Here is a 115,343-nt window from a genome sequence, read left to right on the forward strand (position 1 = left end):
TTTTTGTTGTGGTGGGCAGCGGTGCCTACTTCTTGAGGGCATCCACGCCTGGCAGAGGTTTGCCTTCCATCCATTCCAGGAAGGCGCCACCAGCAGTCGAAACGTAAGTGAAGGCGTCCTTGACGCCGGCATGGGCGAGAGCGGAGACGGTATCGCCGCCGCCAGCCACCGAGATCAGCTTGCCATCATGGGTGCGCTTGGCAACGTGCTTGGCAATCGCCACGGTGCCGGCATCAAATGGGTTCATTTCAAACGCGCCCATCGGGCCGTTCCACACCACGGTGTGGGCGTCGTCGATGGCGCCGACGATGCGCTCAATCGAGGAGGGGCCGATGTCGAGCATCATGGCGTCGTTGTCCATGGCATCGACGCCGTACAGACGTGTGGGGGTATCGGCCTTGAAGTGCCAGGCCATGACCGCATCAATCGGCAGGATGATGGCGCAGCCACTATCAATGGCCTTGTCCATGATGCGCAGGGCGGTTTCCTTGAGATCCTTTTCGCAGAGCGACTTGCCCACACCATAGCCCTGAGCGTGCAGGAAGGTATTGGCCATGCCGCCGCCGATTACCAGGCCATCGACCTTGGTGACGAGGTTTTCCAGCAGGTCGATCTTTGAGGAGACCTTGGCGCCGCCAACAATGGCGACCACGGGCTTTTTGGGTTTGCCGAGGCCAGCTTCGAGCGCTTCGAGCTCTGCCTGCATGGCCAGACCGGCAGCGGCCGGAAGCAGGTGCGCGATCGCGGCGGTCGAGGCATGGGCGCGATGGGCGGCCGAGAAGGCGTCATTGACATAGACGTCACCCAGGCTGGCCATGCGCTTGGCCAGGTCAACGTCATTGGCTTCTTCGCCGGGATGAAAGCGGGTGTTTTCCATGACCAGGACCGAACCGACCGGAGCGTCTTCAATGGCCTTGATAGCGTCGCTGACATCGTTCCAGTCGGTTGGCACGAAGCCGACGGGGTGGCCGGTCTGGTCGGCCACAGCAGAGCAAACCTGCTCCAGCGAGAAGTCAGGATCGACCTTGCCCTTGGGGCGGCCGAAATGGCTAAGCAGGATGGCCTTGCCGTCGTGCCGCACGATTTCGCGGATCGTGGGGATCAAACGTTCAATGCGCGTGGCGTCGGTCACCTTGCCATCGGCCATGGGCACGTTGAGATCGGCGCGGAGCAGGACGCGTTTATTGTTGAGATCGAGCTCGTCGAGGGTTTTGAAAGTCGCGCTCATGGATCGGGCCTCCCGGTCATAATATCAGCGGTGGCGTAGCAGAGCGCCGCGAGAGGGGGAAGGCAAGGCAGATAAAAAACTGCAGTCCTCAGGCGGCGGGCAGCATCATGCGCAATGCATAACCGGCAAAAAATAGCGGCAATCCGAGCAGGGTCACACAGATCAGGCGAGCCAGATCATCGACAAGCACATGGCGGGCAAATCCATCGCTGGGCCAAGCCGCACGTCCGACGCGTCGTCGGATGATGCGGTCGCGGCGCAGCACATAGAGCGCTGTCAGGGCGGGTGGGAGGAGCAATAGCGTGGCCTGACCGAGCAGACCGATCAACAGAGACGCCATGGGCAGGCTGGCGAAAATGCGCGGCATGATGTGGAACAAGACGACTGCCTCCACCTGATTTTCCCAGAGCATAGAGGATTCTCGGGTCTCTGACCGGTGACAGATGCGTGATGGGCAAATGGCGCTTGACCCGGCCCCCGGGGCTGGCCTGATAAGAAGGACGGTCAACCCATGCAGAGGTCAATCGTGTCGCCCTCCAAGCGCTATCTCAAATCTTCCGATGCTGCCCGCCAGCTGGGCGTTTCGGCCAAGGCATTGCGGCTTTACGAACAGCGTGGCCTGGTGACGCCAGACCGCACTGCAGCGGGGTGGCGCAGCTATGGCCCCGAGGACATGGTCAGGGCTGCCGAAATCGTTGCGTTACGGGCATTTGGGCTCAGTCTGAGCGAGATCGAAAGAGTGCTGAGCGGCGACCCGCGTGATCTGGAGCCAGCACTAGGCGCGCATCAGGCCGCGTTGGAGTCGCGCCTGCGCGAAATCGGTGGCGCGATAGGTAGGGTGCGCGAGTTGCGGGCCGACCTGCTGCAGGGCAAAGCACCAGAGATGGCGGAGCTGTCGCGGCTGATTGGGCCGCAGGATGTGCCCATGATTGGATTTGATCTGCCCTGGCCCTGGGGTGGCGAACGGTTTGAGCTGCGGACAAAGGCCCGGCTAACCTACATCATCGGACCGCTGGGGAGTGGCAAGACCAAGCTGGCCATGCGGCTGGCAGAAGCGCTCGAGGATGCTGAGTTTGTTGATCTGACACGCCTCGAAGACGGCGGCGTTGTCGCGCAAGCGCGGCTCAGCGCAGACGCCACATTGCGCAAACGAGTCGACGCTGCGCTTGGCTGGCTCATTGAGGATGATGCCACCGTGTCGCCGGCGCTTGAGGCCCTGTTGGTCGGCTTGCTGGGTTCGGGCGCCAAAACGGTTGTCGTCGACATGGTTGAAGATGGTCGCGATCACGCTACACAGCAGGCGGTGATCGCCTATCTGCGGCGGGCAAGTGACCTGCCAAAGCTGTTTCTGATGACGCGATCGAGCGCCATACTCGATCTGGCTGCCATGCCTTCGGACGAGGCGATTCTGTTCTGTCCCGCCAATCACAGTCCACCCACACTGGTCGCGCCTTATCCGGGCGCGCCCGGATTTGAAGCGGTGGCCAGTTGCCTTGCAAGCCCTGAAGTGCGCGCGAGAACCGCAGGGGTAGTGGTCAGACGCGTGGCGGTTTGATGGTCCGAGTGCCCCGCAGAGCCGCCAACGCCCAGACACGGGCCGCCTAGCCGACGCGGGTGAACAGGCCGGGATAGTCGAGGCCCAGACCGTCGTCATCGACCTTGATTACCCGCTCAAAGCTACCGTCAGCTGCCTGATAGCGGAAATGGCGATCATCGAGCCTGGTGTAGATCTGCTCGTGGCGGCGCACGCTCATGGTGTCGACATTGATCCAAGCCATGGTGAAGCGTTGGGGCTGGTCGATGACCCAGTCGCAGCGCCACAGGGGCAGGGAATTGGTCAGTGGGCTGGCCGAAATGTCGATATCGATGCAGCCCGCCAGATCGGGGAGTGGTTCGGCCCGATCATCGCTCCAGTGGCCGGCGCCATCGCTAAACAATTCAAGCAACGCGCCATCGGTGCGTTCGAGTCGCGCATGGCGAATTTCACCACTCGGCTCCAGCTTGAGCCGGTAGAACAGCCCGTAATCGGGGGTGATCACCGTGCTGCGGATGCGGGTGTCGCGGGCGCTGGAGATGATCCGGCAATGCTCGAGACCTTCGGGATCAAGCGCGCGCCAGCGTATGGTTCGATCAAGGCTCATGGCTGACCCGAAAGAGATGCGTGCAACCATCTTCGCCATTGCGGTGGAGCCTGGCAATCGGGCGCATGAAAAAGGGCGCCCCGATGGAACGCCCTTCGTAGTCCAATGTTCGAGGCCGGAGCCTAGAGAGTCTTGGCCATCGCCACCGCGGTGTCGGCCATGCGGTTGGAGAAGCCCCATTCATTGTCGTACCAGCTCAGGATCGAGGCGAAATTGCCGCCCATCACCTTGGTCTGATCGAAAGCCAGGGTCGAAGAATGGCTGTCGTGATTGAAGTCGATTGAGACATTTGGCTGGGTGGTGAAGCCCAGAATGCCCCTGAGATCGCCTTCTGCGTATTTCTGAACAGCAGCGTTGATTTCTTCGGCGGTCACATCACGCTTGGTGATGAACTTGAAATCGACGCAGGACACGTTCGGGGTGGGAACGCGGATCGAGACGCCATCCAGCTTGCCCTTGAGCTCGGGCAGCACCAGGCCAATGGCCTTGGCAGCGCCGGTCGAGGTCGGGATCTGGCTCAGGGCCGCAGCGCGGCCGCGATAAAGATCCTTGTGCATGGTGTCGAGCGTGGGCTGGTCACCGGTATAGGAGTGGATGGTGGTCATCATGCCACGCTCGATGCCGAATTCCTTGTGCAGGACATAGGCAACGGGGGCCAGGCAGTTGGTGGTGCACGACGCATTGGAGACCACGATGTGGTCCTTGGTCAGCTGGTTGTGGTTGATGCCGTAAACCACGGTCAGGTCTGCACCGTCGCCAGGAGCAGAGATCAGCACCTTCTTGGCACCAGCCTTGAGGTGGGCGCTGGCCTTTTCCTTGGAGTTGAAAATGCCGGTGCATTCAAGGGCGATATCAACGCGCAAGTCGGCGTGTGGCAGCTCGGCGGGATCGCGCACCGCGGTCACCTTGATAGGGCCGCGACCAACGTCGATGGTGTCGCCATCGACAGTGACGGTGCCGTTATAGCGGCCGTGCACGCTGTCAAAGCGGAACAGATGGGCATTGGTTTCGACCGGGCCCAGATCATTGATGGCCACGACTTCGATGTCGGTGCGGCCAGATTCCATGATGGCGCGGAGGACGTTGCGGCCGATACGACCAAAACCATTAATGGCGACGCGGACTGCCATGAGAAAACGCTCCTTGGGAGGGGTTAGGAGAAGGGAGGCGGGGCTGTCTTACAACTGTGCCGTGACAGCATCAACAATGGCTTTGGCCGTAATACCAAAGTGTTCATAGAGCTCGTCGATCGGGCCCGATGCGCCGAAGCCATGCATGCCCACGAAGCGACCATTGTCGCCGAGCAGCTTGTTCCAGCTCATTTCGGTGCCCGCTTCGATGGCAACGCGGGCCTTCGCATTGCCGATGATCTCGGCGCGGTAGGCGTCGGACTGCTTGGCGAACAGCTCCATGGACGGCACCGAAACGACGCGGGCGCTGATGCCGTTGTCGGCCAGGGCCTTCATGCCGTCGAGCGCGATGGTGACTTCCGAACCGGTGGCGAAGATCACCGCCTGGGCGTCGAGATCGCCTGCCAGGGTATAGGCACCCTTGGCCGACAGGTTCTCGGCAGTGTGTTCGGTGCGCACGGTCGGCAGACCCTGACGTGACAGCGCCAGAATGGATGGCGCGCTGTCGCTTTCCATGGCGAGCTGCCAGCATTCGGCAGTTTCCACCGCGTCGGCCGGACGGAAGACCAGCAGGTTCGGAATGGCGCGCAGGGCGGACATGTGTTCGACGGGCTGATGGGTTGGGCCGTCTTCGCCCAGACCGATGGAGTCATGGGTCATCACATAGATGACGCGCTGGTGCATCAGGGCCGAGAGGCGGATTGCCGGGCGGGCATAATCGGTAAAGCACATGAAGGTGCCGCCATAGGGGATCAGACCGCCATGCAGCGCGATGCCGTTCATGGCCGCGGCCATACCCTGTTCGCGAATGCCGTACATCATGTAGCGGCCAGCATAATTGTCAGCCTGGAAAGGCAGGGTTTCCTTGGTGTTGGTCAGGTTCGAGCCGGTGAGGTCGGCGGAGCCGCCCTGGGTCTCGGGAACGATAGCGTTGATCACTTCAAGCGCCATCTGGCTGGCCTTGCGGCTGGCGACCTTTGGCTTGTCGGCGCTGAGCTGCTTCTTGTAGTCGTTCATCGCATTGGCGAAGCCAGCTGGCAGTTCGCCTGCCATGCGTCGCTCGAACTCTGCCTTGTTGGCCGATGCGCCCAGACGTGAGGTCCACTCGCCCCGTATGTTCTGGCTGCGACGACCGGCGGCACGCCAAGCTTCGAGCGTCTCGGCTGGGACCTCAAATGCAGGATAGGTGATGCCCAGTGCAGCCTTGGCACCGGCCAGTTCCTCGGCGCCGAGCGGAGAACCGTGTACCTTGTTGGTGCCGGCCTTTTTCGGTGCGCCAAAACCGATGGTGGTCTTGGCCGCAATCAGGGTGGGCTTGTCGGATTTCTTGGAATCAAGCAGCGCCTTTTCGATGGCGTCCTGATCGTGGCCGTCGATCTCAATCGTGTTCCAGCCCGATGCCTTGAAGCGGGCGATCTGGTCGGTGCTGTCGGAATTGGAGACGGCGCCATCAATGGTGATGTCGTTATTGTCCCAGATCACGGTGAGCTTGTTGAGCTTGAGGTGCCCCGCAAAGGCGATGGCTTCCTGGGAGATGCCTTCCATCAGGCAGCCGTCGCCGGCCAGGCACCATGTGTGGTGATCGACAAGGTCGGCGCCGAACTCGGCAGCCAGCTTGGCTTCGGCAATCGCCATGCCGACCGCATTGCCAACGCCCTGACCGAGCGGGCCGGTGGTGGTCTCGATGCCTTCGGCATAACCGTATTCAGGATGGCCGGCGGTCTTGGAGCCGAGCTGACGGAAATTCTTGATCTGATCGATGGTCATGTCCTGGTAGCCCAGGAGGTAGAGCGATGCGTAGAGCAGCATCGAGCCATGACCGGCCGAAAGCACGAAGCGGTCGCGGTCAGCCCATTTGCTGTCAGCGGGATCGAACTTCATGACCTTGGTGAAGAGTGTGGTTGCGATGTCCGCACAACCCATGGGCAGGCCGGGATGGCCGGAATTGGCTTTTTCGACCGCGTCCATTGCAAGGGAACGGATCGCGTTGGCCAGATCATTCTGCTGGGCTGTATTCGTCATCAGAGCGTGCGCTTTCTTTGGGACTGAAATCTGGGGAGAAGAGGTACCGAAAGCCTCCTCCCAAAGGCGGGTTCGAGGCATAACAGGTTGGGATTGCCTGTCAATGACAACGCATGCTCCCACATCGTCGCGCTGGTTGCATTGCGGCGTATGCTGGGGCAGGCTGGCAGCGCCGGAATCGCCGCGCATTGAGGACCGTAGCAGCAATGAGTGACACGGAACTTCAAGACGGTTTGACTGCTGCCAGCGCGCGGTTTGATCGCGCATTGGCGCGATTGGACCAGTCTGTTCAGGAACTGGGCACACGGATGCGCCAGCACAATCGCATGGAAGTCGATACCCAGCGGCTGGTGCATGAGCGCGCACGGCTGGCCACCGAACTGGATAAATCGGCGGCGCGGGCCAAGCGTCTGGATGACAGCGCCCATGATGTTTCGCGTCGCCTTGTAGAGGCGATGGAGACGGTGCGCTCAGTGCTGGCCAAGGCGGAGTAGCGGTATGCCCGAAGTCAATGTCGAGATTAACGGCCGTAAGTATCGGATGGCCTGTGAAGAAGGCCAGCAAAAGCACCTGATCGGTCTGGCCGAGCGTTTTGACGCTCATGTCGAGCAACTCAAGGGCGCGGTAGGCGAGATCGGCGATACGCGGCTGACCGTGATGGCGGGCATTGCGGTGGTTGATGAACTGGCCGAGGCAGAGCGCAGGATCAAGGCTCTGGAATCAGAGGTTGTAGTGCTAACCCGGGCTGGCCAGGAAGTGGCCGCTGAAATCGAGGCGCTCGAAGAAAAGTTTGCCGGAAAGCTGGATGATGCCGCCAAGGCGCTCGAGGGCGTGGCAAGCGTGCTGGACGACACCGCGCCCGTACCGCAGGGCTGAACGACCTGGGATTTGACCGTGTGATCACACATGGGTGGGAAGCGATTGTCGGGGCTTTGCACACGACAATGAAGCGCCTATATCTGCATCGCTGCCCGGTACGTGTGGAAACCAATATCCTCGGGGCCTTATCGATCTTAAGGGAGCTGTCCCTGACCGGACCCGTGGGTCCGGACATACGGTGCCCACCTACGTAAAGTAGGTTCCGGGATCGCGTATCCCACGGCCAGGGTGGCACCTGAATTCTAGAATAGGCTACGGCGCGGCGCATGGTTGACGAGAATATCGAAAACGCCAAGGCCGCCCTGCGGCTTGAGGCACACGCGGCGCGCGCAGGGCTATCGCCAGCACAGCGCGCCGATGCGGCTGCCACTGTGGCTGATCTGTTTTTCAACGAGATCGACTTGCAGGTCGCCGATGTGGTGGCGGCCTATTGGCGCATTCGCGACGAGTTGGACTGTCAGCCCATTCTGGTCCGGTTGATGGACAGCAACCAGACCGTGGTGCTGCCGGTGGTGCTTGGGCCCGAGCAACCTCTCGAATTGCGCGTCTGGGAGCAGGGCGCCTCACTTTACGAAGCGGGCTTTGGCACGCTGGCGCCGTCAGAGCTGGCACCGCAGACCGAACCCGATGTCATCATCATGCCATTACTGGGCTTTGACAGTCAGGGAACGAGGCTGGGCTATGGAGGCGGCTATTATGACCGCACCCTGGCACATATGAAAAAGTCGCCCAAGCTGATCGGTCTGGCCTTTGCGGCGCAGGAACTGGACAGCATTCCGCGCGACAGCCACGACGTGCCGCTGGATGCCATCATCACCGAAGCCGGCGTGCGCCATTTTGGCGACAACGCATGAGACTTTTGTTTCTGGGCGATGTGATGGGCCGTTCGGGCCGCGACGCGGTCAATGATCGCCTGCCCGGCCTCATCGAGACCTATGGCCTGGACTTCGTTATCGTCAATGGCGAGAATGCCAGCCACGGCAAGGGTCTGACCGAAAGCCATTTCAACGCGATCCGCCAGGCGGGAGCGGATGTGGTGACATTGGGTGACCATGCGTTCGACCAGCGCGAAACCATTTCCTATATCGAGCGTGAAGATACGCTGATCCGGCCGATCAACATGCCGCCGGGCACGCCTGGTCGTGGCGCCATGTTCGTTGAGGGCCGCAATGGTCATCGCGTGCTGGTGGTCAATGCGCTGGGTCGGGTATTCATGGGCCCCGCAGATGATCCGTTCCGGGCAGTGGAAGCTGCTGTTGCGGCGTGCCCGCTGGGCGAACAGGCCGATGCGATCGTGGTGGATTTCCATACCGAAGCGACGTCAGAAATTCAGGCCATGGGACATTTCCTCGACGGCAAGGTCAGTCTGGTTGTGGGCACCCATACCCATATTCCCACTGCTGATCACCGCGTGCTCAAGGGGGGCACAGCCTTGATGGCCGATGCGGGGATGTGCGGGGATTTCGATTCCATTATCGGTACCGATACCGATGAGCCGCTCAACCGGTTTCTGACCGGCATTCCCAATGGCCGGTTCTCGCCATCGGAAGGCGAGGCCACGCTTTGTGGCGTGGTTATCGAGACCGACCCGCGCTCGGGGCTGGTCAAGACGGTCCAACCGCTGCGTATCGGTGGTACACTGGCCCAGGCTGAACCACGCTTTGACTAGCGTCTAGCTGGTGGAACGTCGGGCCGCACTTTGCGGGCTAATGCCTCGATAGGTGGTGCAAGTTATGCACAACCCGATCATTTGTGTTGCACATGCCAGTATTGTGAGTGCCCAATGACAATTGGGTGATCGCTTGGGGCCATTATCCATTTGCGTGTCCTCCCGGCCGCCACAGCACGCCCGAAACAGTTGAAACCAACTGCTTATGGAGCACGGGCTGCATGGATCCGATTATCAATTTTCTCAACGATATCTTCTGGGGCTATGTCCTCATTTACGGTTTGCTGGCCGTCGGGTTGTTTTTCACGGTCCGGCTAGGTTTTGTGCAATTTCTGCAATTCCCGGAAATGTTCAAATCGGTTCTGGGCTCCAAAAAGAACGACAAATCCGGCATCACCCCTTTCCAGGCGCTGTGCACCAGCCTTGCCTCACGCGTCGGCACCGGTAATCTGGCGGGCGTGGCGGTGGCGCTTTATCTGGGCGGTCCAGGCGCGCTGTTCTGGATGTGGATGGTGGCGCTGGTCGGCATGGCGACCGCCTATGCGGAGTCCACGCTGGCGCAACTTTACAAGACCCGAAATCAGGACGGCGACTATCGCGGTGGCCCGGCCTTCTACATTGCGCGCGGTCTGGGAGCGCCCTGGGCGGGTGGCATTTTCTCGGTCTGCCTGATCATCGCCTTCGGGCTGGTGTTCAACGCCGTGCAGGCCAATTCGATTGCCGATGCTTTCCAGGGCGCCTTCGGCTTTGAAAAGATCTGGGTCGGTATTGCCGTTGCGGCGCTGACGGCGGTGGTGATCTTTGGCGGCATCAAGCAGATCGCTCGAGTTGCCGAGTTGCTGGTGCCGTTCATGGCGGTGATCTATCTGGCCGTGGCGCTGTTCGTGGTGTTCAGCCATATCGGGGAGGTCCCCGGTCTGCTGGTGATGATCGTCGAGAATGCGTTTGGCTTTGGAGCCGCCACGGGTGGCATTGCCGGCGCGATGCTCAACGGCATCAAGCGTGGGCTGTTCTCCAATGAGGCCGGCATGGGCTCAGCGCCCAATATCGCGGCCGTCGCCACGCCCAATCCACACCATCCCTCATCGCAGGGCTTTGTGCAGGCGCTCGGTGTGTTCATCGATACGTTGCTGATCTGCACAGCCACTGGCCTGATGATCCTGCTCTCTGGCGTGATGGTGCCCGGTGGCGAACTGACCGGAACGCCACTGACACAGGCGGCGATGACCGTACATATCGGGGGCGCCGGACAGTACTTCATCGCCATTGCGATCCTGTTCTTCGCGTTCACCTCGATCATCGGCAATTACTCCTATGCCGAAAACGCCATGACCTTCCTCAAGCTGAGCAGCAAGCCATGGATCACGGCATTGCGGCTGGGCGTTCTGGCCATGGTGGTGTGGGGCGCGTATGAAAGCGTCGCCACCGTGTTCAATGCGGCGGACGCCTCGATGGGTCTGATGGCGACGGTCAATCTGATCGCCATTGTCATGCTGTCGGGCACGGTCGCCAAGTTGACCAAGGACTACGCCAAACAGCGCAAGGCGGGCCTTGAGCCCAGCTTCCATGCGGCTGACTATCCCGAACTGGCGGGGCGGATCGATGAGACGATCTGGACCCGCGACGCCTGAACAGTGCGGGGTCGGTTGGCGCCGACCCCGCCTCGTGCCTTTTCTTTTGCCGCACCGGATTCTATAAGCGGGCGAATTTTTCTCTTAGACGATCCGGGGTTTATCGAATGGCCGGCCATTCCCACGCCAAAAATGTGATGCACCGCAAGGGCAAGAGCGACGCGGTTCGCTCGAAGATTTTCTCAAAGCTCGCGCGCGAAATCACCGTTGCAGCGAAAATGGGCATGCCTGACCCGGCGTTCAATTCCCGCCTTCGACTGGCCGTCACCAATGCCCGTGCCCAGTCCATGCCCAAGGACAATATCGACCGCGCCATCAAGAAGGCAATCGGCTCGGACGGCGAGAACTTCGAAGAGATCCGCTATGAGGGCTATGGTCCGGGCGGTGTTGCGCTCATCGTTGAGACGCTGACTGACAATCGCAATCGCACTGCCTCCAATGTCCGCTCCTATTTCTCCAAGAATGGCGGCGCAATGGGGGAAACCAACTCTGTCGGCTTCATGTTCGACAAGGTTGGCGAGATTGTCTATCCGGCCAGCGCCGGCACCGAAGACGCCATCATGGAAGCGGCCATCGAGGCGGGCGCCGATGACGTCGAGAGCAGCGAGGATGGCCACTATATCACCACGACTTTTGAAGCGATGGTGGATGTTGCAGCGGCGCTCGAAGCTGCATTGGGCGAGGCTGAATCGGTCAAGGCCGTGTGGAAGCCGCAGACCAACACGCCGATCGACGCGGACAAGGGCGCTACGCTGATGAAACTGATCGCGACCCTGGAAGAAGATGATGATGTGCAGAACGTCTATTCGAACTTCGAGATGAGCGACGAGGACATGGCCAAGCTCGAGGTATAGTCGGCAGCAGGCCAACAGGATTTGGGGGCGGTGCCAAGGGTGCCGCCCTTTTTCTATGCGCTGCAGGGCAGGCTGGGGATGGGCAGGTCGGCGACGTTGACCACGGTCGACCGGTTGCGGCCCGTCTGCTTGGCCTTGTAGAGGCGTTGATCGGCAATGCGGAACAGTTCAGCGAAACTGGCGCGCCCTTCAAAGACTGCACCACCAATACTGACCGAGAGCGTGCGTTGGCGCCCGTCCGGGTTGAAGACGGCGAGATTGACCGAGCGGCGAATGCGCTCGGCAATGGCCTCGGTTTGAGAATAATCCAGGTCCGGCAGATAGACGGCAAATTCCTCCCCACCCATGCGACCCACCAGATCGCCAGTGCGCAGCACAGAGCGGATCGAGCGGGCGATGATGGCCAGAGCCTGATCGCCATTGTCGTGGCCGAACAGATCGTTGATCGCCTTGAAATTGTCAGCGTCGATCATTAGCAGTGCGCCGGTGGCGGTGGTCTCACGCTGGGCCAGCAATATGGTGACCCGGGCGGTGAAGGCGCCGCGATTGAGGCATGAAGTCAGGCTGTCGGTGCGGGCGACCAGACCCAGCCGCATATTGCTCAAAGCCAATCCCCGTACGCGCATGCCCAGAAACAAAAACAGCGGAATGCCCAGCAGGGCGGGGAGCACGGTGGCGCTGAAAATCGAGCGCTGCAGGGCGGTGGGGCCCAAATCACCAAACATCAGCGTGTTGAAGGCGACCGACACCAGCATACACGACAGAGTACCGAACAGGGTCCACCGGCCAACGCTGGACCAGCTCTGCAGGGCAGTCAAAGTCTTGGAAGGTAACATCGGACAATCTCCGGCTTGCGAACGGCGCAACTGAGCGCGGGCGGATGTAAATAGGACGAAGTCTGGTGGTTCACCTCGATCAGAGATGTTGGCCGGTTTGGGTCATGCGGCCTGCATCATCGCTACGCAATCACGGCCGGAGTTCTTGGCCTGGTAGAGGCGTTGATCGGCATGACGGTAAAGTACGGAAAACTGTGTTCTGGCGGAGTAGATAGCGCCTCCAATCGAAACTGAGAGTGGCCATTTGGTACCGGCTGGTGAAAAAGCGATGGCCGCGACGGCACTGCGCACGCGCTGTGCAACCCGGTCGGCTGCGACAGCATCGGTGCCGGGCAGGAAGATGCCAAATTCCTCGCCACCCAAGCGGCCAATGATGGCGGCGGTGTTGGCCGTGGCGGCATGAAGCGCATCGGCGATCTGGCGCAGGGCCTGATCGCCGACGTCATGCCCGAAACGGTCGTTGACGGTCTTGAAGTTGTCCGCATCGATGACGAGCAGAGCGCCGCCAGCGTTTGCGGGGGCGTCGAGATAGTCGGCCACCTGATGGGTAAAAGCGCCGCGCGAGCGGCACCCGGTTAACCAATCGGTCGAGAGCAGTGCCTGGAGCTGCAGATTGGCCTGGCGCAGCTGCTCGTGACGCAGTGTCAGCACAAATACCAGGGGGCCACCCAGGATGATGGGCATGGTGATGGCCACGAGCAGTCCGGCCAGGCTCGTGCCTGCTGAAAAGGTCTCCATGATCACATTGGTCAAAATGACCGAAAGTGCCACGGAGACGGCGGTTGCACTGCCCGCAATACGCTTGATCCGGCGCCACGATTTTATCGGCAGCTCGGTGTTTAGTCCGGTCATTTATTGATCCCTGCATCCCTTGGTCGGAACGCTAGGGGGGCATCTTGAAGAATGTGTTGGCGGGATCGATAAAATTTTAGCCAGATGGAGGTTATCCACCGTCGCCGTTGCCATTTTGTTCACATTGAACTTGGTAGGATTGGCGCCTGTGATTAAGGATACCCCATGAGCTTATCCACACGAATCATCGGCATCGATCCGGGCCTGCGCCGCTGCGGCTGGGGCGTGATCGAAAGTCAGGGCAGTCGGCTGACCTTTGTTGGCGCAGGAACGGTGACGCCACCGGTCGACGGTTCGCTGGCCGAACGGCTTGCGGTGTTGTTTTCCGGGTTGGGCGCGGTCATGGACCGCTATGTGCCCGCAGAAGCTGCCGTAGAAGAAACCTTCGTCAATGCCGGGGTGCGCTCGGCTCTGATTCTCGGGCAGGCGCGGGGGGTGGCATTGCTGACCCCGGCAGCACGCGGCTTGCCGGTAGCCGAGTATGCCGCCAATCTGGTCAAGAAGTCGGTGGTCGGGACCGGTCATGCTGCCAAGGGGCAGGTAGAATTGATGGTCAGGACCTTGATGCCGACGGCCGATTTCAAAGGGCCCGATGCGGCTGATGCGCTTGCGATTGCGATCTGTCACGCCCATCACCGGGTGGCCAACCAGCGATTGAGGGCAATGGCATGATCGGCAAGCTCAAGGGACTGATCGACAGCTTTGGCGATGACCATGTGCTGATCGACTGTGGTGGGGTTTGTTACGAGGCATATTGCTCGAGCCGCACGCTGCAGGCCCTGCCGTGTGTCGGGGAAGCTGGCGTGGTTTTCATCGAGACCATCGTGCGCGAGGACATGATCCGGCTCTATGGTTTTGCAACCGAGAGCGAGAAGGCCTGGTTCAATCTGCTGTCGACTGTTCAGGGCGTGGGTGCCCGGGTGGCGCTGTCGATCCTGTCGGTGCTGTCGCCATCAGAACTGTCGAGCGCCATTGCGCTGCAGGACAAGGCGATGATTGGCCGCGCCAATGGTGTGGGTCCCAAGCTGGCGGTGCGCCTGTTGACCGAACTCAAGGGCAAGGTGCCCACCGGCGCCGGTATTGATGCGGGCACGCTGGGGCTGCAGGCCGCGCTGGGTGATGGTGTTGCGCCGGGCGCGATTTCGGATGCGGTTTCGGCGCTGACCAATCTGGGTTATTCGAGCGCGCAGGCATCGGCCGCGCTGGCCCGAATCGTGGCGCGTGAGGGGGAGGGTATCCCCACCGAGAAACTGATCCGGCTAGGATTGCGGGAGCTGAGTAGTTGACTGATCTGACCTCTCCAGCCGCCGGGCGCGACGACAATCTTGATGTGTCGCTGCGTCCCTCGGGCTTTTCCGAGTTTGTCGGTCAGGCTGCAGCGCGTGCCAATCTCGAAGTCTTCATCCAGGCGGCCAAACAGCGTGGCGCAGCGCTGGACCATGTGTTGTTTGTCGGCCCGCCCGGTCTGGGCAAGACGACGCTGGCGCAGATCATTTCCAAGGAATTGGGCGTTGGCTTTCGCGCGACGTCGGGCCCGGTGATTGCCAAGGCTGGCGATCTGGCCGCCCTGCTGACCAATCTCGAAGAACGCGACGTGCTGTTCATCGACGAGATCCACCGGCTCAACCCGGCGATTGAGGAAGTGCTCTATCCCGCGATGGAGGATTTTCAGCTCGATCTGATCATCGGCGAAGGTCCGGCTGCCCGCTCGGTGCGGATTGATCTGGCCAAGTTCACGCTGGTCGGGGCAACGACACGTGCCGGGCTGCTGACCACGCCGCTGCGTGACCGTTTCGGCATCCCGGTGCGGCTCAATTTCTATACGCCTGAGGAACTGGTGCAGATCGTAACGCGCGGCGCGCGTTTGCTGGACATGCCCATGGCGCCTGATGGGGCCATGGAGATTGCCCGCCGGTCGCGCGGAACACCGCGCATTGCCGGGCGGCTGCTGCGCCGGGTGACCGATTTCGCGCTGGTGGACGGATCGGGCGAGATTACCCGAGCCATCGCGGACAAGGCGTTGCTGCGGCTTGATGTGGATGCGCGCGGGCTCGATCAGCTCGATCGGCGCTATCTGACCACGATTGCTGATTTCTATGATGGTGGCCCGGTGGGCATTGAGACCATTGCCGCTGCATTGAGTGAGCCCCGTGACGCCATTGAAGAAATCGTTGAGCCCTATCTGCTGCAGCAAGGGTTCATTCAGCGCACCCCGCGTGGCCGCATGCTGACAGGCGCTGCTTTCCAGCATCTGGGCAAGGTTGTGCCGCAGGGATTTGTTGGCATGCAGTCCAGCCTGTTTGAGGAGCCCGAGGCGTGAGCGTGCATCGCTTCCCGGTCCGTATCTACTACGAGGACACCGATTTTTCGGGCAATGTCTATCATGCGGCCTATTTGAAATTCTTCGAGCGCGGCCGCACTGAGTTTCTGCGTGATGCAGGTATCCATCATTCCGAACTGGCAGCGCAGGGCGTGGCATTTGCAGTCCGCTCGATGGATATCCAGTTCGACGGCGCGGCCCATATCGACGATCTACTGACGGTGACGACCGCTGTTGCCTCCGCCACCGGCGCACGACTCATGCTGACCCAGACCATCATGCGCGCGGACACCGTACTGACGCGGGCCAGCGTGATGGTAGTGGCGATCAAGACAACGGGTGGACCTGCTCGCATGCCGGCTGCGGTGCGCGCGCTGGTGACTCCGGAAAGCTAGGCGCTTCGCCCCGGCGGAATGGCTGATCACATCTCGGTGCTTGTTGCGCGCCGAATCGCTTTGTTAACCAATCCTTGACCATAATTGCGGCAAAGCGAGCTTATGCCCGGCTGCCTATCCACAACGGTCCGGTTTCCGGGCATTTCTCTTAATTTTGACAGATTTCGACCCCATCGCCTGATGGCAGAGGGTCGGGTGCGTGAACCGGGCCAAAAAGGATCACTACATGGAAGCCATGGACGCTGTGGGTGCCGCTGTGCCGCACACCGATTTTTCCATATGGGGCTTGTTCTGGGCTGCCGACTGGATCGTCAAGTCGGTGATGCTGGGATTGCTGGGTGCCTCGATCTGGTGCTGGGCGATCATCATCGACAAGACCATCATCTATCGCCGCACCAATGCCGAGATGAACCGCTTTGAGCGGACATTCTGGTCGGGTCAGTCGCTTGAAGAGCTCTATCAGATGCAGTCCGAGAAGCCATCGGGCGGCATGGGCGCGGTGTTTGTCGCCGCGATGAAGGAGTGGAAGCGCAGCCACGAGCAGAATGCGGCGAGCTTTGTGGGCATGCAGCAGCGCCTGGACAAGGTGCTCGATGTCGCCATTGCCCGCGAGAGCGAAAACCTGGAAAAACGGCTGGGCTTTCTAGCCACTATCGGTTCGGCCGGACCATTTATCGGTCTGTTCGGCACCGTGTGGGGCATCATGAATGCCTTTACCGCCATTGCTGCGTCTTCAAGCACCAATCTGGCTGTGGTCGCCGGGCCGATCGCCGAGGCTCTGTTTGCGACCGCCATTGGTCTGGTCGCGGCTATCCCGGCGGTTATCGCCTACAACAAGCTGAGTTCCGACTCATCCAAGATGGTGGGGCGCCTGGAAGGCTTTGCCGACGAGTTCTCGACCATTCTCAGCCGTCAGCTCGAAGCGCGGAGCCACTAGCATGGGCATGGGCGCAGCAACCAGTGGCGGGGGCGGCGGACGCCGCCGTCGCGGCCGCAAGAAAGCGGTGATGAGCGAAATCAATATTACGCCCATGGTGGACGTGATGCTGGTTCTGCTGATCATCTTCATGGTGGCAGCGCCAATGATGACGGCTGGCGTTCCCATTGACCTGCCGCAGACGGCGGCCAATGAAATGCCCAGTCAGACCCAGCCGGTCACCGTCGCAGTGACGCCGGAGGGGGTGATCTATGTCGACGAGAATGCGGTTGCCGAGGCCGAACTGATCAATACATTGACCGGAATGAACACCAGCCCGGAAGACCGGATCTTCCTGCGCGGCGATACCACGGCTGACTACGGCTCGGTGATGCGCGTAATGGGCATTCTGTCGGCGGCAGGCTATACCAAGATCGGTCTGATCACCGAGCGGGAACCGGGCTAGTCCAGTGCGCATCGGCGTAACCGCATCGATCATCGCCCACATCGTTGTGCTGACCATCGGCCTGATCAATCTGGGTCTGGCAGAGCCATTGATGCCGGCGGTAGAGTCGATCTCGGTCGATCTGGTGCCGGTGGAGGAATACTCCAATATTCGCGCTGGCCAGCTCGACAGCACGATTGTCGATACCCAGACGCCATCAATCGTTGAAGATGATACGCCCGCCGAGATTGCCCAGCCTACGGGCAATACCGAGCAGGACCAGGTGACGCCGTCGCCCGCCGACATACCAACGCCCGCCCCCGTGACCAACACCGCGCCTGCACCCGAAAGCCAGCCCGAACCTGCCCCTGAGCCGGATCCCGCGCCCGAGCCTGCGCCGGCACCTGAGCCTGTTGTTGCCCCCGTGCCAGCAACGCGACCCACGCCTGGTCCAGAGCCAACGCCAGAACCCACTCCTGCGCCTGAGCCGACTCCTGAGCCCGTGCCAGCGCCAACGCCTGAACCAGCGCCAACGCCGGAGCCTGCGCCCGAGCCAACCCCTGAACCTACACCGGATCCCGTGACGCCTGCGGTCGCAGCGCCGGTGCCGGCATCGCGTCCGGCCAATCTGGATCAGAAGCGGCAGCAATTGGCAGCCGCCGAGGCGGAACGGAAGAAAAAGGAAGAAGAAGAGCGCAAACGAGCAGCTGCGGCCCAACAGGCGCAACAACAACAGCCCAAGCCGCAGCTCGATGCCTCACTGGCCGACGATATTTCTGCCATTATCAACAATGATAAGACCACCGGTGGCACCACCGGACAAGGTGGCACGCCGACACTGGGTGACACGACGGGTACCTCTGCCCGTTTGAGTCAGTCGGCCATTGATGGTCTGGTGGCGCGGATCAAGACATGCTGGAACCTGTTGCCCAGCGATATCAATAGTGGGCTCAATGTGCGCCTGATGGTGACCATGAACCCTGATCGGACCGTGGCCGGCACACAGATTATTTCGGCCGATGCCTCTGCGGCAGGTGGCGCGGTGGCCCGCGCAGCGCAGCGTGCGGTGACACAGTGCGGACCCTACGAGATGCTTTCGGCAGACGCTTATGATGAATGGCGGCAGATTGAAGTGGAACTGCGGCCGTGACTTTGAATTGGTACGCTGGGCGCGCAACATGGCGCACCTGCGGCGAGATTGGAGACGATAAATGACATTGCTTACCCGGCGCCTGGCGCTCAAACTTGGCTTGGCCGCTGGCGCGTTGCTGGCCGGCTCTTCGCTCGCCATGGCGCAATTGCGCATTGTGGTGGAGGGGGCCAATTTCCAGCCATTGCCCATCGCCATTCCTGATTTCGCGTCCTCGGACCCCGCCTTTGGTCGGGAAATCGCCGAGATCGTGCGCAACAATCTGCGCCGCTCGGGCCTGTTTCTGCCGCTCGATCCAGCCTCGCTGCCGGTGCAGGTCGGTGACGTCAATGCGACCCCAGATTTTCCGACATGGCGGACTGCCAATGTCGACGCGTTGGTGATGGGTGGCGTTGAGCGCGGGGGCCAGATTTCGTCCTCGGTGCGTGTCTGGGATACCCAGCAGGCTGCGCAGGTGGTGGGCAAGAGCTATAACACCGATGCCAATTCGAGCCGCCGCGTCGCCCATATCATTTCCGACGCGATTTATGAATCGCTGGCCGGTGGCTCGGGCTATTTCGATACGCGGGTGATCTATGTGGCCGAAAGCGGCCCCAAGGCCAATCGTGTGCGGCGTCTGGCAATCATGGATCAGGACGGCGCCAATGTGCAGTATCTGACCGATGGCAGTTCGATGGCGCTGACGCCACGCTTTTCGCCCAATGGCGATATGGTCACCTATATGAATTTCGCGGACGGCAACCCGCAGGTCTATCTGCTGCAATTGTCGACCGGCCGTCAGCAGCGCCTGACCGATGTGGGCGCGATGACCTTTGCGCCGCGCTTCTCGCCTGATGGCGGCACGGTTGCCTTCTCGGTAGAGCAGGGCGGTTCGACCAATATCTATACGACCGGCGTCAATGGCGGGCAGCCGCTGCAACTGACATCGGGTGCGGCCATCGACACCGGCCCGTCCTATTCGCCTGACGGCAGCCGGATCGTGTTCGAAAGCGATCGAGGTGGCTCGCCGCAGATCTACATGATGAGCGCCGGTGGCGGTAACGCTCAGCGCATCAGCTTTGGCCAGGGGAGTTACTCGACCCCGGTGTGGTCGCCCAAGGGTGATCTGATCGCCTTTACCCGGCAGTCGGGTGGACAGTTCAATATCGGGATCATGAATAGCGACGGGTCGGGCGAGCGGATGCTGTATTCTAGCTTCCATGCCGAGGGTCCGAGCTGGGCGCCCAATGGTCGGGTGATCATGTTCTTCCAGGATCCGGGCGGTAATGACGGCCCCAAGCTGATGAGCGTGGATATCTGGGGGCGCAATCTGCTCACCGTACCTACCGAGAGCTATGCCTCGGACCCGTCATGGTCCGAACTGCGCGGTTGATCCACGCCAGCACCGAACAAAATGAGATGGCCATCGGCAGCAATGCGGGTGGCCATCTTGCTGTTCAACCAAGGGCTTAACCTTAATGTGATGCCAGTAGGCGCTGTGGCGCCACAGCATCATCACAAAAAAGCCAGCATTCCCGCCACATTGGCGCCGCGATAGGCAATGATTAACCACGCCAGCAAACCCGGCCTTAAGACTAAGTGCGGTAAATGCCGAACTTAAGATTTTCGCCTTTCCAGGAGCCCACCGTGGTTATCACCGCACCGTTCAACACCGCATTGCGTGCCGCCGCGATGCTCCTTTTCGTCGTGGCAATCGCGGCCTGTTCGCGTACGCCCAACACCATGCCGACGGGTGTGGGCAATCTGGGCCCCGGCGGCGGTGCCCCCGGCAGCCAGCAGGAATTCCTAGTCTCGGTTGGCGATCGCGTGTTCTTCACCACCGATTCCAGTTCGTTGACATCGGAAGCTACGGCCACGCTGGACAAGCAAGCCGCCTGGCTGAACCAGTACCAGAACTACCGCATCATGATCGAAGGCCATGCCGACGAGCGCGGTACGCGTGAATACAACATCGCCCTGGGCGCGCGTCGTTCCTCGGTGGTGGTCAATTATCTGGTGTCGCGCGGCGTCAGTGCCAACCGCATCACCAGCCAGTCGTTCGGCAAGGAGCGCCCTGTCGCGATCTGTAACGACATCTCGTGCTGGAGCCAGAACCGCCGCGCGGTCACTGTCGTCCAGTAGAGTTAGGCAAACGGTTCTCCCCTCACGTGAGAGCTGATTTTATCCAGTGCAAACTGGAGGCAAGAGCGCCCGGAGCCATGTAAATGGCCCGGGCGCTTTCTTTTGACCAAAATTGGCCTTTATTTGCAGGCCTGCAACGGTTCATGGTTTTCGTGCACAACCAGACCACTGGAGGCTCAGTATCTTGAAGACACTTATTTCAAACAGGGCGCGCGCCCCGCTGGCGATTGCCGCGGTGTTGATGGCCGGGGTTGCCACCCCGACATTGGTCAATGCCGCCATGTTTTCCACGCCACCGGCCAATATCGGACAGGTAATCAGCGATGCTTCGCCAGATCGGATTCTGGTGGCGCAGTCCCAGGATACCGCGCAGCTGATGGTGCGACTGCAGCAGCTTGAGGAGCAGAACCGACTGCTCAATGGTCAGATCGAGGGACTGACCTTCCAGCTCACGCAGCTGCAGGAAATCGTCAACCGCATGGCGGAAGACAATGAATTCCGCTTCCAGGCGCTGGAAGGCGGTGGCAGCCCAAAAACTGATGCGGCAACCCAAGCAGGCGGCGCGATGCAGCCTGAGGCGTTGCCGCAGGACCCGGCCAATGCAGCTGACGCCGAAGGCGTTCCAATGACTGATATTCCCGAGCAGGGCGTGCAGCCGTTGCCCGGGGAGATCGAATTTGACCCCACCTTTACCGATGGCAGCATGCCCATGGATGATATGGGCGAGTCGTTTGACCCGCTTGTGGGCACCGGCGCGATGGGGGGACTTGATCTGGTGACAGGCGAGCCGCTGGATCTCAATTATGATCCGGCCGCGGCTGCCACCGGCAACCCTGATGCCGACGCGCAGTTCGCTGCCGGCTTTGAAGCTATCAGCAGCGGCGACTATCCGTTTGCCGAGGATCAGTTCAGCCAGTTCCTGGCGCTCTATCCCGACAATCCACAAGCTACCGAAGCGGCCAATCTGCTGGGTGACGCGCTGCTTTATCGCGCTGCCTATAGCGAAGCCGCCGATGTGTTGCTCAACGCGTTCCAGAAGGCACCAGAGCACCCCCGTGCGCCAGATCTGCTGCTTAAGCTGGGGATGAGTTTGTCGGGCGCCGGCGAGCGTGAAACGGCCTGTCGGACGCTGGCGGAAATCGACAATCGCTATGCCGATCTGTCAGCCGTGTTCCTCACCCGTCTGGCTCAGGAAAAAGCTCGCGCCGAATGCCCGCCCGGCTAGGTCCTGATCTCGATAGCGAGGGCGGACTGGCCGCGCTGTTCGCTGCGGTAGCGGACGCGCCGGCCATTGGTCTGGCCGTTTCAGGTGGTGCTGACAGTCTGGCGTTGCTGGTGCTGGCGCAGCGCTGGGCGACCAGCCTGGCCAAGCCGCCGCGCCTGCATGTCTATTCGGTCGATCACGGCTTGCGGCCCGAAGCAGAGGCTGAAGTGGCGATGGTGCTGGCGGCGTGCCAGTCACTGGGCGTTGCCGGGACGGCGCTGCGATGGGATGGTGACAAGCCTCAGTCGGGCCTGCAGGAAGCGGCACGGCTGGCGCGTTACCGCCTGATAGGGGCAGCGATGAAGTCCGACGGTGTAGCGGTCTTGCTGACGGCTCATCACCGCAATGATCAGGCCGAAACGGTGTTGATGCGGCTCGCCCATGGCAGCGGTATCGAAGGGCTCAAGGGCATGGCGCCGATGGCACAGGTGGAAGGTGTCCGGCTGCATCGTCCGCTGCTCGATGTGCCTCCTGACGCGCTGCTCAGTGTTGTCGAGGCGGCCGGGCTGGAGCCTGCGGCTGACCCGTCCAATGTTGATCCGCACTATGAGCGCGTGCGCTGGCGTCAGGCTATGCCGGGATTGAGCAAACTCGGGCTGGACGCGGCGACCCTTGCTTTGTTTGCAGCGCGCATGTCGGAAGCTGATGCCGCCATTGCGCAGATGGCAGAGGCCTGCTTTTCCGAGATCGTGCGACTGGATGGATTTGGTTCCGCGCGCATTGAACTGCTGCCGTTTATGGGACTGAGCGCGGCGATTGCCACCCGCGTCTTGAGCCGGGTGCTCAACATTGTGGGCGGGCGTCAGAAACCGCGCGCATTAGGGCAGGTCGAACGGCTACGCGAGTCCATTGCCAATGATGATCTACCGCGCTCCACCACCGTGCTGGGATGCGTGGTCCGGATCAAGGGCGATGCGATTGCCGTCGCGCGCGAACCGGGGCGCAGTCTGCCGCCCGATGCCCTGTTGCACCCGCGGGGCGAACTGGTCTGGGATGAGCGGTTCCGCATTATCAACGGGTCTGACGACAAGACACTGACGGCGAGCGTGGCCGATTACCTGCCGCGCCATCGCCTGGAGGATTTTCTGGGCTTCAAGGTAACGGCACCGGCCGAAGCCATTCGCACTGCCCCCATTGTGCGCGATGCCGAGGGTGGTGTGCTGTCGCTTGGTGGGTGGTCGTTCGATGAACGCATCACAGTGCAATTGTTGATCGACTAGTCACGCTGTCGTCTCGGACTGGCATTGGCCGTGGTCTCGTCTCGGCCTGATAGCGCCATTTGGGGCTGTATGGGGAAAAGCCCAAAGCCGAGGAAACCAAAGCCGTGGCCACAGCGTATTAACCCCGTAATGACAATATGACTGGACGGAAGGACCAAACCGCCGCAGGTCTGGCCCTTGTATCGCCCTAATGCCGGACTTACATTCGGCACACTAACCGCGCCTCCTAGCGCGGCCTTCTCCGGGACAGGATTGATGAACGGAAATTTCCGCAACTTTGCCATCTGGCTGGTCATTCTCTTCATGCTGATGGGCCTGTTTCAGGTCTTTCAGTCGTCGACCCGCTCAATTTCCGTTGCTGACAAGAGCTACAGCCAGTTCGTGACCGACATCGATGCTGGTCGCGTGCAGAACGTGGTGATCACCAACAATGTGGTGTCGGGCACACTTTCTGACGGTACACGGTTTGAAACCGTGCTGCCTGATGGCGCCGATGTCATCACCAAGCTCGAGAACAAGGACGTCTCGATCACGGCGCAGGCGCCAGAGTCGAGCCCGTTCTGGTCGATCCTGTTGTCTTCCTGGTTGCCTTTCATCGTCATTATCGGCGTGTGGTTCTTCTTCATCCGGCAGATGCAGGGTGGCGGCAAGGGTGGCGCGATGGGCTTTGGCAAGTCGCGCGCCAAGCTGCTGACCGAGTCCACAGGCAAGGTGACGTTTGAAGACGTTGCCGGCGTGGACGAAGCCAAACAGGATCTCGAAGAGATCGTTGAATTCCTGCGCGATCCTGGCAAGTTCCAGCGTCTGGGTGGTCGTATTCCACGTGGTGTGCTGCTGGTGGGCCCTCCGGGTACCGGTAAGACGCTGCTGGCCCGCTCGGTCGCCGGCGAAGCCAATGTGCCGTTTTTCACCATTTCGGGTTCTGACTTCGTTGAAATGTTCGTCGGCGTGGGCGCCAGCCGCGTCCGCGATATGTTCGAACAGGCCAAGAAGAACGCACCCTGCATCATCTTCATCGACGAAATCGACGCCGTCGGTCGCCAGCGTGGCGCCGGCCTGGGCGGCGGCAATGACGAGCGCGAACAGACGCTCAACCAGTTGCTGGTCGAGATGGATGGTTTTGAAGCCAATGAAGGCATCATTCTGATCGCCGCAACCAACCGTCCCGACGTGCTGGATCCTGCGCTGCTGCGCCCCGGTCGTTTCGACCGTCAGGTCGTGGTGCCAAACCCGGATGTGTCGGGTCGCGAGAAGGTACTCAAGGTTCACGTCCGCAAGGTGCCGCTGGCCCCTGATGTGGATCTGAAAGTGCTGGCCCGTGGTACCCCCGGCTTCTCTGGTGCCGACCTGATGAACCTGGTCAACGAGGCGGCTCTGATGGCAGCGCGGCGCAATAAGCGCTTCGTCACCCATGCCGAGTTCGAAGATGCCAAGGACAAGATCATGATGGGCGCCGAGCGTCGTACCATGGCCATGTCCGAGGACGAGAAGAAGCTGACCGCCTATCACGAAGCTGGCCATGCCATCATAGCGCTTAAGGTCGCCGGTATCGACCCGATCCACAAGGCAACGATCATTCCGCGTGGCCGGGCCCTGGGCATGGTAATGACCCTGCCCGAGAGCGACAGTTATTCGTTCTCTCGCGAGAAGGCGCTGGCTCGTCTGACGATGCTGTTTGGTGGTCGCGAAGCCGAGATCATCAAGTTTGGCCCTGAAAAGGTGACCAGCGGTGCTTCGGGTGATATCCAGATGGCGACCAGCCTTGCCCGCTCGATGGTGATGGAATGGGGCATGAGCGAGAAACTCGGTCGCGTTCGCTACAAGTCGAATGATCAGGAAGTGTTTCTGGGCCATTCGGTGACGCAGAGCCAGCATATGTCGGACGACACCGCGCGCATCATCGACCAGGAAGTGCGCAAGCTGATCGAGGATGGCGAGGCGTCGGCCAAGGACATCCTGACCACCTATCACGACCAGTGGGAAGCCATTGCGCAGGCGCTGCTCGAATACGAGACGCTAACGGGTGATGAGTTGCGCGCGCTTATGGAAGGGCATCAGCCAATCCGTCCCGATGACACCAATACGCCTACCAAGGCGAGCGGTGTGCCCTCTGCCGGCAAACCCGGCAAGAAGCGCCCTGATGCGCCACCTGAGGGCGGCATGGAGCCCCAGCCCGAGAGCTAGGGCAGAGACAATATTTGAAGGGGCCGCCGCGAGGCGGCCCTTTTGCATTGCAATGTTTTCCGCTATGCCGCCAGAAAGTGGTATTATTCAAAGCGACCGTGCGGTGGCGCGACGAGGGGTAAGATAATCATGGCACGCAAATATTTCGGCACCGATGGTATTCGTGGCCTGGCCAATGGCAACAAGCTCACCCCTGAACTGGCCCTCAAGGTCGGCATGGCCGCCGGACAGAAATTTGTGCGTGGCGATCATCGCAATCGCGTGGTGATCGGCAAGGATACGCGACGCTCGGGCTATATGATCGAGCAGGCGCTGACTGCAGGGTTCACTGCGGTGGGTATGGACGTGTATCTGCTCGGGCCGATGCCCACGCCGGCCGTGGCCATGTTGACCCGTTCGCTGCGTGCCGATCTGGGTGTGATGATCTCGGCATCGCACAACCCCTTTGAAGACAATGGCATCAAGCTGTTCCGGCCCGATGGCTACAAGCTGAGCGATCAGATCGAACTTGAGATCGAGCGGCTGATCGATAGTGACCTGAGCAAGACGCTGGCGCATGGCCGCGATATCGGGCGGGCCCATCGCGATGAAGAAGCCCGCACGCGCTACATTGAATATGCCAAGCGCACCCTGCCGCGGAATACCGACCTGGCTGGCCTGCGCGTGGTGCTCGATTGCGCCAATGGCGCGGCTTACAAGGTTGCGCCGATTGCGCTTTGGGAACTGGGTGCCGAAGTGTTCACCATTGGCGACAAGCCCGATGGGTTCAACATCAACGACAAGGTCGGCTCGACCGCGCCTGAGGCTGTCGCGGCCAAGGTGCGCGAAATGCGGGCCGATATCGGCATTGCGCTGGATGGTGATGCCGACCGGGTCATCATCGTTGATGAAAAGGGCAATGTGGTCGATGGCGACCAGTTCATGGCCGTGATCGCCGAAAGCTGGCTCCAGCGCGAAGTGCTCGTCGGCGGCGGCATCGTGGCTACCGTGATGTCCAATCTGGGTCTTGAGCGCTATCTGGGCTCGCTGGGGCTGACGCTGGAGCGCACTCAGGTGGGCGATCGCTATGTGCTTGAGGCGATGCGCAGCAAGGGCTTCAATGTTGGTGGCGAGCAGTCCGGTCACATCATCCTGTCGGACTTCACGACGACGGGCGATGGCCTCGTTGCGGCGCTGCAACTGTTGTCTGTGCTCAAGGCGCAGGATCGGCCTGTGTCGGAAATCTGTGCGCGCTTCACCAAGGTTCCGCAATTGCTGCGCAGCGTGAAATTCAAGTCAGGCAAGCCGCTTGAGGACAAGCAGGTGATGGCCGCCATTGCTGATGGTCAGGCCATGCTTGGTGCTGGTGGACGTCTTGTTGTGCGGGCTTCGGGCACTGAACCTGTTATCCGCGTAATGGGCGAGGCTGACGACGCTGGCCTGGTTTCGACAGTGGTTGAGCAGATCGAGGCGGCTATTCGTGATATCGCCTGAAGTTGTTAACAAGTGTAATACGGCAGTAACACTTGTTAACGGATGCATAACGTCTGCAAACGGCACTGTCGTGCCGGTAGGGTTAAATCTTTAGGTTAAGTCACATTTAAGGAAGTTGTTCGATATTGGGCGCAATCGACAATTGTCGTGGCAACCAAAGGACATTTTCTCATGCGCAAGCTCATCGCTGCGATCATGGTGGCAGGAGCCGCCCTTGTTGGCGGTCAGGCAATCGCCGCCGATCTTCCGTATTATCCACCTGTTATCGAGATCCCTGATGTCGACTACGGTGTGCAGGGTTCATTCTATCTGCGCGGTAGCGCGGCCGGCAATGCGCTGTGGGCAAAGGAAGCCTCGGCCTATGAGTGCGTTGCCTGCGGTGGCACCTCGGTGATCACCAATTTCCCATTCGTGGCCATGGGCTATGGTTATAGCGTCGGTGCTGGCGTCGGTTATGAAACCGGCACTGGTCTGCGCGTTGACGCCACCGTCGACCTGATTGGCAATGAAGGCCTCAAGGTCACCAAGGACGCGACCTACGGCGCTCGCCAGGGTGACTACACCCTCAAGCTGCGGTCCACCCTGGCTCTGGCCAACGCCTATTACGATTTCTCGTTTGGCGGTGACTACGGCTATGGCGCTGCTGGCGGCGCGTTCGGTTATGTCGGCGCCGGTACCGGTGTGGCATTCAACAATTTCGAAGTCAGCTCACCTGCTGGCGTGACTGTCCCCTCGGGCGACAATGTCAGCTTTGCTGCAGCCGGCATGGTCGGCGTTGGTTACGATTTCGGCGCTCTGGTCGCCGATGTCGGCTACCGCGCCGTCTATATTAACCGCATCAGCAATGACGTGGCCTTCCCTGACACGGTGACTACCGATCACAACTGGCTGCACGAAGTGCGCGGCACGCTGCGTTACCGCTTCAACTAATCGGGTCGGCGGGCCAGCCACGACGGCTCGCCTCTGACTTAGAATTGGCCGGCGTCCCAAAAGGGCGCCGGCTTTTTGCTGTCGGGCTGCTGGACAGGGGCAGGTGGGCTGTGCACACCTCTAGTGGTTCTGGGAGGATGAATATGAAAGTTCTGGTTATTGGCGCCGCCGGTATGGTTGGGCGGAAGCTGGTTGCGGCCTTGCTTGCTGCCGGACAGATAAATGACAAAGCCATCTCGTCGCTGACTCTGGCCGATGTGGTTGAGCCTTCGGGGTTGGGCATTGATATCGCGCACACCGTGATTGCTACAGATCTATCGGAAGAGGGTGCGGCTGCCAGCCTGATCGCTGAACGCCCAGACATGATCTTCCATCTCGCGGCAATTGTGTCGGGAGAAGCCGAAGCGGACTTTGAGAAGGGCTACCGGATCAACCTGGATGGCACGCGTGCGCTGCTGGAGTCGATCAGGCTCGCCAGCCAGTCCGAACCCTATTGTCCGCGACTGGTGTTCACCTCCTCGATCGCGGTATTCGGCGAGCCGCTCCCGGCCGTGATTGGTGATGAATTTCAACAGACGCCGCTCACCAGCTATGGCACGCAGAAAGCCATTTGCGAGCTATTGCTCTCCGACTATTCGCGACGCGGCTTTGTCGATGGCGTGGGCATCCGTCTGCCAACAATCGCGGTGCGACCGGGCAAGCCGAACAAGGCGGCTTCAGGCTTTTTCTCGGGGATCATCCGTGAGCCTCTTGCAGGACTTGAAGCGGTGCTGCCGGTTGCCGATACGGTGCGCCACTGGTTTGCCAGTCCGCGCGCCGCGGTGGGGTTTCTGTTGCATGGCGCGGCGATGGACACTGCGCAGTTGGGCAGTCAACGCAATCTGTCGATGCCAGGCCTTGCCGTGACAGTCGGCGAACAGATTGCAGCGCTTGAGCGGGTCGCCGGACCAAAGGCCGTGGCGCTGATCCGGCGCGAACCCGATGCGGTCATTGCCGATATGGTCGCCGGCTGGCCCAAGGCCTTTGAGGCCAAGCGCGCCCGGTCCATGGGTTTTGTGGGTGACGCCAGCTTTGACGAAATTATCGAAATTCACATTGCCGACGAACTGAGTGGCAAGGTCGCGCTCTAGACGTTTTGTGCGTCAGACAAAGCTGTGGCGGGGTCGTGACCCCGCCACAAGAGACTATTCTGCGTCTTTGGATGTCTTGGACTGCAGGGCGTCAACGATCTGCTGGCTGGAGATCGAACCGACTTCCTTGCCGTCCTCGTCCGTCACGCCAATTGTGTCGGCGCCGCTGGACAGCGCATCAATGACATCGGCAACCGGTGCGCCCATTTCGACCTGAACATCGTTGTCGGGGGTGGATGGCGTGCCCGGATCGTCGGTCAGCATCACGTCTGAGGCCTGCAATACCCGCAGCGGGTTCATATGGGTGACAAAGTCTTCCACATAACCATTAGCCGGATTTGCGGTGATTTCCTGCGGCGTGCCGCACTGGATGATCCGACCGCCGTCCATGATTGCAATGCGGTTGCCCAGCTTGAAGGCTTCATCAAGATCGTGGCTCACGAAGATGATGGTGCGCTTGAGCTTGGCCTGCAGTTCGAGCAGTTCATCCTGCAGACGCGTCCTGATCAACGGATCGAGTGCGGAGAAGGGCTCATCCATGAGCAGGATCGGCGCGTCAGTCGCAAAGGCGCGGGCCAGACCGACACGCTGTTGCATGCCGCCTGAAAGCTCTGAAACCTTGCTGTCAGCCCAGTCGGAGAGCCCGACCAGTTCGAGCTGTTCCTTGACCTTGGCTTCGCGCTTGGCGCGGCTCATGCCGCCCAGCTCAAGACCGAGCGCCACGTTGTCGGTAACATTGCGCCAAGGCAGCAGACCAAATTGCTGGAACACCATGGCGACGCTTCTGCGCCGCAGGCGCAGCAGATCGTCCTTGCTGCAATTGCTGGGGTCGCAACTCCAGTCGCCAACATTGACGTGCACGGCGCCACGGACCACGGGGTTAAGGCCATTGACGGCGCGCAATAAGGTTGACTTGCCCGAGCCCGACAGGCCCATCAGGACAAGGATTTCGCCTTCCTGAACGGTGAGAGAGCAATTGTGCACGCCCAGGATCTGCTGGGTTTCCTGCTGGATATCGGCACGGGTCTTGCCCGCATCCATCATTGGCAGGGCGCTTTCGGGCTTGTCCCCGAACACGATGCTCACATTGTCGAATACTACAGCGTCGGTCATTTCTGTTGGCTCCCTATGCGCAGCATCCGGTCAAGAATAATGGCGACGACGACGATGACGAAGCCACTTTCAAAGCCGAGAGCGGTGTTGACCGAGTTCAGGGCGCGCACCACGGGAACGCCGAGGCCATCGGCGCCGACGAGGGCAGCGACAACAACCATGGACAGCGAGAGCATGATGGTCTGGTTCAAACCGGCCATGATCTGGGGCAGGGCGTAGGGCAGTTCCACCTTGACCAGTTTCTGGGTGCCGGTGCCGCCAAAGGCGTCGACCGCCTCAAGCAATGGCGTGGGTGTGGTCGAAATGCCCAGATAGGTCAGGCGGACCGGCGCGGGCAGCACGAAGATCACGGTTGCGATCAGGCCGGGGACCATGCCGATGCCGAAAAAGACAATGGCGGGGATCAGGTAAACGAAGGTTGGCAGGGTCTGCATCAGATCAAGCACCGGCTGCATATAGCGATACAGCTTGGGGCGATGCGCCAGGAAGATGCCGATGGGCACACCAATGGCCATGCAGACAATGCACGAGCTCATCACCAGAGTCAGGCTCTCGGTGGTTGCTTCCCAATAGCCCTGGTTGAGAATGAACAGGAAGCCGACCAGCACCAGTGCGCAGGTCTTCCAATTGCGCTGCAGGACCCAGGTCAGGCCGACAAAGGCGGCAATGATAATCAGAGGGTGGGGCGTCTGCAGCACCCAGAGGAGACCATCGATCAGGGCCTCGGCCGCATCAGCCATAATGTCGAACGCGCCAGAGAAATTGTCGCGGAGCCAATCGAAGAAGGCAGCTGCCCACTTGCCGATCGGGATCTTGTTGTCTGTCAGCCAGTCCAAAGCACTGCTCCTTTAAGGGACCAGCCCGACCCCATGGCCGGGCTGGTCATTGTCATTAAAGGCCCAGTGCTGCCTTTACAGCGGCTGCGCCGTCGCCACCGTCCAGCGTGGTGACGCCATCAACCCAAGCCATAACGGCGTCGGGGTTGGCCTTCATCCATGCAAGCGATGCGTCGCCGGCTTCTTCGCCGTCATTGAGGATCTTGCCCATGATCTCGTTTTCCATTGGAAGCGAGAACTTCAGGTTCTGCAGCAGCTTACCAACATTGGCACATTCTTCAACATAGCCCTTGCGGGTTACGGTCTGAACGATGCCTTCGCCGCCGAAGAAGTCTTCGCCGCCGGGCAGGTACTTGATCGGGAAGGCCGAATTCATCGGATGGGGCGCCCAGCCGAGGAAGACCACGTCCTTGCCGTCCTTCACGAGGCGGTTGACCTGGGCCAGCATGCCCTGCTCGGAGCTTTCGACAACCTTGAAGCCTTCGAGGCCGTGGGTGTTGTTTTCGGCCAGCTCGACGAGATAGGCATTGCCTTCATTGCCTGGCTCAATGCCGTAGATCTTGCCATCCAGTTCGTCGCGGAAATCGGCGATCTTGGAATAGGAGGTCAGGCCCTTGTCAAAGGTATAGGCTGGAACGGCCAGCGTATAATTGGTGCCTTCAAGGTTGGTGGCGACCGCTTCGATCTCACCGCTTTCAAGGTATGGGCCAATGGCGCCAGCCTGAGCAGGCATCCAGTTGCCAAGGAAGATATCAACGTCATCGCTCTCGAGCGATGCGAATGTCACAGGCACGGACAGCACCTTGACGTCGACGTCATAGCCGAGGGCTTCAAGCACCTGGCGAGTCGCAGCAGTGGTGGTGGTGATGTCGGTCCAGCCGACGTCAGAGAAGACCACCTCTTCGCACTGACCAGCGGCGAAGGCAGAGGTCGACAGCAGCGACACAGCCAAAGCGCTCGTCAGCGTGAGAATAGGTTTAATCATGGGTTTGCTCCTGGGTGGCAAAAAGGGAACCAAAAATATTGTTGATTGACTGTTCAATCAAAACCTACATGATGGGCAATGTAAACCCCTAGGTCTGGAAAAGTGCGCAGATGCCGAAAATCGGAATGCAGCCATTGCGACGTCAAGCGATGATCCTCGCGACGATTTCCGAGATCGCTGCTGCGGGTACGCTCGACGTTACTGTGAGTCAGATTGCAAAGCGGGCCGGAATGTCTGCGGCGCTGGCCATGCATTACTTTGGAACCAAGGATAAGATCTTTCTGGCAGCGATGCGCTATGTACTCGAGTTGTATAAGCGGTCGGTCAAAACCAAGCTTGAGGCCGCCAATGGGCCCTATGAGCGCATCGTCGGAATCATCGATGCGAGCTTTGACGCCAGTCAATTCGAGCGTGAAGTGGTGGCCGCCTGGCTGGCGTTTTACGTCCGTGCGCTGCAGTCGCGAGAAGCCAAACGATTACTTGACGTCTATGCCCGGCGCCTGAACTCGAACCTGCTGTTCAATCTGCGCCAGCTGTTCGATGACACGTCGGCCGAACAGATCGCGCAGGGTCTCGCATCGCTGATCGACGGCTTCTACATCCGTCACGCGCTGCAGGATTCGGTTCCCGACCGCAATGAAACCAGAGCCATGGTCCAGGATTATCTGGAGCTGTGGCTTGAAAGGAAAAACCGCCTTGGCCGTTAAGCCCAATATTCTCGTTTTTATGGCCGATCAGCTCAATGGCACACTATTTCCCGATGGGCCGGCCGACTGGCTGCATGCGCCCAACCTGAAGGCGCTCGCGGACCGTTCCACGCGCTTTGCCAATGCCTATACCGGCTCGCCGCTTTGTGCGCCGGGGCGCGCCAGCTATATGTCGGGGCAGTTGCCGCACCGCACGCGCGTCTATGACAATGCGGCCGAGTTTGCCTCCGATATTCCAACCTATGCACACCATCTGCGGCGGGCGGGCTATCATACAGCGCTGTCGGGCAAGATGCATTTTGTCGGTCCCGACCAGATGCATGGCTTTGAGGAACGCCTGACCACCGATATCTATCCGGCCGATTTTGGCTGGACACCTGACTATCGCAAGCCCGGCGAGCGGATTGACTGGTGGTATCACAATCTCGGTTCGGTCACGGGCGCTGGCATTGGCGAGATTTCCAATCAGCTCGAATATGACGACGAGGTCGCCTTTCAGGCCACAGCCAAGGTCTATGATCTGGGGCGTCGTCTGGATGACCGGCCATGGATGATGACCGTCAGCTTCAGCCATCCCCATGACCCCTATGTAGCGCGCAAGAAGTACTGGGATCTCTACGCGGACTGCGAGCATCTGATGCCTAGGGTGTCGGCCATGGATTACGCTGAACAGGACCCGCACTCCAAGCGGTTGCTCGATGCCAGCGATGCCAAGTCGTTCGACATCACCGAAAAAAACATCAGGCGTTCGCGTCGCGCCTACTTCGCCAATATTTCCTATGTCGATGACAAGATCGGCGAGGTGCTGACGGCGCTCGAAGGCAGCGAACAGTCGGACAATACGATCATCGTGCTGGTGTCCGATCACGGCGACATGCTGGGCGAACGCGGGCTGTGGTTCAAGATGAGCTTTCTTGAAGGCTCTGCCCGCGTGCCGATGATGATTGCGGCACCGGGGCTGCCGCCCGGCCTAATCGAGACGCCGGTCAGCACCATGGATATTAATCCGACCCTGGCTGATCTGGCGGGCCTGGATTTGGGCGAGATCATGCCCTGGACCGACGGGGAATCGCTGGTGCCACTGGCTCAGGGCACACCGCGGTCCACGCCTGTGCTGATGGAATATGCCGCCGAGGGCTCGGAAGCGCCATTGGTGGCGTTGCGGCTGGAGAACTGGAAGTACATCCATTGCGAGCTCGATCCGCCGCAATTGTTCAATCTGGCGAGCGATCCCGATGAACTGGTCAATCTGGCGGCTGATCCGGGCCACGCCGAACTGGCTGCCCGCTTTGCTGATCTGGTGGCCAAGCATTGGAATCTGGAAGCTTTCGACGCTGATGTGCGCCAGAGTCAGGCGCGTCGGCTCATCGTCTATGAGGCGCTACGCAATGGTGCCTATTTTCCATGGGACTTCCAGCCGCTGCAAAAGGCATCGGAGCGCTTCATGCGCAACCACATGGATCTCAACGTTCTAGAACACAATCAACGCTATCCCCGAGGTGAATGAGCATGCGTAACGTCCAACCAACCGCGAGCCATTTCATTGATGGCCAATATGTCGAAGACAAAGCAGGTGAGGTTATCAACTGCGTCTATGCAGCGACCGGCGAGACCATTGCCACGCTGCATTCAGCCACCCCGGCGATCATTGATCAGGCGCTGGCTGCCGCGGTAAAGGCGCAGAAGGAATGGGCAGCGCTGCTGCCGGTTCAGCGAGGGCGTGTGCTGCGCAAGGCGGCCGACATCATCCGCGAGCGCAACCAGGCGCTGTCCGAGCTCGAAACGCTCGACACTGGCAAGCCAATCCAGGAAACTCTGGTTGCCGACGCGACATCGGGGGCGGATGCGCTGGAGTATTTTGGCGGCATTGCGGCCAGCATTACCGGCGAAACCGTCCCGCTGGGTGAGGACTTCGTCTACACCATCCGCGAGCCGCTGGGCGTGTGCGTTGGCATCGGGGCATGGAATTACCCGACCCAGATCGCCTGCTGGAAAGCAGCGCCGGCGCTGGCTTGCGGCAATGCCATGGTATTCAAGCCCAGCGAGATCACACCATTGGGTGCACTCAAGCTGGCCGAAATCCTGATGGAAGCGGGCGCGCCTGCCGGCTTGTTCAATGTCGTGCAGGGTTATGGCGATGTCGGTGCCAGCCTGATCGGCGACAAGCGGGTCGACAAGGTGTCGCTGACAGGCTCGGTGCCAACGGGGCGCAAGGTCTATGCGGCCGCTGCCGAAGGCATTCGCCATGTCACCATGGAGCTGGGCGGCAAGTCGCCACTGATCGTGTTTGATGATGCCGATATCGACAATGCCGTCAGTGCGGCGATCAACGCCAATTTCTATTCGACCGGACAGATCTGCTCGAACGGCACACGGGTGTTCGTGCATCGCGATATCCGGGCCGATTTCGTCAAACGGCTGGTCGAACGCACCAAGCTGGCCGTGATTGGCGATCCCATGGATCCGCAGACCCAGATCGGGCCGATGGTCACTGCAGCGCAGCGCGAGAAGGTGCTGGGCTATATTGCCACCGGCAAGGCCGAGGGCGCCAAGCTGGTGCTAGGCGGCGGGGTGCCGCAAGGCGAGCAGTTCGCCAATGCAAACTATATCGAGCCGACGATTTTCGAGGGCGTGACTGACGATATGACCATCGCCCGCGAAGAAATCTTCGGACCCGTTTTGTCGGTGCTCGAATTCAGCGGCGAGGCTGAAGTCATCGAGCGGGCCAATGCCACCGAGTTCGGGCTGGCGGCTGGGGTGTTCACCTCCGATCTGCAGCGCGGACACCGGGTGGTGGCCAAGCTTCAGGCGGGAACGTGCTGGATCAACACCTACAATCTGACCCCGGTCGAGGCGCCTTTTGGTGGCGTCAAAATGTCGGGCGTCGGCCGCGAGAATTCACGCGCCGCCATAGAACACTATTCCCAGATCAAGTCGGTCTATGTCGCCATGGGTGGCGTTGAAGCACCTTATTGATCGCGAGCAAGTGGCCAAGGGCCGCGGCAAGGATACTCTTATGCAAGCAGATTTCGTCATCATCGGTTCGGGTTCGGCCGGCTCCACCATGGCTTCTCGACTGAGCGAGAACGGGCAGCACTCGATCATCGTGCTCGAATTTGGTGGCACCGATATGGGGCCCCTGATCCAGATGCCGGCGGCGCTAAGCTATCCGATGAATATGGCCATGTATGACTGGGGCTTCAAAAGCCAGCCCGAGCCCCATCTGGGCGGCCGCAAGCTGGTCGTGCCGCGCGGCAAGGTTGTGGGCGGATCGTCCTCGATCAACGGCATGGTCTATGTGCGTGGCCATGCGCGTGACTTCGACACCTGGGCGCAGAGCGGCGCCAAGGGATGGAGCTATGCCGATGTGCTGCCCTACTTCAAGCGTATGGAAGACTGGCATGATGGTGGCCATGGCGGCGACGCGAAGTGGCGCGGCAAGGATGGCCCGCTGCATGTGACGCGTGGCAAGCGCGACAACCCGCTGTTCAAGGCGTTTGTCGATGCCGGCGAACAGGCCGGGTTCGAGCGCACCGACGACTATAATGGCGAAAAGCAGGAGGGCTTTGGCCCGATGGAGCAGACGGTCTGGAAGGGCCGGCGCTGGTCCACCGCCAATGCCTATCTCAAGCCGGCACTTAAGCGGCCAAACCTTGAATTGGTGAAGTGCTTCGCGCGCCGCGTGGTCATTGAAAATGGTCGCGCTGTTGGGGTGGAGATCGAACGGGGGGGGCAGATCGAAATCGTCAAGGCCAATCGCGAGGTGATCATTGCTGCCTCCTCGATCAACTCCCCCAAGCTGCTGATGCTCTCGGGCATTGGCCCGGCGGCACATCTGGCCGAGCATGGCATCAAGGTGGTCGCAGATCGCCCCGGTGTGGGGCAGAACCTGCAGGACCACCTCGAACTCTACATCCAGCAGGCGTCCACCAAGCCCATTACGCTCTACAAGCACTGGAATTTGTGGGGCAAGGCGCTAGCCGGCGCGCAATGGCTATTTTTCAAATCGGGTCTGGGCACCTCCAACCAGTTTGAGAGTGCAGGATTCATCCGCTCCAAGGCGGGTGTGGAATACCCCGATATCCAGTTCCATTTCCTGCCGATCGCGGTGCGTTATGATGGCCAGGCTGCGGCCGAAGGCCATGGTTTCCAGGCCCATGTGGGGCCGATGCGCTCGGCATCGCGCGGCGCTGTGACGCTGACCTCGGGCAATCCCAAGGACGCGCCCTCGATCCTATTCAACTACATGTCCGATCCGCAGGACTGGGCCGATTTCCGGCACTGTATTCGTGTCACCCGCGAGATCTTTGGCCAGAAGGCGTTCGACGAATACCGGGGGGCCGAAATCCTGCCGGGGGCGGCGGCGCAAACCGATGACGAGCTTGATGCCCATATTCGCGAGCACGCCGAAAGCGCCTATCATCCCTGTGGTACCTGCCGCATGGGTTCGGCAGACGACATGTCGTCGGTGGTTGATGAACAATGCCGGGTTATCGGGGTCGAGGGGCTTCGCGTTGCCGACAGTTCGATCTTCCCCACCATCCCCAATGGTAACCTCAATGCCCCCTCGATTATGGTCGGTGAAAAGGCATCAGATCACATTCTGGGCAAGGGCATGTTGCCCGCAGAACACGTCCAGCCATGGATTAATCCGCGTTGGCAGGAATCTGATCGCTGATGGGTTGAGGTTGGGACTAGAAAATGCCCCAAATCTAAGGCATCGGTGCGTGTAACACTGATCGTCTTACTCATCTGACTGCAAAGGGCAGGCCACATGTCGGAAGTTCCTGTCCGTTCGCCGCTGCTCGCAGCCGGCGCCATTCTGTTCAGCGTGGCGCTACTGATCATGGGCAATGGTCTGCAGGTGATGTTGCTGCCAATCCGTGGCGGTATAGAAGGCTTCTCGTCGTTTGAAGTGGGCATGCTCGGTTCGGGCTATTTCTTTGGCTTCGTGCTGGGCTGTGCCTTCTCGCCGCTGCTGATTATCCGGGCAGGGCACATCCGAACATTCGCGGCGTTGGTGGCCATCGCCTCTGCGGCGGCGCTGGGCTATCCGGTGGCGGTTGATCCGATCGTGTGGGTCCTGCTGCGCATGATCACCGGATTTTGCCTGTCAGGTCTGTATCTGGTGGTGGAAAGCTGGCTCAACGATCAGGCGACCAATGAAACCCGCGGTACGCTGATTTCGACCTATGTGACGGTCAATTTCACGGTGATCACGCTGGGTCAGATGATGGTCACCCTGTTCAAGCCCGACTCGTTCGTGCTGTTCTCGATTGCCTCGGTGCTAGTCTCGCTGGCGGCGGTGCCGATCGTGATGACGCGCTCGACCCAGCCGCCGCCGATCACCATTGTGCGGTTTCGCCCCAAGCGGATGTTCCGACTATCCCCCACGGGCACTGTCTCGATCTTCCTGATCGGGGTGGCGACCGGTTCATTCTGGTCACTGGGGCCAACCTACGCCAATGCGGCCAGTGGCAGCATTACCGATGCGGCGTTGTTCATGAGTGCGGCAGTGCTGGGTGGCGCGCTGCTGCAGTGGCCCGCAGGCAAGATCTCCGACCATGTCGATCGACGCCTGGTAATGATCGGGCTGGCGCTCGCTTCGCTAATGGTTGGCGTGGTCATTCTCGTTGTGCCGCATGTGACCTGGCTCTGGCTTGTGCTCGGTCTGGCATTCGGGGCGGGGCTGTTGCCGGCCTATGCCATCGCGGCCTCGCACGTTTTCGATTTTGCTGATCGCTCCGACTATGTGGAGATTTCGGCGGGGCTGCTGCTGCTCAATGGTCTGGGATCGACAGTGGGTCCGCTGCTGACTTCGCTGGCCATCGAGCTGTTCGGGCCCAGTGGCATGTTCATCACCAATGGTGTGGTGATGATGGTGTTGATTGGTTTCGTGGCTGTCCGTCTCAGCCGTCGTGAGGGCCTGCCAGAAGAAGAAAAGGAAAACTTCGACTGGGGTACTGCGGGCGCCGTGTCCGTGGTGGGCGACGAAGAAGCCGTGCAGCTCAGCGATCTGGTTGTCCAGGAAAGCGATCTTGTGGTGCAGGAACCGGCCGCCTGAGGGCGGTCGGCAGGCATGCGAAAAAGAGTCATTGACGACCCTATGGGTTCGGGCGTATTTGCCGCCTCAGGACACCTTGCCCTAACGCAAGGCGATAGACCTGGGAGGGTCGTTGAAGATGGCTACTATGCCCCTGACCGCGCCGGCGGTAAAACCGGCTAATCCGAATTTTTCGTCGGGCCCGTGTGCCAAGCGTCCAGGCTGGACGGTTGAAGCGCTTGCCAATGCACTGGTCGGTCGTTCGCACCGCTCCAAGCCCGGCAAGGCCCGCATTCAGCGCGCCATCGACCTGACCCGCGACCTGCTCGAAGTCCCAGCCGATTACCGCATCGGCATTGTCCCCGCCTCCGATACCGGCGCTGTCGAAATGGCCATGTGGTCCATGCTCGGCGCGCGCGGCGTTGATATGCTGGCTTGGGAAAGCTTTGGCGAAGGCTGGGTCACCGACGTTTCCAAGCAGCTCAAGCTCGATGACGCCCGCATCATCAAGGCTCCCTATGGCGAATTGCCGGATCTTGCCCAGGTCGATTTTGACCGCGACGTGGTGTTCACATGGAACGGCACGACCTCGGGTGTCCGCGTTGCCAATGGCGACTGGATCCCGGATGACCGCAAGGGTCTGACCATTTGCGATGCCACTTCGGCCGCGTTTGCGCAGAAGCTCGATTTTGCCAAGCTCGATGTGGTCACCTTCTCCTGGCAGAAGGCGCTGGGTGGCGAGGCCGCCCATGGCGTGCTGATCCTGTCGCCACGCGCTGTGGAGCGGCTCGAGACCTTCAAGCCAGACCGCCCGCTGCCCAAGATTTTCCGCCTGACCAAGGGCGGCAGGCTGATCGAAGAAATTTTCGCAGCTGCTACCATCAACACGCCTTCGATGATCTGCATCGAAGACGCCATTGATGCCATGGAATGGGGTCAGTCGCTGGGTGGCCTTGCTGCCATGCAGGCGCGTGCCGACGCCAATTTCAAGGTGCTCTCGGACTGGGTCGCCAAGACCGACTGGGTTGAGTTCCTCGCCAAGAATGAAGCCAATCGGTCCAACACCTCAGTGTGCTTGTCGATTGTCGATCCCGCCGTCACCGCGCTTGATGATGCAGCGCAGGCTGCATTCGCCAAGGCGATTGTCGCCAAGCTCGACAAGGCCGCCGTGGCCTTTGACATCGGCGCCTATAAGGACGCGCCGTCGGGCCTGCGCATCTGGGCTGGCTGCACCATCGAGACGGCCGATCTTGCCGCGCTCGTGCCATGGCTGGATTTTGCCTTCGCCGAAGAAAAAGCTGCCCTCAAGGCCGCTGCCTAATTACACCACCCCCTCCCAACCTCCCCCATCAAGGGGGAGGTGCTGATCGAGTATGCGGCACTGTTCGTGTCCCAAACGCGGAGCGACACCTCTCCCTCGATGGGGGAGGCGGGAGGGGGTGACTTCTCACACTCGATTTTCAAGGAGGGCTCTGATGCCCAAGGTACTCGTTTCCGACAAGCTCAGCATGGCTGCCGTTCAGATCTTCAAGGACAATGGCGTCGAGGTCGACTATCTGCCCGATCTGGGCAAGGACAAGGAAAAGCTGCTCGAGGCCATCGGCCAGTATGATGGTCTGGCCATCCGTTCGGCGACCAAGATGACCGAGAAGGTCATTGCGGCAGCGACCAATCTCAAGGTGATCGGCCGGGCCGGTATCGGTGTCGACAACGTCGATATCCCGGCGGCGACCAAGAAGGGCATCATCGTGATGAATACGCCCTTCGGCAATTCGATCACGACCGCTGAGCATGCCATTGCCATGATGATGGCGCTGGCCCGCCAGTTGCCCGAGGCCGATGCCTCGACCCGTGCCGGCAAGTGGGAAAAGAACCGCTTCATGGGTGTGGAAGTCACCAGCAAGACGCTGGGCCTGATCGGCGCGGGCAATATCGGCTCGATCGTGGCCGATCGCGCGCAGGGGCTGAAGATGAAGGTCGTGGCTTTCGACCCGTTCCTGACGCCAGAGCGTGCGCAGGAAATCGGCGTCGAAAAGGTCGAGCTCGATGAATTGCTGGGCCGCGCCGATTTCATCACGCTGCACACGCCACTGATCGACGCGACACGCAACATCATCGACGCCGCTGCCCTGGCCAAGACCAAGAAGGGTGTTCGCATCGTCAATTGCGCCCGTGGTGGTCTGATCGACGAAGCTGCGCTCTACGAGGCTCTGAAATCCGGCCAGGTGGCTGGTGCTGCACTGGACGTGTTCCTGGAAGAACCCGCCACCGCCAATCCGCTGTTCGAACTGCCCAACGTCATCTGCACCCCGCATCTGGGTGCATCGACCGGCGAAGCGCAGGAAAATGTCGCGCTGCAGGTGGCCGAACAGATCTCGGCCTATCTCAATGCGGGCGAAATCACCAATGCGCTGAACTTCCCGTCGATCTCGGCCGAGGAAGCGCCGCGCCTGACGCCATTCATCAAGCTTGCTGAAGTGCTGGGTTCGTTCGCCGGTCAGCTCACCGAAACGGCCATCAAGGGCATCAAGATCGAGTTCGAAGGTGACGTCGCCAGCATGAATACCCGCCCCATGGTGGCCTCGGCCGTCTATGGCGTGATGCGCCCGATGATGCCGGATGTGAACATGGTGTCGGCACCGCAGATCGCCAAGGATCGCGGTATCGGCGTTGAAGTGGTGACCCGCGAACAGCAGGGCGCCTACGAGAACTATATTCGCCTCACTGTCGTGACCGAGCGTCAGGAACGGGCTGTGGCCGGTACGGTCTTCGCCAGCGGCAAGCCACGCGTCATTCAGGTCAAGAACATCAATATGGAAGCCGAACTGACGCCGTCGATGCTCTATGTGACCAATGAGGACAAGCCAGGCCATATCGGCCGTATGGGCACGTTGCTGGGCACGCTTGGCATCAACATCGCCAACTTCAATCTGGGGCGCGCCGAACAGGGCTCCGATGCGATTGCGCTGCTGTCGATCGATGGTCAGTTGACCGAAGCGCAGCTGGCAGAGATCGCCTCGCTCGAAGGCGTCAAGCAGGCCAAGGCACTGCGTTTCTAGACGATCGTTTTCATACCAAGTTCCAAGGGTCGGCGCTCAGGCGCCGGCCCCTTTTTTATGCGCGCATGCGCCGGGCGGCCCATTCGGCCATGGCGATGCCGCCGATGATGATGGCTGCGGCAATATAGTGGTACACCTCCAGGCGTTCGCCCAGAATGATTACCGAGCCCAGCGTGCCGAACACCGGGATCAGATTATGGCTGGGCGCAGCGCGATTGGCACCGACCAGCTCGACGCCGCGCGCGTAAAACACCTGGCTGAACATGGATGGGAAAACCATCACATAGGCCATGACCGCCCAGACCTTGGGCGAGGCCTGCGGAATGGTGGCGAAGGCGCTCAGACCGCTGCCAAAGACCTGCAACATGACCAGTGCGGTAATCGCCGCACCGGCAAAGGCCACCGCCATAAAGCTCATAATGTGCACTTTGGGCCGGAAGCGCAGGGCGAGCGTGTAGCTGGTATAGGTGAGGCAGGCCAGGATGATGAACCCGTCGCCGACATTGACGTCGAGCGTCAGGATGCGACTGAGATCGCCATGGGTGGCGGTCAAAGCAACGCCGGTTATGGCAATGAGCACGCCGATAATCTGCAGCAGGGTGGCGCGCACCCGAAAGATGATGAAATTGGCGGCCAGGATCAGCATGGGCAATGATCCCTGCTCGATCGAGGAGTTGACCGCGGTCGTTGTGGTCAGGCCGATATAGAGAAACCCGTTGAAAATCGCATAGCCAACGGCGCCATAGGCCATCAGCAGCAGCCAGTTGCGGCGTAGTACCGGCATATCGTCATGCAGGAAGCGCCAGGCGAATGGCAGGATGAATAATGTGGCGCCGACGCAGCGGCTGGCGAGGAGCAGGAAAGGGTCCATCTCGCCCACCACCATCTTGGCGGCCACAACATTTCCACCCCAAAACATCGGGGCCAGAATCAGCATCAGATAGGGCTGGTCGAGCAGTCGGGCGGAAATGCCGCGATTTTGGTGTTCTAGCGGCTTTGTCATCGTGGCTCGGGTGATGTAAGGACAATCGGACTTAGCAGTTATTCGACCACGTTGAAACTTCAACAAAAGGTGGTCGGGGGGACAGACGTCCAAATTGGGGAAGGGGCGACATTCGTGTCGAGCCCTTTGTGTCGCGCCTATCCTGGAGATGGAATTCAATGGCTAATGTGGTTGTCGTCGGCTCGCAGTGGGGCGACGAGGGCAAGGGCAAGATCGTGGACTGGCTCAGCGAGCGTGCCGATGTTGTGGTGCGCTATCAGGGCGGTCACAATGCCGGCCATACGCTGGTCATTGACGGGGTGAGCTACAAGCTTGCACTGCTGCCGTCCGGTCTGGTGCAGGGCAAGCTCTCGGTTATCGGTAATGGTGTGGTTGTTGATCCCCACCACTTCGTCAACGAGCTGGAACGGCTGCGCGCCCAGGGGGTCAAGATCACCCCCGAGTTGCTGCGCATCGCGGACAATGCGCCGTTGATCCTGTCGCTGCATCGCGAACTCGATGCGATCCGCGAAGATTCAAATTCGGGTCTGAAGATTGGTACCACCAAGCGTGGCATTGGTCCGGCCTATGAAGACAAGGTTGGCCGTCGTGCCATCCGTCTGGTTGATCTGAGCGAGCCGGACACGCTGATGATCAAGATCGAGCGGCTGCTCACGCATCATAATGCCTTGCGGCGTGGCATGGGGCTGGTCGAGATCGAAGCCCAAAAGATCTATGACGAACTGACAGCCGTTGCCGCCGACATCCTGCCCTTCATGGATCAGGTGTGGAAGGTGCTCGACGACAAGCGCAAGGCGGGCGACCGCATCCTGTTTGAAGGCGCTCAGGGCGCTCTGCTCGACAATGATCACGGCACCTATCCGTTCGTGACCTCGTCCAACACTGTTGCCGGTCAGGCTGCTGCCGGTTCGGGCCTGGGCCCTACAGCCATCGGCTATGTGCTGGGCATCACCAAGGCCTATACGACCCGCGTTGGTGAAGGGCCGTTCCCGTGCGAACTCGACGACGAAGTTGGCAAGCATCTGGCGGTCGTTGGTCGCGAGGTTGGCGTCAACACCGGTCGCCCGCGTCGCTGTGGCTGGTTTGATGCGGTGCTGGTGCGTCAGACGGTCAAGACATCGGGTATTACCGGTATCGCGCTGACCAAGCTGGACGTGCTGGATGGTCTCAAAGAGATCAAGGTCTGTGTCGGCTATGAGCTGGATGGATCACGGATCGATTACTTGCCTGCCTCAATGGGAGCACAAGCGCGCGTTAAGCCAATCTACGAGACACTGGAAGGCTGGTCGGAGACGACAGCAGGGGCGCGTAGCTGGGCTGAATTGCCCGCTCAGGCCATCAAATATGTCCGGTTTATCGAAGAGCAGATTGGCACGCCGGTGGCGATGCTGTCGACGAGCCCGGAGCGGCTGGATACCATCTTGGTGGTTGACCCGTTCCAAGACTGATATTTTTTGTTACAAGACGTCGCTGACATCGTGAGTATCAAGTAACCAATGGCGGACTACAAAGAGCTGTTGCGCCGGGCCATCTCGGCACTGCCGGAGAACAACGGGGCTGCACGGCGTGCGGTCTACGAGAAGGCGCGTTCGGCCCTGGTTGGCCAATTGCGCGCTATTTCTCCGCCATTGCCGGCGCGCGATATTACCCAACATCGCTTGCAGCTCGAAGACTGTATCCGTCTGGTTGAACAGGAAGCCAGCGAGGCCGTTATCACGCTGGGACGCGAGGGAGCCCCCGCGCCCCGGGCCTTTGAGCCGAAACCTGTCGCCCCCAAAGCGCCTGAACCCAAGCCCGACGAACCAGAAGTTGTTACGTCCGAAGCGCCTGCGGACGTCGCTGAAGAAGACGTTGGCGAACCTGTTCCGAGCGAGACCAAGGCGCCGGCCAAGCCAGCAGAAAATGCGCCGAAGTCGACAGCTGGCATGTCGATCGAAGAGATCATTGCCGAGGCTGCGGCGACCGGCGGCACCTCCATGATCCAGGTGCCGACTGTCGCCAAACAGCCCGCCAAAGGCGAATCACCGGTCCTGCCGCAACGCACGGAACCACCGCGCAGTGCGCCACTTGCGCCGGTCTCCAACATCAGACCGCTCGAAACACCGAGTAAATCTGTGGGAAACGACACGCGTCGTGAACCCACGCCCGTTGCCGCCAATTCCGGCGCAGATCCCGTGCGCGCCAGCACGCGGGTGGAGCCCTCTCTCGGCGGCTCGGGGGCGGCCCTGCGCCAACAGACAGACCCTACGGCATCAGTGGCTGTTGAGCCGGCGCTGTCGAGTGTTCGCGAAGTTGAACTTGAGGCCGTCGAGCCCGATACCAGCGAAGCGGAAGGCGCGATCGAGCGCGCCATCGAAACGCTTGATCGTGAAGCGCGCGGCGAGACCACCGATGACGCACCAAAATCTGCTCAGGACGTTGCCGAGCGCATGTTTGCTGCGCCCGGTGGCGACGTGGACAAGGCCGATGATAGTGGCTTTGTTTCTGCGCCCACGACAGCGCGAGCGGGTTCGGGGCTGACCATTTTCCTGATCGTGTTTGCCGTCTTGCTGGTGGGCGTCGGCGGCGCCGGCTTCTGGGCGTGGCGCGAGGGGTATGTCGATCTCGACCAGATGTTCGGTCAGGCCCAGCCTGGCGTTACCGAGACTGCCGAGGTCACGACGCCAACAACGCCAACGCTGGATCCGGTTCAGCCGAGCGAAACCACGGATCCCGTGGCCGCACCCGGCAATACCGCCACGGTCCCCGCCGAAGGACCTGCTACCACGCTGGAGGGGCTGGAAGCGGATGACCGTCTGGAGCCAACGCCGCAGGCTGTGGTGCCGACCGGTACCGAGACCGCATTGCCAGCGCTGGATGGTTCTGAGGGCAAGAGCGAAGAGCGGCTTCCCGGACAGGATGCCAGCAAACTGGCCGCCAATGATCCTAGCGCTTCAGTTGATCCTGCTGTGCTCGCCGGTAGCCAGTCACTGCTGCTTGAAGCCAGTGCCAATGGTACAACCGGTGCAGTTCCCTTCTCGGGCACTGTGGAATGGCGCGAAGGCGTTGATGAGCTTGGGCTTCCCACGTTGATTGGCCATGCGAGCATTCCGGCGCGCAATCTTGGCGTCGATGTTACGATCCGCAAGAATTCGGATCCGAGCCTGCCCGCCAGCCATCTGATGGAAGTGGATTTCCAGGTCACCGACACGTTTATCGGCGGCACGGTAGCCAATCTTCCCGGTGTGTTGCTCAAGGACGAAGAACTGGTGCCCGGCACGCCACTGGTTGGTGCATCGGCACGAGTGGTGGGGAACTCGTTCCTGTTCGCGCTCAGTGCGTCGCCAGACGACACCGCCACCAACACCAATTTGCTGGAAAACCGCAAATGGATGGATCTGGCCGTGGTTTATGGCACGGGCCGCAATGCGATCATCACGCTCGAAAAGGATGATGCGGCGCAGACCTTGTTCGACAAGGTGTTCGGCGCCTGGGCAGAGTAGCCGGGCGCTAGCCCGGCTGCAGTCGACCATCGATCAACTGATAGCGCCGGCTTGCCAGCGCCTCGACGTCATCAGCGTGATGGCTGACCAGAACAGTGTGCCAGCGATGGCGCAGCGTCAGGGTCCGCACCAGATCGCGGATGGTGACGCGCGTATCATCATCGAGCGCGGAAAAAGGTTCATCGAGCAATAGCACGGGGCGGTCGCGCAACAGCGTGCGCGCCAGCGCCACGCGCTGCTTCTGGCCGCCCGAAAGCGTGCTGGCGATCTGCTTTTCGAACCCCTCCAGCCCCACTTCGTCGAGTGCTTGGGCAACGCGCTTGTCAGCGTCGGCCCGCGTTGTGCTGGCGGGCAGGCCGAGGCGGACATTCTTGTCTGTCCGCAGATGCTCGAACAGGCTTTCTGACTGCAGCAACAGGGATACCGGCCGTTCCTCAGGCAAAAGGGGCCGCAAGTCCGCGTCATCGAGATCGATGCGTCCTGCGATGGGGTGCAGGAAGCCAGCCAGCAGATCCAGCAGGGTGGACTTGCCCGAGCCGCTGGCGCCCGAGATCGCGGTGATCTCCCCGGGGGCTGCGTCAAAGCTGAAGTTGTAGGGAACAGCCTGGCCCGGATGGGCGAAGGCCAGGGCGTCAACGCGCAGCATTGGCGATCCTTTCGAAGAGCTTGGGCAGGCCGACAAAGGCCACGATAGTGCCAATCAGCAGGATAGCGGCAATCGCGGCGGCATCATTGCTGCGATAGGCGCCCAGTGCCCGGAACATCATCAGCGGCAAGGTCTGGAAATCCTGAGTACCGAACAGGGCGATGACGCCAAGATCGCCGAGCGAAAAACAAAAAGACAGCGCGAGCATCACGCCAATATCCTTGCCCAGCAACGGATATTCCACGGCAATGAATTGCCGCCAACCTGACAGACCAAGAGTGCGTACGAGCTTGCCGCGGGTGCGGGCGATGGCTTCGAGCGGTGGGCCCAGAGTGGCCATGGCGAAGGGCAACGCCAGCAGGCTGTTGGCCAGGATGACTACGGCTGGCGCTGCCGTGGCCGGGGCTATGCCGAGCGAGCGGACCAGCAGGAAAAAGCCCAGCGAGAGCACAATCGCGGGGACGGCGAGATAGGCAAAGGCGGGCATGCCCAGCAGCGTGCGCATCAGCCCATTGGCCGTGGCGGCGCGTCCCAGTGCCAGTCCCAGCGCCAACCCCAGCGTCAGCACTGCCGACGCGATGCCGATTGTGAAGCTGCTCAGCGTCGCCCACCAGAAGGCGGGTTGTGTCAGCACGCGACCCAGTCCGGTGGTCAGGCCGTCGGAAAGCACTGCCGCGAGTGGCAAGACGAAGCCGATGGTGCAGATCAAAAGCACGATGGCCTGCAGCCAGCGCGCCGTCGTGCCATCGCGCCATGAAGGGGCCGCTGACGGCCCGAAACTGGTGGGGATCGGCGTCAGCGCTGCTGCCATCAGAATGACACCCGAACAGACCGCGATCTGGGTCAGGGCCAGACGCACAGCGCCCACCAGATCGAAATCGAGCCGGACCGCGGAATAGATGGCCACTTCCAGGGTCTGATTGGCCGGGCCCCCGCCAAGCAGCAGCACGATGGGAAAGCTGGTGAAGGCGAGCAGGAAGATGATGGCCGCCAGCCCCGGTACCGTGCTGCGCATGGCGGGCCAGTCGAGAATGGTAAAGCGTTGCCAGCCGGTCAGGGCAAGGGATTGCCCGGTCTTTAGCTTGCCAACGGGAATGGCATCGAGCCGCGCCAGCATGATGCGGGCGGCAAAGGCGCCATCAAGGATAACGTGGGCCAACAATATGCCCGATAAGCCGAAGGCGGGATTGCCCAATGGAAATCCAAACAGGGCCAGACTGGTCTGATTGATCCAGCCATTGCGCCCCCAGACGGCCAGTAGGCCGAAGGCGACGACCATGCCGGGCGTTACGATGGCGGAGGCGAACAGGCCCACCACCAGATCGCGGCCGGGAAAGCGCAGGCGATTGAGGGCCCAGGCCAGTGCCATGCCCACGCTGATCGAGAGCAGCGTGGTCAGCCCGGCCTGAATGGAGGTCATGCGCAAAAGATGGGGAATGTCGATGCGCGATGCGGTGCCCTCGCTGCCGGTGGCGGCAGCGAGGATTGCCCATAGGACAAGGGCGATAAGGCTCACAATGGCCAATGCCAGGGCGATCGCCGTGGCGATGCGGGCGGGGCGATTGGGCAAGGTGAGCATGGTTCTGGCCTAACGCCTACTGCACAGCGCTGAGCATTTCGTCGATCCAGGCCTTGGAGTCGGCGGCAATCTCGGCGTCCGTCACCGTCAACGTCTTTTCGGGCTGGGGCAGGGTGGCGTAGGTGGGCTCAAGCTGATCGCCCAGATCGATGACGGGTAGCATCCAGTTGGTGGTTGGGATGATTTTCTGCGCATCGGGCGAAGTCAGGTAGTCGAGGAACTGGCGGGCCAGTTCCTGCTGCTCGGAGGATTTGAGAATGCCAGCCACTTCGGTCTGGGCCAGGTGGCCTTCGCTGAACAGAGCTGCATGCACCGTGTCGTCGCCCTCGGCGATGATGTGATAGGCGGGGGAGGTGGTGTAGCTGAGCGCCATGTCAGCTTCGCCCTGCAGGAACAGGTTGTAGCTCTCACTCCACTCGCGCGTGACGCTGAGAATGTGGGGCTTCAGGCCTGCCCAGATTTCGGGCGCGCGATCGCCATAAGCCGCGCGGATCCACATGACCAGACCCAGGCCTGGCGTGGCGGAGCGGGGGTCCTGCACGGCGATCTTGAAGTCGTCAGGCAGCGCAATCAGTTCTTCGAACGAGGTGGGCGGCGTGGCCACGGTGTCGGTGTCATAGACAAAGGCAAAGTGCGCATAATCGAAAGGCACGAACTGCGCGTCAGTCCAGGCCTGGGGCAGGTTCAGCCCGCTCATATCGAGCCCGTGATCGGCAAACAGGCCGGTGTCGCGCGCTTCCCCGGCGATGGCGGTATCGAGGCCCACGATGATATCGGCCTGGGTGGTGTCGCCTTCGAGCTGGACGCGGCGCAGCGTGCCGATCGAGCTGTCGGCGGCAATCCATTCAACGGTGCAGCCGCCGCAGATGGCTTCAAAGCCTTGCTTGAGCACAGGGCCCGGGCCCCAGTCGGCGGCGAAGCCGTCATAGGTATAGATATTGAGGGTCGGCGCGTCCTGGGCCGAAACGGGGGCTGCGAACAGTCCGAAAAGGACCGCAGCAACGATGCAGGTGGATTTGACCATGGGTCATCCCTTCGTCGATTGCGGTCATGAAAGAAGGGGATGTATGTCAATGGCGGGACGTCACGAGATGCCCTTGCCATCTCGAACTTCCTCCGCCAGCATGACCTGGTTCAGGTTCAATGGGTAACTCTCAGCTCCGGAAATTCCGGAACACCCCAGCGAGACGCCCCACACTTAATGAGAGCGTTGTGACAGTGCAAGAGACTTCCGTGCATCCCGCGGACGCCCAGATTGTTGGCTTTGATCGCCCGATGGCCATTGTTGGCGGCGGTGCCGTTGATCTGGTGCTGCTGCGCGAACTGGCGGGGCGAAATGTGGCTCTGGTCGGCGCTGATGGCGGCGGCGATGCCATTGATGCAGCCGGACTGGTGCCCGAACTGATCGTCGGTGATCTCGATTCCCTGCGTGATCGTGCGGGCTGGGAGCGCCGCACAAAGGTCATCTACATCCCTGAACAGATCACCACCGATTTTCAAAAGGCGCTCTATTCAACCCAGGCACCGGTGACGCTAGCCTTGGGCATGACCGGCAAACGGCTGGACCATACATTGGCGGCTCTGAGCGCTGTGCTCAAATATGCCCGGGCACGAAAGATCGTGGTGGTCGACGAGGTCGATGTGGCGCTGGCGGTGGTAGGGCCTGTCGCCTTTGAGGCCGGTGCCAAAGAACGCGTATCGATCCACCCCCTGGTTCCGGTCAGCTTCACGCGGTCAACCGGTTTGCTCTATCCGCTCGACGGACTACGTCTTGAACCGGGTGGACTTGGCGGCACGTCCAATGAAGGTCTGGGCGGGCGGGTCGAGATTGTGCCAGCCGACGATACGCCCTGGCTGCTGATCCTTGGCAAGGAGCGGCTGTGGGATCTGATCAGCGGCCTGCTGGCACAGTGAAGCACCGCGCATAGAAAAGGCCCGCGAGATGCGGGCCTTTTAAGTCGTTCTGGATACCGGGCCTACTGGCCGCGATAGCGCATACGGCCGATCTCGTCATATTCAGACTGTTCGACCTTGAGCTGTTCAGCGGCTTCGCGCTGATGCTCTCGCTGGTCGAGCAGTTCGACCTTTTTGAGGTCTTCGAGCGCTTCCGCCAAAGCGTCCTGCGCGGCCTCGAGTTTGCCCCGCATGTCATTGGCCGAGGCGAGCAGATTGTCCCGTCGGGTCAATGCCGCCTTGGCAAAGGTTGAATAGGCAAAATGGGCGATGTCCGAGATGCCGGTCTTGGTATGCTCGATCTCGATCTGCTGGTCGAGTTCGGACGCCATGCGTTCGAAATCGTTGACCATCATTTCGATCTGCGCAACCTGGCGGCGCTTCTCGTCAACTTGAAATTTTTTGAGCCGGATAAGGCTCTCGCTGCGCGATTTCAAGACTTGTACTCCTTACACACCAAGTCAGTTCCGAGGCCAATACACTGCCCCATCAGTCTGCCGCGCCCGCTTCGGCAATGATCGCTTCGAGCATTTGATAGCCCTGGGCAACCGTTGTCGTTTCTTCCCGGTCCTGGCTTAGAAAAGCCTCCAGAGCCGGATAGATGGCGATCGCGCGGTCCACTTTCGGATCTGACCCTTTCCGGTAAGCCCCCAGCCGGATCAGTTCCTCCATGTCGGAATAAATCGACATGAGCTCTCGCGCCTTGGCCAGAACCGGTCGAAAATCGACCGGCACACACCCTGGCATGGTGCGCGAGATGGACCGGAGCACGTTCACCGCCGGGTATCGTCCCCGTTCGGCAATACCGCGCTCCATCACTATGTGCCCATCGAGAATACCGCGAACGGCGTCGGCAATAGGCTCATTGTGATCATCACCTTCGACTAAAACGGTAAATAGTCCGGTAACAGAACCGGTTGTTGGTGTGCCAGGGCCGGCCCTTTCCAACAATCGCGGCAATTCTGTGAACACTGTGGGTGGATAACCCTTTGCCGTGGGTGGCTCGCCAATGGCCAGACCGATTTCGCGCTGGGCCATGGCAAAGCGGGTCAGGCTGTCCATCATACACAGCACGCGCTTGCCCTGATCGCGGAAATACTCCGAAAGGGTCAGGCTCATATAGGCGGCCTGACGGCGCATGAGTGCGGCCTCGTCAGAAGTGGCCACCACCACGACGGCGTTGGCCAGCCCCTCTTCACCCAAATATTCCTGAATGAACTCGTGTACCTCGCGGCCGCGTTCGCCAATCAGGCCGATAACGGCGACGTCGACATTGGTATTGCGCGCCAGCATGGACATCAGCACGGATTTGCCCACGCCAGAACCGGCGAAGATGCCCAGACGCTGCCCCTCACACACAGTAGTAAAGGTATTGAGACAGCGCACACCCAGATCAAGCGGGTCACCGACCCGAACACGGTCATGGGCGAGCAGCGGGTTTTGCCGCAATGGATAGGCGGTGGCACCTCGTGGCAGCGGGCCTTTGCCATCAATGGGTTCGCCATTGGCGTTGATCACCCGGCCCAGCCAGCCATGGGAGGGAAAGGCGGCGCCGTCATTACGCTGAAAAATTGCCTTGCAGCCAAGCCGTACGCCAGAGAGCTGGCCGAAGGGCAGGCAAAGGGCATGGCCATCCTTGAAGCCGATGATCTCGGCGGCCAGGTCATCGCCATCGGTGGTCTCGATCTGGACCCGACCGCCCACGCGCAATTCGCGGACGGGACCAACGATTTCAATGAGCAGGCCCTGCACGGATTTGACGCGGCCATACACCTCGATATCGTCAATCGCCTCGATGGCTGAGATCAAAGCTTTCATCGTTGGATCAATTTGTCCGGCGTGTTGAAGGCATTAAGGTTTCCAGCCGTCTCGAATCGACAGCATTTACGAATCACAGAGTAACCCATCGTTAAGCAAAAGGCGCTATCACAGGGGTTGGACCGGTCCGTCCGCTGCTTGACGTGTGACCCCGTCCAAACCCCCATACAGCCGCAATTGCGTGAGTCTAAAGAGTCGGTTGCGACGGCTACTTAAACCATTTTCTTAAGAAAAATTGATAAGATTAACCCTTAAATTTCAATAACTTAGACTTAATTGAGAGTAACGGCATTTGCGTATTGCGGAACCGAATTAAACTTTGTTAACTATTTGGACTTAGGGTTCAGTCATATCCAGTAGGGTTGGCGTGGGCAGGCCAGGTCCCACGGTTCCAGCAGGAACGAATGACAAGGGGAATATAATGCGGGTACTCCTCATAGAGGACGACAGCGCTACAGCGCAGAGCATCGAATTGATGCTCAAGTCGGAGAGCTTCAACGTCTACACCACCGACCTCGGTGAAGAAGGCGTCGATCTCGGCAAACTATATGATTATGACATCATCCTTCTCGATCTGAATCTGCCTGACATGAGCGGCTATGAGGTGCTTCGCACCCTGCGCGTCGCCAAGGTGCAGACGCCGATCCTCATCCTTTCCGGTCTTGCCGGTATTGAGGACAAGGTGCGTGGTCTCGGTTTCGGTGCCGATGACTACATGACCAAGCCCTTCCACAAGGACGAGCTCGTGGCCCGCATCCACGCCATCGTTCGGCGTTCCAAGGGTCATGCCCAGTCGGTCATCACGACCGGCGAACTCACGGTCAATCTTGATACCAAGACCGTTGAAGTCCAGACCCAGCGTGTTCACCTGACTGGCAAAGAATACCAGATGCTTGAGCTGCTTTCCCTCCGCAAGGGCACCACGCTCACCAAGGAAATGTTCCTCAACCACCTCTACGGTGGCATGGACGAACCCGAGCTCAAGATTATCGACGTGTTCATCTGCAAGCTGCGCAAGAAGCTCAGCGTGGCCACCGGTGGCAAAAATTACATCGAGACCGTCTGGGGTCGTGGCTATGTGCTGCGCGAGCCAGATGATGCCGAAAACTATTCGGAAAACGTCGCCTAACGTCTCCAGGCGCACTGCAAATCTGGTGAACCCCGTTCGGCATCGTCGAGCGGGGTTCATTGTTTTTTCACTGGTGAGAACGGCTTGCGGTGGCCGTGACTTGCTGGTTTCATCACCAATCATGAACACCGAGAGCGATACCCATCGCGCCATCAACACTGTCTGGAAAATCGAGCGCCCGCGCCTGATTGCAGGGCTCACGCGCGTGGTGCGCGATATTTCGATGGCCGAAGAACTGGCGCAGGATGCGCTGGTGGCCGCGCTGGGGGCATGGCCCGAGACGGGGGTGCCTGACAATCCCGGTGCCTGGCTGATGCAGACGGCGAAACGCCGGGCCATTGACCAGTTCCGCCACCGGGCAATGGCGGCCAACAAATTGGCGGAAGTGGCGCATGGGATCGCGGTGGATTCACCTGACGCGGTTTCGGTCCTGCACGAAGCGCTGGATGACGATGTCGGCGATGATCTGCTGCGGCTGATGTTCACCGCCTGTCACCCGATCCTGTCGGCTCCGGCGCGGGTTGCGTTGACGCTGCGGCTATTGGGCGGGCTGACTACCCAGGAGATTGCGCGGGCCTTTCTGGTGGCCGAAACCACGATCGGGCAGCGCATTGTGCGCGCCAAGAAGGCGATCGCTGACGCCAATATTGCCTATGAAGTGCCCAGGGGAGCGGCGCGGGAAGCGCGGCTGGGATCGGTGCTGGGCGTGATCTATCTGATCTTCAATGAAGGGTACTCGGCAACGGCGGGGGCGGACTGGATGCGTCCGCAATTGTGCGAAGAGGCGATGCGGCTGGGGCGGGTTCTGGCAAGGCTGATGCCTGAGGAATCCGAGGTGCATGCGCTGGTGGCGCTTATGGAAATCCAGGCATCGCGGCTTGGGGCGCGGACCGATGCGGCGGGGGAGCCGATCCTGCTGCTGGATCAGGATCGTTCGCGCTGGGACTGGTTACTGATCGGGCGTGGGCTTGCGGCGCTTGATCGGGCAGGGGCGCTGGGTGGGGGTGAGCAGCCCTATGCCTTGCAGGCGGCAATAGCGGCCTGTCATGCCAGTGCCCGCAAGGCCGGGGACACGGATTGGTCAAGGATTGCAGCGCTTTACGGCGTGCTGGTGACGATAACGCCATCGGCTGTGATCGAGCTGAACCGGGCTGTGGCGGTGTCGATGGCAGAAGGACCTGCGGCAGGGCTGGCGCTGATCGCGGCAATTGCGGACGATCCCGTGCTCAAGGACTACCACTTATTGTTCAGTGTGCGCGGGGATTTGCTCAGCCGATTGGGGCAGGGGGCGGCGGCGGCCGGGGCGTTTCGGCGGGCGGCCGAGCTGACCCGCAACGGGCGGGAGCGGGCGTATCTGCTGGGTCGGGCCGCGACTGAAGAGGGCCGCTAGGCGGCCTGATCGAGATCGAACTTGGCTTCGAGGATGGCGCGGTTGAACGGCTTCATCATGTAATCGCTGGCGCCGGCCTTAAGAGCCAGGGCGATGGCGCCGATGTCGTTTTCGATGGTGCAATAGACTACGTGGGGCTTCTCGCCACCCTCGTAACCCCTGAGAAGCTTGAGGAATTCGAGCCCGGAGAGGATGGGCATGTTCCAGTCGAGCAGGATGGCGTCGGGCATTTCAGCGCGACATTTATCGAAGGCTTCCTGCCCGTCTTCGGCTTCGTCGACGATGTAGTCCATGTCCTCGAGGATGCGCCGTGCGACTTTACGCACGACGGTCGAGTCATCGACAATCAGGCAGGACTTCATTTCAACATGGCTCCAGAGCGACTAACGCCACCCCCATTGTGGCGCAGCACTTCCTAGGAATTAGTTAGCAGACTGCTGACGTTCAGACGCTCTGAACAGGTTCTTCAGTGACTTCTGCTGCAGCCTGGGGGGTGGCGGTGAAGTAGAACACGTCGTTTTCGATGCCGATGGCAATATCCATGTCGGTCATGCGAGCGAGCAGGCCGGTATAGAATGGCTGAATGCCGCGCGCATCGACGAAGCCCTCATCGGGTGTGCCGGCGAGCAGGCCAGCAGCGCCGGATGGGATCAGGGTCTTCTGACGCTTCTCTGGATCGCTCTTGGAATGGAATTCAAACTTCTCATGACCGGCATCGCCGGAGATGGCGGCGGTGACCTGACCACCACGGGGAACCGACATGGCCGCAATGAGCAGCATGTTCATGAACAGCTTGGCCTTGTGCTTGGGCAGCAGGATCAGCGGCACGCTCCACTCAAGATCAGCCTTTTCGATCTCGAACAGGATGCGGGCGACGCGTTCGCATTCGCGGGTGTCGATATCGGTGCCCGAGGTCGAGGAGGCGCCATAGGCAAGACGGGCGAATTCGAGCTTGGCGCGGCTCTGGCGCGCGGCGCTGGCGATCAGATCGCGCGCGCCATCGGCCATTTCTGTCTGGGCCGGGTCGCCAAGCACTTCAAGGCCATTACCGATTGCGCCAATGGGGTTGATCAGGTCGTGGCAGACGCGGCTGCAGAGCATCGCCGCGAGGTCGGTTGCCTTAAGGTCGATGATGTCAGCCATTTTGCTGTCTCCGTAGCGCCAGATATGTCGGCAAGAATCACTTTTTCAGACATTAGAGGGTGGCGGGCAAAAGTGGACCCCAAATTGTTTCCACTGCGGCCCGGTCCACCGCGAAGTTCAGCGGATCGACAGGTTCTTGGCCAGATCGGGCCATTTTTCCTCGGCGGTGCGGGCCGCCGCGTCGGGCGATAGCAGGAATGCCTCGCGATTGGCCGCTGAATAGAACAGATAGAGCCGCTGTTTGAACACGGTGAAGATGGATGCGTCACTATCGGAAATGAAACCGCGCGAGACGCCGGTGACGTCATGGCCGCCAAACTGCGGGGCGTAAACATCGGGCGCCGTCGCGAAAATATCGCGATTGGCGGCGGTGGCGAAATACCAGGGCACATTCTGCCAGGTGTACTCATAATCGGAGCGCCCCCTCAGCGGCTCCGGCTCGGTAAAATAGCTCACCGGATCCATGCCGCCCATGGCGATGCCGGTCAGCGGATCGGTGACGATCAGGGTGACCACAGACTGTGCCTGAGCCGGTTGCAACGTGAGCGGAACCATGCCGAAAAGCGGCAAAACAAAGGCAAGAATGGTTAAGATTTGTTTACAGGTTTGCGTCATCTTCAAACCAAGGATCGGCATGCGGATATTTTCGAGGTTGCCCGACAAAAGTTAAGGTCCAAGCCCTAACAAGCTTGTAATTGCCAATTTCGCCGTTCGCCTTGGGAGTTTCCGATGTTCAAGCGCCTCGCCATCCTGATTGCTGTCCTGTTTGCGGTCAGTGCACCGGTTCCTGTGGCCTTCGCACAGGGTTCGCTCAGCGACACCTATTCGGGTGATGATCTGGTCAATAGCGGCAAGCAGTTCTTCGGCTCTGCATCGCAGGGACTGGCCTCCGTGGTCGAGCGGGCGGTCAGCCAGTTCGGCCTGCCCAATGGCTATATTCTGGGTGAAGACGCTGGTGGGGCGCTGTTTGCCGGTGCTCGCTATGGCGAGGGTGTTCTGCATACCCGCAATGTGGGCGAGTACAATATCTACTGGCAGGGTCCATCGATCGGCTTTGACGTTGGTGGCGATGGCTCCAAGGTCATGATGCTGGTGTATAATCTGAGCCAGGTGCCCGATGCGCTGGGACGCTATGCCGGCGTTGACGGTTCGGCCTATGTGCTGGGCGGCTTTGGCATGACGGTGCTCAAGCGCGGCAATGTGGTGATGGTGCCGATCCGTTCGGGCGTCGGCGCTCGGCTGGGGATCAATGTGGGCTATCTCAAGTTCACCAATGAGCCGACCTGGAACCCCTTCTGATCGCGCTTCTAACCTATTGAGCGATCAAATCTTTGATGCCGGGGCCGAAAACCCCGGCATTGTCGTGACTGGGGATCGCGGCCGCGTTAGGGTTAACAAGTCGCCAAGATAGCGATCTGGTCGCATAGATGCCAGAACAGGGCAGTCCATGCGGATCTGGGTCGCGTGGTTTCGGAGTTCGGCCGATGCTCATTGAGAACATCATGTATTTTGCGCTGGGCTTGCTGATTGCGAGCCTGGTTGCGCTGATCATTCTGCCTGCGGTGTGGAAGCGCGCCGTGCGTCTGACCAAGCGCCGTATCGAGGCTGCAACCCCCATCACCATGGCTGAATTTCGCGCTGACAAGGATCAGCTGCGGGCCGAGTTCGCCCTGTCGACCCGTCGTCTGGAAATGAATGTGGAGACGCTGCGCAAGCGTCTGGCCGAGCAGCTGGGCGACGTCAACCAGAAGCGCAGCGATCTGGGGCTGATCAAGGCCGAGCGCGACAAGAACCTCGAGATCATCCGCGAGCTGGAAGGCCGCGAGGTCGAACTGCGCAGCCGGGTGACCGAGCTGGAGCGCGAGGCGACCGATCTGACGCAGCGCCTGCGGATGCGCGAGCGCGATCTGGACAGCCGCAGCGGCGAGCTGGCGACGCTGCGCGATGCGGTCAAGAACACGCTGCCCAAGGGCACGGTGGTCGATGGCAAGACGCTTACGGGCGATTATGATCACGATGTGGACCGCCTGAGCACGGCGCTGGCGATTGAGCAGAAGCGCGCCAATTTCCTCGAAGAGCAGGCCAAGAGCCTGGTAACCCGGCTGGAGACGTCTGACCGGCGCAGCGCTGAAACCAGTGCCGCCATCGCCCAGATGCGCAGCGCGCTCGCCGGGCAGGACGACAAGAAGGCCGAAGAGGCCGAAAATCTGGTCGAAGCTGAAGCGCGCATCGCCAATGCCGAAAACCGGCTCAACGCCATACTGGCCGAGAGCAATCAGGTGGTCGACAAGGCTGCGGGCCGAGCCGAGCAGCTGCTGGCCGACAAGCTGGCGCTCGAGGCCGAGGTCGAAACGCTGCGCAAAAAGGTGACCAGCGTTGAATCCACGATCATGTCCGACTGGGACAGCGATCGCATGGAAGAGGCCTATCTGCGCGAAAAGCTCAACGACATTGCCGCCAGCGTCAGCCGGCTGGTCTATGCGGTGGACACCGACACGCCAGTGGATCAGGACGGCGAAGAGAGCCTGTTTGACCGGGTGCAGCGGTTTGCCGATGATGGCGAGAGCCGCGATGCGCTGCCGGCAGAACCCAGCGCCAGCGACCGGCGCGGTTCGGTGTCTGATCGCATGGCGGCGCTGCGAGAAATCCAGGACCGTTGAGCCGGTCCCTGCGCGCGCGAAAAGGTTATTCGATAACGATGCTGCGGGTGAGTTCACCGGTTTCCTGATTGAACAGGGACAGGGTGGTGACGCCATTTATGGTATAGGTGACATTGATGGCGCCTTCGCTGACCGAGGCCGCAATGACAGCTGCACCGGCGGGCAGGGCGACAGCCTCGGCGACGGGCGGCGGCGGGGCATCGCGCATCACGCGATAGACAAGGGCGAAGCCAATCGCCATAAAGCCCAGCAACAGAATGCCGATCGAGATACCGAACGAGCGGCGTGCCTTCCCCAGCATGGCAAGAGCTTCAGGCGTCAACGGCGCATCTGGCTTTTGCTCGCTGGGCCCAGTTTCGTTAGGATTGTCCATGGCCGAAAATACCGCACTAGAGTTCGAGGGCGACGAAGTTGAAGTCGTGGTCGATGCCGCAATGGCCGGTGGCCGGCTCGATGCCGCCCTGGCCAAGGTACACACTGTGCTCAGCCGCAACCGGATCAAGGATCTGATCCTGACTGGCGCCGTCACGATTGACGGCAAACCCGTCAGTGAGCCCAAATACCGGCTTAGCGTCGGCGAAACAATCGTTCTTCTGGCGCCGCCCCCAGAAGATCCCGAGCCGCAGGCCGAGAACATCCCGCTCGACATTCTCTATGAGGATGATCAGGTGATCGTCATCAACAAGCCGGTGGGCATGGTGGTGCATCCCGCGCCGGGCGCGCCCAATGGCACGCTGGTCAATGCACTGATCTATCACTGCGGGGAAAGCCTGCAGGGGATTGGCGGGGTCAAGCGCCCCGGCATCGTGCATCGGCTCGATCGCGACACATCGGGCGTGATGGTTGCGGCCAAGACCGAGCGGGCGCATCGGCATTTGTCGGCGCAGTTTGCCGACCATGGCCGGACCGGACCGCTGCACCGCGCCTATATCGCTTTTGTGTGGGGCTCCACGGAAACGGCCAAGGGCAGCATTGATGCGCCTTTGGGGCGCGACCAGAACAACCGCCTCAAGCAGACCGTGCGTAAGGACGGTCGTGAGGCGATCACCCATTACATGGTCGAAGCGCGCTTTGGCGACGATGGCTGGGACATTACCCGCATTCAGTGTCAGCTTGAGACCGGGCGGACGCACCAGATCCGCGTGCACATGGCCCATATCGGCCATCCGCTGGTTGCTGACGCGGTTTATGCCTCGGGTTATGCCACCAAGGTCAACAAGCTGCCGCCTGACGTGGTGGGGCCCATCCAGGCGCTCGGCCGGCAGGCGCTGCATGCTGCCGAACTGGGTTTTGAGCATCCAGTGACCAAGGAAGAGATGTTCTTTGAAGCCCCGTTGCCGCCCGATCTGGATGCGCTGGAAACGGCGCTGAGCGCGTATAACAAGGCGTTCGCCCGCTAACTCACCGCAAGGTGAATGATCGGATCGGGCGCTGATGCGTTTCATTGACAGTGCCCGTAAAGTTGCTGGCAACCATTGCGCATTTGTAACGTTTGTCGATGTTGGCACATCTTACATTCGCCAAAGTGGCACTTATATATCTATCGTAGTTTGCCGATGCGCCGGTTCGGGCACGGGCAGACTTGAGGCGTCCGCCCGCGGAATGCGGGGGAACAGGAAAGGGGTGCGTCTATGGCCCAAACTAATTTGCCAGTGCTCTCGGCCGAAGGTGGCCTGAGCCGCTATCTTCAGGAAATCCGCAAGTTCCCCATGCTGGAACCGGATGAAGAATTCATGCTGGCCAAGCGTTATAAAGAACATGAAGATCCCGGCGCAGCGCAGAAGCTGATTACGTCGCATCTGCGGCTGGTCGCCAAGATCGCCATGGGGTATCGCGGCTATGGCCTGCCGATCTCCGAAGTGATCTCGGAAGGCAATGTCGGTTTGATGCATGCGGTCAAGCGCTTCGAGCCTGATAAGGGCTTCCGCTTGGCGACCTATGCCATGTGGTGGATCCGTGCGGCGATTCAGGAATATGTCCTGCGCTCGTGGAGCCTGGTCAAGATCGGCACCACGGCTGCCCAGAAGCGGCTGTTCTTCAACCTGCGCAAGGTGAAGGGCCAGATCGCGGCGCTCGATGATGGCGCACTGCATCCCGACCAGATCGCCCAGATTGCCACCACGCTCAATGTGACGGCAGACGAAGTGGTTTCGATGAATGCACGCCTGTCGGGTGATGCATCGCTCAATTCGCCCATGCGGGCTGATGAAGGCTCATCGGAATGGCAGGACTGGCTGGTCGATGACACGCCTAGCCAGGAAACCACGCTGGGCGAAAGCGAAGAATATTCCGAGCGCATGGGCCTGCTCAACACAGCCATGGATGTGCTCAACGAGCGCGAGAAGGCGATCTTTCACGCCCGTCGCCTGCAGGAAAGCCCATCGACACTCGAAGAGCTGGCCCAGCAATATGATGTGAGCCGTGAGCGTATCCGGCAGATCGAAGTGCGGGCCTTTGAAAAGGTACAGGAAGCTGTGCGCGAGGCGGCAGTCGCCAACTGATCGGGCGCAGCAGAAAATGAAAAGGCGGACCCTCTGGTCCGCCTTTTTTGTGTCTATGGGGTGACGATCATGCGCTGGCTGGCGCGATCGGCACTGTAGGTGTCCGGATCGTAAGCGGTCTGTGCCTCAAGCTGCTCGCGTGTGGTGTTGAGGAACAGATAGCGGTTTTCCAGCGTATCGGCCGAAAAGGTCAGGTTCTCATAGCCCACGGCCACCGGCTTGGCGCCCAGGCCGAGAAAGCCGCCGACATCGACGATGACCGCATCAAGGCTGTCATCGGCATTGCGCACCACATCACCAATGGTGCCGATCTGCTCGTCATTGATGCCGTAAACGGCAATGCCCAGCATGTCCTCGGCAGTCAATCCGGTGCTGTCGAAAGGCGAAATGCCGGCGCGGTCGAGAGTTGTCTCGTCCTCGCGCTCGGGCTGGTCAGTGGTGAGCGCGGGATCGATAGCGGTCTGGTTGGGATCGCCATCAACCAGCTGGGCCTGCTCCTCGCTGGGGGTCAAGGCAGGCTCGCCGGTAACCTCTTCGCTGTCCGCCCAGATAAAGGCGGGGGCGGAGGTGAGTTCATCGGCGGTGGTTGGCAGCACCCAGCGCCGGGTGCCGTCTTCGCGCTGGGCCCATTCGAGCTGGGCGAAATCGACGGCAACATCCTTGGCACCGACGCCCAGAAAGCCACCGACACTGATGACGACAGCGGAAATACCAAAGCCGGGGGTGACGACCAGATCCGCAATGGTGCCGATCTGTCCGGCATCGTCGGCAATGGAGGTGAAGACCGTCTTGTCGAGCAATTGGGTGACCAGGGTGTCGGCTTCGGAATGGGCATAGCCACTCGACATGATGGTGGGCGCGGCGATGCCGCTGCGCTCAAGCTCGGTGGCCATCTGGGGCAGAATATCCTGCGCCAGGGTGGGCGTCGCCAGCGCCAGGGTCAGTGCAATGGTGGAAACAAATGAATGGGACATGGGACCTCACAAACATGAAAGAAGGGCCGGCAATGCCGGCCCTTCAGGGGTGATCCGCAAGGGATCATGCTGCCGGGGAACCCGGCGAGCCGCAATTACATGTCAGTTGCGCGCTGAGCCGGATCGGAGGCGTAGGTGTCCTCGTTATATTCTGGCTGCGCTTCAAGCTGCTCGCGGGTGAAGTCGCTGTAGATCACGTAGTCGCCGTCTTCATTGGCAGCGAATTCGAGATTGTCCATGCCAACGGCAACGCGCTTCTGACCCAGGCCGAGGAAGCCACCAAAGTCGACAACCATGGCGTCGATCTTGCCGTCTTCGGTGAGCAGGATGTCACCAACTTCGGCGATGTCTTCGCCATCAGGGCCGATCACGGTGGCGCCTTCGAGGTTGTCAGCGGTCAGCGCTTCATAATCGACGCGCTCATAACCATCGCGGGGCATGGCGGCGGCAGCGCCGTCAGCTGGCTGCATGGCTGGGTCGGCAGGGGCCATGGCTGGGTCAGCTGGAGCCATTGCTGGATCGGCAGGGGCCATCGCTGGATTAGCTGGCGTCATGCCATCAGCGGTGTTCATGTTGTCGGCTGGCTTGTCGTCGTCAAAGGTGAAGTCGGGCGCGTTGTTGAGCTCGTCAGCCGTGGTTGGCAGAACCCAACGCTCGGTGTTGTCGGTGGCGACAGTGAACTCAAGCGAAGCGAAATCAACGGCAACCGACTTTTCGCCAATGCCCAGGAAACCGCCAACGCCGATCACAACAGCGGAGATCTTGCCGTCTTCGGTGAAGACCAGATCGGTGACATTGCCGATTTCTTCGGCATCATCGCCAGCGCTGGAATAGACGGGCTGATCGATCAGGCGGGTTGCCAGATTGTCGGTATCGACGCTGGTGTAACCGGTGGCCAGATCAAACGACTGGTACATTTCATCGTGATCGCCAGCTTCGGTGTGCATCTCGGTGCTCATGGCATCGCCCGTGGCGGGGGCCATTGCATCGGTGCCCATGGCAGGATCTGCGGGGGCTTCAGTGGTCGCAGGAGCCATTGCATCGGTAGCCGGTGCGGCTTCCTGAGCCATTGCGCCGGTCGACATCAGGGCAGCGAGGGCCGTGGTGGCCATAAGGGTGCGGATCATAGTAAGCTCCGTGTGTTCATTCTTGTGGTGAACGGGCCGTGCGGTGCAAAACTTGCAGGTGGCGCACCGTGCGGCCCTTGATGTCTCGACAACGCAGCCACTGCGCGAGACGTTCCGATAGAAATTTCGCCATTGGGCAAATTTTGCGTGGAACCACGTATCGAAAAGGCCGGCGCTCATAGTGAGGCCGGCCTTTTCGATGGCTTCTATCTTATCTGAGAGATGCGGGGTTGATCAGTCGATCAACTGGGCGGTGTCGCGATCATAGCTGCGCATGGCGCGGTGTGGCATGCCGCCATCCTGAAACTCGGGACCAAAGGCGGCAAAGCCCAGGCGCTCATAAAAGCCGAGCTTGTCGGACTGGGCGGTGAGGTAGAAGCGGTCCCGGCCCGCGGCGCGGGCGTGGTCCATCGCCGTGATGATCATCGCCTTGGCAATGCCCTGACCGCGAAAGGCCTGATGCACGGCGACGCGGCCGATCTTGATGTGCTCGGGCTTGTCGAGCAGGCGCAACGTGCCCACGACCTCGCCGGCGACGATGGCGACAAAATGGGTCGCCGTCAGGTCGTCGGCATCGTTTTCTTCTTCTTCGGGGACTTTCTGCTCCCAGACGAACACCTCGCGGCGAAGCGCGAAGGCGGCGTTGCACAGGGCAGAAAAGGGCGGCACGGTCAGGATGGTGGTGGTCATGGCCGCCAAGATAGCCGAGCGTGCCGCCTGCTGCCTAGTGGCCGCCCAGATGCCATTGGCGATGCACCAGCTGATGGATGAAGCTGAGCTTTTCAATAACCGGGGGCGTCAGCACAAAGGGATAGGCATCGGGATGACCCATGGCACGATTGAGATTGTTGAGCATGCTGGCCAGCGGCACCCAGTTGTCGACAATGGTCTGGGCGTCCGGGGCGGTATAGGGCACGAAGCCGGTCTGGATGGACAGATCGGCATCCTGGCCGTCGACCCGGGCGTGCACGCCAAAGGATGAGGCCATCTCGACGGTGTCCACGATGTGAAGATAGTGCGCGAAGGTTTCGGCAAAATCTTCCCAGGGATGGCAGGTGGCGTAGGCGCTGATGAAATTCTGCGACCAGCCCGCTGGCGCGCCATTGGCATAGTGGGCCTCAAGCGCCTCGCCGTAATCGAGCGTTTCGTCGCCAAACAGCCGGCGGAACTCGCCCAGTGGCGCGCGGCCATCGACCAGCAGATCCCAGTAATGGTGACCGATCTCGTGGCGGAAATGACCCAGCAGGGTACGGTAGGGCTCGCCCATTGAGGTGCGGCGCGCCTCGCGCTCGGCGTCGTCGGCCTCGATCAGCGCAATGGTGATGATGCCGTTGTCGTGGCCAGTCAGCACCCGCTCCTTGGCGACGGGGGTATCGGCCAGAAAACGGAAGGACAGGCCATGCTCGGGATTGCTGGCGCGGGTCTGCAGCGGCAGATCAAGACGCAGCAGGGAATAGAACAGGCGCTTCTTGGCGCGCTCGATGACCTGCCAGCGGGACAGGTTGAGCGGGTCGCTAATATCGGGGATGGTATCATTGTGCCGACAGGCTGCGCAGAAGGGATCGCCGCCGGGCGTGGCGCGGATCAACCAGTTGCAGGCGCTATGCTTGGCATTTTCGCAGAACACATAGGGTTCGTCGGGGAAGGTCGAGGAGGACCATGTATTGCCTTCCTGGACCAGTGAGACCAGCGCGTTCTTGTCCGAGCGGTAGCCCAGGGTATGGCCGCAGCGTCCGCAACTGGCGTTCTCGAAATAGACGGTGTTACCGCAGTGGTCGCAGGCAAAGAGTTTCATGAGGCAGGCCTTGGTATGTCACGGCAACAATGCGCAGAGGCTTTACATGTTCCGAACGCGCGATGTGGATATTTCGACGTTTTGGCCGCTATTGTGGGGCTGAGCCATTTGGCGGGTGAAGCGGGCAATGATAGGGCAATGGTGTTCGATCTGGAGAACTGGCTGTGAGCATTGAGTTTTTGATCACCACGCTGATCGTGGTCGTGTCGCCGGGTACCGGGGCGCTCTATACGATCGCGGCGGGACTGAGCCGGGGCGGCAAGGCGAGCGTGTGGGCGGCCTTTGGCTGCACGGTGGGGATCGTGCCGCACATGCTGGCGGCCATTACCGGGCTGGCAGCCATTCTGCACACCAGTGCGCTGGCCTTCGAGATCATCAAGTATCTCGGCGTGGCTTATCTGCTCTATATGGCCTGGGTGACGCTGCGTGATACCGGCTCGCTGAGCCTGGAAGCCGATGTGACCAACAAGTCGGTGGGCAAGGTGATCACCGAGGCCGTGCTGATCAATATTCTCAATCCAAAGCTGTCGATCTTCTTTTTCGCTTTCCTGCCGCAGTTCGTGCCTGCCAGCGCGCCCAATGCGCTGGGCCAGATGCTGGAGCTGAGCGGGGTGTTCATGGCCGTGAGCTTTGCCGTATTCGCGATCTATGGCCTGTTCGCCGCCGCGATCCGCGGACAGCTGATTACGCGGCCAGCGATCATGGTGTGGATGCGGCGCAGCTTTGCGGGCGCGTTCGTGCTGCTCAGCGCCCGGCTGGCGCTGATGGAGCGCTAGGCGCTGCGCTAATCCTCTTCGGTGATCGTGTAGTGCCGTGGCAGGCCCGCTGTGACCTGCGCCCATGCGGTATCCCTGGCTCGATCCTGGTGCGCCTCGAAGGCCGCGCGATCGACAAAGCACTCGGTGACCAGGAAATGGCCGGGCCGCGATGGCCTTTCGTTCACCTCAAACGCCGTGCAGCCGGGTTCGGCGCGTGTCAGCTCCATATGCAGGGGCAGGGCGGCCCCGACCTGCTCGCGGCGCTCTGGCGGCACTTCAAGATAGCCCTGAAGGCGCAGCTTACCCAGGCTCAGACGCTGCCGACGGTCTTGAGGCGAATGCGTGGGTGCACTTCGTTCTGGCTCATCACCACAGTCTGGGGACGGAAGCGCTCGACGATGGAGCGCACATGGGAGCGAATGCCCGGCGAGGTGATCAGTACGGGGATTTCACCGACCTGAGCAGCGCGCTCATAGGCGGACTGAACGGCACCAATGAACTGCTGCAGGCGCGACGGGGCCATGGCCAGATGGCGGTTCTCGCCTTCGCCCACCATGGCTTCGGCGAAGTCGCGTTCCCATTGCGGGCCCAGGGTGAGCAGCGGCAGATTGCCATCGGGGCCCAGATTGGCCGCGCAGAGCTGGCGCGCCAGACGGCTGCGGACGTGCTCGGCAATGGTCTGCACCGAACGGCCATTGCCGGCAATTTCGGCGACGCCTTCGAGGATGGTCGACAGATCGCGGATCGAGATGCGTTCGTTGAGCAGGGTTTGCAGCACGCGCTGCACGCCCGATACCGTAATCAGGCTGGGCACGATGTCCTCGACCAGCTTTTGCTGTTCCTTGGGCAGGCCGGACAGCAGGGACTGCACATTAGCGTAGCTGAGCAGGTCCGCCACATTGGTCTTGAGTACTTCGGTCAGATGGGTGGAAATGACCGTGGATGGATCGATGATGGACAGACCGCGCAGCTCGGCTTCGTCGCGTAGCGCCGGTTCGATCCAGGTTGCCGGCAGCCCAAAGGTCGGCTCGGTGGTGTGATGGCCGGGCAGATCGATCTGATTGCCATAGGGGTCCATGACCATGAGCTGGTTGGCAAAGATCTCGCCGGCGCCGGCTTCGACTTCCTTGATGCGCACTTTGTAGCTGTTGGGCTCAAGCTGCATGTTGTCCAGGATGCGGACGGGCGGCATGACAAAGCCAAGCTCGGTGGCCAGCTGGCGGCGCAGGGCCTTGATCTGTTCGGTAAGGCGGTCGGAGCCGTTCTCGTCTTCCTTGACCAGGCTGAGCAGGCCATAGCCGAGTTCGAGCTTGAGCTCGTCAATCTTGAGGCTGTCGGTAATGGGCTGTTCGTCAGCCTGCCCCTGGCCGCCGGGCAGGGCCGGGGCCTTGGTGGTGGCTTCCAGTTCGGCGTCGGCGATGCGCTCATCCTTGGCACGGGCCGAGCGCCAGGCGACATAGCCCACCGTGCCCGAGATCAGCAGGAAGGGCACGACTGGCATGCCTGGCAGGAAGGCCAGCAGGCCCATGACGGCCGAGGACATGCCCAGTGCGCGTGGATAGCCGGTGAACTGAGCCGACAGGGCCTTGTCGGCCGAACCGGTAACGCCGGACTTGGACACCAGGATACCGGCAGCGGTGGAGACGATCAGGGCAGGGATCTGGGAAACCAGACCGTCACCAATGGTGAGCAGGGTATAGACATTGCCCGCTTCGGAAACGGACAGGCCTTCCTGCATCATGCCGATGAAAATGCCGGCGATGACGTTGATGAAGGTGATGATCAGGCCGGCAATGGCATCGCCACGCACGAATTTGGAGGCACCGTCCATGTTACCGAAAAAGGCGCTTTCGCCTTCCAGCTCGGCGCGGCGCTTCTTGGCGGTGTCCTCGTCGATCAGGCCGGCGCTGAGATCGGCGTCGATGGCCATCTGCTTGCCGGGCATGGCGTCCAGGCTGAAGCGGGCGGCCACTTCGGCGATACGGCCCGAACCCTTGGTGATGACGATGAAGTTGACCAGTACCAGAATGGAAAACACCACCACGCCGATGACGAAATTGCCGCGCATGACGAAGTTGCCGAAGGCTTCGATGACGTGGCCAGCCGCCGCGGTGCCGGTATGGCCTTCGGCCAGGATCAGGCGTGTGGTGGCCAGGTTCAGGCCCAGGCGCAGCATGGTGGCGATCAGCAGAACCGTTGGAAACGATGAGAATTCCAGCGGCTTCTGAATGAACAGTGCCGTCATCAGGATCATTACCGAGAAGACGATCGAGATGGCCAGAAGGCCATCGAGCAAGACCGGCGGCATCGGCACGATGAGGATGACGATGAGGCCCATGACGCCTGTCGCCAGGGCGATATCGCCCGAGCGCAGCATGTCCACAATCGAGGCAGCCGATGGAATCTTGAACGGCGCTCGTGTGGGGCCTGTGGGCAGGTCGGTCATCTAGGTCCTAAGCGACTGAGCGCCGTTCACCGGGATCAGGCACCTTGGTACCTTCGTCGGCATATTGGTTGAGCTTGTTGCGCAGCGTGCGAATCGAGATGCCCAGAATATTGGCCGCATGCGTGCGGTTGCCCAGCGTGTGATCAAGGGTATCCAGTATCAAATCACGCTCGACATCGGCCACGGTGCGGCCGACCAGGGCCGCCGACATGGTCTGGGCCGTCTGGGCCAGCTGCGCTGATAGCGAGCTGGCCGCGGCGACTTCGTTCAAACCCATGCCATCCGGCAGCACAATGGCATCGGGACCGATGACATCGCCTGACGAGAGCAACACCGCGCGGTGCAACGTGTTTTCCAGCTCACGGACATTTCCCGGCCAGGGGGCCTTGAGCAGGGCAGCACGGGCGTCCGGGGACAGGACGCGCGGGGGCAGGCCATTGGCCTTGGCATATTTGTCGACAAAATGCTCGGACAGCGCAGCAATATCGCCGGGGCGATCGCGCAGGGCAGGGAGCTTGAGATTGACGACGTTAAGACGGAACAGCAGATCTTCGCGGAAGCTGCCCTCACGGACAGCATCGCTGAGATTGCGGTTGGATGTAGCCAGAATTCGGATATCGACGGGAACGGGCTTGGTGCCGCCGACGCGGTCGATCAGGCGTTCCTGAATGGCGCGCAGCAGCTTGGACTGCAGGCGTACGTCCATCTCGCTGATTTCGTCGAGCAGCAGGGTGCCGCCCGAGGCTTCCTCGAACTTGCCGATGCGGCGGGCGATGGCACCGGTGAACGAGCCCTTTTCATGGCCGAACAGCTCGGATTCCAGCAGCGCTTCGGGAATGGCCGCGCAGTTGATGGAAATGAAGGGCTTGTTGGCGCGCTTGGAGCGGGCGTGAACGTATTTGGCGATCACTTCCTTACCGGTGCCGCTCTCGCCGGTGATCAGGATCGAGGCATCGGAGCCGGCGATCTGGTCGGCCATCTTGACCACGCGTTCCATGGCCGGATCGCGGAACAGGAATTCGGCACTGTCGCGGGCCACGGCGGCGATAACGGCTGCAATCAGCTCGGCATCGGGCGGCAGGGGGATGTATTCCTTGGCGCCGGCGCGGATGGCGTTAACGGCGGCGGCGGCATTGGCCTCAACGCCGCAGGCGACCACGGGAATGGCAATGCGCTCAGCTTCGAGCCCGGCGATGAGCCCGGCAATATCCATGACCACATCGACCAGCAGGAGATCGGCACCGCGACCGGCGCGCAGGGCAGCCAGGGCGATTTCGACGGAGGGGGCGTGTGCCACCTTGGCACCGCCATTCATAGCCATCTTGGTGGCTTCGCTGAGCTGGCCTTCGAGGGCCCCGATGATGAGCAGACGCATCCTGAGTGCCTCCCTTATTGCGGCTTGATGATTTCGGTCATGGTGACGCCGAGCTTGGACTCGACCAGCACGATTTCGCCGCGTGCCACCAGCCGTTCATTGATGAAGATTTCGACGGCCTCGCCAACCTGGCGGTCCAGCTCGATCACGGTGCCGGTATCGAGCTTGAGCAGGTCCGAGACAGCCATCTTGGTGCGTCCCAATACGACCGAGATGCGGACGGGGACGTCAAAGACGGCTTCAAGATCTGCCGCGCTGCGTTCGACATAGGCCTCAGGCCCGTCTTCCTTGACACTGGCCAGCATCTCTTCGAAGTTGATGCCGCCGTCTTCGGTATCGGCGCCGGGTTCGTTATCAGAATCGCTCAATGGCCACTCTCCTGTGCAATGGTCTTGCCGGACTTGGCGGCGAGGTAGGCGGAAATTTTCTTGTCGATGTCCTTGGACACGGCGCCGATATCGCGGACCAGACCGCCATCGACCCATTCCAGCTTGCCGTCACCGACGCGCTGGTCGGGATCGCCCATGACCACCAGACGGCCTGAAAAGCCCGAGGTCTTCATGTGCTCGGTGGCGATGTCGCGAATGCCGTCGGCAATCGAGGGATGGCAGCGCACGACCAGATGCGGCACGCCGCCCAGGCTCTGCATGCATTCGGCAATCAGCGCATCGAGCTCGACAGTGGGGTAGCGGGCCAGAAGATGCAGGGCCAGCTTGCGCCCGACAGTGCTGGCCAGATCGATGGCTTCGCGCTGCGCCTGAGCGGTCGCATCGTCGAGGGCAGCGGCCATTTCGGCGCCATGGGTGGCCAGCATGCCCGCGGCAGACGCCAGGGTCTGGGCCGCCTGGGCAGTTGCCGAACGCTCGCCTTCGGCCAGTCCTTCGGCAAAAGCCTGTTCGCGCGCCTGGGCGACCAGCATGGCGACCATGTCTTCGGGCACGGTCGGCTTGGCTGGGGCGGCCTTGGTCTTCTGCCCCATATCGAGATCAAAATTGAAACGTGCGGGTTGTGCCACTTACGCCACCATCTGATCGTCGGCTTTGGTCTTCATGATCACGATGTCGCCCTTGGCAGCGAGATCCTTGGCCGTGGAGACCATGCGGCCCTGGGCTTCGTCGACATCCTTGAGGCGGACGGGGCCCATGACTTCCATGTCGTCCTTGAGCAGCTTGGCTGTGCGGCCGGACATGTTCTCGAAGAAGGTCTCCTTGATCGCGTCGTTGGCGCCCTTGAGCGCCATGGCGAGTTCCTTTTTGTCCATGCGGGCCAGCAGCGTCTGAATGGCGGAGGATTCAAGCTTGGCCAGATCCTCGAAGGTGAACATCAGCGCCTTGATGCGCTCGGCATCGTCGCGATTGTTCTCCTCGAGCGTGGTGATGAAGCGCGCTTCGGTCTGGCGATCGAAGGCGTTGAAGATTTCGGCCATCTGTTCGTGGCTGTCGCGGCGCTTGGAGTGGTTGAGCGTGGACATGAATTCGGTGCGCAGGGTGGACTCGATCTTTTCGAGGATTTCCTTTTGCACCGGGTCAAGGCCGAGCATGCGCTGGACGACGTCCATGGCCAGCTCTTCGGGCAGCACGGCGAGTACCTGGGAGGCGTGCTCGGTGGCAATCTTGGAGAGCACCACGGCGATGGTCTGGGGGTATTCGTTCTTGAGATAGGCGGCCAGCACGTCGGCCTGCACGTTGGACAGCTTTTCCCACATATTGCGGCCGGCGGGGCCGCGGATCTCTTCCATGATGGAATCGACCTTGTCCTGGCTGAGGAAGCTGAGCAGCAGGCGTTCGGTGGAATCGGTATTGCCCGAGAGCGAGCCGTTGGAGGACACCGCGGTCACAAACTCGACCATCAGGTCATCGAGCATTTCCTGGGTGATGGGGCCAAGGCGCACCATGGCACGGCTGAGCTGCTTGACCTCAAGCTCGTCGAGCTCGTCAAAGATGGGCTTGCCGTAATCGGGACCCAGCGCCAGCAACAGGGCTGCGGCCTTTTCGTCACCGGTCAGGACGCGGGTGGTGGTGGCGTCATTGACGACCAGCTGGCCCGGGGCCTTGGCGGCGTCGGGCTGCTGAGCGGGTTCACCTGATTGGGATACGAGGGCCATGATCGTTACGCTGCACTACCAAGCCAGTCGCGCACGATCAGTGCGGCCTGCTTGGGGTTTTCTTCAACGAGGTCGCCGACCATTTTGAGCGTCTGGAGCTGTGTTTCGCCCATCGACTTGGCGTTGGCGACCCATGCGGGGGTCTTGTCCTTGGGTTCGTCGGGCTCCTCGTTGATCACACGGCCATCGGGGCCCAGTGTACCAGCGTGGCCGACTTCAGCCGCTGATGGCAGCGACAAAGGCTTGGTTTCGGGTGTCAGCACCTTCTTGAGCAGCGGGCGCATCACGAAGAAGACCAGCGCCAGCGCGATGAGCAGGGTGACGGCCATTTCGGCGCCATTCATCAGGTCGTCGCGGGTGAAGTCGAGCAGGCCGCCGGAAGCATCGGTGCCCGGTGCTGCCAGCTCGGGCCGCTCGGCAAACTGCATATTGACCACTTCGACGCTGTCGCCGCGGGTCTCCGAATAGCCCACAGCAGAGCGCACCAGGGTCAGGATCTGAGTGACTTCCTCGGCGCTGCGGGGTGCGTAGGTGACGTTGCCATCTCCTTCGTCGGTATAGACGCCATCGACAACCACGGCGACCGAGAGGCGCTTGATCTGGCCTGCTTCGGTAACGGCGGTCTGGGTGGTCTTGGAGATTTCGTAATTGGTCACTTCCTCGGTGGAAGTGCCCTTTTCGGTAGCGGTGTTGCCGTTATTGCCGCTGGCGCCGGGCAGTTCATTGGCAACGGTGACCTGACCATCGGCGCCGCCCGAGAGGTTTTCGGTTTCACGGATCTGGCTGGAGCGGACGACCTGGGATTCGGGGTCGAAGGTTTCCTGGGTGGTGGTGGAGCGGTTGAAATCGATCTCGGCGCTGACTTCAACGCGAGCCCGACCGGCGCCAACCACATTGGCCAGCATGTCCTCGACGCGGGTGCGCATGCGGTTTTCGTAGCTGAGCGTGCGCTCGGCTGCCTGACCGGACAGGGCGCCTTCAGCGTCATCGCCCGAACCGGACGCCAGCAGATTGCCCTGATCATCGACGATGGCGACGTGGGTCGGGCTCATGCCCTCAATGGCCGAGGAGACCATGTGCTGAATGGCGCGAATTTCGCCCGAAGCCAGTTCGCCCCGCACCGAGAGCACGATGGAGGCCGTTGGGTCCTTGCGTTCGCGGCGGAACAGTTCGCGCTCGGGCAGCACCAGATGCACGCGGGCCGACTTGATGCGGGTCAGCGAGTTGATGGTGCGGGCCAGTTCGCCTTCAAGGGCACGGACATTGTTGATGTTCTGAACGAAGCTGGTGGCGCCCAGGGTCGACTGCTGATCGAAGATCTCATAGCCGACCTGACCGCGCTGGGGCAGGCCCGAGCCGGCCAGGGTCATGCGCAGCGTGGTGATCTGGTCGCGCGGCACCAGAATGGTATCGCCTTCGCCCCGCAGCTCGTAGGGCGTGTTCATCGTCTGCAGTTCGCTGATGATGGCCGAGGAGTCTTCCAGGCTCAGCCCGGTATAGAGTGGCGCCAGGTTCGGGGTCTGGGCCCGCATGATCAGAAAGGCAAAGAAGCCGAGCATGAGCACAGCGACCGTCGCCATAGCTGCCAGTCGCGGCAATCCTATGCGGTTCATCAACTGTGTGAAATTGTCCAAGCCGGCACTCGATTCAAACTGGGCTGATTCAAACGCAAATCTGCGCGGTGATCGCTGGGCAAAAATTACCTAGCTGGTGGTAAACAGAGTCTTAACGAATTGTTGCGGAATGCAATTTCCGGCAGAAAATGCCGAGCTAAGTGAATGAAAGGTTCTCTTCCATGCTCAAAATCCTGGGCCGAGTGACGTCAATCAACGTGCGCAAGGCGCTTTGGGCGCTCGATGAACTGGGTGTGCCCTATGAACGCGAAGACTGGGGACAACCCCTGCGCGACCCCCGCGTGCCCGAGTTTCTGGCGCTCAATCCCAATGGGCAGGTGCCGGTACTGATCGAGGATGATTTCGTGCTCTGGGAGAGCATCGCGATCATGGGTTACATCAATCAGGCCCATGGCAAGGGGGCGTTGCTGCCCGAAACGGCGCGTGAGCAGGCGCTGGTGATGCAGTGGGTGGAATGGCAAAATACCGAACTGGGTGCCCATTGGGGCTATCCGCTGCGGGCGATCATCCGCAAGGAACCGGGCTATGACAATGCTGACGCCCTGGCGAAAAGCATCGCGCTATGGGCCGGCAAGATGGCGATCATCGAGGCGCATCTGGCCAAGGGCGGGGCGTTTGTGGTGGGCGAGTGCTTTTCGCTGGCCGATATTGCCATCACGCTAGGATTGCATCGCTGGTTTGCCATCCCCTTTGAGCATGCGCCCATGCCGGCCGCGCAGGCCTATTATGAGCGCATGATGGAGCGGCCAGCGGCCAAGGCCTGGCTGGCTCCGCAGACGCCCTGAGGGGGCCGCACAACAGCAAAGCCCGCCCGGAGAACCGGGCGGGCTTTGAAAATCTGAGCTACGAGCCTTTCGGCTCAGCCTTCGCGGTAGTGCTGGATCCAGGTTGTCCGCAATCCAGCCAGTCCATGCTTGTCGATAGCCGCTTGCCAATTCAAGAATTCATCGACGCTAAGCGTGTAACGGTCGCATGCCTCTTCGAGGCTAAGCAAACCGCCGCGCACAGCAGCGACGACTTCGGCTTTACGGCGAATGACCCACCTCCGCGTATTAGCGGGGGGAAGATCTGCAATCGTGAGCGGACTTCCGTCCGGTCCGATAACGTACTTAACGCGAGGTCGCATCTGTACGGTCATTTTACTCTCTACTCAAACCTGACCATATGATGAGTAGACTAGGCCAACTGCCTTAAAATTCGACTAAGGGGAAACTTACAACTGGTTAAGGCCAGCCCCGAATTCCCCAAGCGCCGGTTCACTTTTTTCATGAATGCGAAAGGCCACCCGGAGGTGGCCTGACGGAAGGATCGGTGATGGGGGGGAACCACTTGCTAGCTGGTGGTTTCAGCCTGTTCCTGGTCGCCCACGGTGGTGGTCGAGGTCGGTGGCAGGCGCACGTCGGTCACGTCGGTGATGGCCACCTTGCGTGACCCAACGGTCAGGATTGGGACACTACCGGTGAAGTCCACGCCGGAGGCGATGCCGATCGAAGAGGTTGTTACGTCAACAGTGCGACCCTGAACGTTGCTGCCCTTGATGTCGATTGTGTAGATGCCATTGGGCTGGGTATTGCCGTCGCTGCCCATGCCATCCCAGCGGAAGGTGCCGGGGCCTGCATTGAGCGAGCCGGTTTCGGTGTACACCACGCTGCCGCCGGCATTCTTGATGGTGACGGTGGCGTTGGCGACCTGGGCTTCGGCATTATAGGACCAGAACACGGCTTCCTTGTCGGTCAGCTCGCCCGTCTTGCCGGTGGAGGTCACCTGTTTGCCAATATAGGAGACAGCATCGGACTTGGCGGTATTCTGACCGGCCAGCATCAGGGTCTCAAGGAACTCATTGGCCTTGAGCTGCTGCTCGACGCCGGAGAACTGCACCAATTGCTGGGTGAACTGGTTAGTGTCGAGCGGATCGAGTGGATTCTGGTTCTTGAGCTGTGTGGTCAAGATGTTGAGGAAGGTGTCGAAATTGTCCGCGATACCGGCGCGGGCTGTCGATGTACTTGATGTGCCGGTACCTGAAACGCCACTGACTGCCATGACATCTACTCCTTACGCGATGATGTTGACGCCGCTCGCCGTGAGGCTGCCGCGATAGAGGTTGACGGTTGGGGGCGGCGCTTCTTCGATATCGCCGGCGCCCATGCCGTTCAGACTGAATTTCTGGCCCTGATCGTCGCGACCCTGCTGCTGGCCGCCACTGAAGGGGTTCTGCTTGAGCGAGAATTCGAGATTGGTCTTGGCGCCATCGAGGCCCGCCTGCTGCAGCGCCTTTTCCAGTGCGCGCTGGTCGCGCTGCATCAGATCGAGCGTTTCGGATTTTTCTACCACCAGACGGGCATTGATCTGGCCGCCCTTGTCGATATCGAGCCGGACGTCGATGCGGCCCAGTTCAGGGGGGTCGAGCCGCATCTGAAAGCGCGTATTGCCCTCATTGACCTGACGGACCAGCTCGAACGCCAATTGGGGCAGGTTGAGCTGTTGCTGGCTGGTCTGATAGCCGGGCTGAACGGCGCGTGTTGCCACGGCGTCGATGCGCACGGCCTGCGGGGCCGCCTGGGTTGCTGCCTGCGCCTCGGCACGCTCCGCGTCGGTCGCTGCGGCAACGGGTGTTGCGGCAGGTGCCTTGGCGTCGATGGGCTTTTTGTCTTCGGCAGGCTTGTCGCCAGCGCGATCGCCGGTTTCGGCGTCGGACTGATTGCCGGTGGCGGCGGCCGTCAGCTTGATATCTGCCTCGGCGCCCTCGGTGGTTTCGCTGGTGGCGGCCGGCGCGGTGGTGCCGCTGGCGTCGGCCTTGCCGGTCAAGGTTGGTTCGGTGAGCTTGAGCGCAGGGGCCGCCAGAGACTGGGTGGCCGCGCTGGTTTCAAGCTTGGGCGCGGGGTTGACCAGCTTGGCCAGAGCCGCTTGCAGATCGGCATCGAAGCTGTCATCGGCCTGCAGGCCCATAGCCGCCAGATCATCGGCGCTGACCGCGCCGCTATTGAGTTGCTGCAACAGTGCAACGAGCTTCTCGCTGACCGACTTGACGATGGCGGACAGCTCGGCACTGGCCGCTGGTCCGACTTCGCCGGCCAGCATGGTCTGGGCCAGCGGTGCCAGCGCCTGGGTCAATTGCGCCGCTGCATTGCCGTCGCCATCCACGATGGCGGTGGTGAGCGCGGTCAGATCGTCCAGGCCGGCGGTGGCGGACAGATCGATATTGAATTTGGCGGAAAGCCCTTCGAGCGCTTCATTGATGTGGGTGAGCAGTTCCGGGTCGACGGTCTCGCCAGCGTCGATTGCCTGCTTGAGGTTGGCCAGGCTGTTCACCAGATCGGTGAGCAGGGCCTTGGCCTCATCGGTTGTTTCAATTGGCGCAGTAGCATCGATGACCGCGGCGACTGCCTCGGGGTCTTCACCGCCCGCCTGGGTGTCCTTGCCCCAGCCTATGCCCTTGATCAGGTCGGCCACTGCACTCAGGCTCAGCGTGGGCTTGGCGCCGCCGTCGGCCTTGGTATCGGCGGCTTTGTCGCCGCCACCGAGCATGGCCGCAAATGCGCCCATCACGCCGGGCTCGGTTTCAGCCGTACCCTGGGCGTTGAGCGCCTTGGTGGTCGTGATGCCGGCCGGGGCCTTGGATGTAACGGTCAGATGAGATGCCACGTGTTTGGGCTCGCAAAAAGAGACTAGTCCGCCCAGTTCAATGCAAGCGCCTTGCCAAGTCGGCATCTGGTCAGAAAACGCATGTGCAAGAATGGCTTAGCGCAAGCGCAGTGGGCCAGGGCGCTGCGCTTGATCGTCCCAAGGGGCAAATCTTGCCGGGCAATTGTTGCGACAGGGCCGGGAAACCGCTATCTAGCGCCTACCAAAATTTGGTCCGCTGGCCCTTGAACCCAACCGGATACAGGAAACAGATGAACTCGCTTGATATTGCCAAGCGCCCTGAAGACACGCGCGTTGTCGTCGCGATGTCGGGTGGCGTGGATTCCTCGGTCGTGGCGGGGCTATTGGCCCAGCAGGGCTATGACGTCGTCGGCGTCACACTGCAACTCTATGATCATGGCGAGGCTACCCATCGCAAAGGCGCGTGTTGCGCGGGGCAGGATATTCACGATGCGCGCCGCGTCGCTGCAGCACTGAACATTCCCCATTATGTGCTCGATTACGAAGAGCGCTTCAAAAAGAGCGTGATCGCGCCGTTTGCCAATGCCTATCAGCAGGGCGAAACGCCGGTGCCGTGCATTGCCTGCAACCAGTCGGTCAAGTTCGTGGACCTGATGGCGGTGGCCCAGGATCTGGGTGCCGATGTGCTGGCGACGGGGCATTATGTGCAGTCGCGGCTGGGCGAGGACGGGCGGCGGCAATTGTTCCGGCCGGTCGATGCCGAGCGCGACCAGACCTATTTCCTGTTCGCCACGACGCAGGACCAGCTGAATTATCTGCGCTTTCCGCTGGGCGGGATGAGCAAGGCGGCGGTGCGCGAAATGGCGCGCGAGATGGGGCTTGAGATTGCTGAAAAGCACGACAGCCAGGACATCTGCTTTGTGCCGCAGGGCAAATATGCCGACATTATCCGCAAGATGCATCCCGAGGCGGTGGCGACCGGCGAGATTGTGCATCTGGATGGCCGCGTGCTGGGCAGCCATGAGGGAATCGTCAATTACACGATCGGGCAGCGCAAGGGGCTGGGCATTGCAGCCGCCGAGCCGCTCTATGTGATCAAGCTCGACTACAAGACGCGTCAGGTGATTGTCGGGCCGCGTGAAGCGCTCAAGACCCATACAGTGCGGCTGCGCAACGTGAACTGGCTTGGCGGCACGCCGCTGGCCGAACTGAGCGCTGGCAATGGCGCGCCGGTCGAGGTCAAGATCCGCTCAACCACCGGCCCGCAATCGGCGGTGATCCAGAGCCGCGATGGCGAGGTGTTCGTGACGCTGGTGAGCGGCGAATATGGCGTGTCCCCCGGACAGGCCTGCGTGTTCTATGCCGATGACAGCGCCACGTCCGAAGTCTGGGGTGGCGGTTTTATCGCCGAGGCCGTGCCGCAGGTATTTGCGGCTGCCTGAGGATAATTATTCGGCTGGCGCCTCGGCTGAGGTGGCGGCCGCTTCAGCCCTGGCCTCATTGGCGGCTTCCTTGAGCTGCTGATAGGAGCTCAGCCCACCCATGGCGGTGGAAATGGCGATCAGCACCACCAGCACGCCCATGGCCAGCAGGAACAGGCGCGTGCGGTTGAGCTTGAACGGGCTGGGCTTGGGATCTGTCATGGCGATGGCTTCTCAAAAAATATCTGCATTGGACCCAAAGCTATTGGGGCGCAGCGGCGTCTTACCACTAGAGTGGCAATTCCGGTAGGCGCGAGTGCAGGCAGCAGTGACGGGACCAGACCCCGAAATACCGATTGATCAGGCCGCGCTGACGCAGGGGCTGGTGGTGCGCGCGCAGAACGGCGATGCGGCTGCGTTCGGCGCGTTGATCGCGGCCCATTATGATCGCATCCACCGGGTGGCCTGGAAATGGAGCGGCAATGCCAGCGATGCCGAAGACATTGCCCAGGACGTCTGCGTCAAGCTGGGCCGGGTGATCGGGCAATTTGATGGTCGCTCGGCGTTTTCCAGCTGGGTGTATCGCATCACCATCAATGCGGTGCGCGATCTGCAGCGGCAATCCACGCGGCGCGCGCGCCATGCCGAGGCCTATGCCGAGGTCGCGCCGGACGATCACCCTGCCGAACAGGAAGCTGCGGCAACCTCGGTCCAGCTATGGGCGGCGGTGCGGCGGCTGCCCGAGAAACAGCGCGATGCGGTGCTGTTGGTCTACGCCGAAGAGTTGAGTCACGCGGCGGCGGCCGAGATCATGGGCATTGGTGAGGCCACCGTGTCGTTTCATGTCCACCAGGCGCGCAAGACCCTGAGAGGGTTGCTATGAGCAACGAACATCCAAACGATCCATTTGAGCAGCTGCGCGGGGCCACTGCACCGACGCCCGATGCTGATGCGCGGCAGAAAGCGCTGGCGGCGGGAATGGCCGCTTTTGCCGGTGCGCAGGAAAAATCGAATGCACCAACCCAAGGAATGGACTGGGGGCAGCGTCTCACTGCCATCATCACTTCCTTGAAAGGGAAATCGATCATGGATCTGCGTATCCCCATTGGTACTGCCGCCATCGCCCTGCTCGTTCTGCCGCTGGGCTATCAGCTTTATTCGAGCACCTCGCTGACGCCCAGTGCACCCGCTGCACAGCGCAATGTGGCGCCCTTGGCACCCAGCGAGATCAAAGAGGCGTTGGCGGTGGCCGAGCCTGCGCCGGTGTTGAGCGATCAACTGATGAGCACTGCCGATGCGCCCCAGCCAGCAGCGGCAAGCAAGGCCGCGCCCATGGGGCAGATTGCCCGCAACACGGTGCCGATGGTAATGGCCGAAAGCGATGCCATTGGTGGGGCCATGCCGGCGCCATCGCTGGCCATGGCGCCGGCAGATCCGAGCGGGGACGTGTTCAGCGACTTTGACGAGCAGCGGCTGCAAGTGGTGGCCGATGCGCCGGTGTCGACCTTTTCGGTTGATGTCGACACGGCCAGCTATGCCTATGTGCGGCGGATGCTGGAGGACGGGCTGCTGCCCGAGCCCGATGCGGTGCGTATTGAAGAGCTGCTGAATTACTTCCCCTATGACTATGCGCCAGCGAGCAGCGCAGCGGTGCCGTTTCAGCCCAGCGTGGTGGTTTATCCCACGCCTTGGAACCCGGACACGCAATTGCTGCAGATCGGCATCAAAGGCTATGTGCCGCCGACCGAGGCGGACACGCCGAGCAATCTGGTGTTTCTGATCGACACATCGGGCTCTATGAATGCGCCGGACAAACTGCCGCTGCTCAAGCGCGCCTTCGGGTTGCTGGTTGAGCAACTGGACGCGCGCGACAGTGTTTCGATCGTGGTCTATGCGGGGTCTGCCGGTGTGGTGCTGGAGCCGACGGCTGCGAGCGAGAAGGCCAAGATCCTGGCCGCGCTGGATGATCTCGCCGCTGGTGGCGGCACAGCCGGCGCCGCAGGTATCAGCCTGGCCTATCAGCTGGCCGAACAGGCCAAGGTCGAGGGCGGCACCAATCGGGTAATCCTGGCCACCGATGGCGACTTCAATGTGGGGATTGATGATCCCGATGCGCTGGAGGACTTCATCAAGACCCAGCGGGACGGTGGCGTCACCCTGTCGGTGCTGGGTTTTGGCCGGGGCAATCTGGATGATGCGACCATGCAGGCGCTGGCGCAGAACGGGAATGGCAATGCCAGCTATATCTCAAGCTTCCGCGAAGCCCAGAAGGTGCTGGTGGAGGAGGGCGGTTCGACCTTGGACATGATCGCCAAGGATGTGAAGGTGCAGGTCGAGTTCAACCCGGCCAGCGTCGCGGAATATCGCCTGATCGGCTATGAAACCCGCGCCCTCAACCGTGAAGACTTCAACAATGATGCGGTTGATGCCGGCGATGTCGGGGCCGGGCATAATGTGACTGCGCTATATGAGATCACGCCTGTCGGTTCGCCCGGCGCACTGGTGGATCCGCTGCGTTATGGCAGCGATGCCCAGGCAGGGGACGCTGAGGGCGAAATCGCGTTTCTCAAGATGCGCTACAAGCTGCCCGACAGCGATGTCAGCCAGCTGATCGAACAGCCCGTGACCGCCGATCTGGCCTATGGCGATATTGCCGATGCCGGGGTGGACCAGAAGTTTGCCGCCGCGGTGGCCGCGTTCGGGCAGAAGCTGAAGGGCTCCGATTATGGTCAGGCCTTGGGTTGGGACGATATTGCTGCCCTGGCGCAGGCCGGCCGGGGCGCCGATGAGAGCGGCTATCGCGCCGAATTCATCCAGTTGGTCCGCACGGCGGCCCTGCTCAAGCCCGACACGGCTGCCGCGTGCCGCGCCACGGCCGAGACGGCCTGCGAATAGACACAAAAAGCCCCCGGCCGCCGGGCCGGGGGCAGATGCTTCAAGCCTAGTCGAGTGGCTTGAGATTGGCCTCGATGCTGGCGCGCTGGCCTTCAAGGAATGGGGGCAGCGACAGGGTTGCGCCCAGCGATTCCATGGGCTCGTCGGTGGCGAAGCCGGGAACGTCAGTGGCAATCTCGAACAGGATGCCATTGGGCTCGCGGAAGTAGAGCGAGGTAAAGTAGAAACGCTCGACCTCGCCACTGGAGCGAATGCCAGCCTGGGTCACACGATCGATCCACAGCCGCAGGCTGTCCTGATCGGGCGTGCGGAAGGCGACATGGTGGACGCCACCGGCACCGGGACGGGCTGGGCCCATATTGGGATCGACCACGACATGGAGTTCTGCACCCGGACCGCCGGGGCCCATTTCAAAGACATGGGTTTCAGCGGTGTGGCTGGTGGTGGCGTAGGAGCGGACCTTGCGCATGTTCATCACCTGGGTGAGGACAGCCTCGGTACGGTCCAGCCGGGGCACGGCCATGCTGATCGGACCCAGACCAATGATCTGGCGCTCTGCGGGTACGGGCGACTTGGCCCAGGGCACAACCTTGTTGGCTTCATCAATGACCATGCAGAAACGCTGGCCTTCGAAATCCTCGAAATCGAGCGAGAGCTGCCCGTTGCGCTCCTTGATCGCGCTGGTGCCGACATTGTGGCCCTGCAGGTGGTCTTTCCACCAGTTCAGGCTGTCCAGGCTATCGACGCGCAGGCCGGTGCGGCTGACGGTGTGATTGCCCCGCTGCTCGCGCACGGTATCGAAATCGAAGAAGGTCAGATCGGCACCGGGGGAGGCAACGCCGTCACCATAGAACAGGTGATAGGCGGTGGTCTGGTCCTGATTGACCGTCTTCTTGATCAGTCGCATGCCCAGGGTCTTGGTATAGAAGGCCAAATTCTTCTTCGGCTCGGCGGTGACCGCCGTGAGGTGATGGATACCTCCGAGTTCGAGCGTCATGGTGAAGTCTCCTGTGGTGGCGCAGGGGGCGCCGTGTCTGTTGGCCTAGATGTAGTGCACATTAGCGGGCTTGTGCAGCGGTCCAATTAGGACAGACTGATGTCGATTTTTGAACAACGGGCATTTGATCACTGCCAAGGGGCTGCAAGCCGCTTGACAGCCGCAGGCGCCAAACCTAAATAGGCCGCACTTACGCAGCGCGGGTCACCCGGCGGGCGTAACGCCTTATGGCGGAGTAGCTCAGTTGGTTAGAGCAGTGGAATCATAATCCATGTGTCCCCAGTTCAAATCTGGGCTTCGCTACCAATTTCAAACCCTCAGAGACCGAACGGTTTCTGGGGGTTTTTGGTTTCTGGTGTTCAGTACCGGCTAATGGACTCCGCCTTTGAAGTTTCGTCACTCCCATCTGGTATGGTAGCGGCGGCTGGTGCATGGTGGCCGCGTCTTTACTGAGGGGTTTGCCATGCCGTTTCCTGATCTGATTCAGCCCGAACTCGGGGCCTATAATAGTGCGGTCGAAACGCCGGGGGATTTCTCTGCGTTCTGGGCGAGCACGATTGCCGAAGCGCGGGCGATTGGCGGGACCGTCAGCATGGAGCCGGTGGCCAGTTCGCTCAAGGCCGTCGAGGTGTTCGACGTGACATTCCCCGGCTTTGGCGGGCATCCGGTCAAGGCCTGGCTGATGCTGCCGACGCAGCGGAGCGGGCGGCTGCCGCTAGTAGTACAGTTTCAGGGTTATGGCGGCGGGCGGGGATTTCCACATGAGCAATTGCATTGGACCGCTTCGGGCTATGCCTATCTGCGCATGGATACGCGCGGGCAGGGCAGTGGCTGGAGCACGGGCACAACGGCCGACCCGGTGGGCTCGACGGCGTCGCTGCCGGGGGTGATGACCAAGGGCATTCTGGACAGACACGACTATTATTATCGCCGCCTGTTCACCGACGGGGTGCGGGCGATTGATGCCATGGTGGCGCAGGACTTTGTCGATGCCAGCCGGATCGCGGTGTGTGGCGGCAGCCAGGGCGGCGGCATCACGCTGGCGGTGGCGGGGATCGACGAGCGTGTGGCGGCAGCAATGCCCGATGTGCCGTTCCTGTCGGACTTTCCGCGCGCCGTAGCCAAGGCGCAGCGAGACCCCTATGGCGAGTTGGTGCGGTTTATGGCCCAACATCGCGACAAGAAGTCCCAAGTGTTTGAAACACTGCGCTATTTCGATGGGGTATGCTTTGCCCGGCAGGCCAAGGCGCCGGCGCTGTTTTCGGTGGCGCTGATGGATGATATCTGTCCGGCATCAACGGTTTACGGCGCCTATAACGCCTATGGCGGCAGCGACAAGACGATCCACGAATATGAGTTCAACAATCACGAAGGCGGCGGGCCTTTTCAGGAGCGCGAGCAGATGAAGTGGCTGGGGCAGCGCTTTGGTGTGTAGGGGATAATTGCCGAAAGGGCTTGCCTTGCGCAAGAAACGCAAATATTGCGTAGATAGCAAGTGAGGCAGACCCGTGGCAGTGCAGAAGCGCGCAAATCAGGCCGACATTGCTGAGCGCCTCGGCGTTTCGGTAAGCACGGTATCGCGTGCGCTGGCCAATGAAATCGGCATTAGCGACGTGGTGCGGCGCGATGTGCAGCGCATGGCGCGCACGCTGGGCTATAAATCCAAGCATATCACAGGGGCGGCGAGCGGGGATAAGCGCGCGGTCGCGCTGGTGCCGCTGGGCAGTGCGACCAGCGGGCTGTCGGGGTTTTATTTCGGTATTGTCGAGGGCATGCGCCAGCAGGCTGCCGAGGCGGGGATGACGCTGGATGTGCGGCTGGTCAATGACCAGATGGTGACGCTGGACATGATCCGCAAACAGCTGGCGCAGGCCGATGCAGGCGGCGTGCTGCTGGCCGGGATCGATGCCTGGGACGAGCTTGCGGTGTGGTCCGCTGCCGAGGATATCCCGTGCATTCTGGTCAATGGCAGTGACCCGCAAATGCGCCTGAGTTCGGTATCGCCGGCCAATTTCTATGGCGCGTATCTTGCCACGCAGCGGCTGCTCGATGCCGGGCATCGCCGTATCCTGCACTATACCCATCGCTACCGGCCCACCATCCTGCAGCGTCAGCGCGGCTTTGAGGCCGCGATCGCGGCAACGCCCGGCGCACAAGGCGTTATCGTCAATTCGGCGGACCGCCATACCGAGGAATTACTGGCCGATGTGCTGGCGGGTAAGCACGATGTGACGGCGCTGTTCAGCTGGAACGACATTGCTGCGGTCGAAATGCTGGAGGGGCTGTATGCGCCGGACAGTCCGGTGCCTGGGGGGTTCTCGATCATCGGCTTTGATGATCTGCCGCTGGCCGGCATGGCGACGCCGCGGCTGAGTACGATCCGGGTGGATCGCGAGGCAATCGGGCGCGGTGCCATCCGCTTGCTGGGGCAGCATATGGACGGCGAAACCGCCGTGCAGCAGCTTGAGGTCGGCGTCAAAATGGTCGAGGGCGAAACCGTCTCGACCGTCGTCTGACGCCGGATATTTCAACACTCCCTGAGTAAAAATGTTAGCAGACTGTGCACGTTGAGGGGCGCGCACGGTGGTTATCGACACGCTATGTCCTTGCTCGGACAACGCAAAATGAACAAATTTGCGTAACTTGCGTGATTTGCGCAAATTGCTTGAAATAGCGCAAGTTGTGCAATAGCCTTTCCGACACCAGCAATCGAGGAGACGGTCGAGGGACCGCGGGATGCTGAGGCGGGGAGTGCGACGTGGATTTGCGCCGGTGGAATGTCAAACATGTGCGCATGGTGCTGGCGACAGCGCCCGCGTTTACGCCGTTTGCCAGAAGCGGTGAGCAGGGAGTGGCGCGCATCAAATCCACTATCGGGTCGCAGGCTCTGGCGGGACTGCTCGAGCAGGCGCGGGCCGATGCGGTCGCGCCCGTTCCGGCGCTGCCCGCTGCGCTCTATCTGGAATTCATGCGGACCGGACGGCGCGAGGGCTATGAAGATGCCCAGCGCGAGCGGCGGCAGATGCTGTATCGCCTGACCCTGGCTGAATGGCTTGAGGGCGAAGGCGCCTTTATCGACGCGATTGAAAATCTGGCCTTCGCACGGCTCGAAGAGACCAACTGGTCCTGGCCTGCGCATGGGCGGGTGCTCGACATGCCGGATCGGCCGACGCTTGATCTGGCTGCAGCGATGAGCGCGCTGGATCTGGCGGAGATGGATTATCTGATCGGCGACAGGCTGTCCGCACCCTTGCGCGCCCGGTTGCGCAGCGAGACCGATCGGCGCGCCATCGCCCCGTTCCTTGAGCGCAATGATCACTGGTGGCTGCACACCACGCCGCAAAAGCAGGTTAATAACTGGACGGCGGTGTGTGTCGCCGGGGTGGTTGGCGCTGCGTGCTATTTCGAAAACGATCTGGATCGGCTGGCCGAGATCATCACGCGCGGGCTGCACAGCCTAGCCGACTATCTGGAGACCTTTGACAGCCAGGGTGGATCGAGCGAAGGGCCCGATTACTGGTCCTATGGCTTCGGCAATTATGTGGTGCTGGCGCAGTTGCTGGCGGCGCGCACGGGCGGGCAGATCGATCTGCTGAATGACGCGCGGGTGCGGGCGATTGCCGAATTTCCGGTGCGCACCATTTTGACCCAGGGCATCTGGGCGAGCTTCTCGGATTCCGACAGCACCCCGCAGTTTCATCCCGGGCTGCTGGCCTATCTGGCCGAGCGGCTTGACCTTCCTTCGCTGACCCAGCTGGGCATGAGCAACGATTTTACGGTGCAAGGCTTCAACCAGTTCGTCTGGCCATTGCGGCAATATGCGTGGCCGCTGCCGAAAAGCGAAACCGCTTTCGGGGGCACAGTGCATGACTGGTACGCCGACATGGCCTGGATGATCAGCCGGCTGGACCCGGATAATCCCGGTTCGCTGCGGCTGGCGATCAAGGGCGGGCACAATGACGAGATGCACAACCAGAACGATGTTGGCTCGTTCATGGTGGTGCACAATGGCCGCGTCGTGCTGACCGATCCGGGGCGCGGGCGCTATTCCAAGGCCTATTTCGGCCCCGAGCGGTACGAGAACATCATGGCCTCCTCGCGCGGGCATTCGGTGCCGGTGGTCAATGGCCATGCGCAGGCCGAAGGCGCCGCGCATGCCGCGCGCGTGCTCGACCATGGTCATGGCGCCGAGCAGGATCGGCTGCGGCTCGAGATGGCAGCGGCCTATCCGGCAGCAGCAGGGCTCAAGACGCTGGAGCGCGATGTGGTGTTTGACCGCGCCGTGCCCGGTGGGCGGATCGAACTCACGGACAGTTTCAGTTTTGCCGATGGTGGCGGGCAGTTCGTGTCCGCGCTGATCACCCCGCTGGCCGTGCAGGTCGGCAGCGCCACGGTGCGCATTGGCGATGACAATGGCGGGGTGGTGGTGGGGTTCGACCCGGCCATTGTGCAGGTCGATACCGAACGCCACCCCGGCGTCGAAAAACAATATGCCCCCTCGGTCGATCTGACCCGTGTGCTGTTTACAGCGGCGGGACAGGCAGCGACCGGCAAGGTGGTGATGGAGATCTCACCGTTCTGAACGAGCGGGAGCGCCGGTCAACGACCGGCAAGAAGAGGGCGTGGATGCCCAAACCATCCACGCAGTTACGGATGACGACACTGTGTCGGCATGCGCCTGACGAGAACCCGGGTGAGGGAAAGCCCGGAAAGGGAGGACTATGATGAGACATGATGCAAATTTCGGTCGCATGCGAGGCCGCAGCGGTCTGCGTCTGGCCGGTGCGGTGGCGCTGAGCGCACTGCTTGCGGCTGCCGGACCGGCGCTGGCGCAACAGGCGCCCGAGCTTGATGCGCTGGTGGCCAGCGGTGACCTGCCGCCGCTTGAAGAGCGCCTGCCTGCCAATCCGCTGGTGCTCAATGCCGACAGCATCGGCACCTATGGCGGCACCTGGCATATGGGCATGCGCGGCGGCGGCGATAACGGGCTGATCGTCAAGACCGTGGCCTATGAAGGTCTGGTGCGGTTTGACCAGGAATGGAAGACCGTGGTGCCCAACCTGGCCGAGAGCTGGGAAGCCAATGAAGACGCCACCGAATACACCTTCCATCTGCGTCAGGGCGTGAAGTGGTCGGACGGCACCCCGTTCACCAGTGCCGATATCGAATTTGCCGTCGAGATCTATAATGACCCCGATTATCCGGCCGGCAGCTGGATCGACAACGTCAACAATCCCGTGCATCTCGAGGTGATTGACGATTACACGTTCAAGTTCCGGTTCGATCAGCCCAATGGCATGCTGATGGACGAAATGGCCAGCGTGAACGGCATTCACATCACCTCGCTGCAGAAGGCCTATTGCAGCCAGTTCCACCCCAAATATAACGAGAATGCCGCTGCCGAAGCCGAAGCCAAGGGCTTTTCGAGCTGGGCGCTGTATCTGCAGGACCGTTGCGCCTGGGGCTGGGAAACCATCCGTTTCTCCAATCCTGATCTGCCAACGCTGTATGCCTGGGTGATCGATCAGCCCCTGTCGGCCAATGCGAGCCACGTTACCTGGGATCGCAACCCCTATTACTGGAAGGTCGACGCCGAGGGTAACCAGCTGCCCTATATGGATCATCTGGACATGCGGGTCAGCGAATCCATCGAAGAGCTGACACTGCTGGCGCTCAATGGCGAGATCGATTTCCAGGAACGCCACATCGCCACCAATACCAACAAGCCACTGTTCTATGACGGGCAGGAAGCGGGCGATTATCACCTGGGCGAGATCATCCCATCGGCGTCCAATACGCTGGTGCTGCAGCTCAACTTCAACCATGACGATCCGGTCAAGCGGGCGCTGTATCAGGACAAGAACTTCCGCATCGGCATCTCCGAAGCCATTGACCGCGAAGAGATCGTCGATGTGGTGTTCACCGGTCAGGGTGAACCCTTCCAGGTGGCACCGCGTCCGGAATCGCCGTTCTATGACGAAGAGCTGGCCAAGCAGTACACCGAGTTCAATCCCGAAAGCGCGATCGAGCATCTTGAAGCGGCCGGCCTGACCGAAACCAATGGTGACGGCGTCCGCCTGATGAGCGATGGCCGTCCGGCCAAGATCACGGTCGATGTGATCTCCTCGCTGCGGCCGGAATGGATCGATATTCTCGAAATCATGCAGCTACAGCTCAGCTCGGTCGGCATTGAAATCGAGCTCAACAATATCGACCGTACGCTGTTCTACGACAAGCGCCCGGGCAATGAGTTCGATGCGCAGGTCTGGGCCGGCGACGGTGGTCTCGAAGTGGTGCAGGAGCCCCGCTACTACTTCCCGGCCAATGATGAGTCGGTCTGGGCCTGGCGCTGGGCACAGTGGTTCAACGGCACGCGTCCTGAAATCGCCGAAGAGCCCGCTGACTGGGCCAAGGAACAGATGGAGCTCTACAAGCAGATCCGTTCCTCGAGCGATCCCGATCAGCGTGCTGACCTGATGAAGCAGATCCTGGCGATCACCAAGGAACAGTTCCCGGTGATCGGCGTCAGCCTGATGCCGAACGGCTATTCGATCATCAAGAACAATCTGGGCAATGCGCCTGAGACGATGTTCAACGCCTGGCTGTTCCCGACGCCATCGCCGATGGATCCAGCCACCTGGTACTTCAAGTAAGCGGGGGACGTCCTCCCCTCCCGCCCGATCCCCTCGCGGCCGCAACGGCCGCGGGGGGACCCTGAAACCGACTAGAGTATCCGACAATGGTCCAGTTCGTGATCCGGCGTTTCATCGCCATGGTGCTGACGATGTTTGCCATCTCGTTTGTGGCCTTCGCTATCATCCAGCTGCCACCCGGCGATTATCTGACCGCCTATATTGCCCAGCTTTCGGCGACCGGCGAGCAGGTCGACCCCAAGGTGATCGAGAACCTGCGCCAGCAATACGGCCTGGGCGAGCCATATCTGGTGCAGTACTGGAAATGGGTGAGCGGCATCATGGTGGGTAATTTCGGCCAGAGCTTTGAGTGGAAGCGGCCGGTGTCCGAACTGATCTGGGGCCGGCTGGGCAATTCGATCCTGCTCGAAGGCATTGCGGTGATCGCCATGTGGCTGATCGCGCTGCCAATCGGGGTCTACGCCGCGGTTCGCAAATACTCGCTGGGCGATTATCTGGCGACCGTGCTGGGCTTTATCGGCCTGGCTGTGCCGAACTTTTTTTTCGCGCTGATCCTAATGTATCTCAGCTTTACCTGGTTCGGCGAAACCATTGGCGGGCTGTATTCGCCCGAATTCGAGAACGCGCGCTGGAGCCTGGCCAAGCTGTGGGACTTCCTGTCCAATGCCTGGATCCCGGTGCTGGTGCTGGCCACGGCCGGTACGGCCGAACTGATCCGCATTCTGCGCGCCAACCTGCTTGATGAGCTCAAAAAGCCCTATGTGACCACGGCCCGGGCCAAGGGCCTGCCGGAGTGGCGCGTCATTCTGAAATATCCCGTTCGTCTGGCGCTCAACCCGCTGGTCTCCACCATTGGCTGGCTGTTGCCGGCGCTGGTGTCGGGCTCGGTGATCGTGTCGGTGGTGATGAATTTGCCGACGGCCGGACCGATGCTGCTGCGCTCGCTGACGACGCAGGACATGTATCTGGCAGGGGCCATCATCCTGCTGCTGAGTGTGCTGACGGTGGTCGGTACGTTGATTTCGGACATCCTGCTGGCCTGGATCGATCCGCGCATCCGGTATGGCGGCAAGTAAATGACCATGAACATTCACGCAGATGACGGGACGCTGAGCATGGCGGAAGTGACGCCCAAAAAGGCGGTACGGGAAAGCCAGACGGCGCTGATGTGGCGCCGCTTCAAACGGCACAAGCTGGCGCTGGTCAGCCTGTGGGTGGTGATCGCCTTTTACCTGATTGCCATCTTCGCCGAGTTTCTGGCGCCCACCGATCCCTCGGCCTACAATCCGCGCTATACCTATGCGCCGCCACAGGGCATCAATTTCGTGGCCGTGCAGGAAGACGGCAGCTGGACCTTCGGGCCCTATGTCTATGGCTACAAGACCGAAATCGACCCGGTCGCGCTGCGCCGCACCTTTGTGATCGACGAGACCGAGCGGCTGCCAATCACGCTGTTTGCCGAGAGCAAGCCGTATCTGCTGGCCGGCTTCATCCCGATGTCGACCAAGCTGTTCGGCGTGTCGGTGCCGCGGGCCCCACTTTATGTGCTGGGTGCGGACCGATTGGGCCGTGACCTGTTGAGCCGATTGATCCACGGGACGCGCATTTCGCTTTCCATCGGTCTGGCCGGTGTGACGATGAGCCTGTTCTTCGGCATCATCATTGGCGGGTTTGCCGGCTATTATGGCGGCTGGTTCGACAGTGCGGTGATGCGTGTGGTGGAGTTCATCCGCTCCATGCCGACCATTCCGCTCTGGCTAGGTCTGGCCGCTGCCATGCCCAAGGACTGGACGGCGCTGCAGACCTATTTCGCCATCACCATCATCCTGAGCCTGATCGGCTGGACCGAGCTGGCGCGGGTGGTGCGGGGGCGCTTCCTGAGCCTGCGCACCGAGGATTTCGTGACCGCTGCGCAGCTGGATGGGGCCAGCGACTGGCGCATCATCACCCGGCACATGGTGCCCAGCTTCACCAGCCACATCATTGCGGCGGCGACGCTGGCCATTCCGGGCATGATCCTGGCTGAAACCGCGCTGAGCTTTCTTGGGCTGGGGCTGCAGGCCCCGATCGTGAGCTGGGGGACGCTGCTGCAGGACGCGCAGAATATCCGCACGCTGGCGACCGCGCCGTGGCTGCTGACGCCGGGCATCTGCGTGGTCATCATCATTCTGGCAATGAACTTTTTCGGAGACGGCCTTCGTGATGCCGCTGATCCACATGGGCGATGAGATGATGACTATGCGCGCTGACGATACCACCACCCGCATTGCCTCCCCTTCGTGGGGAGGGACCAAGGGTGGGGGTTCTCCGACAATCGCAGAGGCAAGGTCATGAGCAAACCTCTTCTGAAAATCGACAATATGTCGATCGTGTTTTCCTCGCCCGATGAGGCCGATATCGAAGCCGTGCGGCAGGTCGATCTGAGCCTGACGCCGGGCAAGACCCTGGCGCTGGTGGGCGAAAGCGGCTGCGGCAAGTCGGTGACCGCGCGCGCCGTGCTGCGACTGCTCGACAAGAATGCCGATGTGCGCACCGGCAGTATCGTGTTCACCCCGGCGGGGGAGGACGCCACCGATATTGCCCGGCTCAAGCCGGACAGCCTGGCGATGCGGCGCATTCGCGGCAACCAGATCTCGATGATCTTTCAGGAGCCGATGAGCTCGCTATCGCCGGTGCATACGATTGGCGACCAGATTGACGAGATGATGACCATTCACGAGGGGCTGGGCGGCAAGGCGGCGCGCGAGCGTACCGTGGCGCTGCTCGACCAGGTCGGCGTGCCCGGCGCACGCGAGCGGGCCGATGCATATCCGTTTCAGCTGTCGGGTGGATTGCGTCAGCGGGCGATGATCGCCATGGCGCTGGCGTGCACACCGCAATTGCTGATTGCCGATGAGCCGACCACGGCGCTGGATGTCACGACGCAGGCGCAAATTCTGGATCTGCTGCGCCAGCTGCAGGCCGATTTCGGCATGGCGATGCTGTTCATCACCCATGATCTGGGCGTGGTGGCGGAAATCGCCGACGAGGTGGCGGTGATGTATCTGGGCGATGTGGTGGAGCAGGGCAGCGTGTTCGACGTGTTCTCGGCGCCCAGGCATCCCTACACGCAGGCGCTGATGAACTCGATCCCCAAGATGTCGCGCAAGGCGGACCGGGTGCGACTGAACCCGATCAAGGGCACGGTGCCCGCACCCAAGGACCGGCCAACAGGCTGTGCCTTTACCAGCCGCTGCCCGCATGCGTTCGAGCCCTGCGCCAGCGTGCGTCCGGTGCGTACCGATGTGGGCAATGGGCATCATGCGCGGTGTCATCTGCTGACCCAGGCGCCGGTGGAGGCAATGGCATGAGTACGCTGCTGAGTGTGGAGCATCTCTCCAAGCATTTTACCCTGAGTGGCGGGTTGATCGGCAAGGAACGCCGGCTCGATGCGCTGACCGATATCAATCTGACCGTGGAGGCCGGCGAGACGCTGGCCATTGTCGGCGAGAGCGGCTGTGGCAAGACCACGCTGGGGCGCTGCATCATTCAGGCGCAGCCGGTCAGCGAAGGCAAGGTCGTCTATCATCCCAAGAGCGGCGGCGATGTCGAGCTGACAGCGCTGACCAAGCGCGAGATCAAGCCATGGCGGCAAGACATCCGCATGATCTTTCAGGACCCGATGAGCTCGCTGAATCCCAATATGCGGGTGTTCGATATCGTGGCCGAGCCGCTGCGCATTCACAAGATCGCCAAGGGCAAGGCGCTGGAGGAGCTGGTGATCTCGACGCTGGAAAAGGTCGGGATCCCCGCCGAAGCAGCAGGCCGCTATCCGCATGCGTTTTCGGGCGGCCAGCGTCAGCGTATCGGTATTGCCCGGGCACTGGTGCTGGACCCCAAGCTGGTGATTGCCGATGAGGCGGTGTCCGCGCTGGACGTCTCGATCCAGGCGCAGGTGCTCAATCTGCTCGAGGACCTCAAGGCGGAGTTCGGGCTGACCTATATCTTCATCAGCCATGATCTGGGCGTGGTGAACTACATCGCGGACCGGGTGGTGGTGATGTATCTGGGCCATGTGGTGGAGAATGCGCCCACCGAAATGCTGTTTGAGCGACCACGCCATCCCTATAGCGAATTGCTGCTTGAGGCGCTGCCGATTGCCGACCCGTTGCGGCGCAAGGGGCGCAGCGCCGAAGTGCGCGGGGAAATCCCCTATCTGGGCAATCGGCCGGTTGGCTGCCCTTTCCACACACGCTGCAAATATGCCGAAGACCGCTGCCGGACCGAACGGCCGGCGCTGCGCCCGATCAACGGGACAGCCCAGGAAGCGGCCTGCCATTTTGCCGAGAAACTTGAATTGAGTGGCGCCTATGATGACGCGCCAGCGAGGACCTATGCCTAGATGACTTATGATCCTGTGAGCGCCAATCCTCTTTCTGGCAATCCTCTGACGAGCCGCGATGATGTGGTTGGGGGGCTGCACGCCCTGTTTGACCCGCTGCTGCCTTATTTTTCCGAAGGCGGGGCGCGCGTGCGGCTTGATGGGGCCGCGGCGCATTTTGACCGCGCAGCGGCCGACCTCGAAGGGTTTGCCCGGCCGCTATGGGGGCTGACGCCGCTGGCGGTGGGCGGTGGCAGTTTTGAACACTGGGAGCTGTATCGGCGCGGACTGGCCAATGGCACAGACCCCGAGCATCCTGAATATTGGGGGGCGGTCAATTCGACCGACCAGCGCATGGTTGAGCTGGCCGCGATCGGCTTCACCATGCGGATGGTGCCCCAGCATGTCTGGGCGCCGCTGTCGCAGAAGGCCAAGGACAATCTGGCGGCCTATCTGCTGCATGCGCGCCAGTTCGATTATGCGGACAATAATTGGAAGTTCTTCCGCATTCTGGTCGATCTGGGGCTGGAGGAATGCGGCGTCGATTTCGACCGTTCGCTGACCGAGAAATATCTCGAGGAGCTGGACGGGTTCTATCTGGGCGAGGGCTGGTATCGCGACGGCAATGTGCGCCGCATTGACCACTACATTCCCTTCGCCATGCATTTTTACGGTCTGATCTACGCCAAGCTGGCGCGCGGCGACGAGAAGCGCGTTGCTGCCTATAAGGAGCGCGCAGTGGCGTTCGCGAAGGATATCCGCCACTGGTTTGACGAGGATGGTGGCACGCTGGCCTTCGGGCGCAGCCTGACCTATCGCTTTGCCTGTGGCGGCTTCTGGGGCGCGCTGGCGTTTGCTGATGTGGAGGCGCTGCCCTGGGGCGAAATCAAGGGCCAGTTCATGCGTCATCTGCGCTGGTGGGCAGACAAGCCAATTGCCCATGGCAATGGCGTGCTCTCGGTCGGCTATGGCTATCCCAACCTGTTCATGAGCGAGAGCTATAATTCGGCAGGCTCGCCCTATTGGGCGCTCAAGGCCTTTCTGCCGCTGGCGCTGGGGGCCGATCACCCGTTCTGGACCGCTGAGGAAACCCCGGCTGTCATCGACGAGACGCCCATTCCGCTCAAGCATCCCGGCATGGTGATGATGCATACCAAGGGCAATGTGGTGGCGCTGTCGAGCGGCCAGCAGAACTGGCAGATGCGCAATGGCACCGAAAAATACGCCAAGTTCGTCTATTCCAGCCGCTATGGCTTTTCGGTGGAGGTCGATGAGCGGGCCTATCATCAGGGCGCGTTTGACGGGGCGCTGGCGTTTTCCGATGACGGGCGGCACTACCGGGTGCGCGAGACCAATGAGGTGGCCCAGATTGCCGGTGACACGCTGTATGCACGCTGGAAACCCTGGAGCGATGTGAGCGTGGAGACGTGGCTGCTGCCGGCCAATCCGTGGCACATCAGGGTGCACCGGATCACCACGCCACGCGCGTTGCATGCGACCGAGGGCGGCTTTGCCATTGGGCGCGCCGATCTGAACGCCGATAGGCTGCGCGAAGAGGCGGGCCGGGCCGTTGCGCACAGCGCCACCGATCTCAGCGTCATCGTCGATCTGGCCGGGACGCGGGACGGGCGGACGCAGAAAGCCTATCCCAATACCAATCTGATCGTGTCGAAAACGCTGGTGCCGCAATTGCGCGGCGACATCGCGGCTGGCACGACGGTATTGGTGACCGCGGCCATGGCGATGCCCGCGGGCAGCGATGCCGAGGCGGCGCTGAACAAGCCACCGGCGGCACCCGATCTGGCGGCGCTTGAGGCACTGTTTGCCCGCGCGGGCATTGATGTCAGCGCCATTCTGGTCCCGGAGCGGTTCTGATGGGTCCAAAAATTGCTTTTGCCATGGCGGCGGACAAGACCAAATTCGTGTTCGACGCGCAGGCGTTGGACCGGTTGGGCCGGAATTGCGAGATTGTGCGTCAGGCGCCGCTGAGCGAATTCAGCAGTGCCGAAGCCCGGGCCGTGCTGGCGCAGATTGATGTGCTGATCACCGGCTGGGGCTGTCCGACGATTTCAGCCGATGTGCTCAAGGCGGCGCCCCGCCTGCAATTGATCGCGCATGCGGCCGGCACAGTGAAATACATGCTGGACCCGGCGGTGTATTCGGCCGGGATCACCGTGACCCATGCGGCCGACGCCAATGCGGTGCCGGTGGCCGAGTTCACCCTTGCCGCGATCATCTTTGCCAATAAGCGGATGTTTGAAATGCGCGACCGTTATCGGGCTGACCCGAGCCGGTCGAGCACCTATGCTCTGGCCGATGAACCCATCGGCAATTATCACCGCACGGTGGGGCTGGTCGGCGCTTCGCGCATTGGGCGCAAGGTGGCCAAATTCCTGCAGGGTTTCGATTTCACCGTGCTGGTCAGCGACCCGTTTGTGCAGGCCGATGACCCTCTTCTGGCGGGAGCCGAACTGGTTTCGCTCGAAACGCTGATGGCGCGCTCTGATGTGGTATCAATCCATGCGCCATCACTGCCCACCACGCGGGCGATGATCGGTGCCAGCCAGCTCAAGCTGATGCGGGACGGGGCAGCGTTCATCAATACGGCACGCGGTGCGCTGGTGGATGAGGAGGCCCTGATTGCCGAACTGCAGACCGGACGGATCCATGCGGTGATCGATGTGACCGATCCCGAAATTCCCGATCCCAGTTCGCCCCTCTATACTCTACCCAATGTGTTTCTGACGCCGCATGTGGCGGGCGCAATCGGCACTGAACGGTTGCGGCTGGGCGAGTTGGTGGTCGACGAAATCGAACGCTTCATTGCTGGTACGCCGCTGGAATATGCCGTGGAGCCCGGTTTGCTGGAGCGGCTGGCATGACGAGCTCGCCCTCGGGCGAAGGCCCGCTCGCCCGGCGTGATGCGGCGACCACTCCAGAGCGGGAGCACGTGGCGCGGCTGCAATTTCTGACCTGGGACCGGACGCCAAAGGACATTGCAGCCCCCCAGCATCAGGCGCGTCTGGCGCGGCTGGAGCAGAGCGCGGGCGCCCGGTTTGCCGACACCGCCTATGTGGCAGCCGATGCGGCGATCTTTACCAGCCATCTGGTGGTCGGTGCGCAGAGCTGGATTGCCGGGCATGCCCTGGTGCGCGGTGATGTGGAATTTGGCGCGCATTGCACGGTCAACAGCTATGCGATGATTTCGGGCAAGGTGCGCTGTGGCGACGGGGTGCGCATTGCCAGCCATGTCAGCATTGTCGGGTTCAATCACGGCTTTGATGATCCCAGCGTGCCGATCCACACCCAGGCGCATGAGAGCCTTGGCATCACCATTGGGGATGATGTGTGGATCGGGGCCAATGCGGTGGTGCTTGATGGGGTTGCGGTGGGCGCCGGCGCCGTGATCGCGGCAGGCGCCGTCGTGAGCAAGGACGTGCCGCCGCTGGCGATTGTGGGCGGGGTGCCCGCCAGGCTGGTGCGCTATCGCGGACAGTCCGCCAAGGGCGACGCAGAGGCGAGCCTGGCCCGGCTGGGTGCGGTGGCAGGCCAGCAATGGCCCGAGATCCTGGCACGCCACCGGCAGGACGGGACTTATGTTTCGATCGAGGCCGATGGACAGGCGCGCGCCAGCGCGCGGCATCGCAATGATGCCATCGAGATTGCGGCGGGCTTTGGGGCCTTGCCCGAGGGGCTCGATGCAGCGGCCACACTGGCTGAACTGCAGGCGATGCAGGACCCCCAGACAGGGCTGTTTCCAGACCCGCACCGGCCCATCGCAGCCGGACAGGCCATGCGCGATGATGGGCTGGCGCTCTATAATGTGCTCTCGGTTGGCTATGCGATCGAGGTGCTGGGCGGGCAGCCGAAGCATCCGGTTGCGGCAGTTGAACTGGGTGCGCCCGAGCTGTGCGATTGGCTGGAGGGTCTGAGCTGGCGGGAGCGGGCCTGGGGCGCAGGCGCAGCGGTGGATGCGATCGGCACGGCGCTCTATTTCAACGCGCGCTATTTTACCAGCGGGCGGGCGCGCGAAACGCTGTTTGGCTGGCTGGCGCTGCATCAGGATCGTGGCACAGGATTGTGGGGGTCTCCGACCGCGGACGAAGGGCTGCTGCAGCCGGTCAACGGGTTCTATCGCCTGACACGGGGCACATATGCCCAGTTTGGCGTGCCGGTGCCCGGTGTCGAAAAGGCCATCGACAGCGTGCTGCACAATCATCGCCAATATGGCGGGTTTGCCGGGCCGACCTATACGGCGTGCAATCTGCTCGACACCATTCATCCGCTCTGGCTATGCCTGCAGCAGACAGACCACCGCCGGGCCGAAGCCGAAGCGATTGCGCGGGCGGTGATCGGCCGGGCCGAGGAGCGCTGGATCAGCGGGCAGGGCTTTGGATTTGCCGATGGGCAGACCGCGAGCCTGCAGGGCACCGAAATGTGGCTCAGCGTGGTCCATCTGGCCGCTGCGCTGCTGGGGATTGAAGACGCGTTCGCGTTTGTGCCCAAGGGCGTCCATCGGACGCGGGCCGTGGGGCTGGGGTTGTAGCGATCAGCGAGCCTTGCGCCGCAGGAACAAAAGCCCCCCACCCTTGATCCCTCCCCACAAAGGGGGAGGGAGACGATGGAGCCGACAGCCTGGCAGCTGGTCAGGCCGGAGCAGACGAAAGAGAATGAGCATGGCAGGCAAATCGGCACTGGTGGTGTGGGGCGGCATGGAATTGCATACGCCCGAGCGGGGGGCACAGGTGGTGCGCGACCTGCTCGAAGCCGAGGGTTTCGCGGTCACCGTGACGCCCGACTATGAGGCGCTGGGCGCTGAGGATGTCGGGCGGTTTGATCTGGTGGTCCCGGTGATTACCGATGGGCAATTGGCGCCGGAGAAAATGGCCAATCTGATCGCGGCCGTGCGGGCGGGGACGGGGCTGGCGGGCTATCATATGGGGCTGGCGACGAGCTTTCGGTCCAGCGTGCCGTTCCGCTATGCGGCCAGCTGCTACTGGGTGCAGCATCCGGGCAATATCATCACCTACACGGTGGATGTGTGCCAGAGCGATCACCCGATCATGGCGGGGATCGAGAGCTTTGAGCATACCTCCGAGCAGTATTATCTGAACTACGACCCGGCGGTTGATGTGCTGGCGACGACGGTGTTTTCCGGCGAATTCCATTCCTGGCGCAAGGATGTGGTGATGCCGGTGGTGTTCACCACCATGCATGATCAGGGGCGGGTGTTTTATTCCTCGCTGGGCCACACGGCGGATGAACTGGCGGGCGGGCCTGTGCGCGAAATCCTGCGACGCGGGCTGCTGTGGGCGGCGCGCTAGGGTTGGGCATTCCCGTTCCTGGCCTGGTGGGTTAACCCTTTTGGGTGGATACCCCCTCCTAGCCTCCCCCTGACAGGGGGAGGAAACGGTTCGGTGCCTAGTGGCGCTATTGCTGCTGTTGCTGGGCCTGGCGTTTGAGCACTTCTGATTCGGGCAGGGCGTTGGCGTAGCCAAGCTCGCGGTTGGCGCGGGACCAGAAGGCAGGGTGGACGCTGTCCAGCAGGGCCGGGTCAGTCGCGGACAGGCCAAGGGCGCGGCGCTGAACCGGGTCGAGATAAAGCACGACATTCTGGCGGTACCAGGCCGGGATGGCCTCGTCGGCCCAGATGGCAGGGCGGATGGCGTCGTGGGCGGTATAGCCGTGGTTGGCGAAGTGGCTGGCCCACCAGCTGTGCCATTGTTCATTGAGATGACCGACGCCGCCCTGGCCGGGAATGGCGGCGCTGAACAGGATGGCCGGGGCCAGCGCGACCAGATCGGCGATGAAGCCGGGGGCGCGGCCGGGTGAGAGGTGCTCGGCCACTTCGAGCGAGATGGCAAGATCGACGCGCGGGGCGGCAAAGCCCTGTTCGAGATTGTGCGCCGTGAAGGTGATACGGGGATCATCGAGCATGTCGGGGGTCACCCAATCGCCTTCGAGGCCCATGGCGGTGTCTGCCCCCGCCGCCAGCGCTGCAGCCAGCCAGGTGCCGGTGCCACAACCGATATCGGCCACCGACGTTTGGGGCAGGGCGGCGGGCAGGGCAGCCAGCACCTGCCGGGCCGCATAGGCGGTGTGGGCGCGGCGGTTCTGATAGAAATCAGCGGGATAGAGCGAGGCGGTCATGGTGGCCCGATCGGTTGGAGGCGAGCAGCCTAAAGCGAGTACGCGGCGGGGACCAGACAGGATCATTTGTGCTGGAACCTGCGGAGGCGATCAACGTTCTCAAGCCAGCGTCGCAACACCATGCAATGGAGACAAGCACAATGGCTTCCGAAAAGACCCTCAATGACCTGTTTCTCGATACGCTCAAGGACATTTATTACGCTGAGCGGCAGATCGTGAAGACCCTGCCGAAAATGGCCAAGGCTGCCAATTCCGAGGCGCTCAAGGCCGGGTTCGAAAAGCACCTCGAAGAGACCCATGGCCATGTCGAGCGGCTCGAGCAGATCTTTGAGCTGCTGGGCAAGGCACCGCGCGGCAAGACCTGTGACGCCATCCTGGGCATTATCGAGGAAGGCAAGGAGATCATGGACGAGTTCAAGGGCACGGTGGCGCTTGATGCCGGTCTGGTTTCGGCGGCCCAGGCTGTCGAGCACTATGAGATTGCCCGCTATGGCACGCTGAAGACCTGGGCCACCCAGCTGGGCATGAAAGATGCCGCCAAGCTGCTCGATGCCACGCTGCAGGAAGAACTGGCTACCGATCTGTCGCTGAGCGAACTGGCGACCAGCGAGGCCAACCAGAAGGCGGCCTGAGGATAGTGCAGGCGCAGGTTTTGCCCTGCGCCTGATCGGGTCGGTTCACGCGCATGCACAAAAACTCCGAGATCGCCGAGGCCATTCGGCTGACCGCGTATTTTCTGTGGGAGCAGGATGGCTGCCCGCCCGGGCGGGCGTTTGAATACTGGCTGCGCGCCAAGGCACAACATCAGCGCCAGCTCGATTATGATCGCTGGCTGGCGCAGGGTGCGCCCGATGATGACGTCGACCGATCCGATCAGACATGAAAACGGGCCCCGCGGGGCCCGTTCTTGCAGGTCGTGATCGGCGCGGGCCTTAGTCCTTGGCGCGCTCGACGTATGAATTATCCTCGGTGAGGATAACGATGCGGGTGCCGGCGCCGATATGGGGCGGGACCATGCATTTGAGGCCATTGGTGAGCACGGCTGGCTTATAGGACGAGGACGCCGTCTGGCCCTTGACCACAGGTTCGGTCTCGGCGATCTCGACGGTCACGCGCTGTGGCAGTTCCATCGACAGGGCGTTGCCCTCAAAGGTCTTGAGGTGAACCTTCATGCCATCGGTGAGATAGGCGGCCTGATCGCCGATCACGTCGTTATGCACGGTGATCTGTTCGAAGCTGACAGGCTCCATGAAGTGATGGCCTTCACCATCGGAATACAGATAGTCGTATTCGCGGTCATCGACGTCGGCCTTTTCGACCATTTCGACGGTGCGCCAGCGACCGACAACCTTCACGCCATCGGAGATGCGGCGCATGTTGACGTTGGTGATGGAATTGCCCTTGCCGGGGTGGACATTTTCCTGCGTCAGGATGACGTGCAGATTGCCGTCCTGCTCGACGACATTGCCCTTGCGCAGCGAAGAGGCGATGACCTTGACCATTATTCTTCCTTGTTCGTAACGGGAGCGCGTCGTAGAGGCTGAGGCCATCTGCGCGCGAAAAGCTGTTTTGTCGTGCGCCAACTACCCTATCTCGGCGCAAATCTCCAGCCTTGGTGTCATAAAGGTCCCATGAGCCACAGCAAATCATTGCAAGCCTCAGCCTGGTGGACACCATCGGTCCATGCCGACCGGCGGCCAATCCTGATGGCGCGCAACCGGATCGAGGCGGCGGTGCGGGGCTATCTGGCAGGCGCTGATTTTGTGCTGGTTGATCCGCCCGGTCTGCAGCGCTCGCCGGGCAATGAGACCCATCTGCATGCCTTTGGCACGCAGATGATCGGCAATGACGGGGTGGGGGAGCCGATGTATCTGCACACCTCGCCCGAGTTCACCATGAAAAAGCTGCTGGCGGCGGGCGAAACCCGCATCGCCAGCCTGGGGCATGTGTGGCGCAATCGCGAGCGCAGCGCGCTGCACCATCCCGAATTCACCATGCTGGAATGGTATCGGGCGGGCGAAGCCTATGACGCGATCATTGCCGATTGCGTGGCGCTGCTGCGGCTGGCGGCCCAGACCACCGGGGTCGCGATGCTGCGTTACAAGAGCTTTGAGTGCGATCCGTTCGCTGAGCCGGAGCGGCTGAGCGTGGTCGATGCCTTTGCGCGCTATGCCGGGATCGACCTGTTTGCCAGCATGGACGCGGACGGGGTGACCGATGGTGACGTGCTGGCGCAGCAAATGCTGGAATTGGGCATGGCGGTGCCAATCGATCGTAGCTGGAGCTATCTGTTCAGCCTGATCCTGACCGACAAGGTCGAGCCGCAACTGGGGATGGGGCGGATCACCGTGCTGGACCGCTATCCAGCGGCAGAAGCGGCATTGGCGCGGCGCGCGAGCGATGATCGGCGGGTGAGCGAGCGGTTCGAGCTTTATGCCTGTGGCGTGGAACTGGCCAACGGGTTTGGCGAGTTGACCGATGCGGATGAGCAGCGGACGCGCTTTATCGCTGAAATGGCCGAGAAGGAGCGCATCTATGGCGAGCGCTATCCGATCGATGAGGATTTTCTGGCGGCTTTGGCATTGATGCCGGAGGCCAGCGGGGTGGCGCTGGGTTTTGACCGGCTGGTGATGCTGGCGACGGCGGCGCCCCGGATCGAGGCGGTGCTGTGGGCGCCGGTGGCTCAATGAGCGCTCCGACTTTTTTCGCCCCGTTTTTTCAGTCGACACCCTCCCCCATCGAGGGGAAGGCACTGTCCAGTGGATGGGCGGGATCTTGTCCATGAAGACGGTAAAAGATCTGGTGCAGGCCGGGCTGGTGAATGATGGCGCCGGGCTGGAGGCGGTTGCGCAAAAGTATGCGGTGGGGATTACCCCGGCCGTCGTGGCGCTGATTGACCGTGATGATCCCAATGATCCGATGGCGCGACAGTTCGTGCCCAGTGCCGCAGAGCTGGTGCAGATGCCGGATGAGCGCGTCGATCCAATTGGCGATCTGACCCATTCGCCGGTCGAGGGCATTGTGCATCGCTATCCCGATCGGGTGCTCCTCAAGGCCGTGCATGTGTGTCCGGTCTATTGCCGGTTCTGCTTCCGGCGCGAAATGGTGGGACCGCAGGGGCTGGGGACGCTGACACCGGGCCAGATGGATGCGGCGGTGGATTATATCGCCAGCCATAGCGAAATCTGGGAAGTGATCCTGACGGGCGGTGATCCGCTGGTGCTGTCGCCGCGCCGTCTGCGCGACATGATGGTCCGCCTGGCGGGTATCGAACACATCAAGATCGTGCGGTTTCATACCCGCGTGCCGGTGGTGGAACCCGAGCGGGTGGATGCGGCGATGATCGACGCGCTGACCGCGAGCGGCAAGACAACCTATCTGGCGGTGCATGCCAATCACCCCCGCGAGTTCACGCCGGAGGCCCGCGCAGCGATGGCGCGCATGCATGCGGGCGGGCTGGCGCTGATCAGCCAGTCGGTGCTGCTCAAGGGGGTCAATGACGACGTTGAAACGCTGGCCGCGCTGATGCAGCGTTTCGTGGAGAACCGGGTGCAGCCCTATTATCTGCACCATCCCGATCTGGCGCCGGGCACCAGCCATTTCCGGGTGAGTATTGCAGATGGGCAGGCGCTGGTCGCGGGCTTGCGCGGGCGGATTTCGGGGCTGTGTCAGCCTACCTATGTGCTCGATATTCCGGGCGGCCACGGCAAGGCCGATATCCGGACCGCTGCCATTTCTGGCGGCGATGGCTGCTTTACCGTGCGTGACTGGCAGGGCGGCGAGCACGCCTATCCGCCCAAATAAAGGGGCCCCGCGAGGCCCCCTTCAATATCGTGTGCAGTGGTGCTGAAAGGCGCCCTAGTTGACGACCTGCGGGTCGACATCGGCGCTGTAGTCGACGCCACCAATGGCAAAGCCGAACAGCTTGAGGAATTCCTCGCGGTGCTTGGGCAGGTCGGCCAGATCGGGCAGGGTCTCGGTGGTGAGTAGCGCCCAGCGCTTTTTCAGCTCGGTCTGGACGGTGTCGGAGAGCTCCCAGTCATCGACGCGGACGCGGCTTTCGTCGTCCAGCGCGATGTCGCCCTGCAGCTTTTCGCGGAACAGGCGATCAATCTGCTCGATAGTGCCTTCGCCAAGGCCCATTTCGTCCATCACCTTGATCAGCAAAGTACCATAGAGCGGCACCACGGGAATGGCCGAGCTGGCCTGGGTAACGACGGCCTTGAGCGCCACGACATGGGCGGCGTGTTCACCGTGGGCGGCGCGGATGGCGGCGGCGGCGCGATCAAGATCGGCCTTGGCGCGGCCCAGCGTGCCCTTGTGGTAGATCGGCCAAGTCAGCTCGCTGCCCAGATAGGTGTAGTTGAGCGACTGGAAACCATCGGCCAGAACGCCAGCTTCGGAAAGTGCCTTGATCCAGAGTTCCCAATCTTCGCCGCCCATCACCTTGACGGTGGCCTGAGCTTCTTCCTCGGTGGCGGGCTCGACGGTGATCTCGGAGACTTCGCCGGTTGAGGTGTTCAGCGTCTTGGAGGTCACCTGGCTACCGTAAGGCTTGATGGCCGAGCGATAGGTGACGCCGTCTGTGGGGTCGGTGCGGACCGGGGAGGCGACCGAATAGACGATCATGTCGACCTGGCCGAGATTGGCGCGGATGGCCTCAACGGTTTCGGCCTTGATGGCGTCCGAGAAGGCATCGCCTTCAATGGTCACGGCCTTGCGACCAGCGGCCTTGGCGCGGTTTTCAAAGGCCCGGTTATTGTACCAGCCAGCCGAGGCAGGCTTGGTTTCGCCGGGGGCGCGCTCAAAGGAGACGCCAACGGTATCGGCGTCGCTGCCGAAGGTGTTGACGATGCGCGAGGCCAGGCCATAACCGGTGGAGCAGCCCAGCACGAGCACGCGCTTGCGAGCCGAAGGGATGGGGCCCTTGACCACAACATGATCGATCTGGCGCTGCACATTGGTGGCGCAGCCAGTGGGATGGGCGGTGGTGCAGATAAAGCCGCGAATCTTGGGCTCGATGATCATGGGGATGTCTCCTAGATTTGCCTCAAGGCAATAGCGGGATTGGCGGCGCAGGGCTAGTACCCTCGGCCGTCGTGCAGCCTAACCCCCGCGGGGGTCAGACCGTTTCGAGCGCGCGTCCGGCCGGGAAGATGCCCGACATGACGATGAAGCCGGGAATGCGGCGGACACGATCGGTCCAGCGACGCAGGGCCGGATAGTCCTGGCGCGCAATACCACCTTCTTCGCTGAGCATCACATAGGGGAAGCAGGCAATGTCGGCGGTGGTGGGATGGGCGGGTGAACAGAGCCAGTCGCGGCCTTCGCGCTCGCCGAACCAGAGGTGTTCATCCATCAGGCGGAAAATGCGGTGGGCGCCCTGCTGGGCCTTTTCGAGGTCGACATCATAGAACATGCCCAGCGCCAGTCGCGCGGCGGAACTGGTGGCGGTGATGTCGTCGGCCACCGCATGCCAGCGCAGGACCTGGGCAGTAATGGCCGGATCATTAGGGAACCACTGGCCGGTCGCGTCATATTTTTTGGCGAGATAGGCCAGGATCGCCCCGGAATCCGACAGGGTCAGATCGTCGTCCTGGAGGACGGGCAGCTGGCCAAAGGGATTGAGGCGCAGGAACGCGTCGGATTTGTGCTGGCGACCGGGATAGAAATCGATCGGGATGACGTCATAGCGCAGCTTGAGGATGCTCATGAGCAGGCGCAGCTTGTAGCAATTGCCCGAGAGCTCGAAGTCGTAAAGGGTGATGCTCATGGCAGGAAACGTCCGGTCCTGGGCTCCCTCCCCCTTGTGGGGAGGGTTGGGGTGGGGGTGTCTGATTGCTGAACTGGTGGGCGCGCAGTGTGTACCATCATATGTCGAGCACCAGACGCTGGGATTTCGCCCGGCTGACGCAGGTCATCATGCAGCTATTCGAGGCTTTTTCGCTGTCGTTGAGATAGACGTCCTGATGGTCGACTTCGCCCTCCATGACCGCGGTCAGGCAGGTGCCGCAGGCACCCTGTTCGCAGGAGCTGGGAACCGTCAGGCCAGCCTCGCGCATCACTTCGAGAATGGTCTTGCCGGCCGGGACATGAAGGGTCATGGCCGAGCGCGCCAGCTCGATCTCGAACGATGAGCTGTCGTCGATGGTCTTGTCGTTCTTGAAGTATTCAAAGTGGATGGCTTCTTCGGGCCAGTGCTGGGCTGCGGCGGTGCTGCGTACGGTTTCGAGCATGGCGGCGGGGCCGCAGACATAGACATGCTGGGCCAGGCGCCACGTGCCCAGTGCACTGGCGATGGTGTCGGCGATCTGCGGGCGGGGCAGGCCGGTATGAAGCACCACCTTGCCGTGCAGGGCACCAAGTTCGCTGCGGAAGGCGATCTGCTCATCGGCGCGGGTGAAGTAATGCAGCTCGTAGGGCAGGGCCGACTTGTCGAGGAAACGGGCCATGGACAGCAGGGGCGTGATGCCGATGCCGCCGGCAATCAGCACGGTGCGGGTGGCATCGCGGCGCAGCGGGAAATTGTTGCGCGGCTCGGAAATGGCGAGCACATCACCCTCGCGCACCGTTTCGACCAGCACCTTGGAGCCGCCCGAGCTGGCGCTCTCCTGCTTGACGCCGATGACATAGCTGAGCAGGTCGCCGGGACCATTGGTGATGGAATATTGCCGGGTCAGCCCATTGGGAAGGTGCACATCGATATGTGCGCCCGGCTGGAAGGTGGGCAGGTGGCGGTTGTCGCGGTCGGCCAGCTCAAAGCCGATCACGCCGTCGGCGCTGGCCCATTTGCGCTTGACCACAACGGGCATGGTGGCGCCGCGCGGGATGGCGATATCGGGCATGGTGGCCAGATCGGCCGAGACGCGCTCAAATACGGGTTGCAGCGGGGTGGGGGCCGGCTGGCGCGCCGCGGCGCGTTCGAGGCGGTCGCGCAGCTTGGTCAGGGTTTCATTGATGTGGCGCAGGGTGACGATGGTGTCGGCTGGCTGGCCGGGCAGCAGGCCGCGAATGACCGAACGTCCGGCATCGACGGGCTGGACGAAATAGAGCGTGTCGCCCAAGCGGATCGCCAGGCCGGGCAGGGTCTGGGCTGGCTGATCATCGGGGGCCAGACCGGCAAGGCCGGCCAGCACGGCCTCGGGCGTGGCATTGACCGGCATGGGGCGCAGGGCGAACCAGTCACCGGTCTCGGCACCGGGGAAGGGCGTGAAGGGCTTGTCGTCATTGGCGGCAGACCAGATCAGGCCATAGGCTTCGACCACCGGATAGGTTCGGTTCTCGATGCGGCGGGCTGGCGCATCGGCTGGGTGAGCCGGGATATAGGTGCAGCCGGCCGAGCGGTTCGCATAGCGCCAGCCATGATACTGGCATTTGAGCTCGGCGCCCTCGTTGATGCCGATCGACAGCCGTACGCCGCGATGCAGGCAGCGGTTTTCCCAGACGTTGACATTGCCATCATCGGCGCGCCAGACGGCAAGCTCGCGGCCCAGCAACTGGCCCTGATAGACATGGCGGAAAGGCAGGTCCTCGCTTGAGGCGATGGGGTACCAGTTGGGGTCGGAAAGCGAGAGCGTCATGGGGTCATCCGAGACGTTTTTCGAGATCGCGCCACGATCGGATGAGGTCGGTTCTGCCGCCCTGGCGTACGGGGCGGGGTGATTGGCACCTGTTATCGTCAGCTCGCCATGGGAATGGTGCCGTAGGTGATGCCTTTCTGGCTGAGCCAGCGGCGGTAGGCGATGGCGGATTTGTCGGCGCGGATCGGGGTTTCGGCGCGCGGATCGAGCGGCAGGCGCTTGGGATACTGGTTTTCCAGAATGGGCTTGTCCTGACCGAAAATGGTCTGCTGGAAGCGGCGCAGTTCGGTGATGGTGGAAGTGGAGTCGATCATTGATTGCAGCAGATGGGCGCGGCAGCGCTCCTGGGTCATGGGCTGCAGGAAAATGGCGATCACATCGCGGCGCTCGGGCGCCTCGGGTGAGGATTTGTAGAGCACCGAACAGAAGGGGTGCGGCACGCGATAGACATATTCGACCTCCATGCCATCGGTGGCCGACAGGGCCGCGCGGGGCTGGAAGAACTTGCAGCGGGTGGCCAGCACCTCGTCGCGCTCCTCGGAGACCTCGACGTCGTATTCCTTGACCTCGGTATGGGGTTCGGCACCCAGAATGTCGGTGTGGACATAGGGGAAGTGGCCCATGTCGAGGAAATTCTCGACAGCGCGCGGGGCCGAGACATGCAGGCCAATGGAGCCGCAGCTCATATTGGTGCGATCGGCCTCGGCATATTCGGGAATGGGGAACAGCTCAGCCGGTGGGTGGCCAAAGCTGGTCCAGACATAGCCATAGCCGGTGATGACTGGCAGGCGGTCGATAATGGTTTCGGGGTCGATCTCGTCGCCCTTCTGCTCACTGGTGCGGCGCCATACAACCGGCAGGCCGTCCCGATCGCGGGTGAGGGCGATGGGGGTATCGAGCAGAATGGTGGTTTCAACCTGACCCACGGGCACTTCGTCGGTAGCGGCGATGACCTGCCAGAGGTCGTGGGTGGTCGGATCGATATCGGTCATGGATGGTCTCAACATTTGGGTTCAGCATAAGCGTCATGGCAATGAGTGCCAGCGGAAAATTGAACATGCGGCCATGCGGATTGCTCATGCTGATCGGGCGCGGGAATCATCTAGAGTGGCCCGAGGGAGACTTGCATGGAATCACAGGTGAAACGGTTTCCGGCGGCAGCGCTGGAGAGCAAGGTTGCGGCGGCGTTGCGGCAGGCCGGGGCGAGCGAGGAGTCGCTGGCTGCAGCGGTGCGCGCCATGCTGCACGCTTCGATGGTGGGCGTGGACAGCCATGGCGTGCGGCTGACCGAGCATTATTGCCAGATGCTGGCGGGCGGGCGGTTGAACAAGAACCCGCAGTTGAGTGTCGATATCCGCGCGGCGGGTAGTGCCATGGTGCATGGCGATGACGGGCTGGGGCATTATGCAGCCTATAAGGCTGTCGAGGTGGGGATCGACCTGGCGCAGAAAGCCGGCGTGGGCGCGGTGGGAATTTCCCATTCCTCCCATCTGGGCGCTGCGGGCGCCTATGCGCTGGCGGGAGCCGAGCAGGGCTATGTGACCTTTGCCACCACCAATACCGATTCCATGGTGGCGCTGTTTGATGGCGCGGCGCGGTTTCATGGCACCAACCCGCTGGCCTTCGCCGCGCCAGTGCCCGACAGCAAACCATGGCTGCTGGATATGGCGACTTCGTCGATCCCGATGAACCGGGTGCTGCTGCATCGCTCACTGGGGCTGGAACTGCCCGAGGGTGTCGCCGCAGATGCGCATGGCGTGGCCACGACCGATCCGGATCGGGCCGACATGCTGCTGCCGCTGGGCGGCGCGGATTATGGCTATAAGGGTGCGGCGCTGGCCGGGGTGGCAACACTGTTCTCGGCGCTGCTGACCGGCACCACGCTCGATAGTGATTTCATCCCGATGTATGGCGGCGATGATATTTCGACACCACGCAATATGGGGCATTTCGTGCTGGTAGTGGACCCCAACAAGTTTGTCGGGCGCGACATGTTCGGCATGATGATCACACGCTATCTGTCCAGCCTGCGCGCAGCGCCGGTGCGGCCGGGCGGCGAGCGGGTGATGGCACCGGGTGATCGCGAGTGGGAAACAGTGGCCCAACGTGAAGAGCAGGGTGTGCCGGTGGATCCCGATACCGAGCGGTTCCTGGGCCTATAGGGGCGCGGCCCGTCTGCGTTTGCCCGTGGCAGGCGATTTCAGTCGATGTCGAGCAGCAGGGCGCGGTGGTCGGAGACCTCGGGCTGGACGACGACGTCGAAAGCTTTGACCGCCACGTCGGGGGTCACCAGCATGTAGTCGGCATAGCGGCCGGGCTTTTCGTAGTGCGACGTTCGGGTGTCGGTGAAGCCATTGGTGGTGACCAGATCGCGCAGGCCCAGACGGGCCAGTACCGGGAAGGTCACGCTTTCGGGCAGCACATTGAAATCACCGCAGACCACCAGCCGTTCATCGCCGGGCCAGACGCGTTCGATGAGATCGACCAGCGCATCGGCCTGAACGTGACGGGCCGGGGTGTCGGCCTTGCCGCTGGTTTCGCGCAGCCCATGCATCTGGGCGATGGTCAGAGGCGCGCCAGTGGCGGGATCAAGAATGCGCAGGCAGTGGGCGTTGCGGGCTCGGGGATGTTCGCCCCAGCCGTCAGGCGTATAGTGCCCGTGCACGAAATCGACGGTCTGGGCCATGACCGGGATGGTCTTGCGTACAAAGGTGGCCAGCCCGAACTGGGAGGGGAGCACCGCCTCGCCATCATAGAGCGGGCCGCTGGCCGTGGGGCAGAACACGCCGTCATGACCGGGAAGGACCGCGGCCACTTCATCGAAGAAATTGGCGCGCTGGGGCAGTTCGACGCCCGGCTCGCGATAGATCAGCCAGGCGGAGCGCGCCGTCGGCGTGCGCGAGAGCTCCTGCAGGCAGACGATATCGGCGTCGATCTCGGCCAGATATTGCAGGACCGGCGCGTGCAGCTTGCCGGCCCATGCATTGAGCGAGACGATGCGCATGCCTAGTCTTCGCGATAGATGTCGAAGGGACCAAAGGCCTGGGTGGTAGCCATGACCTGCAGCCGGTTGACGTTGACGTGTTCGGGCAGCGTGGTGCTCCAGAAAATGGTCTCGGCAATGTCTTCGGCGTTCATGGCCTTGGTGCCCGAATAGGGCTTGGCCGCCTTTTCCTCGTCGCCCTTGAAGCGGACCAGCGAGAACTCGGTTTCGGTCAGGCCCGGTTCAATATTGGTGACGCGGATATTCTTGCCCTGAACGTCCGAGCGCAGGTTGAGCGCAAACTGCTTCACGAATGCCTTGGTGGCGCCATAGACCGAACCACCGGGATAGGGATAGTCGCCAGCCACCGAGCCCAGGGTGACGATATGGCCGCCGCCGCGATGGATCATGCCGGGCAGCAGGGCGCGCACGGTATAGGCCAGTCCCGTCACATTGGTGGCGATCATGGTTTCCCAGTCGGTGATGTCGGTTTCGGCAGCGGGCTGCAGGCCCAGCGCCAGACCGGCATTGGCCAGCACGACATTGATATTGGCAAAGGGCGGGGGCAGATCGGCGATGGCCGCGTCGATGGCGGCGCGATCCTGCACGTCGAGCTGGATGATATGGCAGTTCTCGGCGCCCAGATCGATCTGCAGATCCACCAGACGATCCCAGCGCCGACCGGTGGCGACAACCTTGGCGCCCGCTTCAACGTAGCGGCGTGCGGCGGCAGCGCCGAAACCGGAGGTTGCACCGGTGATGAAAACGACGAAGCGGCTGGGATCAAGCAGCTGGTACATGGCAATGTCCTGGGAGAAAGTCCGAATGCAAACAGGTTGGACCGGCAGGGCGCGCGGCGTCAACTGAAACGGTCCGATGGCGTGCCTTTCCAAATTGTAATGTGATTACCAAGTGCTCACGTGCTCGAAGAGATTTGCGCTATTATGATGGTGCCAATCAGATTTGGGGTGATGCGGCTTGAAGACCTTGGCAAAATGGCTGGTGGTATTGGTGGTTCTGGCAGGCGCTGGTGGCGCAGCCTGGTGGTATTTCCTGGCAACACCGCAGGCGGCAACAGTGCCGACCACGGTATCCCCGTCACGCGGCGACATTGAACAGACCGTGCTGGCCTCGGGTGTGCTGCAGGCCAATTCGCTGGTCAGCGTGGGCGCCGAAGTGTCCGGGCGGATCGAAGCAGTGCATGTGTCGCTGGGACAGGACGTCAAGAAGGGCGATCTGATCGCCGAGATCGACAGTCTTGATCAGGAGAATGCGGTCAAGACCGCCCAGGCCGTGCTGGCCGGGATCGAGGCGCAGAAGCGCAGCCAGGAAGCCAGTCTGGTCAAGGCCACTGCAACGCTCAAGCGCAACCAGCAGCTCAATGCCAATAGCCTGGTGTCGCAGACCGATCTGGAAACGGCACAGGCTGCCGTGGATTCGGCGCAGGCGCAGATCGATCAGCTTGATGCGCAGATTGCCCAGGCAGAATTGAGCGTGGAATCGGCCGAACTCAATGTGGCGCGCACCAAGATCGTTGCCCCCAATGACGGCACCGTGGTGGCCCTGCTGGTGGAGCAGGGGCAGACGGTCAACGCCAATTCGACCATCCCCACCATCGTCAAGATCGCCGATCTTGATACCATGGTGATCAAGGCGGAAATCTCGGAAGCCGATGTGGTGCGGGTGCAGGCCGGACAACGGGTCTATTTCACCATTCTGGGTGAGCCCGATGTGCAGATCGATGCCGAACTGCGCGAAGTGGAGCCCGCGCCGACCTCGATCAATTCCGACACCAGCTCCAATGACAGCGCGGTCTATTACAACGGGCTGTTCGATGTGCCGAACCCCGATCACAAGCTGCGCATTTCGATGACCGCGCAGGTGACCATCGTGCTTGCTGAAGCGCGCGATGCGCTGACACTGAGCTCGGCGCTGGTGACGCGCAAGGATCCGCGCGGCAATAGCGTGGTGATGGTCTATGACCCCGATACCAAAGAGGTCGAGCCGCGCCGCATCGAGGTGGGGCTGAACAACAATATCATGGCCGAGATCAAGAGCGGTCTGGATGAGAGTGATCAGGTTGTCACCAGCGCGACGGCTGGCGGCCGCGGCGGACAGGCCGGCGGCGGCGCACCGGGCGGCAATCGCTTTGGTGGTGGCGGATTGCTGGGTGGTGGCCGTCCGTGAGTGATCCGATCATCTCGATCCGTGGGCTGACGCGCCGGTTCCAGACCGGGGCGGAGAGCGTCACCGTGCTCAAGGAAGTCGATCTCGATATCGAGCAGGGCGAGCTGGTGGCCATTATCGGGCAGTCAGGCTCGGGCAAGTCGACGCTGATGAACATTCTGGGGTGCCTGGATCGTCCCAGTGCGGGCACCTACAGCTTTGCCGGCAAGGAAGTGGGTCGGCTGGGTCCCGATGCCCTGGCGGCCCTGCGGCGCGAGCATTTCGGCTTTATTTTTCAGCGCTATCAATTGCTGCCCGATCTCGATGCCATCGAGAACGTGGCGATGCCGGCGGTCTATGCCGGGGTGGATGGCGAGGCGCGGCGCGAGCGCGCCATTGCACTGTTGACCCGGCTGGGTCTGGGCGAGCGCCTGACCCATCGCCCCAATGCGCTTTCGGGCGGCCAGCAGCAGCGCGTCAGCGTGGCGCGGGCGCTGATGAATGGCGGCGAAGTCATTCTGGCCGACGAGCCGACGGGCGCACTGGATTCGCGCAGCGGCAAGGAATTGCTGGCCCTGCTCAGCGAGTTGCATCAGGACGGCCACACCATCATCATCGTCACCCATGATCCGGCCGTGGCCGCACTGACCAATCGGGTGATCGAGATTTCCGACGGCGTGATTGTCTCGGACACCCGCAGCGGCGATGACCGTCCGGCAGTCAGCCCGAAGGCGCCGATGCGCAAGATTGCGCGTTGGCGCGAAGGCATTGATCGCAGTGTCGAAGCGCTGCGCATGGCGCTGCGGGCGATGATCGCCCACAAGATGCGCACCTTTCTGACCATGCTGGGCATCATTATCGGCATTGCCTCGGTGGTCAGCGTGGTGGCGCTGGGGCAGGGCAGCCAGCAGACGGTGCTGGACAATATTTCCTCGATCGGCACCAATACGATCAATGTATATCCCGGCACCGGGTTCGGTGACCGGCGATCAGGCCGCATTGAAACGCTGATGCCCACCGATGCCGATGCGCTGGCCCAGCAACCCTTTGCGGACAGCGTGACCCCGCAGGTGTCGAGCAATGCCACGGTGCTGTTCCGCAATACCTCGTCCAATGCGACTGTGACGGGGGTGGGTGAGCAATATTTCCAGGTCAATGGCCGCAGCTTTGCCGAGGGTGTTGGCTTCAACACGACCAGCGTTGCCCAGCGCACACAGGAAGCGGTGATCGACGGCAATGCGCGCGACGCGATCTTTGTGAATGGTGAAGACCCGATCGGTCAGGTCATCATGCTGGGCAAGGTGCCGGTGCGGGTGATCGGCGTGGTCGAGACGGTGTCCGGCTTTGGCCCGGGTGGCAATTCAGCCAATGTCTATGTGCCCTATACCACCGCGATGGACCGCATTCTGGGTCAGGCGCATCTGAGCTCGATCGCGATCCGGGTGGCCGATGACTTCGACATGGCGCAGGCTGAAACCGACATCACCGAGCTGGTGACGCGGCTGCATGGCGGCACGGCCGACTTCTTTTTGATGAACACCGACACGATCCGCGACACCATCCAGTCGACCTCGGCGACGCTGACGCTGCTGATTTCGACCATTGCGATCATCTCGCTGGTGGTGGGCGGTATCGGGGTGATGAACATCATGCTGGTGTCGGTGTCCGAGCGCACCAAGGAGATCGGTATCCGCATGGCGGTAGGCGCGCGGCGCGGCGACATCCTGCGCCAGTTCCTGATCGAGGCGGTGCTGGTGTGCTTTGTCGGCGGTGGTGCCGGGGTGGGGTTGAGTTTTGCCCTGGGGGCCTTGCTGACCATGCTGGTGCCGGGCGCGACCATGGCCTATTCGGCAGAATCAATGGTGCTGGCGATTGCCTCGGCCAGCCTGATCGGCGTGGTGTTCGGCTTCATGCCAGCGCGCTCCGCGGCCCGGCTGGACCCGGTGGAAGCCCTGGCCCGCGAATAGCGCGCCGGCGGCTTAGCGGCTCTTCATCACTTTTTGCTGCAGGCGCGCAGGACGCTTGTGTGCGCCCCCGTGCTCACGGTAAACTGTGGGTTCAACGTCTGGGACGGACGGACATCTGTTGGTCCGAGCGCAGCGTGATTAACGCAATGTTGTCGCTCTGGATGACAATGTAAGCTTCTGCCTATCTGGTTGAAGCGTAACGGGCGGGATTGGTTCACTGCATATAGCGCGTCGAGTATTGAGTTTTTGCGCCTTGTGCGTGGCGGCCACCAGTCTGGGTATGGCCGCCGCACCTGTTGCTGCATTTGAGATTTTTGGCCTCAAGCTGTTCGAAGACCCCAATGCGGTGGACGCTGAGGTGGTGATTGCGGACCCGCAGCCCTATGTGGTCAGCGTGGCGGTCAATGGCGACGGCGCGCTTGAAAGCGTGGTGCGCAATGCGTCCTCGCTGGTGGCCGATGAAACCAAGCCTGCCTCGGGCGCGGCCGGGCTGCTGGCCAAGGCGCGGGGCGATTATCGCCGGCTGGTCGCGGCGCTTTACAATGAAGGCTATTATGGCGGCGTGGTGAGCATCCGCGTGGGTGGTCAGGAAGCGGCCAAGCTGGCCCCTGACGTCAACCTGCCCGATCCGGTCGATGTGGCCATTGTGGTCGAGCCGGGCCCCCTGTTCCGCTTCAACAGCGTTGATGTGGTCAATGCGGCGCCGATCACCAGCGATCCGTTTGATTTTGTGCCGCCGCCATCGACGCGCGGTTTCGGTCGTGGCGAGATCGCCAAATCCAGCGTCATTCTGCAGGCCGAGCAGCTGGCCCTGCGCGCCTGGCGACAGCAGGGTTTCCCCAAGGCTGTCATTGCCAGCCGCGAAGTGGTGGCCGACCATGCCAATAGCAGCGTGGATGTGACCATCACGGTCAATCCGGGTCGCAAGGCGGCCTTTGGCGATGTGACCGTGACCGGCACCGAGCGGATGGACCCCGAATTCGTGCGGCGTCAGACCGGGCTTGTGGTCGGCGAAGAGTATGATCCGGATACGCTGGCTCTGGCGCAAAAGCGGCTGGACCGGCTCGAAGTATTCCGCGCAGCGCGGCTTGAGGCAGCTGAATCCATCGGCGTTGACGGGCTGCTGCCCTATACGCTGATTGTCCAGGAACTGCCCGGCGCACGCTTTGGCGTGGGCGCAAATTATTCCTCGATCGATGGGCTGGGCGTAGAGGGCTATCACCTGTGGCGCAATCTGTTCGGTCAGGCCGAACGGCTGCGGCTTGATGCGCGGATCGCCAGCATCGCCTATCCGATCGATACCGAGCAGTTCGACTATTCCTTTGGCGGCACCTTCACCAAGCCGGGCATTTTCACGCCCGATACCGATCTGGTGGCGGCGGTGGCGGCCGAGCGAACGATCTATCCGACCTATACCGAAACATCGGCATCGGGGCGGCTGGGGCTGACGCATATCTTCTCCGACGAAATCACCATTGAAGGCGGCGCGTCGCTGGAGCGCAGCCGGTTTGACGACAG

Annotated in this window: 107 protein-coding genes, 1 tRNA gene, 1 other RNA gene and 1 riboswitch (1 of these 110 only partly in view); of the genes, 65 read left to right on the top strand and 44 right to left on the bottom strand. The window is 61.5% G+C overall.

The window, feature by feature from the left end:
- Positions 1–25: 25 nt before the first annotated feature.
- Positions 26–1,228 carry a phosphoglycerate kinase gene (locus KD146_RS00825; RefSeq protein WP_212656869.1) on the bottom strand — a complete coding sequence of 401 codons (1,203 nt, stop codon included), beginning with the start codon at positions 1,226–1,228 and terminating at the stop codon, positions 26–28.
- A gap of 88 nt (positions 1,229–1,316) precedes the next feature.
- Positions 1,317–1,640, bottom strand: a complete 324-nt coding sequence (locus KD146_RS00830) for a hypothetical protein (RefSeq protein WP_212656870.1) — start codon at positions 1,638–1,640, stop codon at positions 1,317–1,319.
- A gap of 99 nt (positions 1,641–1,739) precedes the next feature.
- Here KD146_RS00830 and KD146_RS00835 point away from each other — a divergent pair, with 99 nt between their 5' ends.
- Positions 1,740–2,783: a MerR family transcriptional regulator gene (locus tag KD146_RS00835; protein WP_249327546.1), complete on the top strand. Its 1,044-nt coding sequence runs from the start codon at positions 1,740–1,742 to the stop codon at positions 2,781–2,783.
- Between the two features lie 46 nt (positions 2,784–2,829).
- Here the strand turns inward: KD146_RS00835 and KD146_RS00840 are convergent, their stop codons facing one another.
- The 3 genes from KD146_RS00840 to tkt all read right to left on the bottom strand — a co-directional run bounded on the left by KD146_RS00840 (position 2,830) and on the right by tkt (position 6,521).
- Entirely contained in the window at positions 2,830–3,369 is a 540-nt protein-coding gene (locus tag KD146_RS00840) for a putative glycolipid-binding domain-containing protein (protein ID WP_212656871.1), read from the bottom strand.
- 122 nt (positions 3,370–3,491) lie between these two features.
- A complete protein-coding gene (gap, locus tag KD146_RS00845; protein WP_212656872.1) occupies positions 3,492–4,499 on the bottom strand; it encodes a type I glyceraldehyde-3-phosphate dehydrogenase in 1,008 nt (335 codons plus the stop codon).
- A gap of 48 nt (positions 4,500–4,547) precedes the next feature.
- Entirely contained in the window at positions 4,548–6,521 is a 1,974-nt protein-coding gene (tkt, locus tag KD146_RS00850) for a transketolase (RefSeq protein ID WP_212656873.1), read from the bottom strand.
- Between the two features lie 206 nt (positions 6,522–6,727).
- Here tkt and KD146_RS00855 point away from each other — a divergent pair, with 206 nt between their 5' ends.
- From KD146_RS00855 to KD146_RS00885, 7 genes are all read left to right on the top strand, one after another.
- Positions 6,728–7,015 (top strand): DUF4164 family protein, encoded by a 288-nt coding sequence (locus KD146_RS00855; RefSeq protein ID WP_212656874.1) that lies wholly within the window; start codon positions 6,728–6,730, stop codon positions 7,013–7,015.
- A gap of 4 nt (positions 7,016–7,019) precedes the next feature.
- Positions 7,020–7,397: a cell division protein ZapA gene (locus KD146_RS00860; RefSeq protein ID WP_212656875.1), complete on the top strand. Its 378-nt coding sequence runs from the start codon at positions 7,020–7,022 to the stop codon at positions 7,395–7,397.
- 85 nt (positions 7,398–7,482) lie between these two features.
- Positions 7,483–7,639: non-coding RNA, 6S RNA (gene ssrS / locus KD146_RS00865), on the top strand.
- Between the two features lie 27 nt (positions 7,640–7,666).
- Positions 7,667–8,254 carry a 5-formyltetrahydrofolate cyclo-ligase gene (locus KD146_RS00870; RefSeq protein ID WP_212656876.1) on the top strand — a complete coding sequence of 196 codons (588 nt, stop codon included), beginning with the start codon at positions 7,667–7,669 and terminating at the stop codon, positions 8,252–8,254.
- Entirely contained in the window at positions 8,251–9,069 is an 819-nt protein-coding gene (locus KD146_RS00875; RefSeq protein ID WP_212656877.1) for a TIGR00282 family metallophosphoesterase, read from the top strand. The genes KD146_RS00870 and KD146_RS00875 overlap by 4 nt, the downstream gene beginning before the upstream one ends.
- A gap of 221 nt (positions 9,070–9,290) precedes the next feature.
- Positions 9,291–10,700, top strand: a complete 1,410-nt coding sequence (locus KD146_RS00880) for an alanine/glycine:cation symporter family protein (protein WP_212656878.1) — start codon at positions 9,291–9,293, stop codon at positions 10,698–10,700.
- 107 nt (positions 10,701–10,807) lie between these two features.
- Complete coding sequence (locus KD146_RS00885) at positions 10,808–11,554, top strand: YebC/PmpR family DNA-binding transcriptional regulator (protein ID WP_212656879.1); 747 nt, start codon at positions 10,808–10,810, stop codon at positions 11,552–11,554.
- 53 nt (positions 11,555–11,607) lie between these two features.
- On the opposite strand, the gene KD146_RS00890 is transcribed toward KD146_RS00885, so the two are convergent.
- Both KD146_RS00890 and KD146_RS00895 read right to left on the bottom strand, forming a co-directional pair.
- Complete coding sequence (locus KD146_RS00890) at positions 11,608–12,390, bottom strand: GGDEF domain-containing protein (RefSeq protein WP_212656880.1); 783 nt, start codon at positions 12,388–12,390, stop codon at positions 11,608–11,610.
- Positions 12,391–12,492: 102 nt separating this feature from the next.
- Positions 12,493–13,242 carry a GGDEF domain-containing protein gene (locus KD146_RS00895; protein WP_212656881.1) on the bottom strand — a complete coding sequence of 250 codons (750 nt, stop codon included), beginning with the start codon at positions 13,240–13,242 and terminating at the stop codon, positions 12,493–12,495.
- A gap of 165 nt (positions 13,243–13,407) precedes the next feature.
- Between KD146_RS00895 and ruvC the strand changes: the two genes are divergently transcribed.
- From ruvC to denD, 15 genes are all read left to right on the top strand, one after another.
- The gene (gene ruvC, locus KD146_RS00900; protein WP_212656882.1) at positions 13,408–13,914 is read left to right on the top strand and encodes a crossover junction endodeoxyribonuclease RuvC; all 507 of its coding nucleotides are present in this window, start codon (positions 13,408–13,410) and stop codon (positions 13,912–13,914) included.
- The gene (ruvA, locus tag KD146_RS00905) at positions 13,911–14,528 is read left to right on the top strand and encodes a Holliday junction branch migration protein RuvA (RefSeq protein WP_212656883.1); all 618 of its coding nucleotides are present in this window, start codon (positions 13,911–13,913) and stop codon (positions 14,526–14,528) included. Before ruvC ends, ruvA begins: the two co-directional genes overlap by 4 nt.
- Positions 14,525–15,562 (top strand): Holliday junction branch migration DNA helicase RuvB, encoded by a 1,038-nt coding sequence (gene ruvB / locus KD146_RS00910; RefSeq protein ID WP_212656884.1) that lies wholly within the window; start codon positions 14,525–14,527, stop codon positions 15,560–15,562. The genes ruvA and ruvB overlap by 4 nt, the downstream gene beginning before the upstream one ends.
- The gene (ybgC, locus tag KD146_RS00915) at positions 15,559–15,957 is read left to right on the top strand and encodes a tol-pal system-associated acyl-CoA thioesterase (RefSeq protein ID WP_345790718.1); all 399 of its coding nucleotides are present in this window, start codon (positions 15,559–15,561) and stop codon (positions 15,955–15,957) included. Before ruvB ends, ybgC begins: the two co-directional genes overlap by 4 nt.
- A 235-nt stretch (positions 15,958–16,192) precedes the next feature.
- Complete coding sequence (gene tolQ / locus KD146_RS00920; protein ID WP_212659054.1) at positions 16,193–16,894, top strand: protein TolQ; 702 nt, start codon at positions 16,193–16,195, stop codon at positions 16,892–16,894.
- Between the two features lies 1 nt (position 16,895).
- Positions 16,896–17,339 carry a protein TolR gene (tolR, locus tag KD146_RS00925; protein ID WP_212656885.1) on the top strand — a complete coding sequence of 148 codons (444 nt, stop codon included), beginning with the start codon at positions 16,896–16,898 and terminating at the stop codon, positions 17,337–17,339.
- Positions 17,340–17,343: 4 nt separating this feature from the next.
- Positions 17,344–18,468, top strand: coding sequence for a hypothetical protein (locus KD146_RS00930; RefSeq protein WP_212656886.1), 1,125 nt, complete (start codon positions 17,344–17,346; stop codon positions 18,466–18,468).
- A gap of 61 nt (positions 18,469–18,529) precedes the next feature.
- Positions 18,530–19,840 carry a Tol-Pal system beta propeller repeat protein TolB gene (gene tolB / locus KD146_RS00935; RefSeq protein ID WP_212656887.1) on the top strand — a complete coding sequence of 437 codons (1,311 nt, stop codon included), beginning with the start codon at positions 18,530–18,532 and terminating at the stop codon, positions 19,838–19,840.
- 299 nt (positions 19,841–20,139) lie between these two features.
- Complete coding sequence (pal, locus tag KD146_RS00940; protein ID WP_249327682.1) at positions 20,140–20,589, top strand: peptidoglycan-associated lipoprotein Pal; 450 nt, start codon at positions 20,140–20,142, stop codon at positions 20,587–20,589.
- A gap of 184 nt (positions 20,590–20,773) precedes the next feature.
- Positions 20,774–21,814, top strand: a complete 1,041-nt coding sequence (locus tag KD146_RS00945) for a tol-pal system YbgF family protein (RefSeq protein ID WP_212656889.1) — start codon at positions 20,774–20,776, stop codon at positions 21,812–21,814.
- Entirely contained in the window at positions 21,799–23,073 is a 1,275-nt protein-coding gene (gene tilS / locus KD146_RS00950; protein ID WP_212656890.1) for a tRNA lysidine(34) synthetase TilS, read from the top strand. The genes KD146_RS00945 and tilS overlap by 16 nt, the downstream gene beginning before the upstream one ends.
- Before the next feature lie 255 nt (positions 23,074–23,328).
- Positions 23,329–25,257 carry an ATP-dependent zinc metalloprotease FtsH gene (gene ftsH / locus KD146_RS00955; protein ID WP_212656891.1) on the top strand — a complete coding sequence of 643 codons (1,929 nt, stop codon included), beginning with the start codon at positions 23,329–23,331 and terminating at the stop codon, positions 25,255–25,257.
- A 129-nt stretch (positions 25,258–25,386) separates the two neighbouring features.
- Positions 25,387–26,730, top strand: coding sequence for a phosphoglucosamine mutase (gene glmM / locus KD146_RS00960; RefSeq protein WP_212656892.1), 1,344 nt, complete (start codon positions 25,387–25,389; stop codon positions 26,728–26,730).
- Positions 26,731–26,901: 171 nt separating this feature from the next.
- Positions 26,902–27,660 (top strand): outer membrane protein, encoded by a 759-nt coding sequence (locus tag KD146_RS00965; protein ID WP_212656893.1) that lies wholly within the window; start codon positions 26,902–26,904, stop codon positions 27,658–27,660.
- 143 nt (positions 27,661–27,803) lie between these two features.
- A complete protein-coding gene (gene denD / locus KD146_RS00970) occupies positions 27,804–28,790 on the top strand; it encodes a D-erythronate dehydrogenase (protein WP_212656894.1) in 987 nt (328 codons plus the stop codon).
- 54 nt (positions 28,791–28,844) lie between these two features.
- On the opposite strand, the gene choV is transcribed toward denD, so the two are convergent.
- The 3 genes from choV to choX are packed head-to-tail and all read right to left on the bottom strand — an operon-like array spanning position 28,845 to position 31,724.
- Entirely contained in the window at positions 28,845–29,903 is a 1,059-nt protein-coding gene (gene choV / locus KD146_RS00975) for a choline ABC transporter ATP-binding protein (RefSeq protein ID WP_212656895.1), read from the bottom strand.
- Positions 29,900–30,739: a choline ABC transporter permease subunit gene (gene choW / locus KD146_RS00980; RefSeq protein WP_212656896.1), complete on the bottom strand. Its 840-nt coding sequence runs from the start codon at positions 30,737–30,739 to the stop codon at positions 29,900–29,902. Before choW ends, choV begins: the two co-directional genes overlap by 4 nt.
- A 55-nt stretch (positions 30,740–30,794) precedes the next feature.
- A complete protein-coding gene (choX, locus tag KD146_RS00985) occupies positions 30,795–31,724 on the bottom strand; it encodes a choline ABC transporter substrate-binding protein (RefSeq protein WP_212656897.1) in 930 nt (309 codons plus the stop codon).
- A 110-nt stretch (positions 31,725–31,834) separates the two neighbouring features.
- Between choX and betI the strand changes: the two genes are divergently transcribed.
- The 7 genes from betI (at position 31,835) to serA (ending at position 41,533) form a co-directional block, all read left to right on the top strand.
- Positions 31,835–32,431, top strand: coding sequence for a transcriptional regulator BetI (gene betI / locus KD146_RS00990; RefSeq protein WP_212656898.1), 597 nt, complete (start codon positions 31,835–31,837; stop codon positions 32,429–32,431).
- Complete coding sequence (gene betC / locus KD146_RS00995; RefSeq protein ID WP_249327547.1) at positions 32,421–33,938, top strand: choline-sulfatase; 1,518 nt, start codon at positions 32,421–32,423, stop codon at positions 33,936–33,938. Before betI ends, betC begins: the two co-directional genes overlap by 11 nt.
- Positions 33,935–35,407: a betaine-aldehyde dehydrogenase gene (gene betB / locus KD146_RS01000; RefSeq protein WP_212656900.1), complete on the top strand. Its 1,473-nt coding sequence runs from the start codon at positions 33,935–33,937 to the stop codon at positions 35,405–35,407. Before betC ends, betB begins: the two co-directional genes overlap by 4 nt.
- Positions 35,408–35,447: 40 nt before the next feature.
- Complete coding sequence (gene betA, locus KD146_RS01005; protein WP_212656901.1) at positions 35,448–37,109, top strand: choline dehydrogenase; 1,662 nt, start codon at positions 35,448–35,450, stop codon at positions 37,107–37,109.
- A gap of 96 nt (positions 37,110–37,205) precedes the next feature.
- Positions 37,206–38,495: an MFS transporter gene (locus KD146_RS01010; RefSeq protein WP_212656902.1), complete on the top strand. Its 1,290-nt coding sequence runs from the start codon at positions 37,206–37,208 to the stop codon at positions 38,493–38,495.
- A 127-nt stretch (positions 38,496–38,622) separates the two neighbouring features.
- A complete protein-coding gene (locus tag KD146_RS01015) occupies positions 38,623–39,795 on the top strand; it encodes a phosphoserine transaminase (RefSeq protein ID WP_212659055.1) in 1,173 nt (390 codons plus the stop codon).
- A 154-nt stretch (positions 39,796–39,949) separates the two neighbouring features.
- Positions 39,950–41,533: a phosphoglycerate dehydrogenase gene (gene serA / locus KD146_RS01020; protein ID WP_249327548.1), complete on the top strand. Its 1,584-nt coding sequence runs from the start codon at positions 39,950–39,952 to the stop codon at positions 41,531–41,533.
- A gap of 55 nt (positions 41,534–41,588) precedes the next feature.
- On the opposite strand, the gene KD146_RS01025 is transcribed toward serA, so the two are convergent.
- Complete coding sequence (locus KD146_RS01025; RefSeq protein ID WP_212656903.1) at positions 41,589–42,536, bottom strand: DMT family transporter; 948 nt, start codon at positions 42,534–42,536, stop codon at positions 41,589–41,591.
- 158 nt (positions 42,537–42,694) lie between these two features.
- Between KD146_RS01025 and KD146_RS01030 the strand changes: the two genes are divergently transcribed.
- The gene (locus KD146_RS01030; protein WP_212656904.1) at positions 42,695–43,984 is read left to right on the top strand and encodes an adenylosuccinate synthase; all 1,290 of its coding nucleotides are present in this window, start codon (positions 42,695–42,697) and stop codon (positions 43,982–43,984) included.
- 48 nt (positions 43,985–44,032) lie between these two features.
- Positions 44,033–46,018, top strand: a complete 1,986-nt coding sequence (locus tag KD146_RS01035; protein ID WP_212656905.1) for a hypothetical protein — start codon at positions 44,033–44,035, stop codon at positions 46,016–46,018.
- A gap of 7 nt (positions 46,019–46,025) precedes the next feature.
- Here KD146_RS01035 and KD146_RS01040 read toward each other — a convergent pair whose 3' ends face one another.
- From KD146_RS01040 to thiB, 3 genes are read right to left on the bottom strand one after another with little or no spacing between them, the layout of a single operon-like run.
- Positions 46,026–46,664 (bottom strand): ATP-binding cassette domain-containing protein, encoded by a 639-nt coding sequence (locus KD146_RS01040; protein ID WP_212656906.1) that lies wholly within the window; start codon positions 46,662–46,664, stop codon positions 46,026–46,028.
- A complete protein-coding gene (locus KD146_RS01045) occupies positions 46,651–48,243 on the bottom strand; it encodes an ABC transporter permease family protein (RefSeq protein WP_212656907.1) in 1,593 nt (530 codons plus the stop codon). Before KD146_RS01045 ends, KD146_RS01040 begins: the two co-directional genes overlap by 14 nt.
- A gap of 16 nt (positions 48,244–48,259) precedes the next feature.
- Positions 48,260–49,267 carry a thiamine ABC transporter substrate binding subunit gene (gene thiB / locus KD146_RS01050; protein WP_212656908.1) on the bottom strand — a complete coding sequence of 336 codons (1,008 nt, stop codon included), beginning with the start codon at positions 49,265–49,267 and terminating at the stop codon, positions 48,260–48,262.
- Between the two features lie 68 nt (positions 49,268–49,335).
- Positions 49,336–49,435: riboswitch (TPP riboswitch) on the bottom strand.
- A gap of 20 nt (positions 49,436–49,455) precedes the next feature.
- Here thiB and KD146_RS01055 point away from each other — a divergent pair.
- Positions 49,456–50,157, top strand: coding sequence for a thiamine diphosphokinase (locus KD146_RS01055; RefSeq protein ID WP_212656909.1), 702 nt, complete (start codon positions 49,456–49,458; stop codon positions 50,155–50,157).
- A 62-nt stretch (positions 50,158–50,219) separates the two neighbouring features.
- Here the strand turns inward: KD146_RS01055 and fliJ are convergent, their stop codons facing one another.
- A complete protein-coding gene (fliJ, locus tag KD146_RS01060; protein WP_212656910.1) occupies positions 50,220–50,633 on the bottom strand; it encodes a flagellar export protein FliJ in 414 nt (137 codons plus the stop codon).
- 52 nt (positions 50,634–50,685) lie between these two features.
- Positions 50,686–52,014, bottom strand: coding sequence for a flagellar protein export ATPase FliI (gene fliI / locus KD146_RS01065; protein WP_212656911.1), 1,329 nt, complete (start codon positions 52,012–52,014; stop codon positions 50,686–50,688).
- A gap of 421 nt (positions 52,015–52,435) precedes the next feature.
- Here fliI and ctrA point away from each other — a divergent pair, with 421 nt between their 5' ends.
- Entirely contained in the window at positions 52,436–53,143 is a 708-nt protein-coding gene (gene ctrA / locus KD146_RS01070) for a response regulator transcription factor CtrA (RefSeq protein WP_212656912.1), read from the top strand.
- Between the two features lie 121 nt (positions 53,144–53,264).
- Positions 53,265–54,533, top strand: a complete 1,269-nt coding sequence (locus KD146_RS01075; RefSeq protein ID WP_212656913.1) for an RNA polymerase sigma factor — start codon at positions 53,265–53,267, stop codon at positions 54,531–54,533.
- Here KD146_RS01075 and KD146_RS01080 read toward each other — a convergent pair.
- The 3 genes from KD146_RS01080 to KD146_RS01090 form a co-directional block, all read right to left on the bottom strand.
- The gene (locus tag KD146_RS01080; protein WP_212656914.1) at positions 54,530–54,895 is read right to left on the bottom strand and encodes a response regulator; all 366 of its coding nucleotides are present in this window, start codon (positions 54,893–54,895) and stop codon (positions 54,530–54,532) included. The genes KD146_RS01075 and KD146_RS01080 overlap by 4 nt on opposite strands.
- 82 nt (positions 54,896–54,977) lie before the next feature.
- On the bottom strand, positions 54,978–55,676 hold the full coding sequence (gene chpT, locus KD146_RS01085) for a histidine phosphotransferase ChpT (RefSeq protein WP_212656915.1): 699 nt from the start codon (positions 55,674–55,676) through the stop codon (positions 54,978–54,980).
- A gap of 117 nt (positions 55,677–55,793) precedes the next feature.
- A complete protein-coding gene (locus KD146_RS01090; protein ID WP_212656916.1) occupies positions 55,794–56,192 on the bottom strand; it encodes a YHS domain-containing (seleno)protein in 399 nt (132 codons plus the stop codon).
- Between the two features lie 213 nt (positions 56,193–56,405).
- Here KD146_RS01090 and KD146_RS01095 point away from each other — a divergent pair, with 213 nt between their 5' ends.
- Together KD146_RS01095 and KD146_RS01100 are read left to right on the top strand one after the other, a co-directional pair.
- Positions 56,406–56,975, top strand: coding sequence for a DUF1134 domain-containing protein (locus KD146_RS01095; RefSeq protein WP_212656917.1), 570 nt, complete (start codon positions 56,406–56,408; stop codon positions 56,973–56,975).
- A 185-nt stretch (positions 56,976–57,160) separates the two neighbouring features.
- Complete coding sequence (locus tag KD146_RS01100) at positions 57,161–58,336, top strand: hypothetical protein (protein ID WP_212656918.1); 1,176 nt, start codon at positions 57,161–57,163, stop codon at positions 58,334–58,336.
- Positions 58,337–58,361: 25 nt separating this feature from the next.
- On the opposite strand, the gene KD146_RS01105 is transcribed toward KD146_RS01100, so the two are convergent.
- Positions 58,362–58,709, bottom strand: coding sequence for a DUF6476 family protein (locus tag KD146_RS01105; protein ID WP_212656919.1), 348 nt, complete (start codon positions 58,707–58,709; stop codon positions 58,362–58,364).
- Between KD146_RS01105 and KD146_RS01110 the strand changes: the two genes are divergently transcribed.
- The gene (locus KD146_RS01110) at positions 58,708–59,736 is read left to right on the top strand and encodes an RluA family pseudouridine synthase (RefSeq protein ID WP_212656920.1); all 1,029 of its coding nucleotides are present in this window, start codon (positions 58,708–58,710) and stop codon (positions 59,734–59,736) included. The genes KD146_RS01105 and KD146_RS01110 overlap by 2 nt on opposite strands.
- A 231-nt stretch (positions 59,737–59,967) precedes the next feature.
- Positions 59,968–60,837, top strand: coding sequence for an RNA polymerase sigma factor RpoH (gene rpoH / locus KD146_RS01115; RefSeq protein ID WP_212656921.1), 870 nt, complete (start codon positions 59,968–59,970; stop codon positions 60,835–60,837).
- A gap of 53 nt (positions 60,838–60,890) precedes the next feature.
- Here the strand turns inward: rpoH and KD146_RS01120 are convergent, their stop codons facing one another.
- From KD146_RS01120 to KD146_RS01135, 4 genes are all read right to left on the bottom strand, one after another.
- Positions 60,891–61,811, bottom strand: coding sequence for a PRC-barrel domain-containing protein (locus KD146_RS01120; RefSeq protein ID WP_212656922.1), 921 nt, complete (start codon positions 61,809–61,811; stop codon positions 60,891–60,893).
- A 95-nt stretch (positions 61,812–61,906) separates the two neighbouring features.
- The gene (locus KD146_RS01125) at positions 61,907–62,938 is read right to left on the bottom strand and encodes a PRC-barrel domain-containing protein (protein ID WP_212656923.1); all 1,032 of its coding nucleotides are present in this window, start codon (positions 62,936–62,938) and stop codon (positions 61,907–61,909) included.
- 234 nt (positions 62,939–63,172) lie between these two features.
- On the bottom strand, positions 63,173–63,628 hold the full coding sequence (locus KD146_RS01130; protein ID WP_212656924.1) for a GNAT family N-acetyltransferase: 456 nt from the start codon (positions 63,626–63,628) through the stop codon (positions 63,173–63,175).
- A gap of 34 nt (positions 63,629–63,662) precedes the next feature.
- Positions 63,663–64,733, bottom strand: a complete 1,071-nt coding sequence (locus tag KD146_RS01135; protein ID WP_212656925.1) for a zinc-binding metallopeptidase family protein — start codon at positions 64,731–64,733, stop codon at positions 63,663–63,665.
- Between the two features lie 164 nt (positions 64,734–64,897).
- Here KD146_RS01135 and KD146_RS01140 point away from each other — a divergent pair, with 164 nt between their 5' ends.
- The gene (locus KD146_RS01140) at positions 64,898–65,509 is read left to right on the top strand and encodes a LysE family translocator (protein ID WP_212656926.1); all 612 of its coding nucleotides are present in this window, start codon (positions 64,898–64,900) and stop codon (positions 65,507–65,509) included.
- Positions 65,510–65,517: 8 nt separating this feature from the next.
- On the opposite strand, the gene KD146_RS01145 is transcribed toward KD146_RS01140, so the two are convergent.
- The 7 genes from KD146_RS01145 to fliF are packed head-to-tail and all read right to left on the bottom strand — an operon-like array spanning position 65,518 to position 73,050.
- Complete coding sequence (locus KD146_RS01145; protein ID WP_345790804.1) at positions 65,518–65,805, bottom strand: putative quinol monooxygenase; 288 nt, start codon at positions 65,803–65,805, stop codon at positions 65,518–65,520.
- The gene (gene flhA, locus KD146_RS01150; protein WP_212656927.1) at positions 65,802–67,937 is read right to left on the bottom strand and encodes a flagellar biosynthesis protein FlhA; all 2,136 of its coding nucleotides are present in this window, start codon (positions 67,935–67,937) and stop codon (positions 65,802–65,804) included. The genes KD146_RS01145 and flhA overlap by 4 nt, the downstream gene beginning before the upstream one ends.
- 7 nt (positions 67,938–67,944) lie before the next feature.
- Entirely contained in the window at positions 67,945–69,312 is a 1,368-nt protein-coding gene (gene flbD / locus KD146_RS01155; protein WP_212656928.1) for a sigma-54-dependent transcriptional regulator FlbD, read from the bottom strand.
- Positions 69,313–69,326: 14 nt separating this feature from the next.
- Entirely contained in the window at positions 69,327–69,617 is a 291-nt protein-coding gene (fliN, locus tag KD146_RS01160) for a flagellar motor switch protein FliN (protein ID WP_212659058.1), read from the bottom strand.
- Positions 69,618–69,676: 59 nt separating this feature from the next.
- The gene (locus KD146_RS01165; RefSeq protein ID WP_212656929.1) at positions 69,677–70,327 is read right to left on the bottom strand and encodes a FliH/SctL family protein; all 651 of its coding nucleotides are present in this window, start codon (positions 70,325–70,327) and stop codon (positions 69,677–69,679) included.
- Entirely contained in the window at positions 70,328–71,416 is a 1,089-nt protein-coding gene (gene fliG, locus KD146_RS01170; RefSeq protein WP_212656930.1) for a flagellar motor switch protein FliG, read from the bottom strand.
- A gap of 5 nt (positions 71,417–71,421) precedes the next feature.
- Positions 71,422–73,050, bottom strand: coding sequence for a flagellar basal-body MS-ring/collar protein FliF (gene fliF, locus KD146_RS01175; protein WP_212656931.1), 1,629 nt, complete (start codon positions 73,048–73,050; stop codon positions 71,422–71,424).
- Positions 73,051–73,211: 161 nt separating this feature from the next.
- On the opposite strand from fliF, the gene KD146_RS01180 reads away from it, so the two are divergent.
- Positions 73,212–73,835, top strand: a complete 624-nt coding sequence (locus KD146_RS01180) for a glutathione S-transferase family protein (protein WP_212656932.1) — start codon at positions 73,212–73,214, stop codon at positions 73,833–73,835.
- A 74-nt stretch (positions 73,836–73,909) separates the two neighbouring features.
- On the opposite strand, the gene sciP is transcribed toward KD146_RS01180, so the two are convergent.
- The 3 genes from sciP to KD146_RS18425 form a co-directional block, all read right to left on the bottom strand.
- On the bottom strand, positions 73,910–74,188 hold the full coding sequence (gene sciP, locus KD146_RS01185; RefSeq protein ID WP_035102845.1) for a CtrA inhibitor SciP: 279 nt from the start codon (positions 74,186–74,188) through the stop codon (positions 73,910–73,912).
- A 194-nt stretch (positions 74,189–74,382) separates the two neighbouring features.
- Positions 74,383–75,090 (bottom strand): flagellar hook assembly protein FlgD, encoded by a 708-nt coding sequence (locus KD146_RS01190; RefSeq protein ID WP_212656933.1) that lies wholly within the window; start codon positions 75,088–75,090, stop codon positions 74,383–74,385.
- 12 nt (positions 75,091–75,102) lie between these two features.
- Positions 75,103–76,692, bottom strand: a complete 1,590-nt coding sequence (locus tag KD146_RS18425; RefSeq protein ID WP_212656934.1) for a flagellar hook-length control protein FliK — start codon at positions 76,690–76,692, stop codon at positions 75,103–75,105.
- Between the two features lie 251 nt (positions 76,693–76,943).
- On the opposite strand from KD146_RS18425, the gene mnmA reads away from it, so the two are divergent.
- Entirely contained in the window at positions 76,944–78,095 is a 1,152-nt protein-coding gene (gene mnmA, locus KD146_RS01200; RefSeq protein WP_212656935.1) for a tRNA 2-thiouridine(34) synthase MnmA, read from the top strand.
- 6 nt (positions 78,096–78,101) lie between these two features.
- Here mnmA and KD146_RS01205 read toward each other — a convergent pair whose 3' ends face one another.
- Positions 78,102–78,296: a hypothetical protein gene (locus tag KD146_RS01205; RefSeq protein ID WP_212656936.1), complete on the bottom strand. Its 195-nt coding sequence runs from the start codon at positions 78,294–78,296 to the stop codon at positions 78,102–78,104.
- Positions 78,297–78,444: 148 nt separating this feature from the next.
- Between KD146_RS01205 and KD146_RS01210 the strand changes: the two genes are divergently transcribed.
- On the top strand, positions 78,445–78,957 hold the full coding sequence (locus KD146_RS01210) for an RNA polymerase sigma factor (RefSeq protein ID WP_212659059.1): 513 nt from the start codon (positions 78,445–78,447) through the stop codon (positions 78,955–78,957).
- A complete protein-coding gene (locus KD146_RS01215; protein WP_212656937.1) occupies positions 78,954–80,969 on the top strand; it encodes a vWA domain-containing protein in 2,016 nt (671 codons plus the stop codon). The genes KD146_RS01210 and KD146_RS01215 overlap by 4 nt, the downstream gene beginning before the upstream one ends.
- Positions 80,970–81,015: 46 nt before the next feature.
- Here KD146_RS01215 and KD146_RS01220 read toward each other — a convergent pair whose 3' ends face one another.
- Positions 81,016–81,966 (bottom strand): ring-cleaving dioxygenase, encoded by a 951-nt coding sequence (locus KD146_RS01220; protein WP_212656938.1) that lies wholly within the window; start codon positions 81,964–81,966, stop codon positions 81,016–81,018.
- A gap of 229 nt (positions 81,967–82,195) precedes the next feature.
- Between KD146_RS01220 and KD146_RS01225 the strand changes: the two genes are divergently transcribed.
- The 13 genes from KD146_RS01225 to KD146_RS01285 all read left to right on the top strand — a co-directional run bounded on the left by KD146_RS01225 (position 82,196) and on the right by KD146_RS01285 (position 98,303).
- Positions 82,196–82,272, top strand: a tRNA-Met gene (locus KD146_RS01225).
- Between the two features lie 157 nt (positions 82,273–82,429).
- Positions 82,430–83,401 carry an acetylxylan esterase gene (locus tag KD146_RS01230; RefSeq protein ID WP_212656939.1) on the top strand — a complete coding sequence of 324 codons (972 nt, stop codon included), beginning with the start codon at positions 82,430–82,432 and terminating at the stop codon, positions 83,399–83,401.
- Between the two features lie 73 nt (positions 83,402–83,474).
- Positions 83,475–84,482 (top strand): LacI family DNA-binding transcriptional regulator, encoded by a 1,008-nt coding sequence (locus tag KD146_RS01235; RefSeq protein ID WP_212656940.1) that lies wholly within the window; start codon positions 83,475–83,477, stop codon positions 84,480–84,482.
- Positions 84,483–84,724: 242 nt separating this feature from the next.
- A complete protein-coding gene (locus KD146_RS01240; RefSeq protein ID WP_212656941.1) occupies positions 84,725–86,548 on the top strand; it encodes a heparinase II/III domain-containing protein in 1,824 nt (607 codons plus the stop codon).
- 142 nt (positions 86,549–86,690) lie between these two features.
- On the top strand, positions 86,691–88,619 hold the full coding sequence (locus KD146_RS01245; RefSeq protein ID WP_212656942.1) for an ABC transporter substrate-binding protein: 1,929 nt from the start codon (positions 86,691–86,693) through the stop codon (positions 88,617–88,619).
- 86 nt (positions 88,620–88,705) lie between these two features.
- Positions 88,706–89,695 (top strand): ABC transporter permease, encoded by a 990-nt coding sequence (locus tag KD146_RS01250; protein WP_212656943.1) that lies wholly within the window; start codon positions 88,706–88,708, stop codon positions 89,693–89,695.
- On the top strand, positions 89,696–90,847 hold the full coding sequence (locus tag KD146_RS01255; protein ID WP_212656944.1) for an ABC transporter permease: 1,152 nt from the start codon (positions 89,696–89,698) through the stop codon (positions 90,845–90,847). It begins immediately after the preceding gene.
- Positions 90,848–90,949: 102 nt separating this feature from the next.
- The gene (locus tag KD146_RS01260; RefSeq protein ID WP_212656945.1) at positions 90,950–91,969 is read left to right on the top strand and encodes an ABC transporter ATP-binding protein; all 1,020 of its coding nucleotides are present in this window, start codon (positions 90,950–90,952) and stop codon (positions 91,967–91,969) included.
- Entirely contained in the window at positions 91,966–93,000 is a 1,035-nt protein-coding gene (locus KD146_RS01265) for an ABC transporter ATP-binding protein (RefSeq protein WP_212656946.1), read from the top strand. The genes KD146_RS01260 and KD146_RS01265 overlap by 4 nt, the downstream gene beginning before the upstream one ends.
- Positions 93,001–94,854 (top strand): DUF2264 domain-containing protein, encoded by a 1,854-nt coding sequence (locus KD146_RS01270; protein ID WP_212656947.1) that lies wholly within the window; start codon positions 93,001–93,003, stop codon positions 94,852–94,854.
- Entirely contained in the window at positions 94,851–95,861 is a 1,011-nt protein-coding gene (locus KD146_RS01275; protein ID WP_212659060.1) for a hydroxyacid dehydrogenase, read from the top strand. Before KD146_RS01270 ends, KD146_RS01275 begins: the two co-directional genes overlap by 4 nt.
- Positions 95,858–97,525 (top strand): acyltransferase, encoded by a 1,668-nt coding sequence (locus KD146_RS01280; RefSeq protein ID WP_212656948.1) that lies wholly within the window; start codon positions 95,858–95,860, stop codon positions 97,523–97,525. Before KD146_RS01275 ends, KD146_RS01280 begins: the two co-directional genes overlap by 4 nt.
- Positions 97,526–97,655: 130 nt before the next feature.
- Positions 97,656–98,303 carry a ThuA domain-containing protein gene (locus KD146_RS01285; protein WP_212656949.1) on the top strand — a complete coding sequence of 216 codons (648 nt, stop codon included), beginning with the start codon at positions 97,656–97,658 and terminating at the stop codon, positions 98,301–98,303.
- A gap of 106 nt (positions 98,304–98,409) precedes the next feature.
- On the opposite strand, the gene KD146_RS01290 is transcribed toward KD146_RS01285, so the two are convergent.
- Positions 98,410–99,129: a hypothetical protein gene (locus tag KD146_RS01290; protein ID WP_212656950.1), complete on the bottom strand. Its 720-nt coding sequence runs from the start codon at positions 99,127–99,129 to the stop codon at positions 98,410–98,412.
- A gap of 140 nt (positions 99,130–99,269) precedes the next feature.
- Here KD146_RS01290 and KD146_RS01295 point away from each other — a divergent pair, with 140 nt between their 5' ends.
- Together KD146_RS01295 and KD146_RS01300 are read left to right on the top strand one after the other, a co-directional pair.
- Positions 99,270–99,761 carry a YciE/YciF ferroxidase family protein gene (locus KD146_RS01295; protein ID WP_212656951.1) on the top strand — a complete coding sequence of 164 codons (492 nt, stop codon included), beginning with the start codon at positions 99,270–99,272 and terminating at the stop codon, positions 99,759–99,761.
- A gap of 53 nt (positions 99,762–99,814) precedes the next feature.
- Complete coding sequence (locus tag KD146_RS01300) at positions 99,815–100,012, top strand: DUF2934 domain-containing protein (RefSeq protein WP_212656952.1); 198 nt, start codon at positions 99,815–99,817, stop codon at positions 100,010–100,012.
- Between the two features lie 49 nt (positions 100,013–100,061).
- On the opposite strand, the gene efp is transcribed toward KD146_RS01300, so the two are convergent.
- On the bottom strand, positions 100,062–100,631 hold the full coding sequence (efp, locus tag KD146_RS01305) for an elongation factor P (protein ID WP_212656953.1): 570 nt from the start codon (positions 100,629–100,631) through the stop codon (positions 100,062–100,064).
- Between the two features lie 129 nt (positions 100,632–100,760).
- On the opposite strand from efp, the gene epmA reads away from it, so the two are divergent.
- Together epmA and KD146_RS01315 are read left to right on the top strand one after the other, a co-directional pair.
- Positions 100,761–101,819, top strand: coding sequence for an EF-P lysine aminoacylase EpmA (gene epmA / locus KD146_RS01310; RefSeq protein WP_212656954.1), 1,059 nt, complete (start codon positions 100,761–100,763; stop codon positions 101,817–101,819).
- A gap of 73 nt (positions 101,820–101,892) precedes the next feature.
- Positions 101,893–102,933, top strand: a complete 1,041-nt coding sequence (locus tag KD146_RS01315) for a lysine-2,3-aminomutase-like protein (protein ID WP_212656955.1) — start codon at positions 101,893–101,895, stop codon at positions 102,931–102,933.
- A gap of 54 nt (positions 102,934–102,987) precedes the next feature.
- On the opposite strand, the gene fabV is transcribed toward KD146_RS01315, so the two are convergent.
- The 4 genes from fabV to KD146_RS01335 all read right to left on the bottom strand — a co-directional run bounded on the left by fabV (position 102,988) and on the right by KD146_RS01335 (position 107,701).
- Positions 102,988–104,157 (bottom strand): enoyl-ACP reductase FabV, encoded by a 1,170-nt coding sequence (gene fabV, locus KD146_RS01320; RefSeq protein ID WP_212656956.1) that lies wholly within the window; start codon positions 104,155–104,157, stop codon positions 102,988–102,990.
- A 94-nt stretch (positions 104,158–104,251) separates the two neighbouring features.
- A complete protein-coding gene (locus tag KD146_RS01325; protein WP_212656957.1) occupies positions 104,252–104,902 on the bottom strand; it encodes a glutathione S-transferase family protein in 651 nt (216 codons plus the stop codon).
- Positions 104,903–104,999: 97 nt separating this feature from the next.
- On the bottom strand, positions 105,000–106,709 hold the full coding sequence (locus tag KD146_RS01330; protein WP_212656958.1) for a Rieske 2Fe-2S domain-containing protein: 1,710 nt from the start codon (positions 106,707–106,709) through the stop codon (positions 105,000–105,002).
- A 98-nt stretch (positions 106,710–106,807) separates the two neighbouring features.
- Positions 106,808–107,701: an aromatic ring-hydroxylating oxygenase subunit alpha gene (locus tag KD146_RS01335; RefSeq protein ID WP_212656959.1), complete on the bottom strand. Its 894-nt coding sequence runs from the start codon at positions 107,699–107,701 to the stop codon at positions 106,808–106,810.
- Between the two features lie 135 nt (positions 107,702–107,836).
- Between KD146_RS01335 and KD146_RS01340 the strand changes: the two genes are divergently transcribed.
- Positions 107,837–108,871 (top strand): Ldh family oxidoreductase, encoded by a 1,035-nt coding sequence (locus tag KD146_RS01340; protein ID WP_212656960.1) that lies wholly within the window; start codon positions 107,837–107,839, stop codon positions 108,869–108,871.
- 38 nt (positions 108,872–108,909) lie between these two features.
- On the opposite strand, the gene KD146_RS01345 is transcribed toward KD146_RS01340, so the two are convergent.
- Both KD146_RS01345 and KD146_RS01350 read right to left on the bottom strand, forming a co-directional pair.
- The gene (locus KD146_RS01345; RefSeq protein WP_212656961.1) at positions 108,910–109,713 is read right to left on the bottom strand and encodes an endonuclease/exonuclease/phosphatase family protein; all 804 of its coding nucleotides are present in this window, start codon (positions 109,711–109,713) and stop codon (positions 108,910–108,912) included.
- 2 nt (positions 109,714–109,715) lie between these two features.
- Positions 109,716–110,492, bottom strand: coding sequence for an SDR family NAD(P)-dependent oxidoreductase (locus tag KD146_RS01350; RefSeq protein WP_212656962.1), 777 nt, complete (start codon positions 110,490–110,492; stop codon positions 109,716–109,718).
- Between the two features lie 178 nt (positions 110,493–110,670).
- On the opposite strand from KD146_RS01350, the gene KD146_RS01355 reads away from it, so the two are divergent.
- The 3 genes from KD146_RS01355 to KD146_RS01365 all read left to right on the top strand — a co-directional run.
- On the top strand, positions 110,671–111,879 hold the full coding sequence (locus KD146_RS01355; RefSeq protein WP_212656963.1) for an efflux RND transporter periplasmic adaptor subunit: 1,209 nt from the start codon (positions 110,671–110,673) through the stop codon (positions 111,877–111,879).
- On the top strand, positions 111,876–113,825 hold the full coding sequence (locus KD146_RS01360) for a MacB family efflux pump subunit (RefSeq protein ID WP_212656964.1): 1,950 nt from the start codon (positions 111,876–111,878) through the stop codon (positions 113,823–113,825). Before KD146_RS01355 ends, KD146_RS01360 begins: the two co-directional genes overlap by 4 nt.
- Before the next feature lie 259 nt (positions 113,826–114,084).
- A protein-coding gene (locus tag KD146_RS01365) for an autotransporter assembly complex protein TamA (RefSeq protein WP_345790721.1) crosses the window boundary here: on the top strand, positions 114,085–115,343 show its 5' portion. The gene runs 616 nt beyond the window's last position; the window shows 1,259 of its 1,875 coding nt (coding positions 1–1,259); its start codon is at positions 114,085–114,087; the stop codon falls past the right edge of the window.

The sequence above is a fragment of the Devosia litorisediminis genome (assembly GCF_018334155.1).
Taxonomy (GTDB): Bacteria; Pseudomonadota; Alphaproteobacteria; order Rhizobiales; family Devosiaceae; genus Devosia; species Devosia litorisediminis.

Excerpts from the sequence above, each read along its gene's own strand:
- KD146_RS00825 (WP_212656869.1), bottom strand. The coding sequence starts at position 1,228 with ATGAGCGCGACTTTCAAAACCCTCGACGAGCTCGATCTCAACAATAAA.
- KD146_RS00830 (WP_212656870.1), bottom strand. The coding sequence starts at position 1,640 with ATGCTCTGGGAAAATCAGGTGGAGGCAGTCGTCTTGTTCCACATCATG.
- KD146_RS00835 (WP_249327546.1), top strand. The coding sequence starts at position 1,740 with ATGCAGAGGTCAATCGTGTCGCCCTCCAAGCGCTATCTCAAATCTTCC.
- KD146_RS00840 (WP_212656871.1), bottom strand. The coding sequence starts at position 3,369 with ATGAGCCTTGATCGAACCATACGCTGGCGCGCGCTTGATCCCGAAGGT.
- gap (WP_212656872.1), bottom strand. The coding sequence starts at position 4,499 with ATGGCAGTCCGCGTCGCCATTAATGGTTTTGGTCGTATCGGCCGCAAC.
- tkt (WP_212656873.1), bottom strand. The coding sequence starts at position 6,521 with ATGACGAATACAGCCCAGCAGAATGATCTGGCCAACGCGATCCGTTCC.
- KD146_RS00855 (WP_212656874.1), top strand. The coding sequence starts at position 6,728 with ATGAGTGACACGGAACTTCAAGACGGTTTGACTGCTGCCAGCGCGCGG.
- KD146_RS00860 (WP_212656875.1), top strand. The coding sequence starts at position 7,020 with ATGCCCGAAGTCAATGTCGAGATTAACGGCCGTAAGTATCGGATGGCC.
- KD146_RS00870 (WP_212656876.1), top strand. The coding sequence starts at position 7,667 with ATGGTTGACGAGAATATCGAAAACGCCAAGGCCGCCCTGCGGCTTGAG.
- KD146_RS00875 (WP_212656877.1), top strand. The coding sequence starts at position 8,251 with ATGAGACTTTTGTTTCTGGGCGATGTGATGGGCCGTTCGGGCCGCGAC.
- KD146_RS00880 (WP_212656878.1), top strand. The coding sequence starts at position 9,291 with ATGGATCCGATTATCAATTTTCTCAACGATATCTTCTGGGGCTATGTC.
- KD146_RS00885 (WP_212656879.1), top strand. The coding sequence starts at position 10,808 with ATGGCCGGCCATTCCCACGCCAAAAATGTGATGCACCGCAAGGGCAAG.
- KD146_RS00890 (WP_212656880.1), bottom strand. The coding sequence starts at position 12,390 with ATGTTACCTTCCAAGACTTTGACTGCCCTGCAGAGCTGGTCCAGCGTT.
- KD146_RS00895 (WP_212656881.1), bottom strand. The coding sequence starts at position 13,242 with ATGACCGGACTAAACACCGAGCTGCCGATAAAATCGTGGCGCCGGATC.
- ruvC (WP_212656882.1), top strand. The coding sequence starts at position 13,408 with ATGAGCTTATCCACACGAATCATCGGCATCGATCCGGGCCTGCGCCGC.
- ruvA (WP_212656883.1), top strand. The coding sequence starts at position 13,911 with ATGATCGGCAAGCTCAAGGGACTGATCGACAGCTTTGGCGATGACCAT.
- tolQ (WP_212659054.1), top strand. The coding sequence starts at position 16,193 with ATGGACGCTGTGGGTGCCGCTGTGCCGCACACCGATTTTTCCATATGG.
- tolR (WP_212656885.1), top strand. The coding sequence starts at position 16,896 with ATGGGCATGGGCGCAGCAACCAGTGGCGGGGGCGGCGGACGCCGCCGT.
- tolB (WP_212656887.1), top strand. The coding sequence starts at position 18,530 with ATGACATTGCTTACCCGGCGCCTGGCGCTCAAACTTGGCTTGGCCGCT.
- pal (WP_249327682.1), top strand. The coding sequence starts at position 20,140 with ATGCTCCTTTTCGTCGTGGCAATCGCGGCCTGTTCGCGTACGCCCAAC.
- tilS (WP_212656890.1), top strand. The coding sequence starts at position 21,799 with ATGCCCGCCCGGCTAGGTCCTGATCTCGATAGCGAGGGCGGACTGGCC.
- ftsH (WP_212656891.1), top strand. The coding sequence starts at position 23,329 with ATGAACGGAAATTTCCGCAACTTTGCCATCTGGCTGGTCATTCTCTTC.
- glmM (WP_212656892.1), top strand. The coding sequence starts at position 25,387 with ATGGCACGCAAATATTTCGGCACCGATGGTATTCGTGGCCTGGCCAAT.
- KD146_RS00965 (WP_212656893.1), top strand. The coding sequence starts at position 26,902 with ATGCGCAAGCTCATCGCTGCGATCATGGTGGCAGGAGCCGCCCTTGTT.
- denD (WP_212656894.1), top strand. The coding sequence starts at position 27,804 with ATGAAAGTTCTGGTTATTGGCGCCGCCGGTATGGTTGGGCGGAAGCTG.
- choV (WP_212656895.1), bottom strand. The coding sequence starts at position 29,903 with ATGACCGACGCTGTAGTATTCGACAATGTGAGCATCGTGTTCGGGGAC.
- choX (WP_212656897.1), bottom strand. The coding sequence starts at position 31,724 with ATGATTAAACCTATTCTCACGCTGACGAGCGCTTTGGCTGTGTCGCTG.
- betI (WP_212656898.1), top strand. The coding sequence starts at position 31,835 with ATGCCGAAAATCGGAATGCAGCCATTGCGACGTCAAGCGATGATCCTC.
- betB (WP_212656900.1), top strand. The coding sequence starts at position 33,935 with ATGAGCATGCGTAACGTCCAACCAACCGCGAGCCATTTCATTGATGGC.
- betA (WP_212656901.1), top strand. The coding sequence starts at position 35,448 with ATGCAAGCAGATTTCGTCATCATCGGTTCGGGTTCGGCCGGCTCCACC.
- KD146_RS01010 (WP_212656902.1), top strand. The coding sequence starts at position 37,206 with ATGTCGGAAGTTCCTGTCCGTTCGCCGCTGCTCGCAGCCGGCGCCATT.
- KD146_RS01015 (WP_212659055.1), top strand. The coding sequence starts at position 38,623 with ATGCCCCTGACCGCGCCGGCGGTAAAACCGGCTAATCCGAATTTTTCG.
- serA (WP_249327548.1), top strand. The coding sequence starts at position 39,950 with ATGCCCAAGGTACTCGTTTCCGACAAGCTCAGCATGGCTGCCGTTCAG.
- KD146_RS01025 (WP_212656903.1), bottom strand. The coding sequence starts at position 42,536 with ATGACAAAGCCGCTAGAACACCAAAATCGCGGCATTTCCGCCCGACTG.
- KD146_RS01030 (WP_212656904.1), top strand. The coding sequence starts at position 42,695 with ATGGCTAATGTGGTTGTCGTCGGCTCGCAGTGGGGCGACGAGGGCAAG.
- KD146_RS01035 (WP_212656905.1), top strand. The coding sequence starts at position 44,033 with ATGGCGGACTACAAAGAGCTGTTGCGCCGGGCCATCTCGGCACTGCCG.
- KD146_RS01040 (WP_212656906.1), bottom strand. The coding sequence starts at position 46,664 with ATGCTGCGCGTTGACGCCCTGGCCTTCGCCCATCCGGGCCAGGCTGTT.
- KD146_RS01045 (WP_212656907.1), bottom strand. The coding sequence starts at position 48,243 with ATGCTCACCTTGCCCAATCGCCCCGCCCGCATCGCCACGGCGATCGCC.
- thiB (WP_212656908.1), bottom strand. The coding sequence starts at position 49,267 with ATGGTCAAATCCACCTGCATCGTTGCTGCGGTCCTTTTCGGACTGTTC.
- fliI (WP_212656911.1), bottom strand. The coding sequence starts at position 52,014 with ATGAAAGCTTTGATCTCAGCCATCGAGGCGATTGACGATATCGAGGTG.
- ctrA (WP_212656912.1), top strand. The coding sequence starts at position 52,436 with ATGCGGGTACTCCTCATAGAGGACGACAGCGCTACAGCGCAGAGCATC.
- KD146_RS01075 (WP_212656913.1), top strand. The coding sequence starts at position 53,265 with ATGAACACCGAGAGCGATACCCATCGCGCCATCAACACTGTCTGGAAA.
- KD146_RS01080 (WP_212656914.1), bottom strand. The coding sequence starts at position 54,895 with ATGAAGTCCTGCCTGATTGTCGATGACTCGACCGTCGTGCGTAAAGTC.
- chpT (WP_212656915.1), bottom strand. The coding sequence starts at position 55,676 with ATGGCTGACATCATCGACCTTAAGGCAACCGACCTCGCGGCGATGCTC.
- KD146_RS01095 (WP_212656917.1), top strand. The coding sequence starts at position 56,406 with ATGTTCAAGCGCCTCGCCATCCTGATTGCTGTCCTGTTTGCGGTCAGT.
- KD146_RS01100 (WP_212656918.1), top strand. The coding sequence starts at position 57,161 with ATGCTCATTGAGAACATCATGTATTTTGCGCTGGGCTTGCTGATTGCG.
- KD146_RS01110 (WP_212656920.1), top strand. The coding sequence starts at position 58,708 with ATGGCCGAAAATACCGCACTAGAGTTCGAGGGCGACGAAGTTGAAGTC.
- KD146_RS01105 (WP_212656919.1), bottom strand. The coding sequence starts at position 58,709 with ATGGACAATCCTAACGAAACTGGGCCCAGCGAGCAAAAGCCAGATGCG.
- rpoH (WP_212656921.1), top strand. The coding sequence starts at position 59,968 with ATGGCCCAAACTAATTTGCCAGTGCTCTCGGCCGAAGGTGGCCTGAGC.
- KD146_RS01120 (WP_212656922.1), bottom strand. The coding sequence starts at position 61,811 with ATGTCCCATTCATTTGTTTCCACCATTGCACTGACCCTGGCGCTGGCG.
- KD146_RS01125 (WP_212656923.1), bottom strand. The coding sequence starts at position 62,938 with ATGATCCGCACCCTTATGGCCACCACGGCCCTCGCTGCCCTGATGTCG.
- KD146_RS01130 (WP_212656924.1), bottom strand. The coding sequence starts at position 63,628 with ATGACCACCACCATCCTGACCGTGCCGCCCTTTTCTGCCCTGTGCAAC.
- KD146_RS01135 (WP_212656925.1), bottom strand. The coding sequence starts at position 64,733 with ATGAAACTCTTTGCCTGCGACCACTGCGGTAACACCGTCTATTTCGAG.
- flhA (WP_212656927.1), bottom strand. The coding sequence starts at position 67,937 with ATGACCGACCTGCCCACAGGCCCCACACGAGCGCCGTTCAAGATTCCA.
- flbD (WP_212656928.1), bottom strand. The coding sequence starts at position 69,312 with ATGCGTCTGCTCATCATCGGGGCCCTCGAAGGCCAGCTCAGCGAAGCC.
- fliN (WP_212659058.1), bottom strand. The coding sequence starts at position 69,617 with ATGCTGGCCAGTGTCAAGGAAGACGGGCCTGAGGCCTATGTCGAACGC.
- fliG (WP_212656930.1), bottom strand. The coding sequence starts at position 71,416 with ATGGCCCTCGTATCCCAATCAGGTGAACCCGCTCAGCAGCCCGACGCC.
- KD146_RS01180 (WP_212656932.1), top strand. The coding sequence starts at position 73,212 with ATGCTCAAAATCCTGGGCCGAGTGACGTCAATCAACGTGCGCAAGGCG.
- sciP (WP_035102845.1), bottom strand. The coding sequence starts at position 74,188 with ATGACCGTACAGATGCGACCTCGCGTTAAGTACGTTATCGGACCGGAC.
- KD146_RS01190 (WP_212656933.1), bottom strand. The coding sequence starts at position 75,090 with ATGGCAGTCAGTGGCGTTTCAGGTACCGGCACATCAAGTACATCGACA.
- mnmA (WP_212656935.1), top strand. The coding sequence starts at position 76,944 with ATGAACTCGCTTGATATTGCCAAGCGCCCTGAAGACACGCGCGTTGTC.
- KD146_RS01205 (WP_212656936.1), bottom strand. The coding sequence starts at position 78,296 with ATGACAGATCCCAAGCCCAGCCCGTTCAAGCTCAACCGCACGCGCCTG.
- KD146_RS01215 (WP_212656937.1), top strand. The coding sequence starts at position 78,954 with ATGAGCAACGAACATCCAAACGATCCATTTGAGCAGCTGCGCGGGGCC.
- KD146_RS01220 (WP_212656938.1), bottom strand. The coding sequence starts at position 81,966 with ATGACGCTCGAACTCGGAGGTATCCATCACCTCACGGCGGTCACCGCC.
- KD146_RS01230 (WP_212656939.1), top strand. The coding sequence starts at position 82,430 with ATGCCGTTTCCTGATCTGATTCAGCCCGAACTCGGGGCCTATAATAGT.
- KD146_RS01245 (WP_212656942.1), top strand. The coding sequence starts at position 86,691 with ATGAGACATGATGCAAATTTCGGTCGCATGCGAGGCCGCAGCGGTCTG.
- KD146_RS01250 (WP_212656943.1), top strand. The coding sequence starts at position 88,706 with ATGGTCCAGTTCGTGATCCGGCGTTTCATCGCCATGGTGCTGACGATG.
- KD146_RS01255 (WP_212656944.1), top strand. The coding sequence starts at position 89,696 with ATGACCATGAACATTCACGCAGATGACGGGACGCTGAGCATGGCGGAA.
- KD146_RS01260 (WP_212656945.1), top strand. The coding sequence starts at position 90,950 with ATGAGCAAACCTCTTCTGAAAATCGACAATATGTCGATCGTGTTTTCC.
- KD146_RS01265 (WP_212656946.1), top strand. The coding sequence starts at position 91,966 with ATGAGTACGCTGCTGAGTGTGGAGCATCTCTCCAAGCATTTTACCCTG.
- KD146_RS01270 (WP_212656947.1), top strand. The coding sequence starts at position 93,001 with ATGACTTATGATCCTGTGAGCGCCAATCCTCTTTCTGGCAATCCTCTG.
- KD146_RS01280 (WP_212656948.1), top strand. The coding sequence starts at position 95,858 with ATGACGAGCTCGCCCTCGGGCGAAGGCCCGCTCGCCCGGCGTGATGCG.
- KD146_RS01285 (WP_212656949.1), top strand. The coding sequence starts at position 97,656 with ATGGCAGGCAAATCGGCACTGGTGGTGTGGGGCGGCATGGAATTGCAT.
- KD146_RS01290 (WP_212656950.1), bottom strand. The coding sequence starts at position 99,129 with ATGACCGCCTCGCTCTATCCCGCTGATTTCTATCAGAACCGCCGCGCC.
- KD146_RS01295 (WP_212656951.1), top strand. The coding sequence starts at position 99,270 with ATGGCTTCCGAAAAGACCCTCAATGACCTGTTTCTCGATACGCTCAAG.
- KD146_RS01300 (WP_212656952.1), top strand. The coding sequence starts at position 99,815 with ATGCACAAAAACTCCGAGATCGCCGAGGCCATTCGGCTGACCGCGTAT.
- efp (WP_212656953.1), bottom strand. The coding sequence starts at position 100,631 with ATGGTCAAGGTCATCGCCTCTTCGCTGCGCAAGGGCAATGTCGTCGAG.
- epmA (WP_212656954.1), top strand. The coding sequence starts at position 100,761 with ATGAGCCACAGCAAATCATTGCAAGCCTCAGCCTGGTGGACACCATCG.
- KD146_RS01315 (WP_212656955.1), top strand. The coding sequence starts at position 101,893 with ATGGGCGGGATCTTGTCCATGAAGACGGTAAAAGATCTGGTGCAGGCC.
- fabV (WP_212656956.1), bottom strand. The coding sequence starts at position 104,157 with ATGATCATCGAGCCCAAGATTCGCGGCTTTATCTGCACCACCGCCCAT.
- KD146_RS01325 (WP_212656957.1), bottom strand. The coding sequence starts at position 104,902 with ATGAGCATCACCCTTTACGACTTCGAGCTCTCGGGCAATTGCTACAAG.
- KD146_RS01330 (WP_212656958.1), bottom strand. The coding sequence starts at position 106,709 with ATGACGCTCTCGCTTTCCGACCCCAACTGGTACCCCATCGCCTCAAGC.
- KD146_RS01335 (WP_212656959.1), bottom strand. The coding sequence starts at position 107,701 with ATGACCGATATCGATCCGACCACCCACGACCTCTGGCAGGTCATCGCC.
- KD146_RS01340 (WP_212656960.1), top strand. The coding sequence starts at position 107,837 with ATGGAATCACAGGTGAAACGGTTTCCGGCGGCAGCGCTGGAGAGCAAG.
- KD146_RS01345 (WP_212656961.1), bottom strand. The coding sequence starts at position 109,713 with ATGCGCATCGTCTCGCTCAATGCATGGGCCGGCAAGCTGCACGCGCCG.
- KD146_RS01350 (WP_212656962.1), bottom strand. The coding sequence starts at position 110,492 with ATGTACCAGCTGCTTGATCCCAGCCGCTTCGTCGTTTTCATCACCGGT.